At 69.6% G+C, this 114,587-nt stretch carries 98 protein-coding genes and 1 pseudogene (2 of these 99 running past the window's edge); 36 read left to right on the plus strand and 63 right to left on the minus strand.

The window, feature by feature from the left end:
* The 13 genes from tkt to MNQ95_RS03030 form a co-directional block, all read right to left on the minus strand.
* Window positions 1–205: the beginning of a transketolase gene (tkt, locus tag MNQ95_RS02970; RefSeq protein ID WP_241953751.1), read on the minus strand. 1,793 nt of this gene lie to the left of the window's left edge; the window shows 205 of its 1,998 coding nt (coding positions 1–205); its start codon is at window positions 203–205; its stop codon lies off the left edge, out of view.
* A gap of 314 nt (window positions 206–519) precedes the next feature.
* Window positions 520–1,833: a dicarboxylate/amino acid:cation symporter gene (locus MNQ95_RS02975; protein WP_162411198.1), complete on the minus strand. Its 1,314-nt coding sequence runs from the start codon at window positions 1,831–1,833 to the stop codon at window positions 520–522.
* Between the two features lie 54 nt (window positions 1,834–1,887).
* Window positions 1,888–3,531 (minus strand): BatD family protein, encoded by a 1,644-nt coding sequence (locus MNQ95_RS02980; protein WP_425605729.1) that lies wholly within the window; start codon window positions 3,529–3,531, stop codon window positions 1,888–1,890.
* Between the two features lie 74 nt (window positions 3,532–3,605).
* Window positions 3,606–5,393, minus strand: coding sequence for a tetratricopeptide repeat protein (locus tag MNQ95_RS02985; protein ID WP_241953753.1), 1,788 nt, complete (start codon window positions 5,391–5,393; stop codon window positions 3,606–3,608).
* Window positions 5,390–6,412: a vWA domain-containing protein gene (locus MNQ95_RS02990; RefSeq protein WP_241953754.1), complete on the minus strand. Its 1,023-nt coding sequence runs from the start codon at window positions 6,410–6,412 to the stop codon at window positions 5,390–5,392. The genes MNQ95_RS02985 and MNQ95_RS02990 overlap by 4 nt, the downstream gene beginning before the upstream one ends.
* Window positions 6,409–6,861, minus strand: a complete 453-nt coding sequence (locus MNQ95_RS02995) for a DUF4381 domain-containing protein (protein ID WP_241953755.1) — start codon at window positions 6,859–6,861, stop codon at window positions 6,409–6,411. The genes MNQ95_RS02990 and MNQ95_RS02995 overlap by 4 nt, the downstream gene beginning before the upstream one ends.
* Window positions 6,862–6,873: 12 nt before the next feature.
* Entirely contained in the window at window positions 6,874–7,833 is a 960-nt protein-coding gene (locus MNQ95_RS03000) for a DUF58 domain-containing protein (RefSeq protein WP_241953756.1), read from the minus strand.
* Window positions 7,830–8,828, minus strand: coding sequence for an AAA family ATPase (locus MNQ95_RS03005; RefSeq protein WP_241953757.1), 999 nt, complete (start codon window positions 8,826–8,828; stop codon window positions 7,830–7,832). Before MNQ95_RS03005 ends, MNQ95_RS03000 begins: the two co-directional genes overlap by 4 nt.
* 110 nt (window positions 8,829–8,938) lie before the next feature.
* Window positions 8,939–10,810, minus strand: coding sequence for a type IV pilus secretin PilQ (locus MNQ95_RS03010; RefSeq protein ID WP_241953758.1), 1,872 nt, complete (start codon window positions 10,808–10,810; stop codon window positions 8,939–8,941).
* Between the two features lie 15 nt (window positions 10,811–10,825).
* Window positions 10,826–11,323 (minus strand): pilus assembly protein PilP, encoded by a 498-nt coding sequence (locus MNQ95_RS03015; RefSeq protein WP_241954342.1) that lies wholly within the window; start codon window positions 11,321–11,323, stop codon window positions 10,826–10,828.
* A gap of 50 nt (window positions 11,324–11,373) precedes the next feature.
* A complete protein-coding gene (locus tag MNQ95_RS03020; protein ID WP_241953759.1) occupies window positions 11,374–12,075 on the minus strand; it encodes a type IV pilus inner membrane component PilO in 702 nt (233 codons plus the stop codon).
* Window positions 12,072–12,869 (minus strand): PilN domain-containing protein, encoded by a 798-nt coding sequence (locus MNQ95_RS03025; protein WP_241953760.1) that lies wholly within the window; start codon window positions 12,867–12,869, stop codon window positions 12,072–12,074. The genes MNQ95_RS03020 and MNQ95_RS03025 overlap by 4 nt, the downstream gene beginning before the upstream one ends.
* Complete coding sequence (locus MNQ95_RS03030) at window positions 12,869–13,927, minus strand: pilus assembly protein PilM (RefSeq protein ID WP_338423331.1); 1,059 nt, start codon at window positions 13,925–13,927, stop codon at window positions 12,869–12,871. Before MNQ95_RS03030 ends, MNQ95_RS03025 begins: the two co-directional genes overlap by 1 nt.
* Window positions 13,928–14,145: 218 nt before the next feature.
* Between MNQ95_RS03030 and MNQ95_RS03035 the strand changes: the two genes are divergently transcribed.
* A complete protein-coding gene (locus MNQ95_RS03035; RefSeq protein ID WP_241953762.1) occupies window positions 14,146–16,617 on the plus strand; it encodes a penicillin-binding protein 1A in 2,472 nt (823 codons plus the stop codon).
* Between the two features lie 96 nt (window positions 16,618–16,713).
* Entirely contained in the window at window positions 16,714–17,364 is a 651-nt protein-coding gene (locus MNQ95_RS03040) for a hypothetical protein (RefSeq protein WP_241953763.1), read from the plus strand.
* A 135-nt stretch (window positions 17,365–17,499) separates the two neighbouring features.
* Here the strand turns inward: MNQ95_RS03040 and MNQ95_RS03045 are convergent, their stop codons facing one another.
* The 7 genes from MNQ95_RS03045 to MNQ95_RS03075 form a co-directional block, all read right to left on the minus strand.
* The gene (locus MNQ95_RS03045) at window positions 17,500–18,789 is read right to left on the minus strand and encodes a citrate synthase (RefSeq protein ID WP_162411186.1); all 1,290 of its coding nucleotides are present in this window, start codon (window positions 18,787–18,789) and stop codon (window positions 17,500–17,502) included.
* A gap of 255 nt (window positions 18,790–19,044) precedes the next feature.
* Entirely contained in the window at window positions 19,045–19,293 is a 249-nt protein-coding gene (locus tag MNQ95_RS03050) for a type B 50S ribosomal protein L31 (protein WP_162411185.1), read from the minus strand.
* Window positions 19,294–19,379: 86 nt separating this feature from the next.
* Window positions 19,380–20,321 (minus strand): nucleoside hydrolase, encoded by a 942-nt coding sequence (locus tag MNQ95_RS03055; RefSeq protein WP_241953764.1) that lies wholly within the window; start codon window positions 20,319–20,321, stop codon window positions 19,380–19,382.
* Between the two features lie 75 nt (window positions 20,322–20,396).
* Window positions 20,397–22,547 (minus strand): ATP-dependent DNA helicase RecG, encoded by a 2,151-nt coding sequence (gene recG / locus MNQ95_RS03060; RefSeq protein ID WP_162411183.1) that lies wholly within the window; start codon window positions 22,545–22,547, stop codon window positions 20,397–20,399.
* Between the two features lie 49 nt (window positions 22,548–22,596).
* A complete protein-coding gene (locus MNQ95_RS03065; protein WP_162411182.1) occupies window positions 22,597–22,977 on the minus strand; it encodes a RidA family protein in 381 nt (126 codons plus the stop codon).
* A gap of 159 nt (window positions 22,978–23,136) precedes the next feature.
* Window positions 23,137–25,308, minus strand: coding sequence for a RelA/SpoT family protein (locus MNQ95_RS03070; protein ID WP_241953765.1), 2,172 nt, complete (start codon window positions 25,306–25,308; stop codon window positions 23,137–23,139).
* Between the two features lie 84 nt (window positions 25,309–25,392).
* A complete protein-coding gene (locus tag MNQ95_RS03075; RefSeq protein WP_241953766.1) occupies window positions 25,393–27,561 on the minus strand; it encodes a RelA/SpoT family protein in 2,169 nt (722 codons plus the stop codon).
* Window positions 27,562–27,622: 61 nt separating this feature from the next.
* Here MNQ95_RS03075 and MNQ95_RS03080 point away from each other — a divergent pair, with 61 nt between their 5' ends.
* Window positions 27,623–28,249, plus strand: a complete 627-nt coding sequence (locus MNQ95_RS03080; protein WP_162411179.1) for a hypothetical protein — start codon at window positions 27,623–27,625, stop codon at window positions 28,247–28,249.
* Window positions 28,250–28,289: 40 nt separating this feature from the next.
* Here the strand turns inward: MNQ95_RS03080 and hrpA are convergent, their stop codons facing one another.
* The gene (hrpA, locus tag MNQ95_RS03085) at window positions 28,290–32,507 is read right to left on the minus strand and encodes an ATP-dependent RNA helicase HrpA (RefSeq protein ID WP_241953767.1); all 4,218 of its coding nucleotides are present in this window, start codon (window positions 32,505–32,507) and stop codon (window positions 28,290–28,292) included.
* Window positions 32,508–32,618: 111 nt separating this feature from the next.
* Between hrpA and MNQ95_RS03090 the strand changes: the two genes are divergently transcribed.
* A complete protein-coding gene (locus tag MNQ95_RS03090) occupies window positions 32,619–33,179 on the plus strand; it encodes a Dps family protein (RefSeq protein WP_241953768.1) in 561 nt (186 codons plus the stop codon).
* A 181-nt stretch (window positions 33,180–33,360) separates the two neighbouring features.
* Here the strand turns inward: MNQ95_RS03090 and clpB are convergent, their stop codons facing one another.
* On the minus strand, window positions 33,361–35,946 hold the full coding sequence (gene clpB, locus MNQ95_RS03095) for an ATP-dependent chaperone ClpB (RefSeq protein WP_241953769.1): 2,586 nt from the start codon (window positions 35,944–35,946) through the stop codon (window positions 33,361–33,363).
* A 136-nt stretch (window positions 35,947–36,082) separates the two neighbouring features.
* On the opposite strand from clpB, the gene MNQ95_RS03100 reads away from it, so the two are divergent.
* Window positions 36,083–36,376: a GIY-YIG nuclease family protein gene (locus MNQ95_RS03100; RefSeq protein ID WP_241953770.1), complete on the plus strand. Its 294-nt coding sequence runs from the start codon at window positions 36,083–36,085 to the stop codon at window positions 36,374–36,376.
* 2 nt (window positions 36,377–36,378) lie between these two features.
* Here the strand turns inward: MNQ95_RS03100 and MNQ95_RS03105 are convergent, their stop codons facing one another.
* From MNQ95_RS03105 to MNQ95_RS03120, 4 genes are all read right to left on the minus strand, one after another.
* Complete coding sequence (locus tag MNQ95_RS03105; RefSeq protein ID WP_241953771.1) at window positions 36,379–36,957, minus strand: DUF4166 domain-containing protein; 579 nt, start codon at window positions 36,955–36,957, stop codon at window positions 36,379–36,381.
* 82 nt (window positions 36,958–37,039) lie between these two features.
* A complete protein-coding gene (locus MNQ95_RS03110; protein WP_241953772.1) occupies window positions 37,040–38,629 on the minus strand; it encodes a SulP family inorganic anion transporter in 1,590 nt (529 codons plus the stop codon).
* A 79-nt stretch (window positions 38,630–38,708) separates the two neighbouring features.
* Entirely contained in the window at window positions 38,709–40,970 is a 2,262-nt protein-coding gene (locus MNQ95_RS03115; protein WP_425605701.1) for a TonB-dependent receptor, read from the minus strand.
* 74 nt (window positions 40,971–41,044) lie between these two features.
* Window positions 41,045–41,512, minus strand: a complete 468-nt coding sequence (locus MNQ95_RS03120; protein ID WP_425605730.1) for a DUF3574 domain-containing protein — start codon at window positions 41,510–41,512, stop codon at window positions 41,045–41,047.
* Window positions 41,513–41,792: 280 nt separating this feature from the next.
* On the opposite strand from MNQ95_RS03120, the gene otsB reads away from it, so the two are divergent.
* From otsB to otsA, 3 genes are read left to right on the plus strand one after another with little or no spacing between them, the layout of a single operon-like run.
* On the plus strand, window positions 41,793–42,593 hold the full coding sequence (otsB, locus tag MNQ95_RS03125) for a trehalose-phosphatase (RefSeq protein ID WP_162411567.1): 801 nt from the start codon (window positions 41,793–41,795) through the stop codon (window positions 42,591–42,593).
* A gap of 29 nt (window positions 42,594–42,622) precedes the next feature.
* On the plus strand, window positions 42,623–44,416 hold the full coding sequence (locus tag MNQ95_RS03130) for a glycoside hydrolase family 15 protein (RefSeq protein ID WP_241953774.1): 1,794 nt from the start codon (window positions 42,623–42,625) through the stop codon (window positions 44,414–44,416).
* Entirely contained in the window at window positions 44,413–45,810 is a 1,398-nt protein-coding gene (otsA, locus tag MNQ95_RS03135) for an alpha,alpha-trehalose-phosphate synthase (UDP-forming) (protein ID WP_241953775.1), read from the plus strand. Before MNQ95_RS03130 ends, otsA begins: the two co-directional genes overlap by 4 nt.
* Here otsA and pgeF read toward each other — a convergent pair.
* Both pgeF and rluD read right to left on the minus strand, forming a co-directional pair.
* Window positions 45,794–46,591, minus strand: coding sequence for a peptidoglycan editing factor PgeF (pgeF, locus tag MNQ95_RS03140; RefSeq protein ID WP_241953776.1), 798 nt, complete (start codon window positions 46,589–46,591; stop codon window positions 45,794–45,796). The two genes, otsA and pgeF, sit on opposite strands and share 17 nt — an antisense overlap.
* 4 nt (window positions 46,592–46,595) lie before the next feature.
* Window positions 46,596–47,594, minus strand: a complete 999-nt coding sequence (gene rluD, locus MNQ95_RS03145; RefSeq protein ID WP_162411563.1) for a 23S rRNA pseudouridine(1911/1915/1917) synthase RluD — start codon at window positions 47,592–47,594, stop codon at window positions 46,596–46,598.
* Between the two features lie 101 nt (window positions 47,595–47,695).
* Between rluD and MNQ95_RS03150 the strand changes: the two genes are divergently transcribed.
* The gene (locus MNQ95_RS03150) at window positions 47,696–48,571 is read left to right on the plus strand and encodes an outer membrane protein assembly factor BamD (protein ID WP_162411562.1); all 876 of its coding nucleotides are present in this window, start codon (window positions 47,696–47,698) and stop codon (window positions 48,569–48,571) included.
* Between the two features lie 356 nt (window positions 48,572–48,927).
* Here MNQ95_RS03150 and MNQ95_RS03155 read toward each other — a convergent pair whose 3' ends face one another.
* From MNQ95_RS03155 to sucC, 5 genes are all read right to left on the minus strand, one after another.
* A complete protein-coding gene (locus MNQ95_RS03155) occupies window positions 48,928–50,565 on the minus strand; it encodes an NAD+ synthase (RefSeq protein WP_241953777.1) in 1,638 nt (545 codons plus the stop codon).
* A 78-nt stretch (window positions 50,566–50,643) separates the two neighbouring features.
* Window positions 50,644–51,309 (minus strand): serine/threonine protein kinase, encoded by a 666-nt coding sequence (locus tag MNQ95_RS03160; RefSeq protein WP_241953778.1) that lies wholly within the window; start codon window positions 51,307–51,309, stop codon window positions 50,644–50,646.
* Window positions 51,310–51,328: 19 nt separating this feature from the next.
* On the minus strand, window positions 51,329–51,838 hold the full coding sequence (locus tag MNQ95_RS03165) for a sigma-70 family RNA polymerase sigma factor (protein ID WP_238390431.1): 510 nt from the start codon (window positions 51,836–51,838) through the stop codon (window positions 51,329–51,331).
* Between the two features lie 639 nt (window positions 51,839–52,477).
* Complete coding sequence (gene sucD / locus MNQ95_RS03170) at window positions 52,478–53,353, minus strand: succinate--CoA ligase subunit alpha (RefSeq protein ID WP_162411558.1); 876 nt, start codon at window positions 53,351–53,353, stop codon at window positions 52,478–52,480.
* Between the two features lie 85 nt (window positions 53,354–53,438).
* Window positions 53,439–54,602 carry an ADP-forming succinate--CoA ligase subunit beta gene (gene sucC / locus MNQ95_RS03175; RefSeq protein WP_162411557.1) on the minus strand — a complete coding sequence of 388 codons (1,164 nt, stop codon included), beginning with the start codon at window positions 54,600–54,602 and terminating at the stop codon, window positions 53,439–53,441.
* A gap of 232 nt (window positions 54,603–54,834) precedes the next feature.
* Here sucC and MNQ95_RS03180 point away from each other — a divergent pair, with 232 nt between their 5' ends.
* The 5 genes from MNQ95_RS03180 (at window position 54,835) to MNQ95_RS03200 (ending at window position 60,409) form a co-directional block, all read left to right on the plus strand.
* Window positions 54,835–56,433 carry a sensor histidine kinase gene (locus MNQ95_RS03180; RefSeq protein ID WP_241953779.1) on the plus strand — a complete coding sequence of 533 codons (1,599 nt, stop codon included), beginning with the start codon at window positions 54,835–54,837 and terminating at the stop codon, window positions 56,431–56,433.
* A gap of 49 nt (window positions 56,434–56,482) precedes the next feature.
* Entirely contained in the window at window positions 56,483–57,883 is a 1,401-nt protein-coding gene (locus tag MNQ95_RS03185; RefSeq protein WP_241953780.1) for a sigma-54-dependent transcriptional regulator, read from the plus strand.
* 167 nt (window positions 57,884–58,050) lie between these two features.
* On the plus strand, window positions 58,051–58,833 hold the full coding sequence (gene rsmA, locus MNQ95_RS03190; protein WP_241953781.1) for a 16S rRNA (adenine(1518)-N(6)/adenine(1519)-N(6))-dimethyltransferase RsmA: 783 nt from the start codon (window positions 58,051–58,053) through the stop codon (window positions 58,831–58,833).
* 330 nt (window positions 58,834–59,163) lie between these two features.
* Window positions 59,164–59,547: a Co2+/Mg2+ efflux protein ApaG gene (gene apaG / locus MNQ95_RS03195; protein WP_162411553.1), complete on the plus strand. Its 384-nt coding sequence runs from the start codon at window positions 59,164–59,166 to the stop codon at window positions 59,545–59,547.
* A 10-nt stretch (window positions 59,548–59,557) separates the two neighbouring features.
* Complete coding sequence (locus MNQ95_RS03200) at window positions 59,558–60,409, plus strand: symmetrical bis(5'-nucleosyl)-tetraphosphatase (protein ID WP_241953782.1); 852 nt, start codon at window positions 59,558–59,560, stop codon at window positions 60,407–60,409.
* 59 nt (window positions 60,410–60,468) lie between these two features.
* Here the strand turns inward: MNQ95_RS03200 and MNQ95_RS03205 are convergent, their stop codons facing one another.
* From MNQ95_RS03205 to mrcB, 12 genes are all read right to left on the minus strand, one after another.
* Window positions 60,469–60,966, minus strand: coding sequence for a dihydrofolate reductase (locus MNQ95_RS03205; protein WP_241953783.1), 498 nt, complete (start codon window positions 60,964–60,966; stop codon window positions 60,469–60,471).
* Between the two features lie 5 nt (window positions 60,967–60,971).
* A complete protein-coding gene (locus MNQ95_RS03210) occupies window positions 60,972–61,766 on the minus strand; it encodes a thymidylate synthase (protein WP_241953784.1) in 795 nt (264 codons plus the stop codon).
* Window positions 61,763–62,653 (minus strand): prolipoprotein diacylglyceryl transferase, encoded by an 891-nt coding sequence (lgt, locus tag MNQ95_RS03215; RefSeq protein ID WP_241953785.1) that lies wholly within the window; start codon window positions 62,651–62,653, stop codon window positions 61,763–61,765. Before lgt ends, MNQ95_RS03210 begins: the two co-directional genes overlap by 4 nt.
* Window positions 62,654–62,812: 159 nt before the next feature.
* Complete coding sequence (locus MNQ95_RS03220) at window positions 62,813–63,298, minus strand: TPM domain-containing protein (protein ID WP_241953786.1); 486 nt, start codon at window positions 63,296–63,298, stop codon at window positions 62,813–62,815.
* Window positions 63,298–64,215: a TPM domain-containing protein gene (locus MNQ95_RS03225; protein ID WP_241953787.1), complete on the minus strand. Its 918-nt coding sequence runs from the start codon at window positions 64,213–64,215 to the stop codon at window positions 63,298–63,300. The genes MNQ95_RS03220 and MNQ95_RS03225 overlap by 1 nt, the downstream gene beginning before the upstream one ends.
* Before the next feature lie 13 nt (window positions 64,216–64,228).
* The gene (locus tag MNQ95_RS03230) at window positions 64,229–64,882 is read right to left on the minus strand and encodes a LemA family protein (protein ID WP_241953788.1); all 654 of its coding nucleotides are present in this window, start codon (window positions 64,880–64,882) and stop codon (window positions 64,229–64,231) included.
* A gap of 139 nt (window positions 64,883–65,021) precedes the next feature.
* Complete coding sequence (locus MNQ95_RS03235) at window positions 65,022–65,771, minus strand: TerC family protein (protein WP_162409515.1); 750 nt, start codon at window positions 65,769–65,771, stop codon at window positions 65,022–65,024.
* Between the two features lie 42 nt (window positions 65,772–65,813).
* The gene (locus MNQ95_RS03240) at window positions 65,814–66,194 is read right to left on the minus strand and encodes a diacylglycerol kinase (RefSeq protein WP_162409517.1); all 381 of its coding nucleotides are present in this window, start codon (window positions 66,192–66,194) and stop codon (window positions 65,814–65,816) included.
* 222 nt (window positions 66,195–66,416) lie between these two features.
* The gene (tsaB, locus tag MNQ95_RS03245; RefSeq protein ID WP_241953789.1) at window positions 66,417–67,127 is read right to left on the minus strand and encodes a tRNA (adenosine(37)-N6)-threonylcarbamoyltransferase complex dimerization subunit type 1 TsaB; all 711 of its coding nucleotides are present in this window, start codon (window positions 67,125–67,127) and stop codon (window positions 66,417–66,419) included.
* Window positions 67,128–67,310: 183 nt separating this feature from the next.
* Entirely contained in the window at window positions 67,311–69,353 is a 2,043-nt protein-coding gene (gene yoaA / locus MNQ95_RS03250; RefSeq protein WP_241953790.1) for a DNA repair helicase YoaA, read from the minus strand.
* A gap of 72 nt (window positions 69,354–69,425) precedes the next feature.
* Window positions 69,426–69,947, minus strand: a complete 522-nt coding sequence (locus MNQ95_RS03255) for a tetratricopeptide repeat protein (RefSeq protein WP_241953791.1) — start codon at window positions 69,945–69,947, stop codon at window positions 69,426–69,428.
* 7 nt (window positions 69,948–69,954) lie between these two features.
* Window positions 69,955–72,381 carry a penicillin-binding protein 1B gene (gene mrcB / locus MNQ95_RS03260; RefSeq protein ID WP_241953792.1) on the minus strand — a complete coding sequence of 809 codons (2,427 nt, stop codon included), beginning with the start codon at window positions 72,379–72,381 and terminating at the stop codon, window positions 69,955–69,957.
* A gap of 97 nt (window positions 72,382–72,478) precedes the next feature.
* On the opposite strand from mrcB, the gene MNQ95_RS03265 reads away from it, so the two are divergent.
* On the plus strand, window positions 72,479–74,593 hold the full coding sequence (locus tag MNQ95_RS03265) for a glycosyltransferase (protein WP_241953793.1): 2,115 nt from the start codon (window positions 72,479–72,481) through the stop codon (window positions 74,591–74,593).
* A gap of 16 nt (window positions 74,594–74,609) precedes the next feature.
* Here the strand turns inward: MNQ95_RS03265 and MNQ95_RS03270 are convergent, their stop codons facing one another.
* The 4 genes from MNQ95_RS03270 to MNQ95_RS03285 all read right to left on the minus strand — a co-directional run bounded on the left by MNQ95_RS03270 (window position 74,610) and on the right by MNQ95_RS03285 (window position 78,261).
* Window positions 74,610–76,139 (minus strand): hypothetical protein, encoded by a 1,530-nt coding sequence (locus tag MNQ95_RS03270; RefSeq protein WP_241953794.1) that lies wholly within the window; start codon window positions 76,137–76,139, stop codon window positions 74,610–74,612.
* Window positions 76,140–76,300: 161 nt separating this feature from the next.
* Entirely contained in the window at window positions 76,301–76,600 is a 300-nt protein-coding gene (gene rpoZ / locus MNQ95_RS03275; RefSeq protein ID WP_162409531.1) for a DNA-directed RNA polymerase subunit omega, read from the minus strand.
* Between the two features lie 165 nt (window positions 76,601–76,765).
* A complete protein-coding gene (gene gmk / locus MNQ95_RS03280; RefSeq protein WP_162409871.1) occupies window positions 76,766–77,395 on the minus strand; it encodes a guanylate kinase in 630 nt (209 codons plus the stop codon).
* 5 nt (window positions 77,396–77,400) lie between these two features.
* Window positions 77,401–78,261 carry a YicC/YloC family endoribonuclease gene (locus tag MNQ95_RS03285; protein WP_241953795.1) on the minus strand — a complete coding sequence of 287 codons (861 nt, stop codon included), beginning with the start codon at window positions 78,259–78,261 and terminating at the stop codon, window positions 77,401–77,403.
* 144 nt (window positions 78,262–78,405) lie between these two features.
* On the opposite strand from MNQ95_RS03285, the gene rph reads away from it, so the two are divergent.
* The 7 genes from rph to pepQ all read left to right on the plus strand — a co-directional run bounded on the left by rph (window position 78,406) and on the right by pepQ (window position 85,549).
* Window positions 78,406–79,134, plus strand: coding sequence for a ribonuclease PH (gene rph, locus MNQ95_RS03290; protein ID WP_162409535.1), 729 nt, complete (start codon window positions 78,406–78,408; stop codon window positions 79,132–79,134).
* 5 nt (window positions 79,135–79,139) lie between these two features.
* On the plus strand, window positions 79,140–79,538 hold the full coding sequence (locus tag MNQ95_RS03295; RefSeq protein WP_241953796.1) for a VOC family protein: 399 nt from the start codon (window positions 79,140–79,142) through the stop codon (window positions 79,536–79,538).
* Window positions 79,535–80,146 (plus strand): RdgB/HAM1 family non-canonical purine NTP pyrophosphatase, encoded by a 612-nt coding sequence (gene rdgB, locus MNQ95_RS03300; RefSeq protein ID WP_162409539.1) that lies wholly within the window; start codon window positions 79,535–79,537, stop codon window positions 80,144–80,146. Before MNQ95_RS03295 ends, rdgB begins: the two co-directional genes overlap by 4 nt.
* Before the next feature lie 46 nt (window positions 80,147–80,192).
* Window positions 80,193–81,350, plus strand: a complete 1,158-nt coding sequence (gene hemW / locus MNQ95_RS03305) for a radical SAM family heme chaperone HemW (protein ID WP_162409541.1) — start codon at window positions 80,193–80,195, stop codon at window positions 81,348–81,350.
* An 82-nt stretch (window positions 81,351–81,432) separates the two neighbouring features.
* Window positions 81,433–83,811: a DUF1631 domain-containing protein gene (locus MNQ95_RS03310; RefSeq protein WP_241953797.1), complete on the plus strand. Its 2,379-nt coding sequence runs from the start codon at window positions 81,433–81,435 to the stop codon at window positions 83,809–83,811.
* A complete protein-coding gene (locus MNQ95_RS03315) occupies window positions 83,808–84,158 on the plus strand; it encodes a PilZ domain-containing protein (RefSeq protein ID WP_241953798.1) in 351 nt (116 codons plus the stop codon). Before MNQ95_RS03310 ends, MNQ95_RS03315 begins: the two co-directional genes overlap by 4 nt.
* Window positions 84,159–84,226: 68 nt before the next feature.
* A complete protein-coding gene (gene pepQ / locus MNQ95_RS03320) occupies window positions 84,227–85,549 on the plus strand; it encodes a Xaa-Pro dipeptidase (protein WP_241953799.1) in 1,323 nt (440 codons plus the stop codon).
* Window positions 85,550–85,673: 124 nt separating this feature from the next.
* Here the strand turns inward: pepQ and MNQ95_RS03325 are convergent, their stop codons facing one another.
* The gene (locus MNQ95_RS03325; protein WP_162409549.1) at window positions 85,674–86,270 is read right to left on the minus strand and encodes a TetR/AcrR family transcriptional regulator; all 597 of its coding nucleotides are present in this window, start codon (window positions 86,268–86,270) and stop codon (window positions 85,674–85,676) included.
* A gap of 153 nt (window positions 86,271–86,423) precedes the next feature.
* On the opposite strand from MNQ95_RS03325, the gene MNQ95_RS03330 reads away from it, so the two are divergent.
* From MNQ95_RS03330 to MNQ95_RS03345, 4 genes are all read left to right on the plus strand, one after another.
* Entirely contained in the window at window positions 86,424–87,374 is a 951-nt protein-coding gene (locus MNQ95_RS03330; RefSeq protein ID WP_162409551.1) for an alpha/beta fold hydrolase, read from the plus strand.
* Window positions 87,371–89,842 carry an acyl-CoA dehydrogenase gene (locus tag MNQ95_RS03335; RefSeq protein ID WP_241953800.1) on the plus strand — a complete coding sequence of 824 codons (2,472 nt, stop codon included), beginning with the start codon at window positions 87,371–87,373 and terminating at the stop codon, window positions 89,840–89,842. Before MNQ95_RS03330 ends, MNQ95_RS03335 begins: the two co-directional genes overlap by 4 nt.
* A gap of 159 nt (window positions 89,843–90,001) precedes the next feature.
* The gene (locus MNQ95_RS03340; protein ID WP_241953801.1) at window positions 90,002–90,481 is read left to right on the plus strand and encodes a hotdog fold domain-containing protein; all 480 of its coding nucleotides are present in this window, start codon (window positions 90,002–90,004) and stop codon (window positions 90,479–90,481) included.
* Window positions 90,482–90,505: 24 nt separating this feature from the next.
* Window positions 90,506–90,886 (plus strand): hypothetical protein, encoded by a 381-nt coding sequence (locus MNQ95_RS03345; protein WP_241953802.1) that lies wholly within the window; start codon window positions 90,506–90,508, stop codon window positions 90,884–90,886.
* A gap of 6 nt (window positions 90,887–90,892) precedes the next feature.
* Here MNQ95_RS03345 and MNQ95_RS03350 read toward each other — a convergent pair whose 3' ends face one another.
* Window positions 90,893–92,257, minus strand: a complete 1,365-nt coding sequence (locus tag MNQ95_RS03350) for an NTP/NDP exchange transporter (RefSeq protein WP_241953803.1) — start codon at window positions 92,255–92,257, stop codon at window positions 90,893–90,895.
* A 187-nt stretch (window positions 92,258–92,444) separates the two neighbouring features.
* Between MNQ95_RS03350 and MNQ95_RS03355 the strand changes: the two genes are divergently transcribed.
* Entirely contained in the window at window positions 92,445–94,031 is a 1,587-nt protein-coding gene (locus MNQ95_RS03355; RefSeq protein ID WP_241954344.1) for a GMC family oxidoreductase, read from the plus strand.
* A gap of 39 nt (window positions 94,032–94,070) precedes the next feature.
* On the opposite strand, the gene MNQ95_RS03360 is transcribed toward MNQ95_RS03355, so the two are convergent.
* Genes MNQ95_RS03360 through MNQ95_RS03370 form a run of 3 tightly spaced genes read right to left on the minus strand, consistent with a single transcriptional unit; the run spans window position 94,071 to window position 97,694 of the window.
* Window positions 94,071–95,093 carry an amidohydrolase family protein gene (locus MNQ95_RS03360; RefSeq protein ID WP_241953804.1) on the minus strand — a complete coding sequence of 341 codons (1,023 nt, stop codon included), beginning with the start codon at window positions 95,091–95,093 and terminating at the stop codon, window positions 94,071–94,073.
* Between the two features lie 38 nt (window positions 95,094–95,131).
* Entirely contained in the window at window positions 95,132–97,036 is a 1,905-nt protein-coding gene (locus MNQ95_RS03365) for a M48 family metallopeptidase (protein WP_241953805.1), read from the minus strand.
* A gap of 55 nt (window positions 97,037–97,091) precedes the next feature.
* The gene (locus tag MNQ95_RS03370) at window positions 97,092–97,694 is read right to left on the minus strand and encodes a LemA family protein (RefSeq protein ID WP_162409564.1); all 603 of its coding nucleotides are present in this window, start codon (window positions 97,692–97,694) and stop codon (window positions 97,092–97,094) included.
* Between the two features lie 150 nt (window positions 97,695–97,844).
* Here MNQ95_RS03370 and MNQ95_RS03375 point away from each other — a divergent pair, with 150 nt between their 5' ends.
* Window positions 97,845–99,167 carry a serine hydrolase domain-containing protein gene (locus tag MNQ95_RS03375; RefSeq protein ID WP_241953806.1) on the plus strand — a complete coding sequence of 441 codons (1,323 nt, stop codon included), beginning with the start codon at window positions 97,845–97,847 and terminating at the stop codon, window positions 99,165–99,167.
* 518 nt (window positions 99,168–99,685) lie between these two features.
* On the opposite strand, the pseudogene MNQ95_RS03380 reads toward MNQ95_RS03375, so the two are convergent.
* The 5 genes and pseudogenes from MNQ95_RS03380 to MNQ95_RS03400 form a co-directional block, all read right to left on the minus strand.
* Window positions 99,686–99,760 (minus strand): annotated as a pseudogene (locus MNQ95_RS03380) (histone); the annotation flags it as partial.
* A 988-nt stretch (window positions 99,761–100,748) separates the two neighbouring features.
* A complete protein-coding gene (gene gcvH, locus MNQ95_RS03385; protein ID WP_162409570.1) occupies window positions 100,749–101,144 on the minus strand; it encodes a glycine cleavage system protein GcvH in 396 nt (131 codons plus the stop codon).
* A 102-nt stretch (window positions 101,145–101,246) separates the two neighbouring features.
* Window positions 101,247–102,353, minus strand: a complete 1,107-nt coding sequence (gene gcvT, locus MNQ95_RS03390) for a glycine cleavage system aminomethyltransferase GcvT (RefSeq protein ID WP_241953807.1) — start codon at window positions 102,351–102,353, stop codon at window positions 101,247–101,249.
* Window positions 102,354–102,503: 150 nt separating this feature from the next.
* On the minus strand, window positions 102,504–102,935 hold the full coding sequence (locus MNQ95_RS03395; RefSeq protein ID WP_162409574.1) for an NfeD family protein: 432 nt from the start codon (window positions 102,933–102,935) through the stop codon (window positions 102,504–102,506).
* Window positions 102,936–102,938: 3 nt separating this feature from the next.
* Window positions 102,939–103,904: an SPFH domain-containing protein gene (locus MNQ95_RS03400; RefSeq protein ID WP_162409576.1), complete on the minus strand. Its 966-nt coding sequence runs from the start codon at window positions 103,902–103,904 to the stop codon at window positions 102,939–102,941.
* Window positions 103,905–104,050: 146 nt separating this feature from the next.
* Here MNQ95_RS03400 and MNQ95_RS03405 point away from each other — a divergent pair, with 146 nt between their 5' ends.
* Genes MNQ95_RS03405 through MNQ95_RS03415 form a run of 3 tightly spaced genes read left to right on the plus strand, consistent with a single transcriptional unit; the run spans window position 104,051 to window position 106,535 of the window.
* Window positions 104,051–104,716 (plus strand): RNA polymerase sigma factor, encoded by a 666-nt coding sequence (locus MNQ95_RS03405; protein ID WP_241953808.1) that lies wholly within the window; start codon window positions 104,051–104,053, stop codon window positions 104,714–104,716.
* Window positions 104,709–105,413 carry a hypothetical protein gene (locus MNQ95_RS03410; protein WP_241953809.1) on the plus strand — a complete coding sequence of 235 codons (705 nt, stop codon included), beginning with the start codon at window positions 104,709–104,711 and terminating at the stop codon, window positions 105,411–105,413. The genes MNQ95_RS03405 and MNQ95_RS03410 overlap by 8 nt, the downstream gene beginning before the upstream one ends.
* Before the next feature lie 36 nt (window positions 105,414–105,449).
* Entirely contained in the window at window positions 105,450–106,535 is a 1,086-nt protein-coding gene (locus MNQ95_RS03415; RefSeq protein WP_241953810.1) for a PDZ domain-containing protein, read from the plus strand.
* A gap of 84 nt (window positions 106,536–106,619) precedes the next feature.
* Here the strand turns inward: MNQ95_RS03415 and MNQ95_RS03420 are convergent, their stop codons facing one another.
* From MNQ95_RS03420 to MNQ95_RS03430, 3 genes are all read right to left on the minus strand, one after another.
* Entirely contained in the window at window positions 106,620–106,808 is a 189-nt protein-coding gene (locus MNQ95_RS03420) for a hypothetical protein (protein ID WP_241953811.1), read from the minus strand.
* 253 nt (window positions 106,809–107,061) lie between these two features.
* A complete protein-coding gene (hemP, locus tag MNQ95_RS15835) occupies window positions 107,062–107,253 on the minus strand; it encodes a hemin uptake protein HemP (RefSeq protein ID WP_162409584.1) in 192 nt (63 codons plus the stop codon).
* Window positions 107,254–107,324: 71 nt separating this feature from the next.
* Window positions 107,325–108,299 (minus strand): aldo/keto reductase, encoded by a 975-nt coding sequence (locus MNQ95_RS03430; RefSeq protein ID WP_241953812.1) that lies wholly within the window; start codon window positions 108,297–108,299, stop codon window positions 107,325–107,327.
* 206 nt (window positions 108,300–108,505) lie between these two features.
* On the opposite strand from MNQ95_RS03430, the gene MNQ95_RS03435 reads away from it, so the two are divergent.
* The 4 genes from MNQ95_RS03435 (at window position 108,506) to MNQ95_RS03450 (ending at window position 112,378) form a co-directional block, all read left to right on the plus strand.
* Entirely contained in the window at window positions 108,506–109,804 is a 1,299-nt protein-coding gene (locus MNQ95_RS03435) for a NupC/NupG family nucleoside CNT transporter (protein ID WP_241953813.1), read from the plus strand.
* An 85-nt stretch (window positions 109,805–109,889) separates the two neighbouring features.
* Window positions 109,890–110,855 carry a ribokinase gene (locus MNQ95_RS03440; RefSeq protein WP_241953814.1) on the plus strand — a complete coding sequence of 322 codons (966 nt, stop codon included), beginning with the start codon at window positions 109,890–109,892 and terminating at the stop codon, window positions 110,853–110,855.
* Between the two features lie 10 nt (window positions 110,856–110,865).
* The gene (dusB, locus tag MNQ95_RS03445; RefSeq protein WP_241953815.1) at window positions 110,866–111,861 is read left to right on the plus strand and encodes a tRNA dihydrouridine synthase DusB; all 996 of its coding nucleotides are present in this window, start codon (window positions 110,866–110,868) and stop codon (window positions 111,859–111,861) included.
* Window positions 111,862–112,036: 175 nt separating this feature from the next.
* Window positions 112,037–112,378 carry a hypothetical protein gene (locus MNQ95_RS03450; RefSeq protein WP_241953816.1) on the plus strand — a complete coding sequence of 114 codons (342 nt, stop codon included), beginning with the start codon at window positions 112,037–112,039 and terminating at the stop codon, window positions 112,376–112,378.
* A 12-nt stretch (window positions 112,379–112,390) separates the two neighbouring features.
* Here the strand turns inward: MNQ95_RS03450 and MNQ95_RS03455 are convergent, their stop codons facing one another.
* Window positions 112,391–113,440, minus strand: coding sequence for a metal-dependent hydrolase (locus tag MNQ95_RS03455; RefSeq protein WP_241953817.1), 1,050 nt, complete (start codon window positions 113,438–113,440; stop codon window positions 112,391–112,393).
* 616 nt (window positions 113,441–114,056) lie between these two features.
* On the opposite strand from MNQ95_RS03455, the gene metK reads away from it, so the two are divergent.
* Window positions 114,057–114,587 carry the start of a methionine adenosyltransferase gene (metK, locus tag MNQ95_RS03460; protein WP_241953818.1) on the plus strand. It continues 690 nt past the right edge of the window, so 531 of the gene's 1,221 nt are visible here — the first part of the coding sequence; it begins with the start codon at window positions 114,057–114,059; its stop codon lies off the right edge, out of view.

Here is a 114,587-nt window from a genome sequence, read left to right on the forward strand (position 1 = left end):
CGTGCCCGTTGGACAGCACGAAGCGGTCGCGGTTGATCCAGTGCGGATCGGACGGGTTGTGGCGCAGGTAGTCGTTCCAGAGCACTTCGGCAATGTCGGCCATGCCCATCGGCATGCCGGGATGGCCGGACTTGGCGGCTTCGACCGCATCGGCGGCGAGGAAACGGATGGCGTTGGCCAGCTGGCGGCGGGTGGGCGTCGTCATGTCGTCGGGTGGGGTCACAAGGCACCCGCGGCGCTGCGGGCCGCCCATTGTCCCATTCCTTGTCCACTCCTGTCCCGCGGCTGGACGCAAAAAAAACGCGTGCGCACCGGTACGGGCAAGGTTTTCGCTGAAACCGGTGGGCCGCGCGACGCAGCCGGATTCCTGTTCGAGATCGAGCCGCTCGAGCCTGGAAGCAGGCAGGAACCAGCCCGGACGGGCCCGCCTCGCCGCCGGGCCGCCACTTCCTCCTGCGCGGCCCGGCGCTACCACCAGGCTCGCGCGCTGCCACGCCGTGGGCTTGGCCGGGACTGCTCCTACGCGGCTTCGCGCGCGGCGGGTGCCGGCGGCAGCGATGCCTCCGTTTCGCCGTGCGCCACCAGCGTGGCCAGGGTCAGGTCGCCGCTGACGTTGAGCGTGGTCCTGCACATGTCGAGGAAGTGGTTCACGCCCAGGATCAGGCCGATGCCGATCGGGTCGACGCCGACCATCGCGCAGATCAGCGCGACCACCGGCAACGAGCCCGATGGCACGCCCGCGGTACCGATGCCACCGAGGATGCACACCAGCATCACCATGAACTGCTGGCCCAGGCTCAGGTCCACGCCGAAGAACTGGGCCAGGAAGATCACGGTGACGCCTTCGAACAGCGCGGTCCCGTTCTGGTTGGCGGTGGCGCCCACCGTCAGCACGAAGCGCGACACCTTCGGCGGCAGGCCCATCTGGTCGGCCACGCGCAACGCGGTCGGCAGGGTCGCATTGCTCGACGCGGTGGAGAACGCCATGACCGCCGCTTCCTGGATGTCACGGAAGAACTTCAGCGGCGAGCGCCCGACCATCCGCACCGCCAGCGAATAGGTGCCGAACATGTGCAGCGCCAGCGCCAGCACGACCACGCCCACGTACGCGCCCAGCCGGACCAGCAGGTCGAAGCCGAAGATCGCCGCCAGGTTGAACATGAAGCAGAACACCGCGTACGGCGCCAGGCGGATCACCAGGCCGATCAGGGTCATCGATATCTCGAACACGCCCTCGATCCCGCGCTTGAGCGTGGCCACCTTCTCGTCGCGCGTCAGCACCATGCCTACGCCGAACATCACCGCGAAGAACATCAGGGCCAGGATCGAACCATTCTCCGACGCGGCCTTGATCACGTTGCTCGGCACGATCGACAGGACCATGTCCATGCCGCGCGGCTGGGTGTCGACGCTGGCCACGATCTCGCGGCTGCGTTCGGCGTTCTGCACCAGCAACTGCTGCGCGAGCGCCGGATCCACGCCCGCGCCCGGCTTGAAGGCATTGACCAGCACCAGCCCGATGAGCACCGCCACGCCGGACAGCACCACGGTGTAGGCGAGCGTCTTCCAGCCGATCCGGCCGAGGGCGCGGATGTCGCCCATCTCGGCGATGCCCATCACCAGCGCCGAGAACAGCAGCGGCACGATCAGCATGAAGATCAGGTTGAGGAACAGGCGCGACGCTGGCGTGGTCACGTAGTGGGTGAACGCCTGGACCCAGCCCGCGTCCGCGCCGGCGCTCAGGTGCACGACCAGGCCGAGCACCAGGCCCAGGCCGAAGCCCAGGCCCATCTTCCACGGCATCGGCCAGGGGCGGCGTGCGGTCGCGGTCATGCGGGTGTCTTCCGGAAAGATGCAGTTTGCAGCTTAGCAAACCGGCCAAGGCACTCAGCGCGGGGGATACAGCGGCGGCAGCGGTGCGATTGCGTCCGGCGCGGACATCTTCCAGCGCGGACCTTCCCGGAAAGCGGAGCGCAAAGCGGCTCGCGCCCGTGCCGGCTCGCCCTCGCCGGCCCACAATGCGCGCCGCATCGCGTCCAGCGACTCACGCTGCGCCGGATCGTCCAGGCGCCCGATCACTTCATCCAGGCCGGATGCCGGCGGCGATGCCATGTGCTGCAGCATGCGCACCGCTTCGTCGAAGCCGCCGGTGTCCAGCGCACGGCGCAGGTCCGGCAGGGTCGGTCGCGTGGTGATCGTCGAGGTCGAAGCGGACGCGTGGCGGCGTGCCGCACCCTGATGCGGGGCGCGCCGCCGCGACCACAACACCCAGGCCAGCGTGGCGAGCCATAGCGCTGCGAAGACCAGTGCCAGCCAGAGCCACGCGGGCCGTGCCATCGGCATGGCGTCCGCGCCTGCGGCATCGACCGGTGCGGCCACGCCGGCCGGTGCCGCCGCCTGGCCCGCCGCCGGTGCCGCAGCGCCGGCATCCGCGCCCACGGCCACATCCAGTTGCAGGTCCGGCAAGGTCGCCACCCTGGCCTGGCCAGCCGTGGTGTCCCACCAGTCCATCCGCGGCCCGGCCACGCGCAGCGGACCCGGGCGCAGCGGCACCACCGAGAAGCGGCGTACCGCGGTCAACTGCGGGCCGCCATCGACGAAGCGCTCGGTGGTCTCGGCGCGCTCGGCAAACACCTGCGCACCTTCCACCTGCGGGACCGGGATCTCGGGGAACTGCGCCGACGTGGCACCCTGCGCGACGGCTTCCACCGCGATCTCCACCGCTTCGCCAGTGCGCGCACCGTCAGGCGCGGCCAGGTAGCGCAGGCGCAGTTCGCGCAAAGGCAGCCAGGGCTGCGGTGCCGCATCGGGTTGCGCGCGCACCTGCAGGGTCTGCGCGGGGCTTTCCGCCGACAGGTTGCGGCCATTGCCGAACAGGTCGTCGAAGAAACCGCCGGCACCCTGTCCACGAAAGCGCGCCGGTGGCAACGCCAGCGGGCCGCTGCGTTCGGGCACGAGCAGATAGCGCCGCTCGACCACCTGGTAGCGACGCCCGCCGATCTGGCGACTGCTCTGCACGTCATCGCCGACGCGCTGCAGCGCGGTGCCCGCGGGTGGATCCTGGGTGAGTTCGCCCGAAAGCAGCGGGGTCGCGTAATACAGGCGCAGGGTCAGGCCCACGCTCTGCTGCACGTAGGGGGATGGATCGTCCACCCGCGATTCGAGGAACACGTCGCCGCGCGCCACCGGGGCCTGGGCCATCGAGGCATCCAGCGCGAGCGGCGCAGTGCGCTCGGCGCCGACCTGCAGCGCCGGTACCTGCAACCTGCCCGCACGGCGCGGCGTCAGCGCCACTCCGAAGAGCGTGCGGTCCTGCCCCCGGGCCGCGCTGCGGTACGGCGGGCCGAGCGAGAAGTCGTCCTGCAGCGGGGTGTAATCGGGCGCCACTCCACGCTGGTCGGTTTCGATGTTGAGGGTGACCGCCTCACCCTGCGTCACGCTGCCACGATCAAGCCAGGCGCGGGTTTCCGCATGCGCTCCGGGCACGGCGAAAGCGCAGGCCGCCACCAGGGCCTGCGCGACACGGACCATACGCGACCAGCGGTTCGACAACGCGGCGTTCGATCCCGTCGGGGCGGCGCATTGCGCTGATTGCGTGCAGCCGCTCATCTGCCCTCCTGCTGGCGTCGCTCGTACTCGAGCCGGAACTTGGCGCGCAGCAGCCCGCCCGGATCGTCCGGAACACGCCGCAGCCACGCCTCCCGCGCCTGCCGCTGTTCGCGTGCCTGTGCATCCTCCTGGGCCGGGCGTGATGGCGATGCCTGCGTCGGCTCCTTGCCCTGGCCTTGCTGCAACGCCTGCTGCATGCGCTCGCGCTGCTCGCGATCTGCCTGCTCCTGCCGCTGGTTCGCCTTCGCGTCCCCTGCCGTCGGTGGAGGCGGCTCATCGGCCGGCGACGATTGCCCATCGCCCTGGGGGGATTGCTGCGACGGGTCGGCTTTCTGCTGCGAAGGCGAAGCGTCCTGCCCCGGTTGCCCGTCGCCCTGCTGGTTCTGCTTCGAATCCTTCTGGCTGTTCTGGCCTTGCTGCCCCTGCTGCCCTTGATTGCCCTGTGGCGGTTGCTGTCGACGCGCGGACTCGACCACGCGCCGGTTGGCGACCGCGTCCTCCATGCCGGGCGACTGCTCGAGCGCGCGGTCGTAGGCGGCGATCGCGTCGTCGTAGCGCCCCTGTCGCGCCAGGGCATTGCCGAGGTTGTAGTGCGCATCGGCACCGCGCGCGTCCGCCTCGGAAAAGGCGTCGCCGGCGGCAGCGAAATCACCCTGCCGGTAGGCATCGACGCCCTGTTCGATGCGCTTCTGCGCCTGCTGGTCGTCGCGACGCCACCAGCCACCCGCGCCACCGTCCGCGGCGTGCGCAGGCGCGGGCAGCGACAGCAGCAGCGCCAGCGGCAATGCGGCCAGCACACCGGCACCGCGACGGAATGCCAGCGCACCCAACAGCAACAGCGGCAGCAGCAGCCAGTAGCCCTGGTCGAGCCACACGCGCTGGCCACCGCCCGCACGCTCCAGCGCCGCGGCCGCAGCAGGTTCCAGCACGCCCAGCGCGCGCAGGTCCGCGTCATCCACGCTCAACTTCGCGTAGCGCCCCCCGCCGGCGCCGGCCAGCGCACGCAAGCCGGCTTCGTCCAGGCGCGCAGGCTGCATCGCACCGCCGCGGTCCCGGTACATCGCACCAGCGGCGGAGCCCAGTCCGAGCGCCGAAATTCGGTATCCCTGCGCGGCCACCGCCGCGGCGATGTTCTGCGCGGCCGCGTCGACTTCGCCGGTCACCAGCAGGATGTCGCCGCGCTCGAAACCGGCCTGGTGCAGCAGGCTCGCCGCATGGGTGATCGCGCGCTCGGGCCGGCGACCGTCGACCGGCATCACGTCCGGCGCCAACGTGTCCAGGAACAGCGCGATGTTGCCGGCGTCAGTGGTGAGCGGCGCGACCGTATAGGCGTCTTCCGCCCAGGCGATCAGGCCCACTTCGCCACCTTCACGTTCGCCCAGCAGCGTAGCGATCTTGGCCCGCGCCTGCGCCAGTCGTGTCGGCGCAAGGTCGGGGGTAAGGCTCGAAGAGGACAGGTCCAGTGCGATCACCAGCGGCGCGCGGGTCTCCCATTGCGGCCTCTCCTCCTGGCGCCACCCCGGCCCGGCCAGGGCCACGACCGCCAGCGCGAACGCCAGCGACAGTCCAGCGAGGCGCCATCGGGCGCGCCCCTGTCCGGGTTCGAGCAGGTGCACGAGCAGGTGCGGGTCCACCGCATCCCGCCAGCCCTGTCGCCGCCGTGCGCGCCACAACCACCACAACAACGGCAGTGCCAACAGCGCCCACAGCCACAGCGGTCGCTGGAAGTGCACGGCAGGCAGCGCAAGCCACTCCGGCAACGAGGCGCTCAGCCAGGCACTCATGCGCGACTCCAGCGCGGCGCGATCCGCGACAGCGGCCAGGCGACGATCACCAGCACCAGCGCCATGCCCAACGGCCAGGGATAGCGTTCGATCCGTGGCCTTACCGGCGCGGCCGCCACTTCCACGGGTTCCAGCCGGTCGAGTTCGGAATAGATGCCAGCAAGCTGGCCGGTGTCGCGCGCGCGGAAAAAGCGGCCACCCGTTGCCTCCGCAACCTGGCGCAACGTGGCCTCGTCCACTTCCTCGCCACCCTGGATCGGCACCGGGACGCCGAACAGGGAAAAGCCTGCGCCGCTGCCACCGAAGGCGATGGTATGCACGCGCACGCCTTCGGCCTTGGCAAGTTCGGCCGCCTTGAGCGGATCAAGCACGCCGGCGGTGTTGACGCCGTCGGTAAGCAGGATGAGCACGCGCTGGCCTTCGGGCTGCTCGCGCAGGCGCTTGACCGCCAAACCGATCGCGTCGCCCAGCGCGGTTTCGCGCCCGGCCAGGCCGGCGACGCTGTCGCGCAATTGCAGGCGTACCGAATCGCGATCCAGGGTCAGAGGGGTGAGCATGTACGCACGTTGCCCGAACACCAGCAGGCCGACGCGGTCGCCGGCACGGCGCTGCAGGAAATCGGCGATCACCGACTTGGCCGCGGTCAGGCGATCGACGACCTGCCCGCCGAGCTCCATGTCGGTCTCGCTCATGCTGCCGGACAGGTCCACCGCCAGCAGCATCTGCCGCGCCTCGCGCGGTGGCGTCTCCGCCTGGCCGAGCTGCTGTGGACGCGCGGCGGACGCGCACAGCAGGATCCAGGCCAGCGCGGGCAACAGCCAGGCGCTGTGCAGCCGGGCGCCATCGGCGCTGGCGACACCGTCCAGGCGCGCACCCCAGGGCACACGCAACGCCTGCACGCTGCTGCGCCGCGGCGGCAGCAGCAGGTGTGCAAGCAGCGGCAACGGCAACGCAGCCCATGCCCATGGCCAGGCGAAACCGGCGAAGCCCTCCTGCCATGCCGTCCACCATGCGCTCATCGACGCCCTTCCATCAGTTCCAGGAAGCGCGTGCGCGCGAGCGCATTGGCAGCGGCGAAAGCGCCCGGCTCCAGTTGCGGCCGGAACGCTCCATCGAGCAGCAGGCGCCCCGCGCCATCGCTGAACGCATGGCCGCGCGCGCCGTCGAGGAAGTGCAGCCAGGCTTCGCCTTCCAGCAGCTCGGCCCCTGCCTGGCGCCGCCGCGCCGCGCGGCGCAGCAGTTCCGAAATCGCAGCCACGCGCTCGGGATGACTTTCCTTGGCTGTAGCGGCATCGAACCAGCGCTCCCAGCGCCGGCGTCGCAGCATCCTCCAGGTTCGCCAACCCAGCCAAGCGATGAAGGGAAGCGCGATCGCAGCCGCAAGCAGCCACCAGCCCGGGGCCAACGGCCACCAGGAGGGCGACGGCGGCAGGTGCACGTCACGCAGCGGCAGGCGGGTGGGATCCATGCGCGCCCTCCCTCACCCGTCCGCGGACAATGGAGTGGCTTCCTGGCCGGACCCGGCCATCCCTGCATCACGAGGCCGCAGCCAGTCCCCCGATGCGGCATCGCTCGACAGGCAGCGCACCTGCCAGCCCAGCCCCGGCAGGGTACGGGACAATTCCTGCGCGGGTTCGACGAAGGCCTGGTGCCAGCGCCCGCGAACGGCGGCCCGATCCAGTGCCACCTGCAAGCGGCGCAATCCAGCGCGGAATGCGAACTCGCCGCGCGGCGGCGAAGTCTCCAGTGGATCCTGCAGCAGCACCAGGGTGGCCTGGTGGTGCCGCGCCAGCGCGGTCCAGCGCAGCGCCGGCACGCGTGACGCGCTGGCCGCGTCGGCCAGCACCAGCAGTTGTGCACCGGGACGCAGCAGGCGCTGGGCGTGCTCCAGTGCCACCTCCAGGCCAGCGTCGTCCTGCGGCGGCCGCGCATACCAGCGCGCAAGCGCATCGAGCACGCGCATCGCGCCGCGCAGGCCCGTGGCTGGCGGAATCGCCGGCTCGCCCCCGCGCAGCGCGGCGATGCGGTCGCCCGCCTGCAGCGCGGTCCACACCGCCACCGCACCGGCACGCGCGGCCTGGACCGACTTGAAGCGAACGCGGGTGCCGAAGTAGAGCGCCGGCGCGGTATCGGCCACCAGCAGGGTCAGGCGCTCACGCTCGGCCTGGAACAGCTTGGTATGGGCGCGCCCGCTGCGGGCAGTCAGGCGCCAGTCCATGCGCCGCACGTCGTCACCGGCGACATACTCCCGCGATTCCGCGTATTCCATGCCACGGCCGCGCAGCGCCGACGGCGCCGATCCATGCACGCCATGACGCCCGCGTCGCGGCTGTGGCGTGCGCTGCGCCTCGGCGCGCAGCGCGACCAGCTCGGCAACGGTCGGCACGATGCCCTGACCCGCGGCATCGACCACGGCCGGGACCGGGCCCGCCGTGCTCACGGCGGCGGAACCCGTTCCATCAGCGCTGCGACCAGGCGATCGCCGTCCCAGCCCTCGGCCAAGGCCTCGTAACTGGGCAGGACCCGGTGGCGCAACACGTCGGGCGCCACCGCGCGCACATCCTCCGGGGTCACGTAGTCGCGGCCGGCAAGCCAGGCGCGGGCGCGGGCGCAGCGCTCGAGCGCGATCGAACCGCGCGGACTCGCACCCCAGGCGATGCGTCGGCCAAGCGCGGCGTCGTAGCGTCCGGCATCACGGGATGCCAGCACCAGTTCGATCAGGTAGCGCTCCAGTGCCGGCGCAAGGTGCAGGTCGAGGACCTGCTCGCGGGCAGCGAATACCTGGGCCTGCGGCATGCGCTCGATGGGCGCGGCGGGTACGTGCATCGACTCGCGTGCGCGCTCGCGTGCCAGGCGCAGGATTTCCGCTTCCATGCCGGCATCCGGATACCCGATCCGCACATGCATGAGGAAGCGGTCGAGCTGCGCCTCAGGCAACGGGAACGTGCCCTCCTGCTCGATCGGATTCTGCGTGGCCATGACCAGGAACAGCGGTGGCAACGCGTAGGTATGGCGGCCGACCGTCACCTGGCGCTCGCCCATCGCCTCCAGCAGTGCCGACTGGACCTTGGCGGGCGCGCGGTTGATCTCGTCCGCCAGCAGCAGGGGATGGAACACCGGGCCGGGCTGGAACTCGAAGCGTCCTTCCTGCGGGCGCCAGACTTCGGTGCCGGTCAGGTCGGCCGGCAACAGGTCCGGCGTGAACTGGACGCGCGCGAAGTCAGCCTCCAGATGGGCGGCCAGGGTGCGAATCGCCGTGGTCTTGGCCAGGCCCGGCGCGCCTTCCACCAGCAGGTGGCCGTCAGCGAGCAGCGCGATCAGCAGGCGCTCTACCAGCGCGGACTGCCCGACGATGGTCGCGGCGAGCTTCTCGCGCAGCGAAAGGAAGGCGGCATGCAGGTCGCCGGCGTCGGGCGCGGGGGGTTGGGTATCCATGGCCGCATTCTGACCGATGTGCCGGCGCCAAGTTCCCGCCGGGCATGAACGCCCCAAAAGCGGACGGGGCCCGCAGGCCCCGTCGCTTCATTCCATTCCTGCCGCCAGGCTCAGGCGCGCTTCTCGACCCGCATGACCTTGGGAGTCAGGAAGATCAACAGCTCGGCCTTGTCCTTGGTCCGGCTGGTCTTCTTGAAGAAGGCGCCGAGGAACGGCACGTTGCCCAGGAACGGCACCTTGGCGACGCTGTTGGCATCGGTGAACTCGTACACGCCACCGATCACCACGGTCTGGCCATCGTCCACCAGCACCGCGGTGTTGATCTCGCGCGTGGCGATCTCGGGCACCTGGCCGATGCTGGTATCGATGTAGCGCAGCACCTCGTCCTTGGTCACGTGCACGACCATGAACACGCGGTCATCGCTGGTGATGGTCGGCGTGACCTTCAGCTCAAGAACGACGTCCTTGAACTCGACGGTCGGCGTCGGGAACGCCTGGCTGCCGCCGCCGGTCAACGTCACATAACCCACTTCACGGCCCTGGCGGATGATCGCCTCGCGCTGGTTGGAAGTGACGACGCGCGGATTCGACAGCACTTCGCCGCGACCTTCCTGCTGCAGCGCCGACAACTCGATGTCGATGGCGAAGTTGGCGCCCAGCAGGGTGTAGGCCAGGGCACCGACGTTCATTCCACTGGCGGTGGTCGCCGGCAGGTTGAAGTTCAGGCCGCCCGGGATGTTGTAGGTGCCATCCTGGATGATATCGACGTTGTTCTCGAGCGAGCCACTGATCACCCGGGTGTTGTTGCCGATCTCGCGGCCCTGCACGCCGAACCGCGCACCCAGATCGCGGGCGAAGCTGTCGGTGGCAATGACGATGCGGCTTTCGATCAGCACCTGGTCGACGGGACGGTCGATGACACTGATCAGCTCGCGCATCTGCGCGACCTTCTTCGGGATGTCGCTGATCATCAGCGTGTTCGTGCGTTCGTCGGCGACGATGCGCCCACGCGGCGACAGGAAGCCGTTCTCCTGGTCGTTGCCGCCGCCGCCGCCGCCCTGGCCCTGGTTGCCGATGCCCTTGGCCTCGGTCAGCGCTTTGAAGATCGCCGCTGCGTTGTGGTAGTTGATCTGGATGTAATCGGTCACCAGGTCGACACGGTTCTCCAGGTCGATGCGCGCGTCTTCCTTGGCCTTCTCGAACGCGGCCAGTTCCGGCTGCGGCGCGACCCAGATCACGCTGCCATCACGGCGCTTGTCCAGGCCCTTGGCGCGCAGGACGATGTCCATGGCCTGGTCCCACGGCACGTTGACCAGGCGCAGGGTCACATTGCCCGTCACCGTGTCGGACGCCACGATGTTGAGGTTGGACTCCTCGGCGATCAGCTGCAGGACCGTGCGTACCGGCACGTCCTGGAAATTGAAGGTCACCGGGCGACCCGAGTAACCCTGCTTGGCGATCCGCGCGTTGACGCCTGCCACCGCAGGCCCGCTCACCGCGCCGACTGCCGCGGCGCTCGCCCGCGGGGAGATCTCCACGACGTACTCGTTGCCGGTCTGGTAGGCCAGCGACTCGTAATCGCCGCGCGTGCTGAGCACAAGCTGCGTACCGCCGGCATAGGACTTGGCGTCGATGCGCTGCACCGGGGTAGCGAAGTCGGTCACGTTGAGCGGCCGCTGCAGTTCGGCGGGCAGGCTCGCGTTGGCGACGTCCACGACCACGCTGCCGTCCTGGTTGCGCAGGTCCGGTGCCGCTCCGTCGCCGTCGAAGCGCAGGATCAGGCGACCAGCGCCACCATCCCCGCGCTTGAAGTCGATCTGCGACACCTTGGATTTGGCGGCCGCCGCCGCACCGGCCTGCGGCGTGGCCGCAGTTGCCGTGAGGCAGGGTGCGGACAGGGCAAGCGCGAGCCCCAGGCCGCAGGCCCGGATAATCGCCGGGCGCCGCGGGGTGCGCAGGCTCTGGGCATTGGAAAAGGTCATCGTGCTATCCCCTAATCATTGATCTTCGAGCGCGATGGAGGCCGGACGTTCCAGCCAGCCGCCCGCACCATCGGGCACCAGTTCAACCAGTTCGATCTTGTCTTCCCGCACCGAGGTCACCCGACCATCGCTCTGCCCCAGGTAAGCCCCCGGGCGAATGCGATGGGTCACCCGGTCCGGTGCCATCACCAGTGCAATCAGGCCACCACCTGCACCGATGGTGCCCACCATGTCCAGGCTGTCCAGCGGATACTGTTCGAGCGGTTCCTTGCGCCGGTTCGGATCGGGGCGCAGACCGGAGCCCCCGTCCGGGTTGCTCCAGGCATCGCTGAACGGATCGCGCAGATCCTGCGCCGCGTACTCGAAGGTTTCGAACTGCTGCATCACCGGCAGTGGATCCAGTGGCGGAGCGGGACGCGCCCGCACATCGGCAACCCACTTTTCCAGGTTGGGAGCCTCGCCCGGCGTACTGGTCACGCTGCGGCCGCATGCACCCAACGCCAGCACCAGCATCCCCGCAACCAGCCATCGGAATGCATGGCTACCACGGATATGGACCATGCTCATGCGTCGCCTCCGGTCTTCGCGCGCGCCTTCTTCTTACCACCGCTGGCGCCCGCCGCTTCCTGGGCCGCCGTCTCTTGTGCGGCGATCTCCAGTTCGTCCAGATAACGATAGGTCTTCACCGTGCCGGACAGTTCCAGCGCGCCGCCCCGGGTAATCGCCTTGCCATCCTTGGGCTGCAGCTGGATATCGTGCATGGTCAGGATCACCACGCGGGGCAGCGAAGCCACGCCGCTGACGAAGGCACCGAACTGGTGGTAGTTGCCCACCATCCGCAGGGCGATCGGCTTCTCGGCGTAGAACTCCTTCGGCGTTTCCGGTCCCGGCTGGAACAGCTCGTTGGCCAGGCCGCTGGACAGCGCGGTCTGCGAGATGTCGATGATCAGGTCAGGCATCTCGGTCTTGCTCGGCAGCTGCCGCAGCATCTGCTGCAGGACCTGCTCCATCTGTGCCAGCTGCTGGCGCAGCGGCTCCAGGTTGGCGGCCTTGCCCTGTTCGCGTTCGAATTCCGCGCGCAGGCTGGACTCCTTGCCCTCGAGCCCAGTGAGCTCCTCGACCTTGCCGCGGATCAGCACAAGGTAGGCCATGATCAGGATGAACAGCGCCAGCAGCACGCAGAAGACGACTTTAGCCTGCTGCGGCCATCCACCGATGTTGTTGAAATCCAGGTCGCTGACGTTGAACTTCTTCTTCGTGCTCATGACGCCGGCCTCCCCTCGGTCTGCGCGGCCGGTTGCGTTTGTTCAGTCTTGGACGGCACGGTGGCCTCGGGCTGCGGCGTAGCGGCCGGCGGTGCCGCGGCGGGCGGTGCGACGGCAGGCGACGGGGCGGTGTTCGCGGCCTCCGCTGCACCCGGGGCCGCCTCGGCAGCGGCTGGATCGATCACCGCCGGCTCCATGCCCTCGGCAATGGCCGCATTCGGGTTGGCCAGTTGCACCTTCAGGCTGAAGGTGTAAGGCAGCGTCCGGCTCGCACTGGTGGGGACCGGCGTCGGGGCCGACTTCTCGTCCTTCTTGACCTCGATGATCGACAGGTCCGGCTTGGTCATCCAGCCCGAGACCTCGAGGTTGCGCATATAGGCGCTCACGCGGGCGTTGGACTGGGCGCTGCCCTGCAGGGTGAGGATGTCCCCTTCCTGCTTGATCGAACCCAGGGCCACGCCGTCGGGGATCGTGCGCACCAGCGAGTCGAACAGGTGCACCATCTGCGAGCGGTTGGCCTGCAGCTCCTCGATGACCTTCTTGCGCGCCAGCAGCCGATCCTTCTTGGCATCGAGCTCCTTGATCTCTTCGTTCTGCTTCTGGACCTTGGCGATCTCGGCCTGGAGGAACTGGTTGCGATCCTGCTGGCCACTGATCTGGCGGTCGTAATAGAACCAGACCAGGAACGAGAGCAGCACGCCGGCCAATGCGGCCAGTCCGAGCATTCCCTGGAACTCGCGCTGGCGCTGCTTGCGGCGTTCGGCACGCCACGGCAGAAGATTGATCCGTGCCATCAGTCGAAGCTCCTCAGGGCCAGGCCGGTGGCGATCATCAGTGCCGGAGCGTCCTGGGCCAGTGCCTGCGCCTGCACGCGCGGACCGAGGGTCATCTGCGCCAGCGGATTGGCGACCTGGGTCGGCACGCCCAACTGCTCTTCGACCATCTCGGGCAGGCCGACGATGGAGGCACAACCGCCGGCCAGGACCACCTGGTCGACGCGATTGAACTCGCTGCCGGCATAGAAGAACTGCAGGAGGCGGCTGATCTGCTGGACGGTGGCTTCCTTGAACGGCTCCAGCACCTCGACCTCATAGGTCTCGGGCAGGCCGCCCTGGCGCTTGGCCTGGCCAGCTTCCTCGTAGGTCAGGCCATAGCGGCGCATGACTTCGTCGGTCAGCTGCTTGCCGCCGAACACCTGTTCGCGGCTGTACAGGCTGCGTCCACCGCGCAGGACGTTGAGCGTAGTCATGGTCGCACCGATGTCGACCAGGGCGACCACGCCGTCACGCCCCACCGGCAGCTCGTCGGCGATCAGGGCGAAGGCGTTCTCGACCGCGAAGGCCTCTACGTCCATCACCTTGGCCGTCAGTCCGCCCAGCTCCAGCGCCGATTCGCGCAACTCGACGTTCTCGGAACGCGAGGCTGCCAGCAGCACCTGCACCATCTCCGGATTGCTGGGCATGGCGCCGAGCACTTCGAAGTCGAGGTTTACTTCCTCGATCGGGTACGGGATGTAGTTGACCGCTTCGAGCTCGACCTGGGCTTCCATGTCGTTCTCGTCCAGCTCGGCCGGCATGGGGATGATCTTGGTGATCACCGCCGATCCGGCCACCGCCGCGGCTGCGTTCTTGACCTTGGTGCCGGAGCGGTTGACGGCGCGGCGAATCGCTTCGCCCACCGCCTCCACTTCGACGATGTTCTTCTCGACCACCGCATTGGGTGGCAAGGGTTCGACCGCGTAATGTTCCACGCGATAGCGGTTGCCGCTGCGCGAAAGCTGCAAGAGCTTTACCGCAGTCGAACTGATGTCGACGCCAATAAGCGGCGACTGACTTTTCGGGATGAGCCCCACGGTTTCTCCCCTGCCGACGGGCACTTGGCTGAACTACCTGTGCCTGCGCATTAGATAACGGTTATTTCAGGCTTGGCAACACCCCCATGTGCAGGCTGGGATGCCTGTCACGGGTGGCCTTGGCCTTCGCCCCCTTGCTGTCCCCCGGACATTCCCCTGTGGATGTCCTTGGAACATCTATACTCTGCGGCCGCAAAATCTGCAATCGGAACCCCTCGATGCCCCGTCTTCGCCGCCTGCTGCGCTGGGTGCTGATCGCCTCCGCGGGCCTGGCCCTGCTCGCCGCCATCGGCCTGGGAACGCTCTACTTCATCCTGTCCTCGCGCCTGCCGGAAGTCGAGTCCCTGCGCGAAGTGGAGATGCAGGAACCCCTCTATGTCTATGCCGCCGACGGGCAGTTGATGGCCGTTTTCGGTGAGAACCGGCGTTACCCGGTCGGCATCGAGGAAGTGCCCGAGCGCCTGCGCCAGGCCTTCATCGCGATCGAGGACGCCCGCTTCTACGAGCACGGCGGCGTGGACTACAAGGGCGTGGCGCGCGCGGTCTGGTTGCTGGCCACCACCGACGGCAAGCGCGTGCCCGGCGGTTCCACCATCACCCAGCAGGTGGCGCGACAGTTCTTCCTGAGCTCCGAATACAGCTACCAGCGCAAGCTGGCCGAAATGCTGCTGGCGATGAAGATGGAGCGCGCGCTGAGCAAGGACGAGATCCTTGCGCTGTACCTCAACAAGAGCTTTTTCGGCAATCGCGCGTACGGCGTGTCCGCGGCGGCCGAGTACTACTACGGCAAGAAATTGGTCGACCTGTCGCTGGACGAGATGGCCTCGCTGGCCGGCATCCCCAAGTTTCCGTCCAGCGGCAACCCCATAAGCAACCCGGAGCGGGCGCAGATCCGCCGGGACTACATCCTGGACCGGATGGCCGAACTCGGCTTCGTCAGCGCCGCCGAGGCCGCCGCGGCCAAGGCCGTGCCGATGCATGCCAGCCCCCACGAGCCACCGGTGGAAGTGGCCGCGCCCTACGTCGCCGAGATGGTCCGCCAGGAGATGATCGCCCGCTACGGACCCGAAGCGGTCACCCGCGGTTACCACGTCACCACGACCATCCTGCCGGACCTGCAGGCGGCGGCCGACAAGGCGGTACGCGACGGCTTGCACCTGTACGACCACCGCCACGGCTGGCACGGGGTCGAGCGCCAGGCCGAAGTCGCCACGGACGCCGACGATGCCGCGCTTGCCAAGGCCCTGGCCGGTACGACCTCGCAGGGCGCCCTGTTGCCCGTCGTGGTCGCCGGGACCGCCGCCGACGGCAGCGCGCGGGTCGTCCTCGCCGACGGCAGCAGCATCACCCTCCCCGCCTCCGCGGCCCGCTGGACCGGCAAGAGTCCCGCAGCCCTGCTCAAGCGCGGCGACGTGACCCGGGTCCGCCGCGGCGAGAAGGAAGGCGAATACCTGCTCGACCAGGTCCCCCGCGGCCAGTCCGCGCTGGTCTCGCTGGATGCCAACAACGGTGCGCTGCGCGCGCTGGTCGGTGGTTACAGCTTCGCCGGCAACAAGTTCAACCGCGCCACCCAGGCCCGCCGCCAGCCCGGCTCCAGCTTCAAGCCGTTCCTTTACGCGGCATCGTTCGAGAAGGGCTTCAATCCCGCATCGATCGTGCTCGACGCGCCCGTGGTGTTCCGCGACCGCCGCGGCAATACCTGGTCGCCCCAGAATGACGGCGGCGGCTTCAGGGGCCCGATGCGGCTGCGCGAAGCGCTGGTGCAGTCGCGCAACCTGGTCTCGGTGCGCCTGCTGGATGCGATCGGGGTGAACTTCGCCCGGACCTACATCGCCCAGTTCGGCTTCGACGAAGCGGAGCTCCCGCCGAATCTTTCGATGTCGCTCGGCACCGCCTCGCTGACCCCGCTGTCGGTCGCACGCGGTTACGCCGTGTTCGCCAACGGCGGCTCGCGGGTCGACCCCTGGTTCATCGACGAGGTGCGCGACCGCAACGGGCAGGTGCTGTTCAAGGAATCGCCCGCGCAGGCCTGCCGCGGTTGTGGTGGCGGGGCGGGCACGACCGGCGCCGCGACCGTGCCGCAGGTCGTCGACGGCTTCAATTTCGGTGCCGTCGCGCCGGCCACCGCACCCCAGCAGGCGCCGGCACCGGTCGCGGAAGCGAAGGAGGCTCCTGCGACGCCCGCGATACCGGCGCCGGACGGCAAGGTCGCGCCGCGCGCGATCGACGAACGCACCGCCTACCAGCTGGTGTCGATGATGCGCGACGTGGTCCAGCGGGGCACGGGCACGGCCGCCAAGGTGCTGGAGCGCGAGGACGTGGGCGGCAAGACCGGTTCGACCAACGACCATCGCGACGCCTGGTTCTCCGGTTTCGGCGGCCCGCTTGCGACCACGGTCTGGGTCGGCCGTGACGACTTCCGCTCGCTGGGCTATCGCGAATACGGCGGCAAGGCCGCGCTGCCGATCTGGATCGACTATATGCGCGTGGCGCTCAAGGACCAGCCGATCGCCGCCAACGAGCCACCGGCCGGCATGGTCAAGGTCTACGTGGATGGCGCCGGGCACATGTCCACCGAGGGCGGCGGCCTGGTCGAGTTCGTCAAGGTCGAGGACCTGGAGCGCATGCGCAACAGCCTCGACTTCCTCGGACCCGAACAGAGCGACGAGGAAGCGTTCGATATCTTCTGACCGATCCCGGGAGGAGTGGCGGGGTGACGCGAGCGATCCGTCACCCGCCGGTGCCGGCGTGCGCTACAGTCGCCTCAAACGGCCAGGGACACCGCCATGCACCGTGCGCCCCAGCATGCGCAGACCCGCACCCGCGAGCGCCGCCATCGCCTGGCCCACGAAGCAGCCCGGTTGATGGCCGAAGGCGGCATCCGCGATTTCCACCAGGCCAAGCTCAAAGCGGCGGCCCGACTGGGCATCCATGACGACGCGTCGCTGCCACGCAATCGCGAGATCGAGGATGCGCTGCGCGAGTACCAGCGGATTTTCCTCGGCGATACGCAGGCCACTGCCTTGCGCCAGCGACGGGAGGCCGCGGTGCGGGCGCTGGAATTCCTGGCGCCATTCGAGCCACGGCTGGTCGGCCCGGTACTCGACGGTACCGCTGACGCGACCTCGCCGGTGCTGCTGCACGCCTACACCGACGATGCCGAGGCCGTGGCCCGCTTCCTCGACGAGCACGGGATACCGGCGCAAGCACGCGAGCGCCAGCTGCGCCTGGACCGGGAACGCCGTGCCGACCTGCCGGTGTGGCTGTTCAGCGCCGAAGACCTCGCCTTCGATATCACCGTCCTGCCCTTGCACGCCCTGCGACAGGCACCGCTGTCGGCGGTGGACGAGCGCCCGATGCGGCGGGCCTCGCTGGCGCAGCTGCGGCAGTTGCTGGCCGACGACGAGATTGCCGGATACGAGGGCTCGCTTCCCTAGCCTCGCTGCCTTGCAGCGCGCCCCCGGTCGCGCCCCTTGACCTTGCCTGCGGCCACGCAACCGCAGATGCACCGGCTCCCTCAAAAGAAAACGCCCCGCGCGGGCGGGGCGCTCCTCGACAACCGACCGCTGCGATCAGCGCTGGTCCATGCCCTTGTAGTCGCGCACGTCGTAGCCGGTGTAGATCTGGCGCGGACGGCCGATCTTGGCTTCCGGATCGACCTGCTGCTCCAGCCAGTGCGCCACCCAGCCGGCAGTGCGGCCGATGGCGAACATGACCGTGAACATCTCGGTCGGGATCTTCAGCGCCTTGTAGATGATGCCGCTGTAGAAATCGACGTTCGGGTACAGCTTGCGCTGGATGAAGTACTCGTCCTTCAGCGCCGCCTCTTCCAGCTTCATCGCCACTTCCAGGAGCGGATCGTCCACGCCGAGCTCGCCCAGCACCTTGTGGGTCATCTCGCGGATGATCTTGGCGCGCGGATCGAAGTTCTTGTAGACGCGGTGGCCGAAGCCCATCAGGCGGAAGCCCGACTCCTTGTCCTTGGCCTTGGCGATCGCCGATTCGACCTTGTCCGGGGTGCCGATCTCTTCCAGCATCTTCAGCACCGCCTCGTTGGCGCCGCCATGCGCGGGACCCCACAACGCGGTGATGCCCGCGGCGATGCAGGCATACGGATTGGCTCCGGTCGAACCGACCAGGCGCACCGTGGAGGTCGAGGCGTTCTGCTCGTGGTCGGCGTGCAGGATGAACAGCAGGTCCAGCGCCTTGGCCACGACCGGGTTCATCTCCAGCGGTTCGCTGGGCACCTCGAACATCATGTGCAGGAAGCGGTTGACGTAGTCGAGGTTGTTGCGCGGATAGCGCGACGGCCAGCCGATCGAATAGCGATAGGCGGCGGCAGCCAGGGTCGGCACCTTGGCGATCAGGCGGATCGCGGCCAGGCGGCGCTGCTCCGGATCGTTGAGGTCCAGGGTGTCGTGGTAGAACGCCGACAGCGAAGCCACCGTGCCGGCCAGCATGGCCATCGGATGCGCGTCGTAGTTGAAGCCCTGCAGGAAGTTCTTCAGGGACTCGTGCATCATCGTGTGATGCGTGATCTCGTGCTCGAACTTCTGGAACTCGACCGGGGTCGGCAGTTCGCCGTTCATCAGCAGATAGGCCACTTCCAGGAAGCTGGAATGCTTGGCCAGTTGCTCGATAGGGTAACCGCGATACAGCAGGACGCCGTTGTCGCCGTCGATGTAGGTGATGGCCGACTTGCAGCTCGCCGTAGCGGTGAAACCGGAATCGTAGGTGAAAAGGCCGGTTTCCTTGGTCAACTTGGAAATGTCGATGCAGTCGTTGCCCAGCGTCGGCTTGAGCACCGGCAGGGCTACCGACTTGTCGCCGGCATTCAACGTGACCTGGTCGAGATTGGACACGGTGTGCGCTCCTCTGTGGGGTAGGCATCGCACCTTGCGTGGAGGCGCCCGGTACGGTTGCGAGGGAGTCCGCGGCCGCGGCCGCGAATCCCCGGAATTATCGCATACCCCACCGTCCAGAATCCCTCGGACGGAAGTCGTATATGCGCCGCAGGATGCCACGCACGACAAAACGGCCGCGCGGGCGCGGCCGTTCCTGCCTCACTGCAATCGCTTCATCGCGCTGCCCGCATGGGCAACGCGATCAGACGGAACTCAGCGCGCGTAACGGCGCTGGAACTTGTCGATGCGACCGCTGGTGTCCATGACCTTGTGCTTGCCCGTGTAGAACGGGTGCGAGGCCGAGGAGATTTCGATCTTCACCAGCGGGTATTCGTTGCCGTCTTCCCACTTCACGGTCTCCTTGGCGCCTGCGGCCAGGGTCGAGCGGGTGAGGATCTTGAAATCGGACGTGACGTCGAAGAACACAACGTCGCGGTAATCGGGATGGATGCCGGCCTTCATGGCGTACACCGTAGTCTGGTAACGGAACAGAGCCCGGCATTGTAGTCGCCTGGCCACCCTTGGCGCAAGACCGGGAATATGCCGGATCAGGCCGCGGCGAGCGCGGCCTGGACGCGAGCCTCGAAACGGGCCTGGTCGTAACGCAGCAGGATCCGCGCATTGTCGGCGGCGCCGGTCTGGCGGTTCCAGTCCACGGCGGTCATGCCCCGCGCCAGGCGGCCCTCGGTCTCCACGGCCACGGGCCGCTCGACCTGCTCCAGCGCCCCCTCCGGCTCCAGCGCCCAGGCCATGGCCAGGGCATCGGCCGAGAACCAGAACTCCCCGCGCCGGTCTTCCGACCACAGCCGGGTCTGGCGCGAGATCGCGTCGTAGAAGCGGGCCCGCGGCGAGTCCGCCGCCAGCCACTCCTCGGTCCGGCGATGGTGGAGGCCATGGGCGATGGTCGCCTCCCAGTCGGCCAGGTCGTACTTCGGGAAGCCGGACAGGACCACGTGCGCGGACTCGGGATCGAAGCCCACGTTGAACTCGGCCACCGGGGTGATGTTGCCGTGGGCGGTGACCGCCCCGCCCATCACCACCAACCGGGCTACGCGCTGCGGCAGGGTCGGATCCAGGCGCAGGGCCAGGGCCAGGTTGGTCAGCGGCCCGAGCGCGACCAGCAAAAGGCGCCCGGCGTGCTCGTGCGACAGGCGCAGGATCGCCAGCGCCGCGTGCTCGCTGGCGACCGTACCGACCGGATCCGGATAGCCGATGTCGCCGAAGCCGTCGCGCCCATGGACGTGAGCGGCATCCTCGCGCGGCGCATGGACCAGCGGCCCATCGCAGCCCGCGAACACCGGTATGTCCTGCCTGCCAGCCACCTCGCGCAGCTTCAGCGCGTTGCGGACGGTGTGGCCGAGGCCGACATTGCCCGCGGCGATGGTCAGGCCGACCACTTCGTGCACTTCGGAATGGAACGCCATCAGCAGCGCCAGCGCATCGTCGACGCCAGGATCGGTGTCGATCAGCAGCGGGATCTTCTCGCTCATGCGGGACTCATCGGTAAACGGCCGGCCAGTGTCGCCATTCCCGCCGGTCCGGGCAAACCCCGGCCACAGGGCCACTCAGGCCGCCGCGTAACGCGTCGCGCCACCGATCCAGCGCGCCACCACCCGGTCGGCCGCATCGGGCGCATGGGCCAGCAACCGGTCCGCCAGTGCGTGCACCTGCGGGAGCAGGCCCGCGTCGCGGGCCAGGTCGGCGATGCGGAAGGCCGCCAGGCCGGTCTGCCGGGTGCCCAGCAGTTCACCCGGGCCGCGCAGTTCAAGGTCCTTTTCGGCGATGACGAACCCGTCCCCGGTCTGGCGCAGCACGTCCAGTCGCTGCCGCGCCATCTGTGAAAGCGGTGGCTGGTAGAGCAGGACGCAGCTGGACGCGGCCGCGCCTCGACCGACCCGTCCGCGCAGCTGGTGCAGCTGGGCCAGGCCCAGGCGCTCGGCGTTCTCCACGATCATCAGCGAGGCGTTGGGGACATCCACGCCGACCTCGATCACGGTGGTGGCGACCAGCAGGTCGAGCGCGCCTTCCTTGAACGCACGCATCACCGCCTGTTTTTCCGATGCCTTCATCCGCCCATGGACCAGGCCCACGCGCACCCCGGGCAACTGTTGCGAGAGCTGCGCGAACGTGCGCTCGGCGGCCTGCGCCTGCTGGCGCAGGTCCTGTCCCGGTTTGCCGTCGTCATCGGGCTCTTCGATCAGCGTGCAGACCCAGTAGGCCTGGCGCCCCTCGGCACAGGCGCCGCGGATGCGCTCGACCAGTTCGGGCCGGCGCTCGGCACTCACCGCCACCGTCTGCACCGGGGTCCGGCCCGGGGGCAACTCGTCGATCGCGGAAACATCGAGGTCGGCATAGGCGGTCATCGCCAGCGTGCGCGGGATGGGGGTTGCGGTCATCACCAGCTGGTGCGGCACATGTCCGCTGGCCGGTCCCTTGTCGCGCAGCGCCAGGCGCTGCTGCACGCCGAAGCGGTGCTGCTCGTCGACGATGACCAGGGCCAGGTCGTGGAAAGCCACGCCTTCCTGCATCAGCGCGTGCGTGCCCACCACCACCTGGGCCTGCCCGGAAGCGACGTCCGCCAGCGCCGCGGCGCGGGCCTTGCCGGTGACCTTGCCCGCCAGCCAGGCCACGCGGATGCCGAGCGGCTCCAGCCACGCGCGCAGGTTGGCCAGGTGTTGCTCGGCCAGCAGTTCGGTCGGGGCGGCCAGCGCGACCTGGCAGCCGCGCTCCACCGCCAGCGTCGCGGCCAGCGCGGCGACCACGGTCTTGCCGGACCCCACGTCGCCCTGGACCAGGCGCTGCATCGGCGACGGCGTGGCGAGGTCCTGGCTGATCTGTTCGAACACGCGCTGCTGCGCGCCGGTGAGCGCGAACGGCAGGCCTTGTCGCAAGCGACTCGCAAGCGTGCCGGTGCCGGCAAGCGAACGGGCGCTGAGCTGCTGCTGCGCCAGCCGCTGGCGGCGCAGGCTCAAGTGGTGGGCCAGCAGTTCCTCGATTGCCAGCCGACGCTGCGCCGGGTGGGTGCCTGCGGCGAGCGCGGCGAGGTCGGCGTCCACCGGCGGGCGGTGCAGCGCCAGCAGCGATTCACGCATGTCCGGCAAGGTGGCCAGCACCGTCTCCGAAACCCCCGGCAGCGAAACCGGCAACAGGTCGAGCACGGCAGTGTCGGGCAGCAGGTCGAGCGCCTGGCCGATCAGCTTCTTCAGCGTGGACGGGCCGACGCCTTCGACCGCCGGGTACACCGGATCGAGCGAGTCGCCAAGCGCCACTTCATCGGCGTCACCCAGCACCCGGTAGCTCGGATGGACGATTTCCAGCCCGTGCTGGCCGGGGCGCGGCGTGCCGAAGCAGCGCAACCGCACGCCAGGGCGGAACTGCGCCACCTGGGCCGCGCGGAAGTGGAAGAAGCGCAGGACGAGGGTGGCGTGGGATCCGTCATCCAGCGCCACCCGCAACAGCGGCCGGTAGCGGAATCCACGCTCGACCGCTTCGACCGTGCCTTCGACCTGCGCCGGCACTCCCGCCTGCAGGTCGCGGATCGGCGTCAGCCGGGTACGGTCCTCGTAGCGCAGTGGCAGGTGCAGCCACAGGTCCTGCACCGTGACCAGGCCACGTGCGGCCAGTTTTTCCGCGGTACCGGCACCGACGCCACGCAGCGCCGCCAGCGGAGTGGCTCCGCCGGCGAGCGAGGGCGCGCCGTGGCGCTTCGTCCTCACGCGCGCGTCCTTCGCCGCGCAATGGCGGCGAACCCGGCCCGGCGCACGCTCAGTCGAGCACCATGACCGCGTCGGCTTCGAACGCCACGCCCTTGGGCAGCGCGGAGACGCCGATCGTCGAACGCGCGGGGAACGGCGCGGAGAAATACTCCTGCATGACCGCGTTGACCGCGGCGAACTGCGTCAGGTCGGTCAGGTACAGGCCCAGGCGCACGATCCGGTCCAGTGAACCGCCGCCAGCCTCGGCCACGGCCTTGAGGTTGTCGAACACCTGCCGCGCCTGCGCGGTGATGTCGCCGGCGACCACCTCGCCGGTGGCCGGGACCAGCGGGATCTGGCCGGAGAAGTACACGGTATTGCCGCTGCGCACGGCCTGCGAATAGGGGCCGATGGCGGCCGGCGCCTTGTCGGTCTGGATGATCTGCGACATGCGGATGCCCTGGAAAGGAAGATGCGGCGATTCTACCGGCTCGCGTGAAGAGCGGCGGAGCAAGGTCGGCCCCGTCGCGGCACACCGGAGTGGCGGGCTCGCCCGGCTTTGCATGGGAACGGGAGCCACACCGCCGCAAACGCGTCGGGCTACCCCGGCCTACTGCCGGCGGACGCCCTGCACCACGTTGAGCCGGCGCAGGCGCCGGATCACTTCCGCCAGGTGGTTGCGGTCGCGGACCTGGATGGCGAAACGCAGCTGCGCGGCGTTCATGTCCCGATCCAGGTAATCCACGCGCTCGATGTTGGACTGGCTCTGCGCCACCGCGGCGGCCAGCTGCGCCAGCACGCCCGTGTGGTTTTCCACATCGACGATGAGCGAGGTGTCGTAGTCGCCGGACACATTGGGATCCCAGTCGATCGGCACCCAGCGTTCGGGCGACTTGCGGAACTCGGCCAGGTTCGGGCAGTCGAGCCGGTGCACGACCACGCCCTTGCCGGCCGTGTGGTAACCCATGATCTCGTCGCCGGGGATCGGCTGGCAGCAGTTGGCGAAGCTGACCACGCCACCCTCGGTGCCGTTGATCAGGATCTTCTCCTGCGAGTGCTTGGAATGGCCGCCGCCCCGCAGTTCGGCATACGCCATCAGCGCCTGCGCGGCCTGGCTGGGCATCCAGTTGCCCAGTGCCACGTCCGCCAGGAACGCCTCCAGCCGGGGGAAGCGGTGCTCGAGCAGGAAAGACTCGAGCCGCCGCGGCGGCAATTTCTCCAGCGAGCTGCCCATCGCTTCCAGCGCGCGGTCCAGCATGCGATGGCCCAGCTGCACCGCGTCCTCGTGCTCGAGCTGCTTGAGCTGGTGGCGGATCGCGGTACGCGCCTTGCTGGTGACGACGAACTCCAGCCACTGCGGCTTGGGCAATGCGGATTTGGCGGTGATGACCTCCACCGTCTGCCCGCTGGCCAGCTTGGTCCGCAACGGCACCAGCTTGCGATCCACGCGCGCGGCCACCGCGCGGTTGCCGATGTCGGTATGCACCGCGTAGGCGAAGTCCAGCGCCGTGGAGTTGCGCGGCAGCGAAAGGATCCGCCCCTTGGGCGTGAACAGGTAGACCTCGTCCGGGAACAGGTCGACCTTGACGTTCTCCAGGAATTCCAGCGAAGAGCCCGCGGCCCGTTGCGAATCGATCAGCTCCACGATCCAGGCATGCGCGCGGCTCTGCGCGCTGTTGGGACCGTCGCCACCATGCTTGTAGGTCCAGTGCGCCGCGATGCCGCGTTCGGCGATCAGGTCCATCTCCTCGGTCCGGATCTGCACTTCGATCGGCGAGCCGTACGGGCCGAACAGCACGGTGTGCAGCGACTGGTAGCCGTTGGCCTTGGGAATCGCGATGAAGTCGCGGAAACGCCCGTCCAGCGGCTTGAACTGCGCATGCACCGCGCCCAGCGAGTGGTAGCAGTCCGGCACGCCGCGTACCACCACGCGGAAACCGAACACGTCCATCACCTGGTCGAAGCTTTTGCCCTCGCCCTGCATCTTGTTGTAGATGCTCCACGGGGTCTTGATCCGGCCGACCAGGCGATGCTCGATGCCCTCGCGGGCCAGGCCCTGCGACAGCTGCACCTCGACCTGGGTCAGCGATTCGCGGCGTACCACGGGCTGGCTGCGGATGTGCTTTTCGATGATCGCGTGGCGCCACGGGTGCAGCGCGCGGAAACCGAGGTTCTGCAGCTCCGACTTGACCAGGCTCATGCCCAGCCGCTGCGCGATCGGCGCGTAGATCTCCAGCGTCTCCCGCGCGATGCGCGTGCGTGCTTCGGCGCCCTGCGCACCGAGCGTCCGCATGTTGTGGAGGCGGTCGGCCAGCTTGATCATGATCACGCGCAGGTCGCGCGACATGGCCAGCAGCATCTTGCGGAAGCTCTCCGCCGCGGCCTCCTGGCGGTCGCGGAACTTGAGCTTGTCCAGCTTGGTGACGCCATCCACCAGGTCGGCCACGTCGGCGCCGAACTGCGCGGCGATCTCCTCGCGGCGCAGCGGCGTGTCTTCGATCGTGTCGTGCAGGATGGCCGCGATCAGGGTTTCCACGTCCAGGCCCAGCTCGGCCAGCACGCCGGCCACGGCCACCGGATGGGTGATGTAGGGCTCGCCCGACTTGCGGGTCTGGCCGGCATGGGCGGCGGCGCCGACGCGCCAGGCCTCCCTCAGCAGCGGCAGCTGTTCACGCGGCAGGTAGGCGGCGGCGCGCTCCAGCTCGAGGACATAGTCGGGCACCGGCTCGCTGGTGGACGGCGAAGCAGGGGCGACAACCTGCGCGGAATGGCCTGGGTTCATGCGGAAAGACTATTCCAGCGGCCTGCCGGCGGCAAACACCGCGCATCGCGATTCGTCGCGCCCGTTACCGCCATTCATGCAGGCTCAACCCAGGCGCTGGGCGCGTTCCACGCCCGGCAGCCCGTCCAGCTTGCCAAGCAGGGTCGAAAGCTGACCGTAATCGGACACCCGCAGGCGCATCCGCAGCTGCACGCGACCGTCTGGACGCACGTCGCTGCGGATGTCGGCCACGTGCGCGTCCTCCTGCGCGATCAGCGTGGTGACGTCCTTGAGCAGCCACTTGCGGTCCACGCCGCTGACCGCCACGTCGACCTCGTAACCGCCCCCGGCGGCGCCCCACTCCACCGGCAACACGCGCTGCGGCTGGGCCGCGGCCAGGCGCGTGAACGAGGCGCAGTCGGCGCGGTGCACGGTGACGCCGCGGATGCGGGTCAGGTAACCGGCGATCGGCTCGCCGGGCACCGGCTGGCAGCAGCGCGCCAGCTGCACCAGCAGGTTGCCCACGCCCTGCACGGTAAAGCCGGCATCGGCCTTCCGGTTGCGCGCCTGGCGCGGCGCCGGGCGCGTGTGCGGCACCGGAGCGGCCTGCGCCGCCGTACGCTCCAGCTCGTGCAGCGCGCGACCGACCTGGTGCGGACCGACATCGCCGAGCGCGACCTGGATGTACAGGTCGTCGACGGATTCGGCATGGAATTTCTTCGCGACCGGTGCCAGGTCTGCATGGTGGAGTCCCAGGCGCTTGAGCTCGCGTTCGAGCATCTCGCGCCCGGCCTGCACGTTGCGCGAGCGGTCCAGCTTGTGGAACCAGGCGCGTACCTTGTCGCGCGAGCGGCCGCTGGCGAGGTAGCCATTGGCCGGCAGCAGCCAGTCGCGGCGCGGATCCGGCTCCTTGCCGGTCATGATTTCCACCCGGTCGCCGCTGCGCAGGTGATGGCCCAGCGGCACGATCCGGCCATTGACCTTGGCGCCGCGATAACGGTGCCCGACCATCGTGTGCACGTGGTAGGCGAAATCCAGCGGCGTGGCGCCCTGCGGCAGGTCGATTACTTCGCCCTTCGGGGTCAGCGCATACACACGCTCCTCGACCAGCTCCGCATCCAGCGCACCGGCCAGGCCTTCGTCGCGGCCCTCGCCGGACTGCTCCAGCAGTTGCCGCATCCAGGCGATCTTGCGTTCGAACGCACGCCCCGCGCCCTTCCCCGCCGCGCTGCCGCCGGTTTCCTTGTAGCGCCAGTGCGCGGCCACGCCCAGCTCGGCCTGCTCGTGCATGTCGCGGGTGCGGATCTGCACTTCCAGGGTGCGGCCTTCCGGCCCGACCACCGCGGTGTGCAGCGAGCTGTAACCGTTGGGCTTGGGCCGGGCGATGTAGTCGTCGAACTCGCCCGGCACGGGTGCCCACAACGCATGGACCACGCCCAGCGCCGCGTAACAGGCGGCGACGTCGTCGACCATCACCCGCACCGCGCGCAGGTCGTAGAGCTTGTCCAGCGGCAGGTGCTTCTTCTGCATCTTCCGCCAGATGCTGTAGATGTGCTTGGAGCGTCCGCTGATGTCGGCAGCCAGGCCCTGCGCCTTCAACGCCTTGCCCAGCTGCCCCTTCACCGCCTCGATGTAGCGCTCGCGGTCGGCGCGGGTCTCGTCCAGTTCGCGCGCGAGGTGGCGATAGGTGTCGGGCTCGAGGAAGCGGAACGCCAGGTCCTCCAGCTCCCACTTGAGCTGCCAGATACCCAGCCGGTTGGCGAGCGGCGCGTGGATGTCGCGGGTGAGCTGGGCCAGCGCGCGCCGCTCGGGTTCGGGCAGGCGGTCGGCGGCGCGCATCCGCGCCAGCTGCCGCGACAGCAGGATCGGCACCACGCGCAGGTCCTGGATGATCGCCAGCAGCAGCCTGCGCAGGCCCTCTCCATTGCGGCCGGCCTCGCGCCCGGCATGCAGCGCCCAGACCTGGTCGGCGGCGTCCTGGCCTTCGAGCAGGCCCGCCACCGCCGGAAGCTCGGTGGCCACGGCCTTGGCGACGACACCGCGCAGCCCGGGCAGGTCGAACAGCAGCGCCGCGGACAGCGCCGATTCGTCGGCGCCCAGCTGTCCGAGCGTGTGCAGGGTATCGGCGATGACCGGCCACGGCAGCCGGTGTTCGTGGCTGGTGCCGCTGGCGTCCCAACCCTGCAGAAACTTCGTCCGCAACGCGGCCGGCAGCAGGTCCGCAGGCGGGCCCTGCAACAGGGCTTGCAGGTCGTCGATGGCGGTGCGGGACAAGGCCGTTCCGGCGTGTGGGGATGCCGTCTACACTAGCGGCCAACACCTCGGAGGAACAAGCATGGAACGTCGCTCTTCGCCGATATGGTCCGTCCTGCTCGTCGCGCTTTGCCTTGCCGCCTTCACCTCCGCCGCCATCGCGCAGTCATCGGGCCAGACGGTGATGGAGCAGCAGATGACGCCGGATGAATTCAAGGCCGCCGGCCTGCACAAGCTCAGCCCCGCCGAACTGGCCGCTTTGCACGACTGGATCCAGCGCCAGCAAGGCGGCACGACCGCCGCGGCCACCGCTTCGGCGCCTGTGTCCGCGCCCGCATCCGCACCGTTGCCTGCGGGTGCCGCCGTCGCCGCCGGTGCGGCCGCGCTGAGCGCAAGCGAGATCGAACGCATCCGCGAGGAAGCGCGCGAGGAAGGTCGCAAGGAGGTCAAGGAAACCAACCGCGGCTTCTTCGACTTCGGCTCCGAGGAACCGATCAAGAGCACCCTCGTCGGCGAGTTCCGCGGCTTCGCCAAGGGCAACAAGTACACGCTGGCCAACGGCCAGGTATGGGAACAGATGGAACCGGCACGCCTTGAAGGCGTGAAGCGGACCGATCCGGCGGTGACGATCAAGCCCGGCCTGCTCAATGTCTGGTTCCTGCGCATCGACGGCTACAACACGCCGGCCAAGGTGCGACGGATCAAGTAAGCCGACGCGGGCGCCGGCATCATGCCGGTGCCCGCCGCCGCTACTGCAGCGACGCCAGCCGCTGCGCGAGCTTCTTCGGCGAGATGCCGCCGCGTGAACCGAGCTCCTGCGCGAACAGCGACACGCGCAGCTCTTCCAGTTCCCAGCGCAGCGCCTGCCAGCCGGGCGCGTCGCCCTCGCCGCGCGACCGTGCGCCTGCCAGCGCATCGGCGAACGGCTTGAGTTCCAGCATCCGCGCCTGGTCGCGGGCCGGATCGCGCAGCGCGCGTTCGGCACGCAGCACCATCGCCTTGAGCCAGCGCGGGTATTGGGCCAGCGCCTCGGCCGGCGTCCGGCGAAGGAAGCCGGGGTGGACCAGGCCATCGAGCTGCGCACGCAAATCGTCCAGGTTGCCGCGCGCCCAGCCCATCAAGGGCGCCTCGAGCTTGGGCTTCAGCTCGGCCACCGTGGCCAGGACCTGCTCGGCCAGTTGCAGGCGCGAAATCGCCTCGCCGAACAGCTGCCGCGACGCGGCCTCTGCGCGACGCTGGAATGCCTTCGTATCGCGGATGCCGTCCAGCCCCTCGGCCAGCACCGCATTGAGCGCGGCCTCGACCAGGTCGGCGCGCAGCTGCTCCTTCTCCCGCGCCTTCGCTTCGGGACCGGTGCCGAACTGCTCGATCGCCGCGTAGAGCAGGCCCAGCTTGGGCGACACCGGCAGCTGCTTGCGCGCCTGCCGCGCCTTGTCGGCCAGGGCAATACGCAGCAGGCGCTCGACCCCGCGCGGATGCGCCGCGAGGGCCTGGGCGCGATCGGCGAACACGCGCAGCACCGCATGCTCGCCCTCGTCGACCAGCGCGGGGTAACCCGGCACGCCCGCCTCGCCCGCCACCTGGCCAGGGATCGGCTCGGCCGGGAAATCGCGCAGCTCGGCCGGGCCAGTGGCCAGCGCCCGACCGGCGCGCGCCGCGAACGCACGCCCGGCGCGCTCGCCGAACGTCGCCCGCAGCGCATCGAGGTCGCGTGATTCGGCCAGCACCTGACCGCCACGGTCCGGCGCCTCGCGCAGGCGCAGGTTCATGCGCAGGTGCGGCTCCAGCGCCGCTTCGTCGAAGTCCAGCGCCGACACCGCCACGCCCGTGGCACGCGAGAGGAACCGCGCCAGCTCGCCGGGCATCGCATCGGCGGAAGGCCGGACGAAGGCTTCGAAGAACGCGCGCCCGAAATCCGGTGCCGGGACGTAGTTGCGCCGCGCCGCCTTGGGCAGGCTGCGGATCAGGCCCGCGGCGCGATCGGCGACGAAGCCCGGCGCCAGCCATGACAACCGCGCCGGATCGAGCGCATTGAGCAAGGGCAGCGGCACCTCCAGGGTGACGCCGTCGTCGGCCGCGCCCGGTTCGAAGCGGTAGTGCAGCGGCAGCCGCGCATCGCCGAGCGCGAAATACTTCGGGTACAGGTCCTCCTGCCCGCCCTCGCCCGGCAGCAGGTCGTCCGTCGTCCAGCGCAGCGAGGACTTGCGTTCCTGCACCAGTGCCCGGTACCAGGCATCGAGTCCGGCGGCGGAATGGATCTCGCCCGGAATCCGGTCCAGGTACCAGCGTGCCTGCCAGCCTTCGTCGGCGACCAGGCCGGCGCGGCGCAGCTTGGCTTCCTCCTCGCGCGCCTGTTCCAGGGCCTTGAGGTTGGCCGCCAGGAACGAGGCCTTCGTGTCGATCTCGCCGGTGACCAGGCCCTGGCGCACGAACAGCTCATGCGCGCCGGGTGGATCGATGCGGCCGTAGTGGACCGGGCGCTTGGGCGCCAGCACCAGCCCGAACAGGCTGATCTGCTCGGAGGCCAGGACATTGCCCTGCGCGCGCGACCAGCGCGGATCGAAATGCTTGCGCGCCAGCAGGTGCGGGAGTTCTGCGATGGCCCAGTCCGGCTCGATCGCGGCTGCAGTCAAGCCCCACACCTTCTGCGTGTCCAGCAGCGTGGCCACCAGCACCCACGGCGGGGGTTTCTTCGCCAGCGGCGAGGCCGGGAACAGCTGGAACCGCCGCTGGCGCGGCGCCTCGTAGTCGCCTTTCTCAGTTCGATGGCCGACCTGGGTCGGCATGCCGGCGAGCAGCGCCCGATGCAGGGACTGGTAGGCGGCAGCGCGCTCGCGGGCGCTGAAGCGCGAAGCCGGCTCGGCAGCAGCGTGCTTGGGCACCGATGCAGGCGCCTGCGCCGCGACCGGCGTGACGGACTTGCCTTCGCGCGCCAGCCGCGCCGCGCGATGCAGCTCGCCACGGGTCGGACGGGCGGACGCACCGCCGCGCTCGTCCGTCGCCGGCGCGCCTGCCAGCAGCGGCAGCACCGCCGCCTCCGCCGCTTCCTCGCGCCAGCCCAGCTCGACGCACAGCAGCTTGAGCTGCCGATGCAGCTCGCGCCATTCGCGCATGCGCAGGAACCCGAGGAAGCGCTTGCCGCACCAGTCGCGCAATTTCGATTGCGTCAGCTCTTCGTGCGCGCTGTCGTAGCCCTGCCACAGGCGCAGGATGCCGACGAATTCCGAACGCGGGTCGGCGAACTGCGCATGCGCGTTGTCGGCCGCCTCGCGCGCCTCCGGCGGACGCTCACGCGGATCCTGCACGCCCAGGAAGGCGGCGATCGGCAGCATCGCGCGCAGGCAGCCGTGCGCCTGCGCGGCGACCAGCATCCGCGCCAGCTTCACGTCCACCGGCAACCGCGCCATCTGCCGGCCGCTCGCCGTCAGCCGACGCTGGCCGTCGGCCACCTCCTCGATCGCGCCCAGCTCGACCAGCTGCTGCCAGCCGTCGGCGATGGCGCGCTCGTCCGGTGGCTCAAGGAACGGGAAGTCCTCGATCCTGCCCAAGCCCAGGCTGAGCATGCGCAGGATCACCCCGCCCAGGCTGGAACGGCGGATCTCCGGATCGGTGAACTCCGGGCGCGCGAGGAAATCCGCTTCCGCGTACAGGCGATAGCACACGCCTTCGGAGACGCGGCCGCAGCGACCCTTGCGCTGGTTCGCGCTGGCCTGGCTGACCGGCTCCACGTGCAGGCGGTCGATCTTGGAACGCGGGCTGTAGCGCTTGATCCGCGCATCGCCCGGGTCGACCACGTAGCGGATCCGCGGCACGGTCAGCGAAGTCTCCGCGACATTGGTCGCCAGCACGATGCGCCTTGGCGGGCCGGGATTGAACACCCGGTCCTGGTCGCGCACCGACAGCCGCGCGTACAGCGGCAGCACTTCGGTGGACCGGTACTGGCGCTTCTCCAGCGTGCGGTGCAGGTCGCGGATCTCGCGCTCGCCGGGCAGGAACACCAGCACGTCGCCGCGCGGATCGGCAGCGGTGATCTCGTCGATCGCGGCGGTGATCGACGAAAGCGGATCGAGCTCGCGATCCTCGCGGCCACGGCGTGCGGCGTCGGCATCCTTCCTTCCCTTCGGCGACGGCGCCTCCTGGCGGGCGCTGGCGACGATGGGCTCGGACCCCCTGCCGTCCGGTGGCCGGTAGCGCACCTCCACCGGATAGGTGCGCCCGGCGACCTCGACCACCGGCGCATCGTCGAAGTGCCTGGAGAAGCGCGCGGTGTCGATCGTCGCCGAGGTGACGATGATCTTGAGGTCGCGACGCTTGCGCAGCAGCTGCTTGAGATAGCCGAGCAGGAAATCGATGTTGAGGCTGCGTTCGTGCGCCTCGTCGACGATGATCGTGTCGTAGTTCGACAGCCAGCGGTCCGAGGCGATCTCGGCCAGCAGGATGCCGTCGGTCATGAACTTGATGCGGGTGTCCTCGCCGACGTTGTCGGTGAAGCGCACCTGGTAGCCGACCTGCCCGCCCAGCGGCGTCTTCAGTTCCTCGGCTACGCGCGTGGCCACCGCGCGCGCGGCGATCCGGCGTGGCTGCGTGCAGCCGATCATGCCGGCCACGCCGCGACCAGCGGCCAGGCACAGCTTGGGCAGCTGGGTGGTCTTGCCCGAACCGGTCTCGCCGGCCACCACCACCACCGGGTGTTCGCGGATCAGCGCGACGATGCGTTCGGCCTCGGCGGCTATTGGCAAGGCCGCGTCCACCGTCACCGCGGGCAGGTTCGCCGCGCGCGCCGCGCGCAACGCCTGCGACGCGGCCAGCGCCTGCTCGAAGCGCTCGCGCAGCGCCGTGTCGGCCGGCTTGCCGCGCCAGCGCGACCACAGCCCGTGCAGGCGACCGCGGTCGCGGCCCAGCGCCTGGTCGATCCCGCGCCGGGCGGCTTCCAGGGGCTTGCTCAGGTGGTCGGGGATCGCTTCCATCACTGTTTCTGTGTTCGTGGCCGTGTGAAACTTTGCATAACGCAGCGGGGTTTACTGTCTATTGTGACAGCCCCATCCGTGACCTGTGGACCCACCGCCAAGGAGCGAACCATGGCCAAGAGCAAACCCGTCAAGAAGAAGGCCGCAGCCCCGGCCAAGAACAAGTCCGCTGGACTCAACCCGGTCGCGTCCAGCTCGCGGATCGACATCGGCATCGGCGCCGGCGACCGCAAGGAGATCGCCGAAGGCCTGTCGCGCTACCTGTCCGACGCCTTCACCCTGTACCTGAAGACGCACAACTTCCACTGGAACGTCACCGGTTCGATGTTCAATTCGCTGCACGCGATGTTCATGGTCCAGTACACCGAACAGTGGAACGCGCTGGACGAGGTCGCCGAGCGCATCCGCGCGCTGGGCTTCAACGCGCCCGGCTCCTACGCCGAGTTCATCCGCCTGACCTCGATCCGCGAGGAGGAAGGCGCCACCGGCGTGCCGGACTGGAAGGGCATGGTCCGGCAACTGGTGTCCGGAAACGAGGCGGTGTGCCGCACCGCGCGCGGCGTGCTCAAGACCGCCGACGACGCCGGCGACGACCCCACCGTGGACCTGCTGACCCAGCGCCTGCAGATCCACGAGAAGTACGCGTGGATGCTGCGCTCGCTGCTGGAGTGAGCTGGCAACGCGGCGTACATGCGCCGCCGCGTTCCCCGGACGGCCGCCCCCAGGGCGGCCGTCACCGTTGTGGACCGGCAACTCCATAGAGCGGGGCTTGCCCCGCTGCCCTTCTTCCCGCCATGAGGCTCCGACCGACGGGGGCAGCCGGGCAAGCCCGGCTCCATGCGCGCGTTTGTGCTCAGCCCTTGGCGAACACCAGGCGGCCGCCTTCGGCGTCGACCCTCACCATGTCGCCCGTACCGAACTCGCCGGCCAGGATCTTCTGCGCCAGCGGGTTCTCGATCTGGGCCTGGATCGCACGCTTGAGCGGGCGGGCGCCGTAGACCGGGTCGAAACCGACATTACCGAGCAGCTCGAACGCCTTTTCCGACAGGTCCAGCTTGAGGCCGCGCTCGGCCAGGCGCTTCTCCAGCCCGCGCAGCTGGATCCGCGCGATCGACGTGATCTGCTCCCTGTCCAGCGGATGGAACACGACGATGTCGTCGAGCCGGTTGATGAACTCCGGGCGGAAATGCGCCTGGACCACGCCCATCACCGCCGCCTTCATCTGCGTGTAGGCCTCCGCGCTGCCGTCGCCGGACAGCTCCTGGATCTGGTGCGAGCCCAGGTTGGAGGTCATCACGATCACGGTGTTGCGGAAGTCGACGGTGCGGCCCTGGCCATCGGTCAGGCGGCCGTCGTCGAGCACCTGCAGCAGGATGTTGAACACGTCCGGATGCGCCTTCTCGACCTCGTCGAGCAGGATCAGCGAATACGGCCGGCGGCGCACCGCCTCGGTCAGGTAACCACCCTCCTCGTAGCCGACATAACCCGGGGGCGCTCCGATCAGGCGCGCCACCGAATGCTTCTCCATGAACTCGCTCATGTCGATGCGGACCATCGCGTCGGACGAATCGAACAGGAACTCGGCCAGCGCCTTGCACAGTTCGGTCTTGCCCACGCCGGTCGGGCCCAGGAACAGGAAGGAGCCGATCGGCCGGTCCGGATCGGACAGTCCGGCGCGCGAACGCCGCACCGCGTCGGAGACCACCCGGATCGCTTCTTCCTGGCCGACCACGCGCCGGCCCAGGTCGGACTCCATGCGCAGCAGCTTCTCGCGCTCGCCTTCCAGCATCCGGTTGACCGGGATGCCGGTCCAGCGCGAGACCACCTCGGCGATCTCCTCCTCGGTCACCCGGTCCTGCACGAGCCTGAATTCCTTCTGCTCGGCTTCCTGGGCGGCGGCCAGCTGCTTTTCCAGCGTCGGCAGCGTGCCGTACTGGATCTCGCTCATCTTCGCGTAGTCCTGGCGACGCTGGGCGCTTTCCAACTCGAGGCGCGCGGCTTCGATCTGCTCCTTGATCCGGGTCGCACCCTGCAGCGCAGCCTTCTCGGACTTCCAGACCTCGTCCAGGTCTGAGAACTCGCGGCCGAGCTTGTCGATGTCGCTTTCCAGGTCGGCCAGGCGCTGCTTCGAGGCCTCGTCCTTCTCCTTCTTCAGCATCTCGCGCTGGATCTTGAGCTGGATCAGGCGGCGCTCCAGGCGGTCCAGTTCCTCGGGCTTGGAATCGATCTCCATGCGGATGCGCGAGGCGGCCTCGTCCATCAGGTCGATGGCCTTGTCCGGCAGCTGGCGGTCGGCGATGTAGCGGTTGGACAGGGTCGCGGCGGCGACGATCGCCGGGTCGGTGATCTCCACGCCGTGGTGCACCGCGTAACGCTCCTTCAGGCCGCGCAGGATCGCGATGGTGTCCTCGACGCTCGGCTCGCCGACGAACACCTTCTGGAAGCGGCGCTCGAGCGCGGCATCCTTCTCGATGTACTGGCGGTACTCGTCCAGGGTGGTGGCGCCGACGCAGTGCAGTTCGCCCCGGGCCAGCGCGGGCTTGAGCATGTTGCCCGCGTCCATCGCGCCATCGGCCTTGCCGGCCCCGACCATGGTGTGCAGTTCGTCGATGAACAGGATGATCTGGCCTTCGCTCTTGGCCAGGTCGTTGAGCACGCCCTTCAGGCGCTCCTCGAACTCGCCGCGGAACTTGGCGCCGGCGATCAGCGCGCCCATGTCCAGCGAAAGCACGCGCTTGCCGCGCAGCCCCTCGGGCACCTCGCCATTGACGATGCGCTGGGCCAGGCCTTCGACAATGGCGGTCTTGCCCACGCCCGGCTCGCCGATCAGCACCGGATTGTTCTTGGTCCGGCGCTGCAGCACCTGGATCGTGCGGCGGATCTCCTCGTCGCGACCGATCACCGGGTCGAGCTTGCCCGACTCCGCGCGCGCGGTCAGGTCGATGGTGTACTTCTCCAGCGCCTGGCGCTGGTCTTCGGCATTCTCGGACTGCACGGTCTCGCCTCCACGGATCTTCGCGATCGCAGCTTCCAGTTTTCCCTTGTTCGCGCCGGAGGCCTTCAACGCCTGCCCGACTGCGCCGCCGTCCTCCAGCGCGGCCAGCACGAACCACTCGCTGGCGATGAACTGGTCGCCGTTCTGCTGGGCCAGCTTGTCGGTCAGGTTGAGCAGGCGGGTCAGGTCGTTGCCGACCGACAGGTTGCCGGCCTGGCCGCTGACCTTGGGCAGCTTCTCCAGCGCCTCGCCCAGGCGCTCGCGCAGCAGGGGCACGTTGACCCCGGCCTGGGCCAGCAATGGCTTGGTGCTGCCGCCGGACTGGTCCAGCAGCGCGGTGAGCACGTGCACCGGTTCGAGCAGGTTGTGGTCGCGGCCCACGGCCAGCGACTGCGCGTCGGCCAGCGACTGCTGGAAACGCGAGGTGAGCTTGTCCATCCGCATCGGGGTTTCCTCGGCAAAGGAGTGGCCGGCGCTGCCGGCGATGCTACCCAGATGAGGTTGCGCGGGTGTGTTTCAAGGCCGAGTGAGACCAATGTTCAGCCACTGCACGGCGCGCGCCACCACACGATAATGCGCCATGGCCGAAGCCCGCCCCTGGTACCTGTACCTGCTGCTGTGCCGCAACGGCGCCTGCTATGCGGGGATCAGCCCGGACGTGGAAGCGCGCTACCGGGCCCACGCCGCCGGTACCGGCGCGCGCTACACCCGCGCCAATCCGCCGGTGCGCCTGCTGGGCAGCCGCGCCTATCCGGACCGTTCGGCCGCATCGCGCGCGGAGTGGGCGATCAAGCAACTGCCGAAGGAGCGGAAGCTGGCGTTCCTGCAGGAGGACGGCACGGACGCCGCGACCGGCGGCGACGCCCTGCCCTGAGCTCAGGCCGGCTCGAGCCAGCCCTCGTAGCGGATCAGCGGCCCCACCAGCGGCAGGCTCGCCTCGACCCTGAATTCGTAGCGCCCCGCGTGCTCGCGTTCGCGGCACTGCACCCGGCCGAAAACGCCCGTCGGCAGGGGCAGCACGCCGAGCAGGCGTACGCCTTCCACGTTCCAGTAGATCGCACCGTCGGCGGTGTGCAGCAGGAAGCGGAACTGGATCGGGCCAAGCCGCTCGCGGAGCAGACCGTTCCGGCACTTCAGGCGCGAGGTCATCGGATGGCCACCGAAGTCCCGGCGCCACGTCTCGCCCTTGGCCGTTGCGGTGAACTCCATCCGCAAGGGCGCATCCATCATCGCCGGCGGCAGTCCGGCGATGGCCGCGCACAGCCTCGCCAGCGGATGGCGCCCGCGTTCGACGTCGACCCGGCCGGCGTACGTGGCGTGCCCGCGGATCGAATGCAGCGCGCGCAGCGAATCGGGCAGGTTGAAGAACGGCGCGCGCAGGACCTGCTGGAACACGGTCGGCTCGACGGCGGACACGACCGTGGCGGACGAAGCGGCGGCGGAACTGGAAGTCATGCGGACGCTGCGTCGGACCGGAGCCACAGCATACCCGCCGCAGGCGTCGATCCAGGCCGCCGCTGCAACCGTCCGTCGCAGCTCAGGCCGCGCCTGGCCGTTCCTTCTGCAGCGAAAGCAGCGCCAGCAACGCGGCCAGCACCACATACGCCCCGGCGAACTGCCAGGCGATCAGCCTGGGCAGGCCCTCCAGCGTCCACGGCCAGTAGATGCCGCCGCGCGGATCCACCGAATGGACCAGGCCGAACAGGGTCAAACCCGCGCCCAGCAGCAGCACCGCCGCGGCGCGCCGGGTGCGACCGTCGATCAGCGCCACCAGCGCCGTGCTCCACAGCATCGCAGTGATGATGAACCCGTTGCCCAGGGTGACGATCGCCGCGAGTTCCGGCAGGCCATGGCCGTCGGCGGCGTTGTACAGCGCGGCGTGGTGTTCCGGCGCAATCCATGCCGGGTTGCCGAGCTTGATCACCAGCAGGTAGGCGATCGAGGGCAGGAATGCCAGCGCCACCGCCGGCGCGTGCCGGCGCTCGGTGGCCTGGAAGGCCTGCACGGTGATGTCCAGGCCCACGTACACGATGATCGGCGCCAGCACCGCGATCGGCAGCCACTGCACCAGCCCGGCCAGGTAGCCGAACACGCCGCCGAGGCCGACGAACACGCCCGCCAGCAGCGTGTAGCCGTGCCGCGCGCCCATGTGCTTGTAGGCCGGTTGCCCGATGTAGGGCGTGGTCTGGGCGACGCCGCCGCAGACGCCGGCGACCAGGGTCGACAGCGCCTCGACCAGCAGTACGTCGCGGGTACGGTAATCGTCGCCGGCCGCGCGCGCGCTCTCGGCCACGTTGATGCCGCCCACCACCATCAGCAGGCCGAACGGCAGCAGCAGCGGCAGGTAAGGTACGGTCGCCGCCAGCCCGTCGACGAACTGCAGCGTCGGCACCGGCAGGGCGAAGGTCAGGGTCACGCCCTGCGGCAGCGCAAACCCTGGCATGCCCAGCCCGGCAAGGCCGAGCGCGTAGTAGAGCGTCGTGCCGATCAGCAGCGCCACCAGCACGCCGGGCAGGCGCACCGGCAGGCGGCCGCGCGCCACCAGCACGTACAGCAGCAGGCCGAACGTCACCAGCCCCGCCACCGGCGAGCGCAAGGTCTCGACCAGCGGCAGGAAGCCGAGCAGGGTCAGCGCCGCGCCACCGATCGAGCCCAGCAGCGCCGCGCGCGGCACCCAGCGGGTGATCGCATCGCCGCAGAACGACAGCGCCAGCTTGAGCAGGCCCATCACCACCAGCGAGGCCATGCCCAGCTGCCAGGTGGCGATCGCCGCGGCCTGCGCGTCCATGCCCTGCTGGCGGAACGCGAGGAAGCCCGGACCGAGCACCAGCAAGGCCATGCCGATGCTGGTCGGCGCATCCAGGCCCAGCGGCATCGCGGTGACGTCGTCGCGGCCGGTGCGCATCGCCAGCCGGCGCGCCATCGCGGTATAGGCCAGGTTGCCGACCAGCACGCCCAGCGCGGTACCGGGAAACATCTTCGTGTACACGACCTCGGCCGGGAATCCGAAGATCCCGACCAGGGCCAGGGCGATGAAGCCCAGGATCGACAGGTTGTCGACCACCAGGCCGAAGAAACCGTTGAGGTCGCCGGCGACGAACCAGCGCGGCCGGAAGGTGGGGGTCATCGAATGCGGATCCTGCGGTAGAGGGCGACGTCAGCGTGGCGACCGGCCGGCAGGGTGACCTGCCGGCCGGTGGCGTGGCTCAGAAGGTGAGCCTGAACTCCGCGCCGAAGGTCCGCGGCTCGTTGATGAAGCCGGTCAGGTTGTTGAAGTCGATGCCGCCGACGATCCGGGTCTGGTCGGTGATGTTGCGTCCGAACAATGCGAAATCGTAGGCGCCGTCGCCCCAGCCGTAACCCACGCGCAGGCCGCCTTCCAGCGAGGACCGGCCGCGGAACTCGGGCGATTCGTACAGGAAGAAATTGACCTCGCTGCGATAGGCCCAGTCGGTGAAGAAGTACAGCTCGCCTTCGCTCAGCGGGATGCCCCAGCGCAGGGTCAGGTTGTGGATCCACTCCGGTGCCTGCGGCAAGGAGTTGCCGTCGATCAGCGCGTAGGTGCCGCCGCCGATCGTGGTGGTCGGATCGGTCACCGTGCAGCCGCCGCCGCAGACGGCCACGGCGAGGTCGTCGTCCTGGATCCGCGTGTCGTTGTAGCTGCTGCCCCAGGTCAGCAGGAGCCCCTCGGCCAGCCACGCCTCCAGGTCCAGCTCGATGCCCTGGCCGATGGTCTTGTCGGCATTGAGCAGCGTGGCGACGTTGGCGCCACCACCGACGGCGATCAGCTGCTGGTCGCTGACATCGTAGCGGAACAGGTTGAAGCCCACGCGCGCGCGGCGGTCGAACAGGTCGGCCTTGATCCCCGCCTCGTAGGAGATCACCGACTCCGAGTCGGCCGTGGACACGCCACCGTTGGGCGCGGCCGCCGACGCGAACAGCAGGCGGCCCTGGATCGAAGGCGCACGGAACCCCTTGGCCACGCGACCGTACAGGTTCACCGCCCCGTTGACCTCGTAGACCGCGCTGGCGTCCCAGCTGACGTCATCCACGTCGGTGTCGACCGTGTACGGACCGCCCACCGGCGCGCCGAATGGCGCGCCTTCCAGCACGCTGGCCGAGAAATCCTTCTCGTCCTTGGTGTAGCGCACGCCGGCGCGCAGCTTCAGCTTGTCGGTGGCCGCGTACTCGGCCGAGCCGAACACCGCCCAGGCCGTGTTCTCCTGCTCCTGCACCGCGTGGCCGGCCCGCGGGTTGCCCGGAGACAGCGAGTCGTAGTTGAAGCTGTCGATGGTCAGGTCTTCGCGGTACCAGAAGAAGCCGGCCTGCCAGTCGAAGCGTCCACCGTAGTCCGACTCCAGGCGGAATTCCTGGGTGACCTGCGAGTGGTCGGGAATGCCGTCGGCCGATTCGGAGGCGAACGGAATGAAGCCCGGGCCGGACATGCCCGGCGGCAGGAATGCCGCGCCGTAGCCGCCGTCGATGTCGCCGCGGTTGAGCGATTCCAGCGTCTCGTAACCGGTGATCGAATGCAGGCTCAACTGGCCGAAGTCCCAGCGCAGCCGCGCGCTGCCGCCCCAGGTCTCCAGGTCGGAGAAGTTGACGCCGTCCAGCGACACCTCATCCTTGTCGAAACCGGGCACGAAGCGGTTGCTGCCCGGCTCGATGATGTTGGCGCGGAACAGGCGCGCGGTGCCGTTGAGGTCGCGCCGGTGAAGGTTGAACAACGCCTCGAATGCATGGCCCTCGTACAGGAACTGCACGCGCGCGGCAGATTCGTCGTAACCCTCGAAACCGTCGCTGGGGCCGGGATAGGTGTTGGTCACCCAGTCGTCGCGGCGCTGGTACAGCGCCGAGGCGCGCGCCGACCAGTTGCCACCGAGCGCGCCGCCGACCGCACCTTCGAAGTTGACCATCGCATCGCTGCCGTAGGCCAGCTGCGCGTAGCCATCCAGTTCCTGCGACGGCCGCACCGAATCGAACTTGACCACGCCGGCCGGCGTGTTGCGGCCGAACAGGGTGCCCTGCGGTCCGCGCAGCACTTCCACCTGCTCGATGTCGAACAGCGGGAAGCCCTTCAGCAGCGGGTTCTCCTGGACCACGTCGTCGTAGACCAGCGAAACCGGCTGGGACGCGTTGAGATCGAAGTCGGTGTTGCCCAGGCCGCGGATGTAGAAGCGCGGGAACGCGCGGCCGTACGAGGATTCGATGTTGAGGCTGGGTACGCGCGCGGACAGGAAGCGGATGTCGGTGCCGCCCGAGCCGAGCACGTCGAGTTTCTCGGCACTGATGCTGGTGATGGACACCGGCACGTCCTGGATGTTCTCGACCTTGCGCTGCGCGGTGACCTGCACCGCGTCCAGGGTGGTGGCGGTCTCCTGCGCGAGAAGGGGCGGCGCCAGCAGGGCGGCGGAGACGGCGAAGGCAAGCGTGGTACGCGACGGCACGATCCGCGACAGTCGGCTCATGGCGGGGTCCTGGCGGTGGGGGGGGGGGGGGGGGGATTAACGATAACGCAACATTACGGCGATCACAGGAACGGTCAGAACGCCACCTCGACCGGGTGCCGCGACCACAGGACCGACTGGTGGCCGGTCGCCTGCTTCCAGGCCAGGCGGATGGCTTCGATGTCGGCGCGCCTTCGTGGCGTGTCCTCGTGGAGGACGACCAGGACCTTGGTGCGCAGGCGGTCGGGGCCGGGATCGCCGCGGAACAGCCATTGGCCGTAGGCGTCGAACACGGTCAGCCCGTCGGGGAAGCGCGGGGTGACCTCGCGATCGAGGAATTCGCGCCAGCGTTCCTCGCTGGTCGGCTCGGCGTGCACACGCGACGGGGCGCCGTCCTCGCTGCCCATCCCGAAGTACAGCTCGCTGCGCAGCCAGCCCTGCGCCTGCGCGGGGCGCGCGGCGTCTCCCTCGATGTGCGGCGCTGGGGCATCGGCGGGTAGAGGAGGCGCACCGGCGCATGCGGCAAGCAGCGAAGCCAACAGGATGGGAAAGAGTGTGCGGATCGACATGGACGTGCGTTCCCGTGCGGCAGGCAGCGTGTCGGCCGCATCGCCGGCGGGCAAACAACACCGTGGCATGAGCAGATGCCACGGCATGACTTGCCAGTTTGCGGTGCGGCGATCATAGCCCTGCGTCCGGCCGCACGAATCCCGGCCGGCTGGCCAGTGGAGCGCATTCGCGCGCGCCTTCCGGTGACATCGCCCACGTCGCTGTACCCGCAGGGCACCGGCCGTGCCAGGCCACGTAACCCGGGCATCACGGCACCGGGTCCACAATGCAGCCATGGCCGACGCGAACCTCCCACGCCCGTCGCCGCCGCCGCTCGACGACGACTGCGCGTTGTTCCTTGACGTGGACGGCACCCTGATCGGGTTCAGCACCGACCCGGCGTCCGTGCGCGTGCCCGCGCAGGTGCTGGAAACGATCGGCGCGATCAGCGACCGCCTGCAGGGCGCGGTCGCCCTGGTCAGCGGCCGCCCACTGGTGCAGCTGGACACGCTGTTCGCACCGCTGCGCCTGCCGGCGGCCGGGCTGCATGGCCATGAATTCCGTGGCGATGCCCAGGCAGCGGCCGACATTCCCGAGGACACCTCCGCGTTCCTGCACGAGCTGCATCGCGCGGCCACCCACCTGGCCGCGGCGCATCCGGGCGTACTGGTCGAAGACAAGGGCGTGAGCCTGGCGCTGCACTGGCGCGCGGCGCCGCAGGCGGCCGACTCGGTCGCGGGATTCGCCCGCGAGCGCATCGCTGGCCTGCCGGGATATCGCCTGCAGCCGGGCGACCACGTGATCGAGTTCGTGCCCGAAGGCAGCGACAAGGGCGCGGCGGTGGAACGGATGATGGCGCGGCCGCCCTTTGCCGGACGCCTGCCGGTGTTCATCGGCGACGACCTCACCGACGAATTCGGCTTCGCCGCCGCCCATCGCGGCGGCGGCTGGAGCGTGCTGGTCGGCGCCCGTGCCGGCAGCATCGCCCGCCATGCCCTGGCCGACCCGGACGCGGTCCATGAATGGCTGCGCGCGAATGCGCTGCAGGCGAGCGTCATGGCCCGGCGCAGCACGGGCGCGGGCGCGGACGGATGACGACACGCGGGGCAAACACGAGGAGCGCAATGCAAGTCCAAGTACACGAGTCGAACCTGCAACTGGGCGTGATCGGCAACGGCAGCTTCGGCGCGCTGGTCGACGCCCGCGGACGCGTGGTCTGGGGATGCCTGCCCGCGTTCGACGGCGATCCGGCCTTCTGCGCGCTGCTGTCGCCGCGCGAACACGAGGGTGGCGACTTCGGCATCGAGCTGGAGGACTTCGCCCGTTCCGAACAGGCCTACGTGCCCAACACCGCGGTGCTGCGCACGGTCCTGCACGACAGCCAGGGCGGCGCGCTGGAGATCCTCGACTTCGCCCCGCGCTGGCGGCAGAACGGGCGCTTCTACCGGCCCGTCTCGATCATCCGCCGGATCACCCCGCTGTCGGGCAGTCCCCGCATCCGCGTGCGCGCGCGGCCGCTGGCCGACTGGGGTGCGCGCGTGCCCGAGCACACCTGGGGCAGCAACCACATGCGCTGGCTGTTGCCGGGCTTCACCCTGCGCCTGAGCACCGACGTCCCGGTGCGTTTCGTCCGCGACGGGCTGCCGTTCGTGCTCAGCCATCGCCTGCACCTGGTGCTGGGACCGGACGAGCCGCTGGCGCGCTCGATCGAAGGCTACGTGGAGGAGGCGCTGACGCGCACCCGCGACTACTGGCGCGAATGGGTGCGCTACCTGTCGATCCCGCTGGAATGGCAGGAGGCGGTGATCCGCAGCGCGATCACCCTCAAGCTGTGCCAGTACGAGGACAGCGGCGCGATCATCGCGGCGATGACCACCTCGATCCCGGAAGCGCCGGGCTCGTCGCGCAACTGGGACTACCGCTACTGCTGGCTGCGCGACGCGGCCTTCGTGGTGCGCGCGCTCAACCGGCTGGGCGCGACCCGCAGCATGGAGGAGTTCCTGCGCTACATCTTCAACATCGCCACCCATGACGGCACGCTGCAGCCGCTGTACGGCATCGGCTTCGAGGAGAAGCTCGAGGAACACGAAGTCGGATCGCTGGCCGGCTACCGCGGCATGGGCCCGGTGCGGCGCGGCAACCTGGCCTGGATCCAGAAGCAGCACGATGTCTATGGCAGCGTCGTGCTGGCCTCCACCCAGCTGTTCTTCGACCAGCGCCTGGTGGATCCGGGCGATGCCCACGCCTTCGCCCGGCTCGAGCCGCTGGGCGAACGCGCTTTCGCCCTGCACGACGTGCCCGATGCCGGCCTGTGGGAGTTCCGGGGCCGCGCCGAGGTCCACACCTACACCGCGGCGATGTGCTGGGCCGCCTGTGACCGCCTGGCCAAGATCGCTTCGCGGCTGGGCCTGGACGGCCGCGCGGCCTACTGGCGCGATCGCGCCGACACCATACATGCCGCCACGCTGGAACAGGCATGGCGGCCGGACGCCAACCACTTCAGCGCCTCGTTCCAGAGCGATTACCTGGACGCGTCGCTGCTGCTGCTGGCCGACATCGGCTTCGTCGCCGCCGACGATCCACGTTACGTCGCCACGGTCGAGGCCATCGGTCGCGAACTGCGGCACGGCGACGGCGTGTTCCGCTACGTCGCCCCGGACGATTTCGGCACGCCGGAAACCAGCTTCACCATCTGCACGTTCTGGTACATCGACGCGCTGGCCGCGATCGGGCGCATGGACGAGGCGCGCGAACTGTTCGAGCGCGTGCTGGCCCGGCGCAACCACCTCGGCCTGCTTTCAGAAGACATGGCCTTCGAGGACGGCGAAGGCTGGGGGAACTTCCCGCAGACCTATTCGCACGTGGGCCTGATCATCGCCGCGATGCGCCTGTCGCGTTCCTGGCAGGAAGCCTCGTGAGCCGGCTGGTGGTCGTTTCCAACCGGGTCTCCCTGCCCGGCGAGAACCGCGCCGGCGGCCTGGCGGTGGCCTTGCAGGCGGCACTGGGCGAGCGCGGCGGCCTGTGGTTCGGCTGGAGCGGGAAAGTCGTGCGCGGCCCCGGTGGCGAGGTGCACGAACAGCGCGACGGCGAAATCCGCTACGTCACCGTCGACCTGGACCGCGCCGACCACGACGCGTACTACAACGGCTTCTCCAACCGTACGTTGTGGCCGTTGCTGCACTTCCGCCTGGACCTGGTCGACTACGACCGTGCCACGCGGGAAGGGTACCGGCGGGTCAACGCCCTGTTCGCCGACAAGCTCGCGCCTTTGCTGCGCGAGGACGACACGGTCTGGATCCACGACTACCACCTGATCCCGCTGGCGTCGCTGCTGCGCGAGCGCGGGATCGGCTGCAGGATCGGCTTCTTCCTGCACGTGCCGGTGCCGTCGGCGGACCTGCTGATGGCCATGCCCGACCACCAGCGGCTGATGTCGACCCTGTATTCATACGACCTGGTCGGCTTCCAGACCCGTCGCGACAGGGACCGCTTCCATTCCTACGTGCGGCTTTACGGGGGTGGCAGGATCGTCGGCGACGACGAGCTCGAGGCACCGGGCGGGCGTCGCTTCAGGACCGGCGCCTTCCCGATCAGCATCGACACCGCGCACATCGCGCGGCAGTCGGCCGCGGCGATATCCAAGCCGGCGGTGCGCCAGCTGCAGACCAGCCTGGAGCGGCGCATGCTGGCGATCGGCGTGGACCGGCTGGACTACTCCAAGGGCCTGCCCGAACGCTTCCACGGTTTCGAGCGCTACCTGCAGCGCCATCCGGACCAGAAAGGCAGCCTGACCTACCTGCAGATCGCGCCGGTTTCGCGCGGCGACGTCGGCGAGTACCAAGTGCTGCGCAGCCAGCTCGAGCAGATCGCCGGGCACATCAACGGTGGTCACGCCGAACCGGACTGGACACCGTTGCGCTACGTCAACCGCAACTTCCCGCACCCCACGCTCACCGGCTTCTACCGCAGCGCGCGCGTGGGCCTGGTCACTCCGTTGCGCGACGGCATGAACCTGGTCGCCAAGGAATACGTGGCCGCGCAGGATCCGGAGAACCCCGGGGTGCTGGTGCTCTCGCTGCTGGCCGGCGCGGCGCAGGAAATGGGCGAGGCGCTGCTGGTCAATCCCCACGACCTGGACGGCGTGGCCGACGCCATCGCCAGTGCCGCGACGATGCCGCTGTCCAGGCGCAAGGAGCGCTGGCACGCGATGTTCGACTACCTGCGCATCCACGACATCCACGCCTGGCGGCGCAGCTACCTGGCGGCACTGGAATCCTGCGGAGCCACCGGCGGGATTACGCCGGACGGATGAACGCCACCGTCGCCATCCGCCCGGTGCGTGCGTCGCGACGGTGCGAGTAGAAGCGCGGCACGTCGGTGATCGTGCACAGGCCACCGCCGTGGATGGACGCGGCCGGGATGCCTGCCGCCTGCAGGCGACGACGCGCCAGCGCGTACAGGTCCACGCGCCAGTGGCCGGGGCGGGTCGCGGCAAACGCGTCCGCCGCGCCGGGATCGGCGCCGACGAAAGCCTCGCGCACCTCGACACCGATCTCGTAGGCCTGCGGCCCGGCCGCCGGCCCCAGCCACGCGACCAGCCGCGACGGTGGCGTGTGCATCGCCGCCACGGTCGCTTCGAGCACGCCCGAGGCCAGGCCGCGCCAGCCGGCGTGCGCGGCGCCGGCTTCGCTGCCGTCCACGGCGGCGAACACGACCGGCAGGCAGTCGGCGGTGAGGATCGCCAGCACCGCGCCGGGCGCGGATGTGACCGCCGCATCGGCTTCGGGCTCGTCATCGATGCTGGCCTGGGTCGCCAGCGGCGCGTCGAAACGCATCACCCCGGTGCCATGCACCTGGCGCAGCCAGTACGGCGGCGCGGGTAGCCCGGCCCCCTGCAGCAGTGCGTCGCGGTTGCCCGCGACCACATGCGGATCGTCGCCGCTGCGCGCGCCGAGGTTGAAGCTTTCGAAAGGCGCGACCGAGACGCCCGCGCCATGGCGCAGCGTGGTGAACGCGACCACGCCCGGCGGAGCGGGCCAGTTCGCGGGCAGCAGCGCGCGGTCGATGGACGCGTGTTCCGGCCGGAGGTTCATCGGATCAGCGGCGCTGGCTTTCGTCCCAGGCGCGGGTGTCTTCGCGCAACGCGCGCAGCAGTTCCACCAGGTCGGCCGGCACCGGCGCCGATACGCGCACCTGCTCGCCACTGACCGGATGGGTGAACTCCAGCGTCTCGGCGTGCAGCGCCTGGCGCTTGAACCCGCGCAGGCGCGCGGCCAGGGTTTCGGTCGCGCCCTTGGGCAGCTTCAGCGGACCGCCGTACAGCGGATCGCCGACGATCGGATGGCGCAGGTGCTGCATGTGCACGCGGATCTGGTGCGTGCGGCCCGTTTCCAGCCGGCATTCCAGCGCGGTGTGGTTGCGGAAGCGCTCGCGCAGGCGGAAGTGGGTCACCGCCTCCTTGCCGTCCTCGCGCACCGCCATGCGCAAACGGTCGCGCGGGTGGCGGTCGATCCCGGCGCTGGCGGTGCCGCCGGAAACCAGCGCGCCCACGACCACGGCCAGGTACTGGCGATGCACCTCGCGCGCGGCCAGCTGCGCGACCAGCCCGGTGTGCGCCGGCAGGGTGCGGGCCACGACCATCACCCCGCTGGTGTCCTTGTCCAGGCGATGGACGATGCCGGCGCGCGGCAGCATCGACAGGCCCGGATCGCGGTGCAGCAGCGCGTTGACCAGGGTGCCGGACGGATTGCCCGCGCCGGGATGCACGACCAGGCCGGCCGGCTTGTCCAGCACGAACACGTCGGCGTCCTCGTAGAGGATGTCGAGCGGGATGTCCTCGGGCTCGGCCTCGGTCTGGACCTCGGCCACCGCGGCCAGGGTCACCGCCTCCCCGCCCCGCACCAGGTCGCGCGGGCGCGCGGGCTGGCCGTCCAGCAATGCGTCCCCGGACTTGATCCAGGTCGACAGGCGCGAGCGGGAGTATTCGGGGAACAGGTCGGCCAGCACCGCGTCGAAGCGGCGGCCGGCGGACTCGTCGGGAACGATGGCCTGCCGGGGCGACGGCAGATCGGAGGGGTCGGGTGCGGACAGGGACATGGAAAAAAGCCGGTGCGGGGACGGTCCGGCACTGGGAGTCAGTCGCCGGACAGGCCACTAGGCTATCATCGGCCCTTCCGTTTCCGCGCCTTACGCCCCCGATGGCCCATCGCTCCCGCTTCGCCCTCCCCGCCCCGCTGCGCCTGGCCGCCCTGCTGCTGGCGCTGGCCTTCCTGGCCACCGGCTGCGGCCGCAACAGCAAGGAAGACGCCGACGAGGGCCTGGCGGTCACCGAGCTCTACGACAAGGCCCACGGCCAGATGGTGCGTGGCAACTGGTCGGAAGCGGAGAAGACCTTCAAGCGGCTCGTCGCGCAGTACCCGTACGGTGCCTATACCGAGCAGGCGCTGATGGAGACCGCCTACGCCCAGTTCAAGGCCGGCAAGCACGAGGACGCGGTAGCCACCATCGACCGCTTCATCCGCACCTACCCGACCCACCGCAACATCGCCTACTTCTACTACCTGCGCGGCCTGTCCAACTCCAACCGCGACGCGGTGTTCCTGCAGCGGGTGTGGTCGCTGGACCCCAGCCGGCGCGACCTGGCGTCGCCGCAGCAGGCCTACGACGACTTCTCGCGCGTGGTCCAGCGCTATCCCAACAGCCGCTACGCCGCCGATGCGCGCGAGCGCATGGCCGAACTGCGCGACCTGTTCGCCCGCCACGAAATGGACATCGCGCTGTACTACATGCGCCGCGGCGCCTGGCTGTCGGCGATCAGCCGCGCCCAGTACATCCTCGAGACCTACCCGCAGAGCGCCTTCCAGAACGACGCGATCGCCGTCCTGGCCGCCGCCTACACGGAACAGGGCAACGAAACGCTGGCCGCCGACGCCCGGCGCGTGCTGCAGCTCAACGACCCCGAGCACCCTTTGCTGCACGGCAGCTGGCCGGACTATCCGTGGGCGATCCGCAAGCTGAACCCGTTCGCGGGCGAGGTCTCGCCGACCGGCCAGCGCAACGCGACCCGCGACTGACACGCGGGCCGACGCGGCATCGATACAAGGAAAGGCGCGCCCCTGGCGCGCCTTTCGCGTTTCCGGGCCCTGACGCGCCGCTGCAAGATCTTGCAGGAGCGGGGTCCAGCCCGTGACACCGAGGTTAGGGACGGGCAATGCCTCGGAACTCCGACGTCCTCGGTGTCGCGGTCGTGCCCGCTCCTACATAGCGACCGCTGCGGCGCGGGTGTTGTAGGAGCGGGGTTCAGCCCGCGACACCGAGATCGGGGGACGGGCGACGCCTCGCGGCTCCGATGCCCTCGGTGTCGCGGTCGCGCCCACTCCTACGGAGTGGCCGCTGCAGGGTGGGGTGTGATTCCGCGCGCGAGGGGGCATCAGCCCCCGAAGCCATTACTGACCGGATAGCGCCGCTCGCGGCCGAAGGCGCGTCGCGACACCTTCGGTCCCGGGGCGGCCTGGTGCCGCTTCCATTCGCTGGTGCGCACCAGCCGCAACACCCGGTCCACCACTTCGGCCGCGTAGCCGGCGGCGACGATCTCGTCGCGCGACTGTTCCTGGTCGACGTAGCGGTAGAGGATGCCGTCGAGCACGTCGTAGGCCGGCAGCGAGTCCTGGTCGGTCTGGTTGGCGCGCAGCTCGGCCGAAGGCGGCCGCGTGATCACCGCCGGCGGGATCACCGGCGCACCACCGACCGTGTTGCGCCACTTGGCCAGGCCGAACACCTCGGTCTTGTACAGGTCCTTCAGCGGGGCGTAGCCGCCGCACATGTCGCCGTAGATGGTCGCGTAACCGACCGCGTATTCGCTCTTGTTGCCGGTGGTCAGCAGCAGTCCGCCGAACTTGTTGGACAGCGCCATCAGGATCGCGCCGCGGCTGCGCGACTGCAGGTTCTCCTCGGCGATGCCGGATTCTTGGCCCTCGAACATCGCTTCCAGCGCCTGCAGGAAGCCGGTGAACGCCGGCTCGATCGCCACCGTTTCCAGCTTCACCCCGAGCGCGGCGCACTGCTCGGCGGCCAGGTCGTTGGACAGGTCGGCGGTGTAGCGCGACGGCAGCCGCACTGCGGTGACGTTGTCCGCGCCCAGCGCGTCGACCGCCAGCGCCAGCACCAGCGCCGAATCGATCCCGCCCGACAGGCCCAGCCAGACCCTGGAGAAGCCGTTCTTGCCGCAGTAGTCCTGGATGCCGCGCACCACCGCGCGCCAGGCCAGCGCATCCATGCTCTCGTCGCCATCGTCCATCCACTGCATCGGCATGAACCGGCGCGAGGCGACGTCGTAGTCGACCACCAGCCACTGGTCGGTGAACGCGGCCGCCGCCGGATGCACGGTGCCGTCGCCGTCGGCCACCACCGAGGCGCCGTCGAACACGACCGCGTCCTGTCCGCCGACCAGGTTGAGATACGCCAGGGCGGCGCCCGATTCGCGGGTGCGCCCGGCCAGCAGCGCGTCGCGCTGGGCGTGCTTGCCACGCTCGAACGGCGAAGCGTTGGGTACCAGCACCAGCTGCGCGCCGGCGGCCACCGTATCGGCCAGCGGCTCGGGAAACCACAGGTCCTCGCAGACCAGCACGCCCACCGGCACGCCTTCGACGTCGAACACGCAGGACCCGCCGTTGGGGTCGACCTCGAAGTAACGGCGCTCGTCGAACACCGCGTAGTTGGGCAGCTCGCGCTTGCGGTACGTCGCCTCGATGCGGCCGTCGCGCAACACGCTGGCGGCGTTGTAGAGCACGCTGCCGGCCGATTCGGGCCAGGGAACGACCGCCACGATCCCGGTCGCGGCCTTGGCCACCTCGCGGACCGCCGCCTCGCAGGCAGCCAGGAACGACGGCCGCAGCAGCAGGTCCTCGGGCGGATAGCCGCTGATCGCCAGCTCGGGGAACAGGACGATGTCGGCGCCGAACTCGTCGCGGGCCTCGGCGATCATCGCGCCGATCCGCTCCGCGTTGCTCGCGACCGCGCCGACCGGGAAATCGAACTGGGCCAGGGCAATACGCAGGGAATCCTTCATGACGTCGACCGTTCGTGGGATGGGCCCATGATACCGGCGCGACGTTGCGGACTGTGGTCGTGCCCGCCGCCGCGGCGATCAGTCGCGCTCGAACTCGGCAATCTCGTCCAGCAGCGCGCGGCCGCGGCGGATCGCATCGCTCTCGTCGAGGAAGCCGCCCTCGCGCCCCGCACGCCGTGCGCGACGGCTGGAAATCCAGGACAACGCGTACGTGCCCAGCCATCCGGCCACGCCCAGCGCCAGGCTGATCTGGATCCACAACGGCGTTCCGGCAGCCGGGTCCACCTCGCCCAGGCCGGCGAAGGCGACCACCACCAGCACCCACATCACCCACCACGGCGCACCGCACACGTTCGCGCTGATCGCGTAGATGCCGCGCAGCCGCGCCATCTGCTTCTGGATCCGCAGCACCGGCGCCGAGTAGTCGAACGTACCGATCATTCCCAGGGTGATCCCGGCCAGCGCCACGTGCGCCACGCCGAAGGCATGCACCAGCAGGCCGGTCCAGAACAGCCCCGGCACCGCCGTGTTGCGCGTCCAGCACGCCACGCCCAGCACGATCAGGCCGATCCCCAGCAAGGCCTGCAAGCCTTGTCCCCAGGCGAGCGGGCGCAGGCCGCGGCGCACGTGCTCGAGCTTGCGTTCGCGCAGCAGCTGCCACTGCAGCGCCTCCTGCCGTTCCAGCTGCCGGCCCAGCACCTGCCAGGCGTTCTTCAGTTCGTCGAGTTCCATGGTCGTGTCCATCGGATATCCGGTCGTGGGATCAGTCGTGGAAGGAGGCGGCGGCGTAGTCGCGCAGGCGCTGCTTGATCCGCCCGATGCGGGTGGTGACGTTGCTCTCGCCGATGCCCAGCACCTCGGCGATCTCGCGCCCGCTGCGTTCCTCCAGGTAGAGCAGCAGCAAGGCACGGTCGAGCGGACCGAGCGTAGCCATGAACCGCTGCAGCAGGCGCAGGCGCTCGTGCGTTTCCGGATCGAACGCCGCGCCGCCAGCCAGGGTGTCGGCATGGTCGTCCAGCGGCACCGAGCGCTCGGCACCGGCCTGCCCGCGCAGGAACGAGATCGCAGTGTTGAGCGCGATCCGGTACATCCAGGTCGAGAAGCTGCGCGCCGGGTCGTAGCCAGGCCACGCCCGCCACAGCTGCACCGCGATCTCCTGGGCCAGGTCGGCCCGATCCTCGGCGCTGCGCGCATAACTGCCGGCGATCTTGAGGACGATGCCACGATGCCGTTGCAGCAGCGCATCGAACGCCTGGGCCGGGGTTTCGGTCATGGGTGTGGCGAGTTCCATCCGGGATCGCTTCCGTGGGTCATTGTGTCCAATGCACGGGTGATTCGCCGGCCCGGCCGGTTTGTCACGCCCCCCTGCCTGCCTGCCGCGGTGGAAAGCCCCGGAGTCGGGCCTCGACAGCGCCGGCGGCGCAGCGGAAAGCCCGGCGGCGGGCTCGGGAGCGCCGGCGTTGGGTCGGAGGGCGGCAAGAGCGCAGCTTCGGGCTGAGCCGCGGCAGTACGGGTCGGGGCTCCGCTCCGGCGCCATGAAGCCACCGCCCGCTCCCATGCCCTATCAGCGGCAAGCCCGTCGCATGGCGAAGGCCGCGGCGAACGCCAGCGACAGGGTCCACAGCACGGCCACTCCCCCGCCGTTGCGGTGCCTGCCCGCTCCTCGCCACCTCCATCGAAGCCGCGACCTCAACGCCCCCGAGGACGCCGTCCTGTCGGGGTGTGGCGCAAGTGGCACATGGATGTGCCACGGCCCGAGTGCGGACAGGGATGTCCGCCCGAGGGGTAAGCCACACCCCGGCAGGACGGCGGCCCCGGCCGGAGCCGGCGCTTCTGCTGCATAACGCTGGCAAGACAGCAAAAAAGAAGGCCGCCCGGAGGCGGCCTTCTTCGTGTCGCGCAGTCGCGTGGATCAGCCGCCCAGGCGGGCCTTGATCGCAGCGCCCAGGTCGCCCGGCGAGCGGACCGTGGTCACGCCGGCCGCTTCCATCGCGGCGAACTTGCCCTCGGCCGTGCCCTGGCCGCCCGACGCGATCGCGCCGGCGTGGCCCATGCGCTTGCCCGGAGGGGCCGAAGCACCGGCGATGAAGCCGACGACCGGCTTCTTCACGTACTGCTTGATGTACTCGGCGCCTTCTTCCTCGGCGCTGCCGCCGATCTCGCCGACCATGATGATGCCTTCGGTCTGCGGGTCCTCGTTGAACAGCTTGAGGCAGTCGACGAAGTTCAGGCCGTTGATCGGGTCGCCGCCGATGCCAATGCAGGTCGACTGGCCCAGGCCCACGTCGGTGGTCTGCTTGACCGCTTCATAGGTCAGCGTGCCCGAGCGCGACACGATGCCGATCTTGCCCGGCATGTGGATGTGGCCCGGCATGATGCCGATCTTGCACTCGCCCGGGGTGATCACGCCGGGGCAGTTCGGGCCGATGAGGGTCACGCCCTCGTAGCCGTTGAGCACGTTCTTCACGCGCAGCATGTCCAGCACCGGGATGCCCTCGGTGATGCAGACGATGACCTTGATGCCGGCCGCGGCCGCCTCGAGGATCGCGTCGGCCGCGAACGGCGGCGGCACGTAGATGACCGAAGCATCGGCGCCGGTGGCCTTGACCGCATCGGCGACGGTGTTGAACACCGGCAGGCCGATGTGGGTCTGGCCGCCCTTGCCCGGGGTGACGCCGCCGACGACCTTGGTCCCGTACTCGACCATCTGCTCGGCGTGGAAGGTGCCCTGCTGGCCGGTGAAGCCCTGCACGATCACCTTCGTGTTCTTGTTAACGAGGACGCTCATTTTCTAATCCTTGCTCGTCGCGGGTCGCTTCCGGCGCGCCGCATGCTCGCGGCGCGACCGGTGGCGGATTGCCGCAGGAATGGGTTCAGGCGGCGACCGCGGCGACCGACTTCTTGGCGCCGTCGTTGATGTCGTCGGCGGGGATGATGGCCAAGCCGCTGTCCTTGAGCAGCTGCTTGCCTTCTTCCACGTTGGTGCCTTCCAGGCGCACGATCACCGGGATCTTGACCCCCACGTCCTTGACCGCGGCGATGATGCCCTCGGCGATCATGTCGCAGCGGACGATGCCGCCGAAGATGTTGACGAAGATCGCCTTGACCTTGTCCGAGGACAGGATCAGCTTGAACGCGGTGGTCACGCGCTCCTTGGTGGCGCCGCCGCCGACGTCGAGGAAGTTCGCCGGCTCGCCGCCATTGAGCTTGATCACGTCCATGGTCGCCATCGCCAGGCCGGCGCCGTTGACCATGCAGCCGATGTTGCCGTCCATGGTGACGTAGTTGAGGTCGTGCTGGCTGGCCAGCACCTCGGTCTCGTCTTCCTGGCTCTTGTCGCGCATGGCGACCAGGTCGGCATGGCGGAAGCTGGCGTTGTCGTCGGAATTGATCTTGCCGTCCAGCGCGTACAGGTCGCCGCTGTCCAGGATCGCCAGCGGGTTCAGCTCGACCAGGGCTAGGTCCTTCTCGTTGAACAGGCGGTACAGCCCGGTCATGATCTTGACCAGCTGGCCGACCTGCTTGGCGTTCAGGCCCAGGGCGAAGCCGACGTCGCGCGCCTGGTAGGGCTGCAGGCCTTCGACGAAGTTCACGTTGAGGGTCTGGATCAGGTGCGGGGTCTCGGCCGCGACCGTCTCGATGTCCACGCCGCCCTCGGACGAGGCGATGTAGGTGATCGACTTGCTGCCGCGGTCGACCAGCACCGACAGGTAGAGTTCCTTGGCGATCTCGCCGGCCTCGGTGACCAGCACCAGGTTCACCGGCAGCGCCACGCCGGCGGACTGGTAGGTCGCCATCTTGGTGCCGAGCATGCCGATGGCCGCGTTGAACACGTCGTCGGTGGTCTTGCAGAACTTGACGCCGCCGGCCTTGCCGCGGCCGCCTGCGTGGATCTGCGCCTTGACCATCCACGGACCGCTGCCGAGGGACTTGGCCGCGTCTACCGCTTCAGCCGGAGTGGACGCGACGCGTCCCGCCGGGACCGGGATGCCGTAGTCGGCAAACAGTTGTTTCGCCTGGTACTCGTGGAAATTCATGCTTCACCAGTGGGGTGGGGAACGACCGCCGGGCCGGGTGCCGGGTCCGGGCAAACAAGGCCGGGGCTGTCGGGGCGGGGGCGATATTGTCGCCGACAACGCGGCGGCGGTGCAAAACGCGGCCCCCGCAGGCCCGGAACGGCCGCCGGGGCGGCCTGCCCCGCCGCCGCCGCCGGGCCGGGGCGGCGTGAATCGACCCTATACTGGCCCGCGCGCGACATGGAGTCCCTGCTTGGCCGCCTCGCTTATCAACCGCATCGAGTCGATCCCCCGGCGCGAGCTGTACTTCTTCAGCCTGTACCGGGTGCTGGAAGCGGCGATCCTGGCGGCGCTGGTATTCAGCCCGATCGCCGCAATGATCGGCGACGCGCGCAACGTCACCCTCGGCGGCACCGTGGCCGTCTTCTACATGGTCGCCGCCGTGGCCCTGCTGCTGCTGGGCCGCAACGAGCGCTGGCTGGTGCCGCTGGTGTTCGGCGGGGCCTGCATCGACATCCTCGCCGCCACCCTGATCACCCACGCCCTGCCCTCGGTCGCGGCCGGCATCGCGATGATGCTGCTGTTCAACGTGGCCGCCGCCGCCATGCTGCTGCCGCTGCGCTTCGCCATGAGCATCGCCGCGCTGGCCAGCCTGGCCCTGGTGGTGGAATACCTGTGGTCGAGCCTGGCCGACGGCGAGCCGCCACGCTCGCTGGCCGAGCTGTCCATGTTCGTCACCAGCTACCTGGCCCTGGCCTGGCTGGGCAACCAGATCGGCCACCGCGCCCGCTCCAGCCAGCGGCTGGCCGAGCAGCGCACCGCCGAGGTCGCCAACCTGGTGGAGATCAACGAACTGATCATCCGCCGCATGCGCACTGGCGTGCTGGTGGTCGACGCGGACAACAGCATCACCCTGGCCAACGAAGCCGCCTCGCTGCTGCTGGGCGATGGCGGCGAGGCCAGCAGCGGCGGCCTGAACCAGATGGCGCCCGAGCTGTCCCGGCGCCTGCAGCGCTGGCGCAACGGCTGGCAGGTGGACGACACCCCCCTGCAGCTGTTCCCGGACCAGCCCGAGGTCCAGCCGCGCTTCGCCCGGCTGCTGGCCGACAGCGAGCTGACCCTGGTGTTCCTGGACGACACGACCGTGGTCTCGCGCCGGGCCGAGTCGCTGACCCTGGCCGCGCTGGGCCGGTTTTCGGCCAGCCTGGCCCACGAGATCCGCAACCCGCTGGCGGCGATCAACTACGCGGTGCAGCTGCTGGAGGAGTCGCGGAACGTGGATGACGCCGACCGCCGCCTGCTGCAGATCATCCACCAGCAGTGCCTGCGCACCAACGGCATCGTCGAGAGCGTGCTCGGCCTGGCCCGGCGCGAGCGCGCCAACCCGGAGAACATCGACCTGGGCGGGTTCGTGCGCCGCTTCGTCGACGACTACCGGCAGACCCTCTCGATCGAGACCGACAGCCTGGAAGCGATCGTGCCGGCGCAGCCGGTGCAGGCGCTGGTCGACCCCAAGCACCTGCAGCAGATCCTCACCGCGCTGGTGCACAACGCGCTCCGGTACGGCCGGATCATGGACGAGCCCTCCCGGGTCCGGCTGCGGGTGTTCCAGGACGGGCGCAATGCCTATGTCGACATCCTCGACCGTGGCCCCGGCATCCCCGAGGGCGTGATCGCGCAGCTGTTCCGGCCGTTCTTCACCACCTCCGAGCACGGCACCGGGCTGGGCCTGTACATCGCCCGGGAGCTGAGCCGGGCCAACCAGGCGACCCTGGACTACGTCCCGGTCCCGGGTGGCGGCGCCTGTTTCCGGGTCGCCCTGCAGGGGCCGAACACGATCCTGTCTTTGTGACGCCCATTCCAGACTTGGCCCGAATCGCCGACTCGGCTATCGTTCCGGCATGAGCCCTGGCCGCAGTGCATTGATCGTCGACGACGAGCGCGATATCCGCGAATTGCTGGTACTGACGCTGGGTCGCATGGGGTTGCGGGTCGATACCGCAGCCAACCTTTCCGAAGCCCGCGAACTGCTGGGCAACAACCGCTACGACCTGTGCTTCACCGACATGCGCCTGCCCGACGGCAGCGGCATCGAACTGGTGGGCGAGATCTCGCGCAACCATCCGCAGACCCCGGTGGCGATGATCACCGCCTTCGGCAGCATGGACCTGGCGGTGGAGGCGCTGAAAGCCGGCGCCTTCGACTTCGTCAGCAAGCCGGTGGACATCAACGTCCTGCGCGGCCTGGTCCGCCATGCGCTGGAACTGAACAACACCGAGCGGCCCAAGCCGCCGCCAACCCCGCCCGAGCAGGCCAGCCGCCTGCTCGGCGAGTCCACCGCGATGGCCACCCTGCGCGCCACCATCGCCAAGGTCGCGCGCAGCCAGGCCCCGGTCTACATCCTGGGCGAGTCGGGCGTGGGCAAGGAGCTGGTCGCCCGCACCATCCACGAGCAGGGCGCGCGTGGCGCGGGGCCGTTCATCCCGGTCAACTGCGGCGCGATCCCGGCCGAGCTGATGGAGAGCGAGTTCTTCGGCCACAAGAAGGGCAGCTTCACCGGCGCCCATGCCGACAAGCCGGGCCTGTTCCAGGCAGCCAGTGGCGGCACCCTTTTCCTCGACGAAGTCGCCGAGCTGCCCCTGCCGATGCAGGTCAAGCTGCTGCGCGCGATCCAGGAGAAGTCGGTGCGCGCGGTCGGTGCCGCCGGCGAAGTGCCGGTGGACGTGCGCATCCTCTCGGCCACGCACAAGGACCTCGGCCAGCTGGTCGCCGACGGCCGCTTCCGCCACGACCTCTACTACCGCATCAACGTGATCGAGCTGCGCGTTCCGCCTTTGCGCGAGCGCACCGGCGACCTGCCGCAGCTGGCCAGCGCGATCCTGCAGCGCCTGGCCGCCGGGCAGGGACGCGACGCGATCGCACTCACCCCCGCGGCGATGGACGCGCTGGCCGGCTATGCCTTCCCCGGCAACGTGCGCGAGCTGGAGAACGTGCTCGAGCGCGCCCTGGCCCTGGCCGAAGGCGACAGCATCGACACGTCCGACCTGCACCTGCCACAGGCCATCACCCGCAGCGGCTCGCCGTCGGACCCTGCAAACCCGGCCCAGGCCGTGCAGGCCGAAGCGGTCCTGGACCTGGACCCGGGCACCGGCGCCCTGCCCTCGTACATCGAACAGCTCGAGCGCGCCGCGATCCAGAAGGCGCTGGAAGAGAACCGCTGGAACAAGACCCGGACCGCCGCGCAGCTGGGCATCACCTTCCGCGCGCTGCGCTACAAGCTCAAGAAGCTGGGGATGGACTGAGGCCTGGCGGCCCGGTTACCCGCGGCATGGCGCCTGCGGCGCTTCGACACGGTCCTGGACAAGGCATGCGCCCGATGGCGACGCGTCCGCGGGCATGCGCCGCCATGGGAATCGAGAAGCGGAATGGCAAAGGCACCCGGCCCGGCTCCCGCCGGCGATAATGGCGCATGAGCAGCAGCCACCAGCCCAAGAAGTCCCTCGGCCAGAATTTCCTGCACGAACGCGTCTACATCGAGCGCATCGTCCAGGCGGTGGATCCGAAACCGGGTGACCGGGTGGTGGAGATCGGCCCGGGCCAGGGCGCGATCACCCTGCCCCTGCTGCGCCGCCATGGCGCGCTGACCGTGATCGAATTCGATCGCGACCTCGTGGGCCCGCTGGCCGCGATGGCCGAAGGCGTCGGCGACCTCACCATCGTCCATCGCGACGTACTGTCGGTGGACTTCACCGCGCTCGCCGCGGGCACGCCCTTCAAGCTGTGCGGCAACCTGCCCTACAACATCTCCTCGCCGATCCTGTTCCATGCACTGGACCACGCCGCGTCGATCCGCGACATGGTCTTCATGCTGCAGAAGGAGGTGGTCGACCGGATGGGCGCCGGGCCCGGCAGCAAGGTCTACGGACGGCTGAGCGTGATGCTGCAGGCGTATTGCCAGGTGCAGCCCCTGTTCGTGGTGCCGCCGGGTGCGTTCCGCCCGCCGCCGAAGGTGGATTCGGCCGTGGTGCGACTGGTGCCGCGCGACCCGGCCACGGTCGGCATCGAGGATCGCAAGCGCTTCGCCGACGTGGTGCGCGCCGCGTTCGGCCAGCGCCGCAAGACCCTGCGCAACGCGTTGAACGGCGTTTGCGACGCCGCCCAGTTCGAGGCCGCCGGCGTCAGTCCCGATGCGCGTGCCGAGCAGATCGAGGTCGCGGCGTTCGTTCGCCTGGCCAACGCAAAGGGCGCGTAACCCCTCGCAGGTCCGTCCGCTCCACCCTGCCCCTGTAGGAGCTGACATCAGACGCCCTCGGAATCAGGACGCCGTCGCCCGAGCCCAGGGCGTCGGTGTCGCAGCCTGAAGTCAGCTCCTACAAAAGCGCTGCCACCATGGAATCGGCATACAGGTGCCGCAGATGGCGGCGCCTGCACCGTACATGCACGACCCGGGAACCCAGCCAGGTCGTATCGCGGGCCACGACCCGTTGCGCGAACCCCTGGAAACACGCGTCCCGGAGGGCCCGTATCGCAGCCGCGGATCCTTCCCCTCGGCCATCACGCGCTTTTTGCTTAAACTGTCCGCATGCAGTATTCGAAGCCCTACGCGATCGACGTGGAAGTGGAGCCGCGCTTCCTCGCGGACCAGTCCGAGCCCGACTCCGGACGCTACGTGTTCGCCTACACCATCCGCATCCGCAACAGCGGCCGAGTCGCCGCGCGCCTGCTGGCGCGCCACTGGCACATCACCGACGGCAACGGCCGCATCGAGGAAGTGCATGGCGACGGCGTGGTCGGCGAGCAGCCCTGGCTGGAGCCGGGCGAGGATTTCGAATACACCTCCGGCGTGGTGCTGGAGACCGGCGACGGCGCGATGCAGGGAAGCTATGAATTGCTGGCTGCCGACGGCACCCGCTTCGATGCACCCATCGCCCCGTTCCTGCTGACCGTACCGCGGACGCTCCACTGAGGCCGCCGCGATGAGCACCTGGGCCATCGGCGACCTGCAGGGGTGCTACGACGCCACGCAGCGCCTGCTCGAACGGATCCGCTTCGATCCGTCCGCCGACACGCTCTGGTTCTGCGGCGACCTGGTCAATCGCGGCGGACAGTCGCTGGAAACCCTGCGCCTGGTCCATTCGCTGCGCGAGCGTAGCGTGGTGGTGCTGGGCAACCATGACCTTTCGCTGCTGGCCATCGGCGAACGTCCGCCGGCCGAGAAGCGCAAGGTCAATCCGGACCTGCAGCGCGTGGTGCTGGCCGAGGACAGCGGCGAACTGCTGGGCTGGCTGCGACGGCAGAAACTCGTGCATGCCGACCGCGCACTGGGCTGGATGATGGTCCATGCCGGCCTCGCCCCGCAGTGGACCACGCAGCACGCCGAGCAGTACGCCGGCGAGATCGAGCAGCAACTGCGCGGCGACGGCTACCGCGGCCTGCTCCGCAACATGTACGGCGATCGTCCGAACTGGTCGTCGGGCCTGCGCGGGCACGATCGCTGGCGCGCGACGATCAACTGGTTCACCCGTGCGCGCTACTGCACCCCGCGCGGACGCATCGCGATCGAGGAGAAGGGTCCGCCCGGCACCCAGGCCGCCGGCCTGTATCCCTGGTACGAGGCGCCGGGCCGCGTCGAGCGCGACCTGAAGATCGTCTGCGGCCACTGGTCCACGCTGGGTCTGACCCTCACCCAGGGCATCCACGCCATCGACACCGGCGCGGTCTGGGGCGGCAAGCTCACCGCGCTGCAGCTGGACAGCGAGGAACTGCGCGTCGTCCAGGTGCCGGGTCGCGACGTGCAGGCACTGCCGCCGCACCTGCGCCGGGAATAAGGCCGGCGGCGATGCCGCCCCCACAGGGAGCGCCCTGCCCGGGCTTTGCGGGTCGGACCTCAGCTCGCGCGTGCGTAGTCGACGAACTGGAAGGCGTGGGCATGCTTCGCATCGGCAGGATGCGGTTCGCGCGCCAGCGCCTGCCATTGGGCAGGGTCCCAGGCCGGGAAGAACGTGTCCGCATCGGCGACCACCGTGTCGACCTCGGTCAGGTGCAGCACGTCCGCGCGCGGCAGGGCCAGCGCATAGACCTCGCCGCCACCGATCACGCACAGCTCCTGCGCGCCTTCGTCCTGCGCCAGCGAGATCGCCTCCTCGATCGAGGCCACCGCAACCATGCCGTCGAACGGTACCGATCCGCCGCGGGTCAAGACCAGGTTCGTGCGCCCGGGCAGTGCCCGACCGAGCGATTCGGCGGTCCTGCGGCCCATCAGGACCGGCTTGCCCAGGGTCAACGCCTTGAACCGCTTCAGGTCGTCCGGCAATCGCCACGGCAGGTCGTTGCCACGACCGATGCCGCGGTTGCGGTCCAGCGCCGCGACCAGCGAAACCTTCATCGCGCCTAGACCGCCACCGGCGCCTTGATCGCCGGCAACGGCTCGTAGCCTTCGATCGCGATGTCCTCGAAGGTGAAGTCGAACAGGTCCTTCACCGCGGGATCGAGCCGCAGTGTCGGCAGCGCGCGCGGCGTGCGCGACAGCTGCTCGCGCGCCTGCTCGTAATGGTTCGAATACAGGTGGGCGTCGCCCAGCGTATGCACGAAGTCGCCGACCTCCAGGCCCGTCGCCTGCGCCACCATGTGGGTCAGCAGCGCGTAGCTGGCGATGTTGAACGGCACGCCGAGGAAGATGTCGCCGCTGCGCTGGTACAGCTGGCAGCTCAGGCGCCCGTCGGCGACATAGAACTGGAACATCGTGTGGCACGGCATCAGCGCCATCTTCGGCAGGTCGGCCACGTTCCAGGCGCTGACGATCAGCCGGCGCGAATCGGGGTTGCGCCGGATCTCGTCGACCACCCAGCGGATTTGGTCGATCTCGCGGCCGTCGCTGCCGGTCCAGCGCCGCCACTGCTTGCCGTAGACCGGACCCAGTTCGCCATCGTCGTCGGCCCACTCGTCCCAGATGCTGACCTTGTTGTCCCTCAGGTAGGCGACGTTGGTCTCGCCCTTCAGGAACCACAGCAGCTCGTGGATGATCGAGCGCAGGTGCAGCTTCTTGGTGGTGACCAGCGGGAAGCCTTCGGCCAGGTCGAAGCGCATCTGCCAGCCGAACACGCTGCGCGTGCCGGTGCCGGTGCGGTCGGCCTTCTCCGTGCCGTGTTCGAGCACATGACCGAGCAGGTCGAGGTACTGCTTCATTTGGCGGCCTCCCGTGCCGTGGCGGGCAAGGGCTGCAGCACCGGCGCGTTATGCGACCGCCACAACAGGTAAAGGCCCAGCGCGACCAGCGGCAGGCTCAGCACCTGGCCCATGGTCAGCCAGCCGAACGCCAGGTAGCCCAGCTGCGCGTCGGGCATGCGCACGAACTCCACGGCGAAACGGAACACGCCATAGAGCAGCGCGAACATGCCGGCCACCGCGTAGCGCGGCCGCGGCCTGGCGGAGAACCACCACAGCACGCAGAACATCACCAGTCCCTCGAGGACGGCCTGGTAGAGCTGGGAGGGATGGCGCGCGAACGCGTCGAGCGCGCCGGCATCGAACTGTGCCTGCAAGGCCGCCGGGTCCAGCCCGCGGTACTGCTCGGGCAGGCCGGTCGGGAACACCACGCCCCAGCCGGCCTCGGTGTACTTGCCCCACAACTCGCCGCCGATGTAGTTGCCGAGCCGGCCGAAGCCCAGGCCCGGGGGCACCAGGGGCGCGACGAAATCCATCGTGTCGAAGAAGTGCAGCTTCTGCCTGCGTGACCAGAACCAGGCCGCGGCCAGCACGCCGAGCAGGCCGCCGTGGAAGCTCATGCCTCCGTCCCACACGCGGAACAGCATCAGCGGGTCGCTCATGAACTCGCCCAGCGCGTAGAACAGGACGTAACCCAGCCGCCCACCCAGCACGACACCGAGCATCGCGTAGAACAGCAGGTCCGAATAGGCGTTGCCATCGACGCCGGGCAGGCGACCGGCGCGGATCCGCCGTTGGCCGAGCCACCACGCCATGCCGAAGCCGAGCAGGTACATGATCCCGTACCAGTGCACGCGCACCGGTCCCAGCGACAGGGCGATCGGATCGATCTGGTGCAGGACGATCATTGCGCGAGGGCTCCGGGGAACTGGGCCCCATTGTGCCCGAGCCCGGCGTCGCGGCGCGCGCTCAACCGCCCTCGCGCCCGGCCGCAGCACGTGCAACGCGGAACGGCCGCGCGGCGCAACACTGTCCCCGCCTCGTGGAATCTTGGCGCGGCCGGTGCCCTACAACAGCACCGGCCGGTCGGGCAGCTCGTCGCGGCTGGCACCGGTGGCGGGGTAATGCCGGGCCAGCAGGATGGATATCCGCTCGATGCCCGCCACCACGGCCGATTCCAGCGCCTCGCCACCGGCCATTGCCTGCTCGAGGGCATGGCACACCGCTTCCCACTCGGCATCGGCGACCCTGTCGTGCAGGCCGCGGTCGGCGACGATCTCGATCGCGTGGTCGGCCAGCAGCAGGTACAGCAGCACGCCGTTGTTGGAGCCGGTGTCCCACACCCGCAGGCGGGCGAAGACTTCGTGGGCGCGCTCGCGCGGCGCCATGCCGTCGACCAGCGCGCGCCAGGGCAACCCCGCCTCGACCGCGAACACCACCTCGCCGTCGTGCAGGCGCTCGCCGGCAGCGATGGCTGTCGCGATCCGCTCCAGCCGCGCGGCAGGGAACTGGCGCGCGGCCGAAGGCGCGAACAGATGGCGCAGCCAGCGCATCACCACCGCCCCGAGGCGCCACCGCCCCCGGACATGCCACCACCGCCTGACCAGCCACCACCGCCGCCTCCAAACCCGCCACCGCCCCGGCCGCCACCACCGAAGCCACCGAAGCCGCCTCCGCCCCAGCTACCGCCGCCACCATGGCCTGCCCAGCGCCCGCCACCACCGCCGAGGCTGGCAAGGCCGACCAGCAAGCCGATCACGCCGCCGGCCAGGCCGGTCAGCAGCAGCGAGGACACGAACCAGGCCACGCCACCGGAGGCGGCTGCCACCAGCGGCGCACGCACCGGGCGCGGCAACTTCCCGAAAATGCCGCGCGCCACCTGGGCGACGACGAAGGCGATGAACAGCGCCGGCAGCCACGCCCCGCGCCCGGAGGATCCGGACGGTGGGTTGCGGCTGACCGGTGCCGGCAACGGCTCGCCATCGATGACCTTCACCAGCACCGCGGTGGCGTCCTCGATCCCGCCCCCGAAATCGCCCTGGCGGAACTTCGGCACCAGGTATTCCTGGATCACCCGGTTGGCGATCGCGTCGGGAATCGCGCCTTCCAGGCCGTAGCCGGTCTCGATCCGGACCGCGCGATCGTCCTTGGCCACCAGCAGCAGCACGCCGTCGTCCACGCCCTTGCGGCCCAGCTTCCAGGCCTCGAACACGCGCACGGCGTACTGCTCGATGCTGTCGGGCTGGGTGGTCGGCACCACCAGGACCTGCAACTGGCTGCCCTTGCGCTGCTGCAGGGCGCGCGCCTGTGCATCCAGGCGCCGCACGGTGGCGGCGTCCAGGGTGCCGGTCGTGTCGACCACCGGCGCGTCCAGCGGCGGCACCGGCGCCGGCGCGGCCGGCTGCGCCCACAGCGGCGTGCAGGCCAGCAGCAAGCTCAGGCCACACAGGCGCAGGGCGCGGGAAATCATCCGTGCGGCCGGATCAACCACCCGGTGCGGGCGGCGGCGGGGGCTGCGGCGCCGACGGTGCGGCAGGCGAAGGCGGGCCGAAGTCGACACTGGGCGCACGCTGGATCTGCGCTTCGTTCTCGACGCTGAAGTTCGGCTTCTCGCGATGACCGAAGATCTTGGCGGTGATCAGCTGCGGGAACGAGCGGATGAAGGTGTTGTAGTCCTGCACCGTGGCGATGTAACGGCCGCGGGCGACGGTGATCCGGTTCTCGGTGCCTTCCAGCTGCGCCTGCAGGTCGCGGAAGGACTGGTCGGCTTTCAGGGTCGGGTAGTTCTCGCTCACCACCAGCAAGCGCGACAGCGCCGAGGAAAGCTCGCCCTGCGCTGCCTGGAACTGCTGCAGCGACGCCGGATCGTCGGCATTGACCTGGACCTGGCCGACCCGGGCGCGCGCCTCGGTGACATCGGTCAGCACCTGGCTTTCGTGCGCGGCATAGCCCTTGACCGTGTTGACCAGGTTGGGCACCAGGTCGGCGCGGCGCTGGTACTGGTTCAGGACCTCGGACCAGCCGGCCTTGACCGCCTCGTCCTTCTGCTGGATGGCGTTGTAGCCGCAACCGGACAGCAGCACGGTGAGCGCGACGATGGCCGCGACGATGATCGACCTGCGGAGAATTCCTTGCATGGCACGGCTCCTGTGTCCGGAATGGCGCGGGCCGGCCGGGAGCCGGCGCGCGGCCATTGCAGCACCGGCCCGGACACCGCGCAAGCGATGCCGGGCCGGCCATGTCCACATCGTCCCGGCAGCGGCTGCCGGGACCGGCTCAGAACTCGCCGGCGCCCGGCACGTGCTTGCGCACGGCGTTGCGGCGCATGAACAGGTTGAGCGTTTCCACCAGCACCGAGAACGCCATGGCGAAGTAGATGTACGGCTTGGGCACGTGGATCGCGAAGCCGTCCAGGATCAGGACCACGCCGATCAGCAGGATGAAGGCCAGCGCCAGCATCTTGATGGTCGGGTTGTCGTCGATGAAGCGGCCGAGCGGGTTGGCTGCCAGCAGCATGATCGCCACCGCCAGCAGGATCGCGAACACCATCACCGGGATGTGCTGGGCCATGCCCACGGCGGTGATCACCGAGTCCAGCGAGAACACGATGTCGATGATCGCGATCTGCGCGATCACCACCCAGAACACCTGCGAGCTCTTGGTCGTGCGCGGGTCCTCGTCGTGGCCGCCGGTGATCAGCTCGCGGATTTCCATCGCGCCCTTGATCAGCAGGAACGCGCCGCCGAGTATCAGGATCAGGTCGCGGATCGAGAAGCCCATGCCGTAGAGGGTGAACAGGTCGCTCTGCATCCGCGCCAGAAATGCCAGCGAGATCAGCAAGGCGATCCGGGTGATGCAGGCCACCGCGATGCCGAACTTGCGCGCAAAGGCACGCTGGTGTTCGGGCAGGCGGCCGACGGCGATCGAGATGAACACCAGGTTGTCGATGCCCAGGACGATTTCCAGGGCGCTGAGGGTCACCAGGGTCAGCCAGACGTTCGGGTCGGCCAGGAATTCGAGATTCATCGTGGATCGGTTCCTAAGTTCGTTTTCAGAGAGCCAGAGCGGTTACAGCAGCCGCGGGCCGAGGATCAGGCCCCAGCACAGCAGCACGTTCATCATCAGCACGAACACGGCCGCCGAACCCATGTCCTTGGCACGCCCGGCCAGTTCGTGGTGCTCCGGGCCGTAGCGCTCGATCACCGCTTCAACGGCCGAGTTCAGCAGCTCGGCCGACAGCACCACCACCATCGAGCCGACCAGCACCGCCCGCTCGAGCCCGTTCGCACCCAGCCACAGGGCCAGCGGCGCGAGGATCACGAACAGGTAGACCTCGAGGCGGAACGAGGACTCGTGCATCCACGCCGCACGCAGTCCCTGGATCGACCACTGGGTCGCCTTGAGGATGCGTCCGGGGCGTCGGGGCAGGTGCCCGGTTTCGTCGGCCACGGGTTCAGGCGTCCACGGCCGAAGGCGCGCGGCAGGGCCGGGCGCGGGGCATCGGGGACGGTGCAGGACAGGGCGACATTGCGGCGTTGGACAACCTCGGGCCGGCAATTTTGCCACAGGAGCCGGTCCGACCCCCGAAAACCTGCCCCACGAACGGACAAATGGACCGGAAAACGCGCCATGGCGCTGCCGAACCGGTACGCGGCGCGAGCTGCGCGCCGTCTAGCGACGGGACGCGCGCAGCGCCTGCTGCTCGACCAGGGTCAGGGCGACGTTGTCGCGCAGGTAGGCCGGCTCGGCCCGCTCGGCGGCGACCGCTTCGCCACGGGCGAAGGCAGCGGCGGCAAGCCGGGCCAGGTTCGCCGCCCGCGGCAACGCGGCTGCGTCCACCGCGGCCAGGCGCGACTCCAGGCGCTGCGCGAGCAGGCCGTCGGCCGCCGCAAAACCCGTGCCCACGCCCTGCCATTCGCCCCCGTCATCGGCCGGCAGCTCGACTGCACCGGGAGCCAGCACGCGTTCCACGTCGAGCGCGGCCAGGCCATCACCCTCACGCAGGAAAGCGCCCGCATACACCTCGCCCATGCGCGCATCGATCGTGGCGAGGATGCGCGCCGGTCCCGCCACGGCCGCTCCCGCGGCCAGGACGGCAAGCGTCGAGACCGGCATCACCGGCCGGTCCAGGGCCAGGGCGACGCCCTGGGCCAACGCGATCGCCAGGCGCACGCCGGTGAATGCACCGGGTCCGCGGCCGACCGCGATCGCATCCAGTTGCGTGCGCGCCACGCCGGCCTCGGCCAGCAAGGCATCCGCCCAGGGCAGGGCCAGTTCCGCATGGCGGCGCGGCGCGATCTCGAAACGCTCGCGCACCTGGCCGTCCAGGTAGAGCGCGACCGAACAGGCTTCGGTGGCGGTTTCGAAGGCGAGCAGCTTCATCGGCGGCAGGGAGCGGTCGGGACTGGCCGGAAAGGGTAAACGATCACCGGCATGCGGACCTGCGCCATCCCCGGCCGAGGGCTCGCCTTGCCCGTAGGAGCGGGCATGACCGCGACACCGACGCCATCGCAATCACGCGGCCTCGCTGTGCCGGCCGCCCCGGTGTCGCGGTCATGCCCGCTCCTACGCCCGGGCGAAGAACGCCTGCACGTCCTCGATCCTGCGGGTGACCGTGAACGACGGCAGCGACTCCATGAACACCCGGCCGTAGGGCTTGCCGGTCAGGCGCGGGTCGCACAGCACCAGCACGCCGCGGTCGGACTCGGTGCGGATCAGCCGGCCGACTCCCTGCTTGAGCGCGATCACCGCCTGCGGCAGCTGCTCGTCGCGGAACGGATTGCCGCCGCGGCGGCGCACCGCGTCCAGCCGCGCCTCGAACACCGGATCGTCCGGCGCGGCGAACGGCAGTTTGTCGATCACCACCACGCTCAGCGCGTCGCCGGCCACGTCCACGCCCTCGCGGAACGTGGCCGAACCGAGCAGCACACCGTTCCCCGATTCGCGGAAGCGACGCAGCAGCTCGGCCTTGGGCGATTCGCCCTGCACGAACAGCGGCCACGGCGCGCCGCGCAGCGCCTGCGCCGCTTCGCGCAAGGCCCGGTGCGAGGCGAACAGGAGGAAGGCGCGACCGTTGGAAGCGTCCAGCACCGGACGCACGGCTTCCAGCATGGCCGCACCAAAGGTGCGCGTATTGGGCTCGGGCAGGTTGCGCGGCAGGTAGCACAACGCCTGCCGGGGCCAGTCGAACGGGCTGGGCTCGAGCAGCGTGTCCGGGTCGAACAGGCCGAGCTTGCGGCCGACGTGGTTGAAGCCCCCGCCGACTGCCAGCGTGGCCGAAGTGAATATCCAGGCCGCGCGCGAACTCTCCCGGTGCGCGCGCAGGGGGGCAGAAACGTCCAGCGGCGTGCGCTGGCAGCGGAAGCCGCGCGGGCTCAACTCGTACCAGTACACCTCGCCGCCGCGCGCGGCCGCCGCGGCCAGCCGCGCCGGATCCACCCCACCATCGCCACCCGCGCCGTCGCCGGCGACGGTTTCGACCAGCGCCTCGCTCCCGGCATCGCCCTCTTCGAAGGCATCCGACGCCGCGCCGCCGTCGCGCCAGCGCTCCAGCCGCTCACCCAGGTCGCGCGCACGCGCCACGCAGGCATCGAAGCCGGGCGAAGTCGGCGCCAGCGGCGTCATCGCATCTTCCAGCGCACCCAGTGCATCGGCCAGCACGTCCAGGCCATCGGCCACCGCAGGCAGGGTCAGTGCGCGGTAACGGGTACCGCGCGGCGGCAGCGCCTCCATCGCCGCGCGCAGTTCGCGCAACGCCTGCTCCAGTGCACGCACCGGGGCCTGCACCACGGCCAGCGCGCCGGTGGTCTGCTTGCACTCGGCCAGGCAGTCGCGTCCCAGCTCCTGGATCTGGCGCATGCCGAAACCTTCGCCGAAGAAGCTCGCGGCCAGTTCCGGAAGCTGGTGCGCTTCATCGATCACGAAGGCCTGCGCACCAGGCAGGATCTCGCCGAAGCCCTCCTGTTTCAGCGCCAGGTCGGCCAGCAGCAGGTGGTGGTTGACCACGACCAGGTCCGCCGCCTGCGCGCGCTGGCGCGCCTGGACCACGAAGCAATCCTCGTAGAACGGACACTCGCTGCCCAGGCAGTTGTCGACCGTGGAGGTGACCAGCGGCAGCAGCGGCGAATCGTCCGCCAAGCCTTCCAGCTCGGCCATGTCGCCGGCGCGGGTGCGCCCGCCCCAGGCGACGATGCGCTGGAACTGCGAGGCCTGTTCCGGACTGCTGAAATGCGCCTCGCCCTTGGCCTGGTTCAGGCGGTACAGGCACAGGTAGTTGGCGCGGCCCTTGAGCAGCGCGCTGCGCAGGCCCACGCCCAGCGCTTCGCGCACGCGCGGCAGGTCGCGATGGTAGAGCTGGTCCTGCAGCGCGCGGGTGCCGGTGGAGACGATCGTCTTCAGTCCGGAGAGCAGCGCAGGCACGAGGTAGGCGTAGGTCTTGCCGGTACCGGTACCGGCCTCGGCCAGCAGCACTTCGCGCTGGTCGATGGCGTCGGCCACCGCGGCGGTCAGGCGCTGCTGCGCGGGGCGCGCGACGAAGCCGTCGACGCGCTCGGCGAGCGCGCCGCCGTCGCTGAGCGCTTCATGGCTGGCATGGGCTAGGCGGGACATGGAAAGCGTCGGGGCGCGCACGCGTCAGGCCACGACCCGGCGCCCGCAGGGGCGCCGCGCCGCGGCAGCGTGCTACATGCGCTTGAGGCCGGGCACCGTGCAGGTGCCGATCTGCGCGTGGGCCGAGGCGGCGTTCTCCGCCTGCCCGCGCGCCAGCCGCGCCTGCTCGATCGTGGCCCAGTGGAGGCGGCACATCGGGCCGACCCGGGAGCCGACGTCGAACGCCTTGCGCGCCAGGGTCTCGGCGCGGTCGTACTGGCCTTGCAGCAGCGCGATCTCGGCACGTTCCTGCAGCACCGCCGGATCGTCCGGGACGATCAGCAACGCCTGGTTCAAGGCTTCGGCGGCGGCTCCCACATCGCCGGACGCGAGTGCGCGCGACGCCTTCGCGCGCAGGTCCTCGACCTGCGGGTCGCGCAGCGGCTGGACGTTGAGTTCGGTGTCGTCGACGCCCGCGGCCGCATGCACGGCGGCCAGCCGCTGCTGCGGTCCCGGGCCGGGCGCGGGCGCCGGTGACTGGACCGCCGGCGCGCAGGCGCACAGGAACAGGCACATCACGACGAGGGTCGCGGTGGATCGCGTGGGGAATTTCATGCCGCCATTATGGCGCAGGCGGCGTGACGGGCTGCGCCGGTTCGGGCTGGGCGGCATCGGCATCGCGGTCGCGACCGAACAGCCGTTTCCAGAAGCCGCCGCCCTCCTGCGCCTCGCCACCCTCGGGGGCTGCGCTTTCGTAGGCCGGCGCGCACGGCGCATACGCCGGCGCCGCACCTGCGACGAACGGGAAGCGGCGCGCACCCGGGCAATCGGCGTCGGTACTGTAGGAGCCCTGCGGCTGGATCCACTGCCAGTCCAGCCCCTTGCCCGGGATCCGCAAGGGCGAGCTGGGCAGGCGCGAGAACAGCCCCGACCAGACCCGCATCGCGCCGGTAGCGCCGTACAACCCGGTCTGTTGGTTCTGGTCGTTGCCCATCCACACCACCGCAAGGTGGTCGCCGGTGTATCCGGCGAACCAGCTGTCGCGGCCATCGTTGCTGGTGCCGGTCTTGCCCGCGGGCGACAGGCGGCCCAGGCCGTCGGCCAGCAGCCGGCGCGCGGTGCCGTCGGTGACCGCCTGCTGCAGGGCCACGGAGACCAGGTTGGCGGCGATCGAATCGCCCTCCTGCGCCGGCGCCGGTTCGGTGTCGTAGCGCTTGAGCAGCTTGCCGTCCGGAGCGAGCACCCCGCGCACCGCGCGCAGCGGCTGGATCTCGCCACCGGAAGCCAGGAACTGGTACAGCTGCGCCATCGCGTACGGGCTCTGGTCGGTCGAGCCGAGGATCAGCGAGGGATTGGGCTCGGCCTGCACGCCCGCCAGCACCTTCATCAGTTGCGCCAGCCGCTCGGGGCCGACCTGCATGCCGATCCGCACCGTGGCCTGGTTGTAGGAATGGGCCAGCGCGTCGACCAGGCGCACGGTGCCGTGGCTGGTGTTGTCGGAATTGTCGGGCGACCAGGTCTTGCCGCGCGCCAGTTGCACGGTGACCGGCGTGTCCTCGACGAAGCTGGCCAGCGAGAACCGCTGCGGCTGCGCCAGCGCCAGCAGGTACACGTAGGGCTTGAGCAGCGAACCGACCGGCCGCTTCGCTTCGACCGCGCGGTTGAAACCATGGGTGGCGACGTCGCGCCCGCCGACCACCGCAAGCACGTCGCCGGCATGCACGTCGGTGACCACGACACCGGCCTGCAGCGGCGGCCGCTTGCCGGTCTGCAAGGCTTCGACCGCGCGCACCACCGCGCCTTCGGCGTAGGCCTGCGCCGATGGCGACATGCCGGTCAGCACGCTCAGGCCGGCGCCCTGCAAAGCGCTTTCCGGGTAGTCGTTGGCCAGCTGCCGGCGGACCAGGTCGATATAGGCGGGGAAACGGTTGGCCGCGGCCACGCCCGGCTGCCTGGTCACGCCCAGCGGCGCCTTGCGCGCGCGCTCGTACTCGGCGTCGTCGACCAGGCCGGTGGCATTCAGCATCGACAGGGCGACGTTGCGCCGCTCCAGCGCGCGTTCCGGGTGCTTGCGTGGATCGTAGTAGGACGGGCCCTTCACCAGGCCGATCAGCAACGCGGTCTGCTCGGTGGTCAGCGCATCCAGGTCGCGGCCGAACCAGAACTCCGCGCCCGAAGCCACGCCGTGGATCGCCTGCCCGCCACGCTGGCCCAGGTACACCTGGTTGAGGTAGGTCTCCAGGATCGTGCGCTTGTCGTAGCGCGACTCCAGGATGATCGCGTACAGGACCTCGTTGAACTTGCGCGTGTAGGTCTGTTCCTTGCCGATGCCCAGCAGGCCGCTGCGCGCCAGCTGCTGGGTCAGCGTGCTGGCGCCCTGGCGCTTCTCGCCGGCGAGCAGGTTGACCCAGGCAGCGCGCGCCATGCCCGACAGGTCGATGCCGTGGTGCTTGGCGAAATCGCGGTCTTCCACCGCCTGCAGGCCGGTGACGAGCAGCTCGGGCACCTCGTCGATCCGGACCAGGCGCCGCTCCTCCTGGCGCTGGCCATACAGGGTGGCGATGCGGGCCGGGTCCAGCCGCGCCGCCTTGACCGCGTTGCGCGAAGCGCTGTCGCGCAGGCTGGCCACGCGCCCCCCGGAAATGGCGACGTCCAGGCGTCGCGCCGGCACCTGGCCGTCGACGTCGGAATAGCCGCGGCTGGCAATCGTGAAACGGCCGCCCTCTTCGCGATAGCTGCCGGGTCGCTCGCCACTGCCATCGTCCTGGTAGCCGGCGGCGTCCAGCTCGGTCTTGAGGGTGCGCACGTCCATCGCCAGCTGCGGCTTGAGCTGCAGGGGGCGCGCGTAGACGCGGGTCGGGATCTGCCACTGCAGCGCGGCGAAGCGCTCGCTGACCTGGTGGTTCAGGTAGAGCATGTACGGGATCAGGAAGCCGGCCGCCAGGGCGGCACCTGCAAGCACCACGGTCAGCAGGTGGCGGCGCCAGGCCGGGGCGGCGCCTTCGTCCTCGAAGTCTTCGATGTCGTCAGGCTCGTGGCGTCGGGGCACGGGAATGCGAGAATGCGGAGTCGGCCGAGTCTAGCGCAGCCTTCCGTCCGCGCCGCGGACGCCTTTCACCCTCCTTCAGTCGGAGTTGCGAACCGGAATGCCCTCCACGCCGCTGGCCGAAGTCCGCTACTGGCTGGCGCACCTGCGCGGGCTGGCGCGCCGCGGCCTTTCCAGCCTGCGCAGCCGTGGCTGGCAGGCCACCTGGCAGCGCGTGCTGCTGCACGTGCGTCCGCCGCCACCGCCGCCGCGCCTGCCGCTGTACCGGGCGGATCCGGCACCGTTCGCAGCGTTCGCCGTGCCCGCCCCGCCGGCAGGCACGGTGCCGCGCGCCAGCGTGGTGATCCCGGTCTACAACCATTGCGAGGCGACCCTGGCGTGCCTGCGCGCCCTGGCCGCGCATCCCCCGGCCGGTGCTGGCGGTCTCGAAGTGATCGTGGTCGACGACGGGAGCAGCGATGCGACCGGCGAATGGATGGAGCAGATCGCGGGCCTTCGCTATCACCGCCGGGCGACCAACGGTGGCTTCATCGCCGCGTGCAACGACGGCGCGGCGCTGGCCCGCGGTGAATTCCTCGTCTTCCTCAACAACGACACGATTCCACAGCCCGGCTGGCTGGACGCCCTGCTGGGCACCTTCGATGCCTGTCCCGATACAGGACTGGCCGTCGCCCAGCTGCTGTATCCGGACGGCCGCCTGCAGGAAGCCGGTGGCATCGTGTTCAACGACGGCAGCGCGTGGAGCTACGGCCGCTTCGAATCGGCCGACGATCCCCGCTACAGCTACGTGCGCGACTGCGATTACGGCTCCGGCGCCGCGCTGGCGATTCCGCGGGCACTTTTCGTCGAGGCCGGCGGCTTCGACACGCGCTACGCACCGGCCTATTACGAGGACACCGACCTGGCTTTCGCGGTGCGTGCACTCGGCCGGCACGTGCGGGTCCAGCCGGCCAGCCGGGTGCTGCACGACGAAGGCACCACGGCCGGTACGGACACAAGCACGGGCGTGAAGGCCTACCAGGTGCGCAACCGGCAGGTGTTCGCGGCCAAGTGGGCCGATGCGCTGCGTGGCCATCCGGCACCCGGCACCGTCCCGGACCCGGCGCTGCTGCATGGCCGGCAACGGCGGATCCTGGTGGTCGACGAGGCCATCCCGCGACCGGACCGCGACTCCGCTTCCTTGCGGCAGTTCAACCTGTTGCGGATGCTGCGCGCAGAGGGCGCGCACGTGGCGTTCCTGCCGACCGGGCTTGCCCACGCCGGCGCCGCCACCGCAGCGCTGCAGCAACTCGGGGTGGAGACCTGGTACGCCCCGTTCGCGCGCTCGGCACCGGCCTGGCTGCGCGCCAACGCGAAGCGCTTCGACGTGATCGTGCTCACCCGCCACCACCTCGCCGGCACCTTCCTGCCGCTGCTGCGCCGGCACGCGCCGCATGCACGACTGGTGTTCGACACGGTCGACCTCCATTACCTGCGCGAACGCCGTGGCGCCGGAGTGTCCGGCGACGTCGCCGCGCTGCGTGCCGCCGATGCGACCCGCGAACGCGAACTGGCGGCGATGTCCGCCGCCGACATCACCCTGGTGGTCAGCGCCGAGGAGCAGGCGCAGCTGGCGCGCGACGTGCCGCAGGTGCGGGTCGAGCTGCTGTCCAACCTGCACGAGGTCGCAGGTCGCGGCCCCGATTTCGACACGCGCAAGGATCTGGTCTTCGTCGGCGGATTCCGCCATCCACCCAATGCCGATGCGGTGCTGTGGTTCGCGCGCGAAGTCTTCCCGAGCATCCGCCAGCGCCTGCCCGACGTGCGTTTCCACTGCATCGGCGCCGACCCGCCGGCGGAGGTCCGCGCCCTGGCCACGCAACCGGGAATCATCGTGCACGGTCACGTCCCCGACCTGGCACCTTACATGGACGGTGGACGCGTCGCGGTGGCGCCGCTGCGCTTCGGCGCCGGGGTCAAGGGCAAGGTCAACCTGAGCATGGCGCACGGCCAGCCGGTGGTGGCCACGACCTGCGCGGTCGAGGGCATGCACCTGCGCGACGGCGTCGACGTGGTGGTGGCCGACGACGCGGCCGGGTTTGCCGACGCGGTGGCGGACCTGTACGCCGACCGTGCGCGCTGGCAGTCACAGGCGCAGGCAGGGCTGGACAACATCGCCCGCCACTTCTCGCTCGACGCGGCCAGCGCAACGGTGCGCCGGGTGTTCATCAACTGAGTCGTCCCCGCGGCGTTCAGCGCAGGCCCGGGCGTGCACGCACCAGTTGCGCGGCGAACTCCTCCAATCCCGGCGTGGATGGATCCAGCCGGCGCGCCGAATCCAGCGCGTGCGCGGCCGCTTCCAGCTCGCCCGCGCGCAGGCGCTCCTCGCCCACCGCCAGCCAGCGTTGCGCCAGGCGACGGCGGGCGGGGGCGAGCGCCGGATCGGAGGGCGCCAGCGCCTGCCAGGCATCATGGCAGTCCTGCGCCGCGCGCAGCCGGTTGTCACGCAACCCTTCTTCAACGCAGGCGGCCACGGCCGACTGCATCCGTGTCGCTGCAGCGCGTACTGCCGGATCGCCGGGCGCGAGTCCCTGCGCAGCGCGCAAGCGGTCGTAGGCGCTGGCCCCGGGGGGCTCGATCCAGTCCCCGCGCCGCAGCGCCTCATCGAACCCGGCCAGCGCCCTGCGCACCGTCGAAGCCGGGGCGTCCTTCGTCCGCGCCGGCACGTTCAGCCGGGCCTCGGCCGCGCGTGCGCGCTCCAGGTCGCGCTGCGCCTCGACCAGCGCACCGGCCAGCGCACCCGACGCCGGCGCCAGCGCGCGCGCCTGCGCCAGTGCCTCGCCGGCCGCATCGAAATGGAAATCGCCCGCCTGCCGCCTTGCGTGCACGACCAGCGCAAGCGCCACGCGCTGCGACTCCTGGGCGACGGCCGCATCCGCCGGCTCGGCCTCATGCAAGACCGTGACCAGGCGGGCGGCTTCGGCGAGCCGTCCGCGCTGTCGCTGTACTTCGACACGGCGCAACTGCGCGGCAAGCGCCTGCGCGTACGCCGCTTTCAGGTCGGGCAGTGCCACATGGCCCGGGTCGTGCCGCCTGGCCAGCGCGAGCCAGCGCGACGCACCCGCCAGGTCGCCCTGCCCGAGCGCCGGCCGCACGCGTTCGAGCAACAGCGACAGCGCATCTTCGCGACCCTCCAGCGCCGCGGGATCATCCGGCGCGACGGCAAGCCACTGCGCGAACAGCGGCAATGCCGCTTCCACGTCGCCGGCCGCCAGCGCCGCTTCAGCGCGGCCGCGCACCACGCCCGGGTCGATATCGGCGAGTTCCGCCTGGCGCAGCTGCCCGGCGACCGCATCCACCTGCGCGCGTGGCAACTGCAGCTCCGCGGCCAGGGCCAGCCAGCGATGGGCCTCGTCGAATCGTCGTGCACCGATGGCTTGCCGTGCATTGGCCAGCGCCTGTCTTCCGACCCGAGCGAGCCCGGCGCGGGCCTCGCCGCGATCGCTGTCCAGGGCCTGCGCCGCCTCGTATTTCTGTCGCGCACCCTGGCCGTCGGCGGCGTCCAGCCGGCCCTCGGCCAATGCCCGCGCGCCTTCGTCGAGCAGGCGGTCGATCCGCGCCTGCGGCCACAGCCGGTCGGCCAATGGCTGGCGCAAAAGCAGCATCAGCGCCAGGAGCATTCCAACCGCCAGCAATGCCCGCGCCCACCAGGAGCCGGGCCTGCGCCAGGTGGGCAGCCGCGGCAGCCGCGGCCGGCCGTGGCCACCATCCGTGTTGTTCACCCTACGGGAACTCCCATCACGACTGCAGCTTAGCGTGGCGGCACGCGGGCACCCTCACCCGGCTGTCGCAGCCACCAACGCAAACGGCCCGCACGAGTGCGGGCCGTCTGGCGTGGCAAGCGGGACGGGACGCGACGTCCGCCCGGTGCTTCACCCGTGGATCAGTCGTCGCCCTTGGACAGGTCGTCGTCGGCGACCACTTCGGCGGCGGCCCATTCCAGCGCCTCGCGCTCGGCGCGCTCGCGCTCGGACTTCTCGACTTCGTCGATCAGGGTGTGGTTGACGGTGCGGGCGGCGATCTCGCGCAGGGCCAGCACGGTCGGCTTGTCCTCGCTCTCGCTGTTGTCCAGGGTGGCCGGAACGCCGTTGGCCAGCTGGCGCGCGCGCTTGGAGGCCATCATGACCAGTTCGAAGCGGTTGTTGACCACTTCCAGGCAATCTTCGACGGTGATACGGGCCATAGGGGTTCCAGGCGACTGCGGTCGCCACTCAGAAAGGGGGATCGGGCGCGGAGTCTAAGCCGACGACCCGGGCGGAGGCAAGCATCCAGGCTGAACGCGCCTTTCCAATCAATTACTTAGGCCAGCCCTCCGCGAGGCCCGGCCCCCTGTCCTGCCTGGCGGGCTTTACGGATCCCCGGGCGCCGGAGCGACCAGCGCCCCGATCAATGCCCCATGCCGGGCCTGCTGCTGGGCGCAGCGCAGGCGGCTGGCGGTGAACACCGCGCACATCTCGTCCACTGCGGTGTCGAACACTTCGTTGACGACCACGTAGTCGAACTCGGCGTAGTGCGACATCTCCTCGCGCGCGGCCGCCAGCCGCTGCGCGATCACCGCCTCGCTGTCCTGGCCGCGATGGCGCATGCGCTGCTCCAGCGCCTGCCGCGAAGGCGGCAGGATGAACACGCTGACCGCATCGGGCACCTTGGCCCGCACCTGCGCCGCGCCCTGCCAGTCGATCTCCAGCAGCACGTCGTGGCCGGCATCCAGCTGCGGGTCCACCGACTGCCGTGCCGTGCCTTTCCAGTCGCCGTGCACGCGGGCGTACTCGAAGAAGTCGCCGGCATCGATCATGCGCTGGAACTCGTCGGCGCCGACGAAATGGTAGTGCTCGGCGTGGCGCTCGCCCGGCCGCGGCGCGCGCGAGGTGAACGAGATCGACAGGCGGATCTGCGGATCGCGCGCGAGCACCGCATTGACGATGCTGCTCTTGCCGGCCCCGGAGGGCGCGGCCACGATGAAAAGCGTGCCTCGCATCTGGCTCATTCGATGTTCTGCACCTGTTCGCGGACCTGGTCGATCAGCACCTTGAGCTCCACCGCGGCCGAAGAAGTGCGCGCGTCCACCGACTTGGAGCCCAGGGTGTTGGCCTCGCGGTTGAATTCCTGCAGCAGGAAGTCGAGGCGGCGGCCGACCGGCTCGCGCTGGACGAGCACGCGGCGGATCTCGACGATGTGGCTCGACAGCCGATCCAGTTCCTCGTCCACGTCGAGCTTCTGCAACCACAGCACCAGTTCCTGCTCGGCCCGGCCCGGGTCGACCGGGTGCGGCAAGTCGGCCAGGCGCGCGGCCAGCTTGGCGCGCTGGCCCTCGCGGATCGCCGGGATCAGTTCGCGCACCTGGCCGGCGATGCGTTCGATCGCGTCCACGCGCTCGGAAATCGCCGTGGCCAGCTTGGCGCCTTCGCGTTCACGCGCAGCCACGAATCCGTCGAGCACCTCGTCCAGCAATGCCAGTGCCTGTGCCTGCAGGGCTTCGCCGTCCGCCGCCTGCACCCGCAGCACGCCGGGCACCTGCAGCAGCTGGGTGAACTCGACCTGCAGCCGCGGGAAACTGCCATCCAGCCGTTGCGCCAGTGCGCCCAGCTGTTCCAGCAAAGGTTCGTTCACGACCAGCCCGGCCGCCGACTCGGGCGCGCGCAGGCGCAACACCAGATCGAGCTTGCCGCGCTGCACCCGCGCGGCGATGCGCTCGCGCAGCACCGGCTCCAGCGCGCGCAGCTCGTCGGCCAGGCGCAGGCCGGTTTCCAGGAAGCGGTGGTTGACCGAGCGCAGCTCGCAACCCAGCAGCCCCCAAGGGGTGGCGCGTTCGCCGCTGGCGAAGGCGGTCATGCTACGGATCATGCGGGGTTCCTTCGGGCCAGGCGCTTGCGGCAAGGCGCGAATGTTAATCTAGCCGGCCTCCCGCGGCACGCCGCGCCCGGCGCGGGCCCGATCCGGTCCGCCGCGCGCACCAGGCGCCCGCCTCCCCCCCATGGAATCCATCGAATGACCGTCGCCCGCCCCAGTGGCCGCGCTCCCGACCAGTTGCGCGAAGTCCGCATCGAACGCGGCTTCACCCGCCATGCCGAAGGTTCGGTACTGGTCAGCTTCGGCGAAACCCGCGTGCTGTGTACCGCCAGCGTAGAGAACCGGGTGCCGGCCTTCCTGCGTGGCAAGGGCGAAGGCTGGGTCACGGCCGAGTACGGGATGCTGCCGCGCTCGACCCACACACGCTCCGACCGTGAAGCCTCGCGGGGCAAGCAGGGGGGCCGCACGCTGGAGATCCAGCGCCTCATCGGACGCACGCTGCGGGCCTGCGTCGACCGCGGCGCGCTGGGCGAGCGCACCATCACCCTGGACTGCGACGTGCTGCAGGCCGACGGCGGCACCCGCACCGCGGCGATCACCGGTGCCTACGTGGCGCTGGTCGACGCGATCCGCTGGCTGCAGGCCAAGCGCGAGATCACCCGCGACCCGGTGTTCGGCGCGGTGGCCGCGGTGTCGGTCGGCATCTACCAGGGCGTCCCGGTGCTGGACCTGGATTACGCCGAGGACAGCAACTGCGACACCGACATGAACGTGGTGATGAACGACGGCGGCGGCTTCATCGAGCTGCAGGGCACCGCCGAGGGCCACGCCTTCCGCCGGACCGAGCTCGACGCGTTGCTCGCACTGGCCGAAAGCGGCATCGGCGAACTGCTCGCCGCGCAGCAGGCGGCCCTGGCACGGACATGACGGGCGTGGCCGCGAACCGCCGGCTCGCCTTGGCCACGTTGCTGGTGGCCGACTACGACGAAGCCATCGCCTGGTTCACCGGCACGCTCGGTTTCAACCTGGTCGAAGACAGCGCGCAGGGCGGCGGGAAGCGCTGGGTAGTGGTGGCGCCCGGGCACGGCACGGGCGCTGCATTACTGCTGGCGCGTGCCAGCGATGACGCGCAGCGCGCGCGCATCGGCGACCAGGCCGGGGGCCGGGTCGGCTTCTTCCTCGAGACCGACAACTTCGCGCGCGACCATGCGGCCATGCGCGCGCGCGGCGTCGAGTTCCTCGAGGAACCGCGCCATGAGGCGTACGCCACCGTCGCGGTTTTCCGCGATCTGTATGGCAACCGGTGGGACCTGCTGGAGCCCGGGCGATGAGCACGCGCCTGGTCCTGGCCAGCGGCAACGCCGGCAAGCTCGCCGAACTGCAGGCCCTGCTCGCCAACACGGGCGCGGTACTGCTGCCGCAGTCGGCGCTGGGCGTCGATGACATCGAAGAGACCGGCCTGACCTTCGTCGAGAACGCGTTGCTCAAGGCACGCCACGCCGCGCGGGTCACCGGCCTGCCGGCACTGGCCGATGATTCGGGCCTGTGCGTGGACGCGCTCGGCGGCGCGCCGGGGCTCTACTCGGCCCGCTATGCGGGCGGCCACGGTGACAGCGCGGCGAACATCGCCCGCCTGATGCGCGAACTGGAAGGACTGAACCCGCAGTGGCGAACCGCGCACTTCTATTCGGTGATCGTGCTGCTGCGCCACGCCGAGGACCCGCAGCCGCTGGTCGCCGAGGGCATCTGGCCGGGCCTGGTCCTCGACGCACCCCGCGGCACCGGCGGGTTCGGCTACGACCCCGTCTTCTTCGATACCGAACATGGACTGTCGGCGGCTGAGCTCGATCCCGCGCTCAAGAACCGGATCAGCCATCGCGGCCGCGCGCTCGACCAGCTGCGCATCCGCCTGCCCGCGGCCCTGGCCGCGCTGCGCTGACGCGCCCCGCCCCGTCGGACGCCCCACCGCTCAACGCACTGCCCGCATGACACCCGCCCTGATTCCGCCGCCGCTTTCGCTCTACGTGCACCTGCCCTGGTGCGTGCGCAAATGCCCGTACTGCGATTTCAATTCGCATGCCGGCAAGGGCGCCTTGCCGTTCGACGATTACGTCGACGCGCTGGTCCGCGACCTGGAGCACGACCTGCCGCTGGCCTGGGGACGTACCGTGCACAGCGTTTTCTTCGGCGGCGGCACGCCGAGCCTGTTCCCTCCGGACGCCATCGACCGGATCCTCCAGGCCGCGTCCAGCCGGCTGCGTTTCGCGCCCGAGGCCGAAATCACCCTGGAGGCCAATCCGGGCACCGCCGAGCACGGCCGCTTCGACGGCTATCGTGCCGCCGGCGTCAACCGCATCAGCTTCGGCATCCAGAGCTTCGATGATGGTTGCTTGCAGAGGCTGGGCCGGATCCACGACAGCGCCGAGGCCGAAGCGGCGGTCAGGCTGGCCCAGGATGCGGGCTTCGACAACCTCAACCTGGACCTGATGTATGCCCTTCCCGGCCAGGACCTGGGCATGGCGCTGGCCGACCTGGAGCGCGCGTTCGCCCTGCAGCCGGCGCACATCAGCCATTACCAGCTGACCCTGGAACCGAACACGGTGTTCTTCGCGCAGCCGCCGCAGGGTATCCCCGACGACGACGACGCCTGGGATATCCAGGAACGCTGCCAGGAACGGCTCGCCGAGGCCGGCTACGCGCACTACGAGACCAGCGCCTACGCCCGCGAAGGCCGCCAGTGCGCGCACAACCTCAACTACTGGCGCTACGGCGACTATCTGGGCATCGGCGCCGGCGCGCACGGCAAGATCACCCTGGGCGCTGAGCAGACGATCCTGCGGCGCTGGAAGCACAAGCACCCGGCGACCTGGATGGAAGCGGCCGGCGGCGCGGGGGCGATCGGCGGCGACGACCGGATCGAGCCATCGCGACGCCCGTTCGAGTTCATGCTCAACGCCCTGCGCCTGCACCAGGGATTCGCCCTGGCCGACTTCGAGGTTCGTACCGGCATGTCCCGCGACAGCATCCAGGCGGCGTTGCAGCTGGCCGGGCAACGCGAATGGCTGGTTGTTTCGGACAGCCACGTCGTTCCGACCGCGCTGGGCCGCCGTTTCGCCAACGACGTGATCGCCTTGTTCCTCTAAACGCGGGCCGGAGCCGGAAACGCTGTGGCCGGTCCGCCCCAAACGTGTTAAATACCCTGCCACAGGGGAGCCGGGCCACCGGATGTCATCTACCGTTCGACCAACATCAACTATTGGCGCTGCATCGCGAACGCTCGCGAATGCGGCGTTGCCTCCGCGCGTGCGCCATATCCTCGAGGCGATCAACGCGCTGGCCGGGCAGACCCTGACCACCTCGTTGAACCTGGCGCTCAACGAGTTCGAGCGCCAGCTGTTCAAGCAGGCCGACCGCGCGCGCAGCAGCCAGCAGCAGTCCGAGCATTTCGCCGAACTGCAGCGCCTGCGCCAGCACCGCGCCGACGTCGTGCCGCGCTACCTGGCCGGCCTGGAGACCTCGCTCGCCCGCCTGCGCGAAACACCCGAACACGATCCCGCCGAAGAACCGCCGCCGCAGGATCCACTGCAGTTCCAGCGCCTGACCCTGGTCGAGGACACCGACCTGGACCGCGACATCGTCCTGCGCGAGATCGGACGTCGCGAGGCGCAGCGCGGCGGCACCCCGCTGCTGCTGCTGGGCCAACGCTTCGCCGTGCTCGCCGGACGCCCCGCGTTCGATCCCGAGCGCCTGCCCATCGGCCCGTTCGCGCTGTGCCGCGTGCTGCGCGATGCCGGCGACACCTTGCACATGACCCTGGATTCGCAGCTGCTGCTGTACCGGGTCTTCGAGCGCCAGGTGATGGAGCGCTACGGCGAGCTGGTCGAGCGGCTCAACGTGCTGCTGACCCACGAAGGCGTGCTGCCCGGCCTGGTCTACCTGCCCTACCGGCCCCGCACCCAGGGTCAAAGTCGCGGACGCGGTGCCGCGTCCGGCTCTGCCGGCGCGGTCAGCCAGCGTCCGCTGACCGGATGGCACGGCCAGGCACGACCCTCGGCATGGAGCGGGGCGCTGATGGCCGGTCTGGCCTCACGCCAGCCGCATCCCGGTGCCGAGACAGGCGAAGGCGAGGCCGCGCCCGCCGAAGCCGCCCAGGCCAGCGCGGGGGAGATCCCGGAGCAGGCGGTCTTCGCCGCGCTGCAGGGCATGCTCACCGAACATCGCGGCGGCCTGTCGGGCAATGCCGGGCTCGCCGGCGCGGCCGGACAGATGCCCGGCGTCATCCTTCCACTCGACGCGGTGGTCAACGTGCTCGGGGCGATGCAGGCCATCCCCTCGCCGGCGCGCGCATCCGGCCGCCCCCGGCGGACCGTGGACGACCTGCGCCAGGCGATGCTGGCGCGGATGCGCGAATCGCACGGGCCCGAAGCCGGCCTGTCGCAGGAACACAGCGACACGTTCGAACTGCTGGGCATGCTGTACCACGAGATCGGGCGCGAGGTGCACGAGGATGCGCCGGCGCAGGACCTGCTCGAGAAGCTGCAGGTGCCGGTGGTGCGCGCCGCGGTGCAGGACCGCAGCTTCTTCGTCCGCGACCAGCATCCGGCGCGTGAACTGCTCAATTCGGTGGCCGAGTCCGGGGCCACCTGGCTGGCCGACGACGACGCCGACCCGCAGCTGGTCCTGCGCCTGGAACAGGCCGTGGACAAGGTGGTGGAGGAATACGCCGGCGACGAGTCCGTGTTCGAGCGCGCCAACCGCGAAGTGCAGGAGCACTACCGCGCGCAGGCGCACAAGGCCGAGGTCAGCGAGCGCCGCCAGGTGGAGGCCGCGCGTGGCCGCGACCGGCTGGAGACCGCCAAGCACAGCGCGGCGACGACCATCGCCGCGCGCCTGGGCGGGCGCAAGCCGCCGCAGTTCGTGCAGGCACTGATCAACCAGGCCTGGGCCGACGTGCTGACCCTGACCGCGTTGCGCCACGGCGAGGAATCGGAGGAGTGGCGCGAGCGCGAGGAAGCGACCGGCCGCATCATCGACATCACCTGCGCCGCCGAGGCGCCGGCCGATCCGGAGCTGGCGGGACAGATCGATTCGGCGTTGCGCCAGGTCGGGTACCACGAGGACGAAGCCAGCGCGATCGCGCGCCGCCTCTCGCGCAGCGACGAGGACGAGAACACCTCGCGCACCGAGCTGACCGCCAAGCTCAAGGCCCGCGCGCGCCTGGGCGAAGGCGAGCACGCCGAGGCCAAGAAGGTGAAGCCGCCCGCGCGCACCACCGAGGAACAGGGCTGCTACGAACACCTGCGCACGCTGCCGTTCGGCACCTGGTTCGAGTTCGTGCACAACCAGCAGGGCGACGTGCGCCGGCAGCGGCTCTCCTGGTACAGCCCGGTCACCGACAACGCGCTGTTCGTCAACGCGCGGGGCCACAAGGTCGGCGAGCAGTCGCTCGACAGCCTGGCCCGGCTGATGGCGCAGGGCCAGGCGCGAATCGTCACCGAAGACAAGGGCCGGCTGATCGACCGGGCCTGGCATGCAACGCTGCGCGTGCTGCGCGGTCTGGCCGGGCGGTCCGATGACGGCGCACTGGGAGCTGCCAGCGCATGATCCACGACGCCCGCCGCGCCCCGCGCCGCCATGTCACCGAAAGCGTGCCGGTCATCGATGCGATGACCGACGAGGTCATCGGCCAGCTCGGCAACCTGTCCGAAAGCGGCATGCTGCTGATCGCCTCGGTGCCGCTGGTCGAGGACGCGCTCTACCAGCTGCGCTTCCACCTCACCGGCCGCGGCCCGATCGCGCCCATCGGCATCGGCGTGCACCTGCTGTGGGCGGTCCCGGCGAACACCCCGGGCCAGAGCTGGTGCGGGTTCCGGTTCCTGACCATTTCCGAGGAACACCGCGGCCACATCCGCGACTGGGTGCGCGCCGGCGAGGAAGCCGCCGCGACCTGATCGCGCGTCTTAAGGGCCGGTTTCCGGCGGATCGGGCACACTTGCGCCTTTCCGTTCCGGACCCGCCGATGAATGCCGCCGATCCCGCTACGCTCTACCCCCAGCACCTGGCGACACTGCGCGCGCGCGCCGACGAGGCGCTGCTGCGCAGTGGCCACGAGCACCTGCTCATTCCCAGTGGCCGCCGCCATTACCAGCTGTTCGACGATCGCGACTATCCGTTCGCGGTCAATCCGCATTTCAAGCACTGGCTGCCGCTGACCCGCGTCACCGACAGCTGGCTGGTCTACACCCCCGGGCAGCGCCCGAAGGTCATCTACCTGCAGCCGTTCGACTACTGGCACGTGGTTCCGGAGGCACCGAACGGGTGGTGGGTGGAGCACGTGGACGTGCACGTGATCCGCACGCCGGAAGAAGCGTTGCCGCTGCTGCCGGGCCCGGCGGCCCGCTGCGCGATCCTGGGCGAAGGCAACAGCGCGCTCGGTGACTACGTGCCGAACAATCCGGCCCCGGCGCTGGACTACCTGCACTACCAGCGCTCGTACAAGACGCCCTACGAGGTCGCGCTGATGCGCGTGGCCCAGCGCAAGGCCGCGCACGCGCACCGCGCCGCCGAGCGCGCGTTCCGCGCCGGCGCCGGCGAGTTCGACATCCACATGGCGTACTGCGAGGCCGCGCGCCAGGACGCCACCGAGGTGCCGTACCAGAACATCGTCGCGCTCAACACGCACGGCGCCGTCCTGCATTACACCGAACTGGACCGCGACCCGCCGACCGAGTCGCTCAGCTTCCTGATCGACGCCGGTGCCAGCCACTGCGGCTACGCCTCCGACATCACCCGCACCTACGCGGCCGACCGCGGCAGCGAGTTCCAGTCGATGATCGAGGCGGTCGACGCCGCGCAGCAGGCCATGTGTGCCGGCGTGCGGGCGGGCACGGACTACCGCCAGTTGCACGTGGATGCGCACCTGTCGCTGATGGGCATCCTCAAGGACTTCGGCGTGCTGAAGGTCTCCCCGGAAGCGGCACTGGCCACCGGCGTGAGCGCGGCGTTCTTCCCGCACGGCCTGGGCCATCCGATCGGCCTGCAGGTGCACGACGTGGCCGGCTTCGCCGCCAGCGATCGCGGCGGCACGATCGCCCGGCCGGAGGGCCACCCCTACCTGCGCATGACCCGCGTACTGGAGCCGGGCATGGTCGTCACCATCGAACCGGGCCTGTACTTCATCGACATGCTGCTGGACGAGGTCAAGAAGAACGGTCACGCCGCCAGCGTCGACTGGGCGCGCGTGGACGCGTTCCGGCCCTACGGCGGCATCCGCATCGAAGACGAGGTGCTGTGCACCGACGGCGCGGCCGAAAACCTGACCCGGCCGGCGTTCGCCGGATAGAACCTGCGCCCGGACGGCGATCGCCCCGGCGCCTTCGTGGAGCGGGGCGTGCCCCGCTGCCCCCGGGTTCGGCCGATGCAAGCGAGCGGGGCAGGCCCCGCCCTGCCGGGCGTTCCGGCGGCGGTCAGACCGGGATCAGCGTGTTGATCACGTGTTCGAGGTATTCCTCGAATTCCTCGTGGGTCATCTTCGGCTGGTGCGGCCGCAGTTGCAGGAAACCGACATAGGCCGCGTAGGTGAGCCGCGCGCGGTTCTGCGCCTCGGCGCGGCCCAGGCCGGCCTGGCGGAACGAGGCGGTGAGGTATTCCAGGCGCCGCTGCGAGACGCGCTGGATCACCGGCTGCACAGCCGGATGGTCCAGCGCCTTGAGCAGTTCGCTGTAGATCGCGTGCGGCTTGGTTTCGTGCCCGACCAGCTGGAACAGCATGCGCAGTCGCTCGCGCGGATCGGGAACGTCCTCCAGGCTGCCGAACACCTGCTCCTGTTCCACTTCCTCCCAGCGCTCGAGCGCGGCCTGCAGCAGCGCGTCGCGTGAAGGAAAATGCCAGTAGAAGCTGCCCTTGGTCACGCCCAGGCGCCGCGCCAGCGGCTCGACCGCGACCGCGGCCACGCCCTGCTCGGCAATGACGTCCAAGGCGACCTGGGCCCAGTCGGCAGCGCTGAGACGGGCGCTGCGCGCGGGCGCAGGTGAAGAGGGTGGAGCCATCGATGTCGGGTTCATGTCCGGATTTAACCATACGCAGCAGTGCGTTGCAGTACGTCGTTGCGAGGGAAACCGTGCCTTATCAAAGGCCCCCGCCCTCGCCATCCCGGACGGTCCTTTGCCATACGCATTCGTATTGACTTTCCACGCAACCCATCCATACCATCTCGTATGGACCCGGCCGCCACTGTCGCCCCGCTGGCAAGCGACCTGCACCTGCAAGGTGCGGGGCTGCGACTGGCCGCCAGTCGTCATTGCCTGCCGGGTACGGCCGTCGATGCAACCGCTTCGGTGCTGTACGCGCATGGCTTCGGCCAGACCCGTCGCGCATGGGCGGCGACGGCGCAGTCGTTGGCGCAGCACGGGCATGACGGCCTGGCGTATGACGCGCGTGGGCACGGCGGCTCGGATCGCAACGCCGAGGGCGATTGCTATACCGGCCACCAGTTCACCGACGACCTGATCGTCCTGGCCGGCGAACAGCCGCGCCCGCCACTGCTGGTCGCCGCCTCGATGGGCGGCCTGTTCGGCCTGCTGGCCGAAGCGCGCTGGCCAGGCCTGTTCCGGGCGATGGTCCTGGTCGACATCACGCCGCGCTGGGAGACGGCAGGGGTGGAGCGCATCCTCGGCTTCATGACCGCCTTCCCCGACGGCTTCGATTCACTGGAGCACGCCGCCGAGCGCATCGCCATCTACCTGCCGCACCGGCGTCGCGAGCCCGGGAAGTCGCCCGGCGCTTTGCGCGAGCTGCTGCGCGAGGGCGAAGACGGCCGCTGGCGCTGGCACTGGGATCCGCGCCTGGTCGACGAATTTGCGCGCGACAGCGAGCAACACCAGGACGACATCGCAGAAGCCACGCGCAACGTGCGCTGCCCGCTGCTGCTGGTCAGCGGTGGCCGCAGCGACCTGGTGTCCGAACGCACCGTCGCCGATTTCCTCGAACTGGCTCCGCACGCCCGACACGTGCAGCTCGCCGATGCCACGCATATGCTGGCCGGGGACGACAACGACCGCTTTACCGCCACCGTGCTGGAATACCTGGCGGAACTGGACCGGACCGAGGGGACCGGCAGTTCCGCCGTGCAAAGGGCGTCCTCGCCCGTCACTGGAGCAAACCCATGAGCATTGCCGCGCCCATCCTGGCCTTTCTGTTGATCGGCGGGTTCGCCGCCTACCACCGGCTGCGGCTGGCCACCTGGGCCGCGTTGCTGGCCGTCGCCCTGGTCGCCTGCTGGCTGCTGGGCGCACACCACGCGACCGTGGCGGTGATCGGCATCCTCTCGGCGCTGGTCGCCATTCCGCTGCTGATCCCCGCGATCCGCAAGCCGCTGATCGTCGCACCGCTGCTCAATGTCTTCCGCCGGATCCTGCCGCCGCTGTCGCAGACCGAACGCATCGCGCTGGAGACCGGCTCGGTCGGCTTCGAAGGCGAGCTGTTCACCGGTGATCCGGACTGGAACATGCTGCTGAACTATCCCAAGCCGCAGCTGACCACCGAGGAGCAGGCCTTCCTCGACGGGCCGGTCGAAGAGCTGTGCACGATGATCAACGACTGGGAGATCACCCACGTCCACGCCGACCTGCCGCCGGAGATGTGGGAGTTCGTCAAGAAGAACCGCTTCTTCGGCATGATCATCCCCAAGCAGTACGGCGGCCTGGGCTTCTCGGCGCTGGCCCACCACAAGGTGATCCAGAAGATCGCTTCGGTCTCCAGCGTGGTCAGCTCCACCGTCGGCGTGCCCAACTCGCTGGGCCCGGGCGAGCTGCTCAACCACTACGGAACCCAGGAGCAGAAGGACTATTACCTGCCGCGCCTGGCGACCGGCCAGGAAGTGCCGTGCTTCGGCCTGACCGGCCCGTTCGCCGGCTCCGACGCCACCTCGATCCCGGACTTCGGCATCGTCTGCAAGGGCGAGTGGGAGGGCGCGAACGTCCTCGGCGTGAAGCTCACGTTCGACAAGCGCTACATCACCCTGGCCCCGGTGGCGACCCTGGTCGGCCTGGCATTCCGCATGTATGACCCGGAAGGCCTGCTCGGCGACACCAAGGACATCGGCATCACCCTGGCCCTGCTGCCGCGCGACACCGCCGGCGTGGAAATCGGGCGCCGCCACTTCCCGCTGAACTCGCCGTTCCAGAACGGCCCGATCCGCGGCCGCGACGTGTTCATCCCGCTGAGCCAGCTGATCGGCGGTGCCGAGCTGGCCGGCAAGGGCTGGAACATGCTCAACGAATGCCTGGCCGTGGGCCGCTCGATCACCCTGCCCTCGACCGCTTCGGGTGGCGCCAAGTTCGGCGCGCGCGTGACCGGCGCCTACGCCCGGATCCGCAAGCAGTTCGGCCTGTCGATCGGCCGCTTCGAGGGCGTGGAGGAAGCGCTGGCCAGGATCGGCGGCAAGGCCTACACGATCAGCGCGCTGTCGCAGGCGACGGCCGCTGCGGTGGACCGCGGCGACGTGCCTTCGGTGCCGTCGGCGATCGCCAAGTACCACTGCAACAACATGGGCCGCGAAGTCATCTCCGACGTGATGGACGTGATCGGCGGCAAGGGCATCATCCTCGGGCCGCGCAACTTCGCCGGCCGCAGCTGGCAGGCCGCGCCGATCGGCATCACGGTCGAGGGCGCCAACATCATGACCCGCAGCCTGCTGATCTTCGGCCAGGGCGCGATCCTGTGCCATCCGTGGGTGATGAAGGAAATGAAGGCCGCGCAGGACCCGGACCGCGCCGCCGCGCTGGAAAGCTTCGACGAGAGCCTGTCGGGCCACGTGCGCTACGGAATCTCCAACGCGTTCCGTTCGTTCTGGTTCGGCCTGACCGGTTCGAAGATCGGTGGCGCGCCGGGCGACGACTACACCCGTCCGTTCTTCCGCAAGCTCGACCGCTACGCCGCCAACCTGGCGCTGATGGCCGACGTGTCGATGCTGCTGCTCGGCGGCAAGCTGAAGTTCAAGGAATCGCTGTCGGGCCGCCTGGGCGACGTGCTCAGCCACCTGTACATGGCCGGCGCGGTGCTCAAGCGCTACCACGACGAAGGTGCGCCGGAGGCCGACAAGCCGCTGCTGGCGTGGAGCATGTACAACAGCTTCCACGTGATCGAGACCGCGCTGTCGGACGCGCTGCGCAACTTCCCGATCCGTCCGGTCGGCTGGGCGCTGTGGGCGCTGGTGTTCCCGCTCGGCCGCCGCGCCGAGGCCCCGGGCGACCGCCTCAACCACCGCGTCGCTTCGCTGCTGATGACCCCGAACGAAGCGCGCGACCGCCTCGGCGTGGGCGTGTTCCTGACCCCGTGCCCGAACAACCCGGGCGGCCGCATCGACAGCTACCTGGCCAAGGCCGTGCAGGCCGAGCCGGTCGAGCGCAAGTTCCTCAAGGCGCTCAAGACCAAGGGCATCGAGGCGCTGGAATTCCCGGCGCAGCTGGACGAGGCCGTGGCCGAGGGCGTGATCAGCGCCGAGGAACGCAAGCTGCTGGAAGAACTGCGCCAGATCACCCTCGAGGCGATCACCGTGGACGACTTCGATGTCCACGAACTGCGCGCCGCCAGCTATTACGACCAGCCCCGCCCGGGTGCGCGCGAAGCGGCCTGAGCCGCTGGTAGAAGCACGCGACCTGCATTGCACTCACGCGACGGCGGGCCCAAGCCCGCCGTCTTCGTATCCAAGGCCTGCAGGCGGGATCGACACACCGTAGGGGGCCGGCCCCGCAGGATCGCCCCGCATCGTCCACCGCCCACCACAGGATCCGCCATGGCCAATCGCCTGCTCGACACCTGGCATCGACTGCAGCGCTGGCCAGCCGGCGATTGGCTGTTCTCGCGCGCGGTGTGCTTCAAGGCGCCCTACTTCGCCACCATCGCCCCGCGCATCACCCGGCTGGAGCCGGGCTGCTGCGAGGCCACCATCCGTCACCGCCGCAAGGTCACCAACCACCTCGGCACGGTCCACGCGATCGCCCTGTGCAACCTGGCCGAACTGGTCGCCGGGGTGATGACCGACGCCAGCCTGCCGGCATCGATGCGCTGGATTCCGCGCGGCATGACGGTCGAGTACCTGAAGAAGGGCCAAGGTCCGATGCAGGCGGTGGCTACGCCCGACGTGCCGCCGGTCGAGGCGACCGAAGGCTACGACCTTCCGGTCAGCGTCGTGGTACGCGACCGCGAGGGCGATGCCGTGTTCCGCGCGCGCATCGCGATGTGGGTGTCGCCCAAGCCGACACGTAGGGGCTGAGGCCGCCGCGCCGAGGAGAGGGAGATGCACGCGGACGTTCCCCTGCTGCTCTGCGCCCTGCACAGTTTCGGCCTGGCGGCCTTCCACCTCGCCTTCTGGCGGCTGTTCGGCTGGAAGCACGAGCTTGCCAGGGTCGGCCTGCCGACCCGCGCCATCATCCAGATCCTCAACCTGCGCCTGGTCTACTTCTTCCTGGGCGTGGGCATGCTGTGCCTGCTGTTCCCGGCCGAGCTTCGCGGAACCGCGCTCGGCCGGGCATTGCTGTGGTTCATGGTCCTGTTCTGGATCGGGCGGACGATCGAGCAGTTCGTGTTCCTGCGCGTGAACCGGCCCCTCGTCCATGCGCTCACCGCGCTGTTCGTCGTCGGCGCGGTGCTGTTCTCGCTGCCGCTGCTGCCGGCCTGAGTCGCCTCAGGCCGGACTGCCGTCGGCAACGGCGGCCGTATCCCGGCCGCCCGGCAACCGTTTCTCCTGGCGCAGCAGCTGCAGCGCCGAGAACGTCATCATGCCGGCCACCAGCACGCCGAAGCCGAACACCGCGCTGGAACCGAATGCGGACAGTCCCTTGTGCAGCCAGACGAAGGTCAGGTCGGCGCCGCGGTAGATCACCGTGTCGATCGCCGCGCCGGCCTTGTAGCGCCACTCGCGCCCGACCCGGGTATAGATCGTCTCGCGCGCCGGCTTGGCCAGCGAGAACTCGCTGGCGCGGGTGAACACCTGCACGACCGCGATCATCATCGGCAAGGGTGAAGCCGCCAGGATCGAGAAGCCCAGGATGATCGCCACGCCCGGGATCAGCAGCGCCGGGGCGATGCCGAAGCGCGACATCAGCGCGCGGGTGATCAGCAGCTGCACCACCAGGGTGAGCGAGTTCACCGCCAGGTCCAGGGTCGAGAAGAACGCGGCGCGCTCCTCGGCGGTGGCGAACGCGGTGCGCGCGATCCGGTTCTGTTCGTTGTACAGCAGGGTGCCGATACCCACGCCCAGCACCACCAGCAGCGCCAGCCAGCGCAGCAGCGGCTCCCTCGCCACCAGCTTCAGGCCCGCCAGGATCTGGCCCCCCATCGGTTTCTCGCCGCTGGCCAACCCGCGCTCGGCCTCGCGCGCCACCGCGTACTGGCGCAGCCGCGCGATGCACACCACGCACACCGTCAGCAAAGCCGCCGACACCAGCATCATGTTGGCGATGCCGACCCGCTCCACCAGCGTCCGGGTCAGCACCGGTCCCAGGAACGCACCCAGGGTGCCTGCCGCGCCGATGTAGCCGTAGTACCGCTTGGCCTCCGCATTGCTGTAGATGTCGGCCATGAAGCTCCAGAACACGGCGACCGCGAACAGGTTGAACACCGTGATCCACAGGATGAAGGCCAGTCCGCGCCCGGCCACGCCGCTGTCGAACATCGCGTAGAACAGCAGCAAGGTGATGATGAAGAACCCGTAGATCGCCGGCAGGAACACCCGCCGCGGGAAACGGCTGACCAGCCAGCCATACACCGGCTGCAGCAGCAGCATGATCACGAACACCGCGGTGAAGATGAACTGCAGGGTGAATTCGCCCAGCGCCACGCCGCGATCGGCGAAGAACGCGATCAGCGCGGGCGGGAAGACCGCCTCGACGTCGCTGGAGGCAGCCATCGCCTCGCGCACCGGGCGCAGCACGTAGTAGCCGCTGAGCAGGCAGAAGAAATACGCGAACGACCACAGCAGCGGCGGCGACTCGGCCATTGCCGAGCGGAGCCGGCCAAGCCGGGAGGAGGCCGTGTCTGCAGCAGTCATGGGCTAGGCGGTCCTGGGAGTCGTACCGGCCGGCCGCGCAGGCCCGTCCTTGGCGCGCACGGTATCCGATGCACTGCAACATCGCCAGCGGCGCAGCGGGGCGACGCAACACTTGCGCCGGACGCATGCCGGCCGACAGCATTGCCTTCGGGTCGGGGCAATGCCGCCCGCGGCCGACGGGGGGCGTGTGTACGACTACATCGTGATTGGCGCCGGCTCGGCCGGCTGCGTGCTGGCCGCCCGGCTCAGCGAGGAGCCGGCCTGCCGCGTGCTGTTGCTCGAGGCCGGGCCTCGCGACTGGAATCCACTGATCCACATGCCCGCCGGCCTGGGCCGGCTGGTCAACAACCGCACGATCAACTGGGACTACAGCACCGAGCCGGAGCCGGCCCTGCGCGGCCGTCGCCTCTGGTGGCCTCGCGGCAAGGTCCTGGGCGGCTCCAGCTCGATCAACGCGATGTGCTACACCCGTGGCACCCCGCGCGACTACGACGAGTGGCATTCCGCCGGTGCCGATGGATGGCGCTGGAAGGCGGTGCTGCCGTACTTCCTGCGCGCCGAGGGCAATGCCCGCGGTGCCGGACCGCTGCACGGCGCGGACGGTCCGCTGCGCGTGTCGGACCTGCGCCACGTCAATCCGCTCTCGCAGGCGTTCGTCGACGCCGGCGTGCAGGCCGGGTGGCCGCGCAACGACGATTTCAACGGCGCGGCGCAAGCCGGCGTCGGCCTCTACCAGGTGACCCAGCGCGATGGTGCGCGCTGCTCGGCTGCGGCCGCCTACCTGGCCCCGGCGCGCGCTCGGCCGAACCTGCACGTGGTCACCGGCGCGCAGGTGCAGCGCGTCGTGATCGAGCGCGGTCGCGCGACCGGCGTGGAGTACCGCCGACGCGGCCGCCTGCACTGCGCCACCGCCGAAGCCGAAGTGCTGCTCTGCGGCGGGGCGATCAATTCGCCGCAGTTGCTGATGCTGTCCGGCGTCGGCCCGGCCGGTGAACTGGGACGCCATGGCATCGCGGTGGCCGCCGACGTGCCCGGCGTGGGTGCCAACCTGCAGGATCACCTCGACGTGTGCACCCTGCGCCACTGCCCGCCCGGGGTCAGCTACGACCGCGCCAGCGAGCTGGGGATCGCGTTCGACTGGTTCCTGCGCGGCCGCCGTGGCGCGGGCACCAGCAACATCGCCGAAGCCGGCGGCTTCGTGCGCTCGTCGTTGGCCAGCGACGAACGGCCCGACGTCCAGTTCCATTTCGTCCCGGCGATGCTCGACGACCACGGCCGCAACCGCCTGAACGGCGACGGCTTCACCGTGCACGCCTGCTTCCTGCGCCCTCGCAGCCGCGGCCGGATCGGGCTGCGCGATGCCGCGCCGGGATCGCCGCCGCGCATCGAGGCGGGCTACCTGTCCGATGCGGAGGGCTTCGACCTGAAGGTGATGGTGGAATGCGCGCGGCTGTCGCGCGAGCTGCTGGCGCAACCGGCGTTCGACCGCTGGCGCGGTGCGCCGATCTACCCGTCGCGCGAGGACCTGACCGATGCCGAGCTGGCGGACTTCGTCCGTGCCAAGGCCGAGAGCATCTATCACCCGGTCGGCACCTGCCGGATGGGCACCGACAGTGGCGCGGTGGTCGATCCGCAGTTGCGCGTGCGCGGGATCGAGCGACTGCGCGTCGTGGATGCCTCGGTGATGCCGTCCCTGGTCGGCGGCAACACCAATGCGCCCACGATCATGATCGCCGAGCGCGCCGCCGACCTTGTGCGAGGGCTTGCTGCCTGAACCGGCGTGCAGAAGCGGGCTTTTGAAACCCGACCGCGTCTACTGGGCGAGCCGACGATGGTCGGCTGCGATCTCCGCCTCGCCCAGTCGAAGGAAGCGCGCGGCGTTGTGGTAGAGGATGTCGCGCTTCTGCGCCGCGTCCAGGAACGGCGCGTCCTCGATCGCGGCGATCGCCTCGCCGATGGCGCCGGGCCAGTACATCTGGTCCGAACCGAACAGGATCCGCTTGCCGAACCCCGCTTCGACCATGCGCCTCAACGCGTCGTGGAACTGGGCCCGCGGGAACTGCCAGTCGTTGCAGCCCACGTCCACGTACAGGCCCGGATGGGTGTACATCATGGCGATCATCTCGTCGACCAGCGGCGAGCCGTAGTGCATGACGTAGACGCGCAGCTTCGGATGTCGTCGGAGCACCTCTTCCAGCTGGAACGGCGAGGTCGCGCTGGCGCGGTAATCCTCGTAGCCGGGGAAGCGCGCCGCGCCCGGAGGTCCCTCGCCCAGGTGGATCCCGACGGGGACGTCGAGCTCCTCGGCCAGCGCGAAATAGGGTTCGTAGCGCGGGTCGTCCGCGCGCAGGCCGCGATACTGCATGGCCACTTCGGCGAAGGCCTGCAGGCGACCTTCGCGATGCAGGCGGCGCATCTCGTCCGTCGACAGTTCCTTCTTCTTGCCGAAAGCCACGGCCGGCAGGAACAGCCCGGGCGCGGCCTGTCGCCACTGCGCCACCCGCTCGGGCGTGCCGTCGAGCACGGCTCGGCGCACGTTGTGGCGGCGAAGCTCGGCGATGCTCTGGTCCTGCAGCGCCTGGTCGCCGGAAGGCGCCAGCAGCGGCTTCTCGCAACCGGGGAAAGCGGAAAAATCGAACGGGGCGCGCGGATCGGCGACGGGCATCGTCACCCCTTGCGACCCGGGGCAGACCGGTGCACCCGGGGGCGCCTCCAGCGGCCAGGCGTGCACGTGCATGTCGATCACCGGACCTGGCGTGCCATCGTTTCCGGCCGCATCGGCATGGAAGGCCGCAGCCACCAGCATGGCAGCGACGACCAGAACGGATCCCTTCATGCGTCGTTCCCCGGAATGCAGCGGTGCGGCGGAAATGCTCAGCTTCGCTCAAGCAACGCCGGCAGCGGGCAATGCAGGACAGCGCAGACGGTCCGCAACAGCTCCGCTTCGGGCACGCTGACCCGCTGGTCGCTAGAGACCGCATCGACCAGCGCTTCGACCAGCATTTCCTTGGCGGCCGGCACGAGCGCGTCCAGTGGCGCCCACACCGCGTCCAGCGCCTGCACGCCCTCGGCCGGCGGCGCGTACGGCAGGTGGTCGCGCGGCAGCACGCGCTGCAGGCCCGCCAGGTAGGCGCGCTGCGCCTGCATCGGTGCGTCGGGATGACCAGCCTGGGCGAGAACCGCGAGCAGCGTGGCGAACTCCTGGCGCACGCCGGTGGCCTTGTTGCGACCGAAGCGAGCGTGGCGCGACGGATCCAGCGCTTCGCGCACCTGCACCTGGACCAGGCACGACAGGCAGTATTCGAACACCGACACGCGACCGTCGGTGTGGACCATCGCATCGATCGTGTCGAGGAAGGTTTCCAGCTCCGGTCGCGGGCGCTGGCGCAGCACCGGGAACGCCAGCGACGCCAGCGGCAGGCGCAGCGCCGGATGCAGCCCCTCCAGATGCAGGCGACGCAGCTCGAATGCCTGCTGCGCCATCGGCTCGCCGCAGCGCGCGACCACCTCGCTGCGCTGGCGCGATGCCACCGCCACGTCGGGATCCAGCAACAGGCCCACCAGCAGCGGCATCACCGCATCGCGCTGGCGCGCCAGCGCGCGCAGTTCTTCGCCCAGGCCCTCGACCAGGTCGTGCGCGCGGCGGTAGTCGTCCTCCGCCGGTGCGGCCACCTGGCGGGCGACCATCGGCGGCGTGACCAGCACCTGCGCGTCGGCCGGCGGCAATGGTGGCGGGCCTCCGGCTGCGCCTGCATCGCGTGCGGCGAATCCCAGCGCGACATCCTCGGCCAGACCATCGGGCGGCGTCGTCCGCCAGCGCGCTTCCAGTTGCTGCAGCTGGCGCGCGTCGAAGGTCGGCTCCAGCCGGCGGATGCGCTCGACCAGCGGCGGATGCGTGGCGAACAGGCCCGACAGCGCCGCCCCCGGGCCGAACAGCATGTGGCTCACTTCCTCCGCGTCGGCCTTGTCCTGCAGCTTCGAGCCCGCGTCCAGTCCGCCGATCTTCTTCAGCGCGCCGGCCAGCCCGCGCGTCTGCCGGGTGAACTGCACCGCCGAAGCATCGGCCAGCAGTTCGCGCTGGCGGCTGACCCCGGCCTTGATCATCCGCCCGAAGAACACGCCGATCGCGCCCACCGCCATCGCCACCAGCGCGGCGACCAGGACCGGCGTGCCTTCGCGGCTGCGCCCCAGGCGACCGTAGATGAGGATGCGCTGGCCGATCAGGCTCAGCATCAGGATCCCGAACAACAGGCCGATCAGGCGGATGTTCAGGCGCATGTCGCCGTTGAGCACGTGGGCGAACTCGTGCGCGATCACCCCCTGCAACTCATCGCGGTTGAGCCGGTCCAGGGCGCCGCGGGTCACCGCGATGGCTGCGTCCGACGGACTGTAGCCGGCGGCGAACGCGTTGATCCCGGCCTCCTGCTCCATCACGAACAACCTGGGTACCGGCACGCCGGAGGCGATGGCGATCTCCTCGACCACGTTGCGCAACCGCCGCAGCGAGGGATCGCGGGTATCTTCCGGAACGAAGGTGCCGCCCATCTGCGCGGCCACCACCGCCCCGCCGCCGCGCAACGAGGCGATCCGGTACAGCGAGCCCAGCGCGATCACCAGCAGGGTGCCCACCGTCGCCGCCGCCGTCGCGCCCCAGCTGCCGGTGAACAGCAGCGTGGCCAGGTCCACCGCCAGGACGATGCCCGCCACCGCCAGCACGAACAGCAGCACCAGCCGCCCCGAGCCGCGGCGCGCCGCAGCCTGATGCTCGAAGAAGTTCATCGCCCGCCGCTCTCCGTCGTCGATCGCATGATCATCGCCGCCAGGCCGGGCCGGCTCAGAACTGGACCTTCGGCGCCTCGCGTACCTCCGCCTTGTCGGCCGGGATGTCGAGCATCGCGGCGTGCGCGAAGTTGAACATGCCGGCGACCACGCTGGACGGGAACGTCTCGCGCTTGTTGTTGTAGCCCATCACCGCGTCGTTGTAGGCCTGCCGCGCGAACGCCACGCGGTTCTCGGTGGACGACAGTTCTTCGCTGAGCTGCATCATGTTCTGGTTGGCCTTCAGGTCCGGATAGGCCTCGGCCACCGCCATCAGCCGCCCCAGCACGCCGTTGAGCTGGCCCTGGCTGGTCGCCAGCTGCGCCATCGCCGCCTCGTCGCCCGGATGGGCCTTGGCCGCGGCCAGGCCGGACTGGGCCACCGAGCGCGCCGCGATCACCGCCTCCAGTGTTTCCCGCTCGTGGCCCATGTAGGCCTTGGCGGTCTCCACCAGGTTGGGGATCAGGTCGAAACGCCGCTGCAGCTGCACGTCGATCTGGGCGAACGCGTTCTTCCAGCCATTGCGGCTGGTCACCAGCCCGTTGTAGATGCCCACCGCCCACAGCGCCGCGCCCACGATCAGGGCCAAAAACACCAACAGGATCAACAAACTGCCCATTCATCTTCTCCTGGTTTGTGCACACACGAAATCCGGCGCTAGAATCGGCCGCAGCGGTAGCTTACAGGCATCAAAACAATGAAAGACGCGCGTGTCCGGCCAAATATCGGGCCCCGGAGAATCCGACCGCTGACGCTCGGCACGGTCAGCATGGGCTCGCTGGCCCTGCTGCTGGCGATGGCGCTGCCCTCGACCGCGCAGACACCGACCCTGTCGCCGATGTCGCTGCCGCCGCCGACCCAGCCATTGCCCTACCGCACCTACGCCGACGTTGACGTGCAGCCCGTCGCCGACGGCTTCGATGTCGCCCGCTTCGAGGCGCTCGCCGAACAGCTGGTCCAAGGCCAACGCGTGCCCGGCATGGCGATGGCGATCGTGCAGAACGGCCGCATCCTCAGCGTACGCGGCTACGGCGTCACCGATGTCAGCCGTCCGCAGTCGGTGGACTCGCACACCGTGTTCCGCCTGGCTTCGCTGTCCAAGGCGTTCGCCGGGACGATGGCCGGCCTGCTGGTCAATGACGGCAGCCTGCGCTGGGACAGCAAGGTCGCCGACTACGTGCCGGGTTTCCACCTGTCCGATGCCGGCTACACGCAGCAGGTGACCGTGGCCGACCTGCTCAGCCACCGGGTGGGCCTGAAGGCGCACAACGCGTTCGACCGCGACATCGAAGGCAACGCCGAGTACTACCAGGTGGCGCAGAAGCTCGGCTCGGCATCGCTGACCTGCGCACCCGGCCAGTGCTATGCCTACCAGAACGTCGCCTTCAGCCTGGTCGGCGACGTGGTCTTCGCCGCCTCCGGCAATTTCTACGAGCAGGCCGTGCAACGCCGCCTGCTCGTGCCGCTGGGCATGAACGACGCCAGCCTGGGCCTGGCCGGCATCGAATCGAGCCCGAGCTGGGCGCGGCCGCACGTGCGCAGCCGCAATGGCTGGGTCTCGATCAGCCCCAAGCCGACCTACTACCGCCTGCCGCCTGCCGCCGGCGTCAACGCCAGCATCAGCGACATGGCGCAGTGGCTGCTCGCCCACACCGGCCATCGTCCGGACGTGCTGCCGGCGCCCCTGCTGGCCACGCTGCACGCACCCGTGGTGTCGACGCCGGGCGAAATGCGCTCGGGCTGGCGCCGCGACCGCGTGCATGCCGCGAGCTACGCCCTGGGCTGGCGCGTATTCGACTATGCCGGCGAGGAAGTGGTGTTCCATGCCGGCGCGGTACAGGGCTATCGCGGGCTGACCGCGCTGCTGCCCGGCCGCGACCTGGGCATCGCCATCCTCTGGAACAGCGAAAGCTCGCTGCCCACCGGACTGTTGCCGACGATCATCGACCGCGCCATCGGCCTGCCGGCCGAACGCTGGCTCGACGTGGATACCGACTTCGGCGCCGACAACCTGATGGCCGAGGGCGCCACGCCGCCGGCCGCACCCGCGCAGGGCACCTCGTCCTCGACCTCGGTGGCGGCGCCGCACTGACCGCTCGCGCGGGGGCTATGCCTCGCGCCCTCTTCAAGAACTCCTGACCGCCTGCCAGGCATCGGCCCTGCCGCTGCGGCGGGCGTGGGTGCGTGGGTGCGTCGCTGGACGCTGGCCGATGCGCGCCCATAAAAAAACTCCCCCCCCGCTGGGCATCGGGGAGGGAGTCATTCGGTACGGCAATCGGGTTTGGATCAGATCAGCGGAGCCGGCGTAGCCGGGAGCGCGACCGGGGCCGACTTCTTCTTGGCGACCTTCTTCTTGGCCGGCTTCTTGGCGGCGGCCTTCTTTGCGACCTTCTTGGCCGGCTTCTTGGCGACCTTCTTGGCAGCCTTCTTGGCGGTCTTCTTGGCAGCCTTCTTGGCGACCTTCTTCACAGCCTTCTTGGCGGTCTTCTTGGCGGTCTTCTTGGCAGCCTTCTTGGCGGTCTTCTTGACAGCCTTCTTGGCGACCTTCTTGGCGACCTTCTTCTTGGCGGCCTTCTTGGCAACCTTCTTCACGGCCTTCTTGGCGGAAGCCTTCTTGGCGACCTTCTTCACGGCCTTCTTGGCGACCTTCTTCTTGGCAACCTTCTTGGCGGCCTTCTTCGGGGCGGCCTTCTTGGCGACCTTCTTTACGGTCTTCTTGGCGGCGGCCTTCTTGGCTACCTTCTTGACCGCTTTCTTGGCGGCCGGTTTCTTCTTAGCAGCAGCTTTCTTCGTTGCCATGGGTGGCTCCTCGTCAGTGAACTACGGATGGGTAACGCAACGCCCAGTCGCGAAAACCCGCGGCGGCGACCGCCGGGGGGAGTCCGTCGGCGCGATACGCACGTCGATACGGATACGGGAAGACCCGCGCGTTACCTCGGCGCGGGCGGTAGATCGGGGGTTCGCTGCATTTCTTGGAGGGAAGCGGGCCTGCTCCACCGACTGAAGGTTCCTGGTGGTCGCCCGAGTTGTGCTTCGCGTTGTGGTGTTGATTCGACTCACTCGCTTCGGCAGGCAGCGTCTGCTGGGGCGAAACCTAATCACGGTTTTTTTAACTGTCAACACCCGCCCGCATTTTTTTTCCGGGCAGTCGTCCCTGCCGCGGCGGCGGATCCTGCCGTCGCTCGCCTGCGCGCCGGACCGCCAAAGCGCACCGTCGCCGGATGCAATTCAAACCAATGCGTAAAACAAGTCGTTTTCCAATCGTGCATTCGCGCGAAGGTGTTCCCGGCGTCGCACGACCATAACCACCGAGCAAGGTGGAGCGACCTCGACGAGGCGTTTCCGATGCCCAAAAAAAATTTGCTCGGGGCGTTCCCGTTTCGCGTCGCACAAGCCGATTTGCGCAGAACTGCGCAAGCCCGGCGACGACGTTGGCGACGCTTTCGCGATGCCTGCACACGTCGTCCACGGACTCCGACGGCAGCATCGGGGGATGTACTTCCTGGCGTCCATCGACGCGGCGCCGCGCGCATGGCGCGACGGAACCGGCCCATGCCGCGGCGTCCTCGGGCGCCATCGAGCCGAGTCGCCACCCGCGTCGATGAGACGGGCAAAAAGAAAACGCCCGCTGGCGGGCGGGCGTTCTTCCTGTATCCGGCGGGAGCGACGGGACTCAGTCGTCCTCGCCCTCGATCAGTTCGGCGTAGTCGTCCGGGGAGAGCAGCTCGGCCAACTGGTCGGCATCGCCACCCTCGACCACGAACAGCCAGCCCTCGCCGTAGGCGTCCTCGTTGATGGTTTCCGGCTTGTCGGCCAGTGCCGCGTTCACTTCCACGATCCGGCCGCTGACCGGGCTGTAGACGTCCGAGGCGGCCTTGACCGACTCCACCACCGCGACTGCACTGCCGCCTTCGACGCTGTCGCCGACGTTGGGCAGCTCGACGTAGACCAGGTCGCCGAGCAGGCCCTGGGCGTGGTCGGAAATACCCACGGTGATGCGGCCGTTGCCTTCGACGCGCGCCCATTCGTGGGACTTGAGGAACTTGAGGTCTCCGGGGATCTCGCTCATGGGAATGCTCCGGTCACGCGTCGGTCTGGAAGGAGGGGCTAGTTTAGCGGAGGACTCCGCCGTGCAGGAACCGGCCGGCGCAAAGCGCGCCGGCCGCCCCGGTCAGCCGAGCACGCCGGGCTGCGCCTGGCCATCGCGCACGAACGGGAACTTCACCACGCGCACCGGTACCTCGCGCCCGCGGATGTCGACGCGAACCGGGCCCGGCTCGCCGGCCGGGACGCGCGCGAACGCGATCGCCTTGCCCAGCGTCGGCGAGAAGGTGCCGGACAGGATCTCGCCCTCGCCCTGCGCGGTGAGCACCTTCTGCCCGTGACGGAGCACGCCCTTCTCGTCCATGACCAGGCCGAGCAACTGGCGCGGGGTCCCCGCGGCCTTCTGCGCCTCGAGCACGCCGCGCCCGATGAAGTCGCGGCCGTCGTCCAGCGACACCGTCCACGCCAGGCCCGACTCCCAGGGCGTGGTGGTCTCGTCCATGTCCTGGCCATAGAGGTTCATGCCCGCTTCCAGGCGAAGCGTGTCGCGCGCGCCCAGGCCCGCCGGCTTCACCCCGGCTTCCAGCAGCGCGTTCCAGAACGCGACCGCCTCAGCTTCCGGCAGCACGATCTCGAAGCCGTCCTCGCCGGTGTACCCGGTGCGCGCCAGGTACAGCGGCACGCCGGCGGCGGCCTGCACCTCCAGCGCGGCGAAGCGGCCGAGCTTGCCGGCGGCCACGCGGTCGGATTCGCGCAGCAGCCCGATCACCTTCGCGCGCGCCTGCGGACCCTGCACCGCGATCAGGGCGAAGTCGGGGCGCTCGGTCACCTCGACGCCGAACGCGGCCGCCTGCTTCCCGATCCACGCCAGGTCCTTGTCGCGGGTGGCGGCGTTGACCACCAGGCGGAAGAAGGATTCGTCCATGTAATAGGTGATCAGGTCGTCGATCACCCCGCCGCGCTCGTCGAGCATGCAGGAGTACAGCGCCTTGCCCGGCACCTTGAGCTTGTCGACCGAGTTGGCCAACAGGTGGCGCAGGAATTCGCGCACCCGGGCGCCGCGCAGGTCGACCACGGTCATGTGGCTGACGTCGAACATGCCGGCGTCGCCGCGGACCAGGTGGTGTTCGTCGAGCTGCGAGCCATAGTGGATCGGCATGTCCCAGCCGCCGAAGTCGACCATCTTGGCGCCGAGCGCACGGTGGGTGTCGTTGAGGACGGTCTTGCGGGTCATGGCGGTCTCGCGGAAAGGAAGGCCGGCATTATCCCAGACTCCTTCTTCTGGAACTGTCACCGCGCCCGGGACCATGGCAGCCTCTCTATAAAGGAAGAGGGCGATGCGTCGCCGCACCGCCCTCCCTGCCAGACCCGCCACTCGCGGGCTTCAGGCTTCCTGCACCTTCAGCATCATTCCGTCGACCGCGACCACCCGTACCGGGGTTCCTGCGGGCAGGTCCGGACCTTCGACCGTCCAGAAGGCATCGCCGAGCTTGATCCGGCCGCGCCCCGCGACGATCGCCTGGTCCAATGGCGCGACCAGGCCGATGTTCTGCTGGGCGCGGCGGTTCAGCAGCGGCTGGTCGCTCTCGCGGGCGGCCTTGCGGAACCACTTCCGGTAGATCTGGATCGAGACGAAGCTGAGCACGACGAATGCGGCCACCTGTGCCAGGACCGGGATGCCCGGCACCACCAGCACGGCCAGGAACACGGCAATGGCCGCGAAGCCCATCCACAACATGAAGGCACCCGGCGCCAGCGTCTCAGCGGCAATCAGCAGCAACCCCAGCGCCGCCCAGCCGATCACGTCCACGCGCATGGCTCAGCCCCCCGGCCGCGGCGGCGGCATGCGTTGCCCGGTGCCTTTCTGCTGCTGGTCGGACAGCGCCTCGCGTGCGAGTTCGGCGATGCCGGCGATCGAGCCGATCACGCCGGTGGCCTCCATCGGCATCAGCACGAACTTCTGGTTCGGCGCGGTGGCCAACTCCTTGAACGCCTCCACGTACTTCTGGGCGATGAAGTAGTTGATCGCCTGCACGTTGCCGTTGGCGATCGCCTCCGACACCATCTGGGTCGCCTTGGCCTCGGCCTCGGCCAGGCGCTCGCGGGCCTCGGCTTCGCGGAACGCGGCTTCCTTCTGGCCTTCGGCCTGCAGGATCGCCGCCTGCTTGTCGCCTTCCGCTCGCAGGATCTCCGACGAGCGATGGCCTTCGGCCTCCAGGATCACCGCGCGGCGGTCGCGCTCGGCCTTCATCTGCCGGGCCATCGAGTCGACAAGGTCGCGCGGCGGCTGGATGTCGCGGATCTCGATGCGGGTGACCTTGATGCCCCAGGGATTGGTGGCGTGGTCGACCACGTTGAGCAGCTGGGCGTTGATGCGCTCGCGATTGGACAGCGATTCGTCCAGGTCCATCGAACCGATCACGGTGCGGATGTTGGTCTGGACCAGCGCGATCATCGCTACTTCCAGGGTGGCCACCTCATAGGCCGCCTTGGCGGCATCCAGCACCTGGAAGAACACCACGCCGTCCACGCGGACCACCGCGTTGTCCTTGGTGATGACTTCCTGGCTGGGCACGTCCAGCACCTGCTCCATCATGTTCACCTTGCGGCCGACGCCGTAGATGATCGGGATCAGGAAGTGCAGGCCCGGATCGAGGGTATGGGTGTACTTGCCGAAACGCTCCACCGTCCATTCGTAGCCCTGCGGCACCATCCGCACGGTCTTGAACAGCACGATCACGCCGGCCACCAGCAGTACTACCGCCAGGAAACCCGAAGAAAACATCCCCTTCCTCCTTGGCCGTTCGTGGCCATCCCATGTGGACCCAGTATAGGCAATGCACGCGGGCGGGAACCGGCCGGCCGGGGCGCGGTCGCAATCGGTTGAAAAGGAGTGCGACGCTTTCGCCGCCATGGGCATCCACACCGGATATGACCGCCCCACCCGCCCCCGATAGCGTCCACCTGCTCTCGCCAGCCAGCTGCCTTGCGCTCGCTCCAGCGCTGGCCGCGGCCGACCTGCGCGCGGACGAGACGGCGCCGCGCTCGGGCTTCGCGATCGAAGTGCCCGACACGCTGCTGGAGCGTGCGCGGCGCGGCGACTCCGCCGCGTTCGAGCAGATCTACCGCTGGTTCGAGCGCCCGGTGTTCACCCTCGCCCTGCGCCTGTGCGGCGACCGCGAGGAGGCCGGCGAAGCGCTGCAGGAAACCATGCTCAAGCTGCTGCGCCGGATCGGCGAGTACCGGGGCAGCGGGCCGTTCTGGGGCTGGCTGCGCCAGATCGCGATCAACGAAGCGCTGCTGCGGTTGCGCCGCGGTCGGCGGATGGAGGACATCCTGCCGATCGACGGGCACGACCTGGAGGACGGCGCGCCGCCACCACCCGCGGCCGCCGACGCCGCCCTGCTCCAACGCGCGCTGCTGGGCCTGCCAGCCGCCACCCGCAGCGTGCTCTGGCTGTACCACGCCGAAGGCTATACCCACGAAGAGATCGCCGAACTGATGCAGCGCACGCCCAGTTTTTCGAAGTCGCAGCTGGCGCGCGGCACGCGCCGCCTGCGTGCGCTGCTGCAGGTCGAGGAGGCCCCCCATGTCTGATCGCACCCCGATTCCCGCCCGCTCCCTCGCGCCGGCCGACTGGCACGATGCGTTCGCAGCGCTGCCGCTGGAAGCGCCGCCGGCCGATGGCTGGCAGCGGTTCGCCACGCAGCACGTCATTGCGTCGACGCGCCGGCGCCGTGCGCTGCCCTGGGCGATCGCCGCGGCGACCGCGTGCCTGGCCGCATTGCCGGTGCTGGTGTTCATGCGCCAGCCCGCACCTTCCACTGCGGCGGATGCGCCCGTCGTGGCCAGCGTCGATGCGCCATCCCTGCCCACCGGCGCGGCCGGCAACGCCACCACGACCGCAATCGTCGATGGCATCGGACCGCGCGTATCCGGCGCCGCTTCGCCAGCGTCCCCGCCTCCGGGCCTTTCCACCGCGCGGGCACCCGGCGTCGCGCTGGAGGAACTGCACGCCGAGTCCGCACGCCTGGAAGCATTGCTGACCGAACTGTCCGACGACGCCGGATCGGGCGACGGCGCACGGCTGGCGTTGACGATCTCCCTGCGCACGCAGGTCAGCTACATCGATGCCGCGCTATCCGGTGCCCCGCTCGACGAGCCCGCCCATGTCGACCTGTGGAAACAACGCGTGGAGATCCTGCGCGAACTGGCCGGCGTCGCCGCCGAGCAGCGCTGGAACGCCCTCTATGGCGGTCCGGCCGCCGACTACGCCCTGGTCCAGGTCTATTGAGATGCGCCCTTTCCATTGAACATCCGAGACGATGCCATGAGCCACGCGAATCCCCTCCCCCTGCCACGCACTGCGATGCTGGCCCTGTCGCTGGCCTGTGGCCTTGCCTTGCCGGCGCACGCGCAGGACAAGGCCGACCAGCAGAAGCAACTGGAGCAGGCACGTGCCGACCTCCAGTCGGCGGCGCGCCGCGTTGCCGAGCTGTCCGCCCAAACGGGCGTGGATGCCAACCGCATCGAGTCCATCCATATCGACTCCCGGCTCGGCGAGAACGGCAAGCCGCGCCTGGGCGTGCTGCTGGGCATCGATGAGCAGGCCGGCGTGCGCATTGCCGGGGTCACGCCCGGGGGTGGCGCCGACAAGGCGGGACTGAAGACCGGTGACCGGCTGCTGCGGATCCGCGGCAAGGCCATCCATGGTGCCTCCGGCGAGGCGCGGGTTGCCGACGCGCGTGCGGCCTTGGCCGTGCTGGAGCAGGGCAAGCCGGTACGGGTGTCGTACCAGCGCGATGGCAAGCAGCACGACGCGGACGTGACTCCGGCCGCGACGCAGCCCCTGGTCTTTGCGCGCACGATCTCGCGCGATGGCGGTGACGATCCGGTCACCACCGTGATCGACAGCGCCGACCTGGCCAGGCTCAAGGACCTGGGGCCGCAGCTGCGGGGCGAAGTGATTCGGCTGTCGCGACCCGGCTCCTGCCTGGGCGACGGCTGCACGGCCCCGCTCCTGGCCGAGGCATTGCGCTGGGACGGACTGAACCTGCTCGCCCTGGAGCCGGAGCTTGGCCGCTACTTCGGCACCGAACGCGGCGTGCTGGTGCTCTCGCAGGGCGCCCTGCCCGGTCTGCAGGCCGGCGATGTGATCCACAAGATCGAAGGCAAGACCGTCGCCAGCCCGCGCGAAGCGATGCAGGCAATGTCCGCAAGGAAGCCCGGCGAACAGGCCAAGGTGACGGTCATGCGCGACCGCAGCGTGCGCGAAGTGCAGATCACGGTGCCCGAGCGCACGCGCTCGCTGGATTTCATTCCCGTGCCGCCCGAGCGCCCGGCACCGCCAGTGCCGGCGGTGAGGGCACCACCGCTACCGAAACCCCAGGCAGCGGCGAGGGCTGTCCCGCTCTGAACGTGGCATCCCGCGAGTCCGAATACGCGCCGGAACCCACCGGCCTTTCCCCTCCCCCGCAGGACGCGGGGGAATTTTTTCGACTCAGTGCCTCGGTGCCACCGACTTGGCGAAGGCCTCGCCGCCCTTCGCGTCGGCCCACTCTCCTTCTTCCTCGCCGGTCTGCATGAACAGCAACGCGATCATCGCCATGCCGTCGACCCTGGTCTTCAGGTGCACGCGCGGCGGCAGCTCCGGCGGGCGCGCAACGCGACCAGTGGCTGACCTGTTCACGCGCGACCTCCCCCGCCTGAGCCAGACACGGAGAGAGAGGCGGTGGCGAGCGCAGCGCAGATGGCAGCAGCCGGCGGTGCGGTGCAAATCGTCGGTCAGCGACCAGGGCAACAGAAAAGAACCCGGTGAGCTGGCCTCCGGAAACGCATGCGGTCGTCCAGGAAAAAGCGAGGCGTGCCGGCGCCTTGCATGGTGCTTCAGCGCCGAGGGCCAAGCCGCCGCACGATGGCGACGGCCGAAAGCGGCGCGACGGCTACTTGGTCAGGATCAGCTTGTCGTTGCTGGTATGGCGCAGCCGGTACAGCTTGTCGCCGTGACGGATCAGGATCTCGCGGCGGCCATTGAGAAGCTGCTCGCTGCCCAGAGCCACTTCATCGGCGAGCGGCGCCGGAGCGGGTGTGCGTGCAGGTTGGACGTGCGTCAGGGTCAGGCGGTGCACATTCATGGTCGGGCTCCAACGGTAAGGGCACGGGAACCCTGTTAATGATAATTGTTCTCATTAACATGTCAAGCGACTCAGAGGGCGGCCGCGACCTCGAGCTGCTGCCAGACCGGCTCGTCGTACCGCTTGGCGATTTCCAGCGCTGAAAGGTTCTGGAGCAGCTGCGCGGTGCTGCTGGCGCCCAGGATCACGCTGCTCACGTGCGGGTTGCGCAGGCACCAGGCGATCGCCAGCGGCGCGGGCTTTTCGCCAAGTCCGGCGGCGACCTCGACGAAGCGCTGTGCGCGCTCGATCCTCCGCTCCTCGCTGTGGCCGACCACCAGTCGTTGCAGCCAGCCCGCGTCGGCCTGAGCCAGCCTGCCGTCGCGCTCCACGCCGCTGGCGTACTTGCCCGTGAGCAGACCCGAGGCCAGCGGTGACCAGATCGTCGTCCCCAGGCCCAGCTCCGAGTAAAGGGGCGCGTATTCCAGTTCCACCCGTTCGCGATGGAGCAGGTTGTACTGCGGCTGCTCCACGGTCGGAGCCGCCAGGTGGTTGCTGCGGGCGAAGCGCGCCGCCTCGCGGATCAGCGCCTCCGGCCACTCCGACGTGCCCCAGTACAGGACCTTGCCCTGCCGGACGAGCAGATCCATCGCGGCGACGGTCTCTTCGACCGGCGTATCCGGATCGGGTCGGTGGCAGTAATAAAGGTCAAGGTGTTCGACCCTCAGGCGCTTCAGTGCGCCATGGCAGGCCTCGATCACATGCTTGCGCGACAGCCCACGCTGGGTGGGCCGGGGCTCGTCCACCGAACCGAAGAACACCTTGCTCGAGACGCAGTAGCCGTCGCGCGGCAGGCGAAGGTCGGCGATGACATCGCCCATGACCCGCTCGGCCTCGCCGTTGGCGTAGGCCTCCGCATTGTCGAAGAAGGTGATCCCGTGGTCCCAGGCCGCCGCGATCAGTTCGCGCGCCTGGCCACGCCCGACCTGGCGGCCGAAGGTCATCCAGGCGCCGAACGACAGCGCGGACAGCTGCAGGCCGGAAGCGCCGAGGCGGCGATATTGCATTGGGGGATCTCCCGCGAACGATGGCTCCAGTCTAGTGGGTGGCATGGACCGGGGGCCTGCAGAGCGTACAAGCGCGCCGCTCGCGCCGACGTGGAGCGGGGGTTTGCCCTGCTCGCTGAAGACGTTCAGTCAGCCTGGATCGAGGGGACGGGGTGGGGCCTGACCTGCTAGGATTTCGCAATTATTTAACATCCGCAGGGGATTCCATGATCGAGGCACTGGGGCGGATCGGTTTCGGCCTGTTCGGGTTGGCCGTGCTGATCGGCATCGTCTGGCTGTGCTCGAACAACCGCCGCGCCGTCGACTGGAAGCTGGTGCTGACCGGCGTGTCGCTGCAGATCGCCTTCGCCGCGGTGGTGCTGCTGGTGCCCGGTGGACGCCAGGTCTTCGACCTGCTCAGCCATGGCTTCGTCCGGATCCTGGGTTTCGTCGCCGAAGGCTCGAATTTCATCTTCGGCAGCCTGATGGATATCGAGAAGAACGGCTTCATCTTCGCCTTCCAGGTGCTGCCGACGATCATTTTCTTCTCGGCACTGATGGGCGTGCTCTACCACCTCGGGGTGATGCAGGCGGTGGTGCGGGTCATGGCCCTGGCGATCACGAAGGTCATGCGCGTTTCAGGCGCCGAGACCACCAGCGTCTGCGCAAGCGTGTTCATCGGCCAGACCGAGGCGCCGCTGACCGTGCGCCCGTACATCGCCAAGATGACCCAGTCCGAGCTGCTGACGATGATGATCGGCGGCATGGCCCACATCGCCGGCGGCGTGCTCGCCGCCTACGTGGGCATGCTCGGCGGCGGGGACCCGGAACAGCAGGCGTTCTTCGCCAAGCACCTCCTGGCGGCCAGCATCATGGCGGCGCCGGCAACCCTGGTGATCGCCAAGATCCTGGTGCCCGAGACCGGCGAGCCGCTGACCCGCGGCACGGTGAAGATGGAGGTCGAGAAGACCACCGCCAACGTGATCGATGCGGCCGCCGCCGGCGCCGGCGATGGCCTGCGCCTGGCGCTGAACATCGGCGCGATGCTGCTGGCCTTCATCGCGCTGATCGCGCTGGTCGACGCCCCGCTGAAGTGGTTCGGCGACGTCACCGGCATTGCCGCGTGGCTCGGCCAGCCCACCAGCCTGTCCACCCTGCTCGGCTACCTGCTGGCGCCGATCGCCTGGGTGATCGGCACGCCGTGGGCGGACGCGACCACGGTCGGTTCGCTGATCGGGCAGAAGATCGTGCTCAACGAATTCATCGCCTACAGCCAGCTGTCGAGCATCATCAACGGCCAGGTGGACGGCGTGACCCTCAGCCCGGAAGCTACCCTGGTGGCGACCTATGCGCTGTGTGGATTCGCCAACTTCAGCTCGATCGCGATCCAGATCGGCGGCATCGGCGGACTGGCGCCTGAACGACGCCAGGACCTGGCCCGATTCGGCCTGCGCGCGGTGCTGGGCGGTTCGATCGCCACCTTCATGACCGCGACCATCGCCGGCGTGCTCACCCACTTCGGCTGAGACGCTCGCCGGGTTTTTCCGACGGACGGGCCCCTGCGGCCCGCCGTTTCCGTTTTCCGTTCTGATTTCCACGTACAGAGGTCGCATGAATTCGGTCATCGTCGTCGGCTCCTTCAACGTCGACCACGTCTGGCGCTGTGCCGAGCTGCCTGCGGTCGGCGCGACCATCGCCGGCCAGTACAGCACCGGACCCGGCGGCAAGGGCTTCAACCAGGCCGTCGCTGCGGCACGGGCGGGCGCGCGTACCGCCTTCGTCTGCGCGCTGGGCGATGACGCCGGCGGCGCGCTGGCGCGCCAACTCGCACAGGGCGATGGCATCGACCTGCGGGCCGAGCCCAGCGAACAGCCCACGGGCACGGCCGGCATCTACGTGGATGCGCGTGGCCGCAACAGCATCGTCATCGGTGCCGGCGCGAACGGCACCCTGGGAACGACTGCGGTAACTGCCGATTCGTCGCTGTTGGCAGGCGCGCGCATCCTGCTCGCCCAGCTGGAGTCACCGGTCGAGACGATCGAGGCCGCACTGGCTTTGGCGCGCGACGCGGGCCTCGTCACCCTGCTCAACCCGGCGCCGGCCAATGCCGCCAGCAGCATCAGCCTGCTGCGCCTGGCCGACCTGCTGACCCCCAACGAGACCGAGTTCGCCGCCCTGCTCGCCCGCCATGTCGGCGAGCGGATCGAGGCCGAGGCCGTGGCCACGCTGGACGGTGCCAGCCTGCATGCCCTGTGCCGCCTGCTGCTGCCGCACGGCAGCGTGGTCGTCACGCTGGGTTCGGTCGGCGTGTTCGTATCGCATGCGGACGACCAGACGCGCGGCGATCCCCAGCCCTACTACCGCATCGGCGCTGAAACCGTCGCCACCGCCGACACCACCGGTGCGGGCGATGCGTTCAATGGCGCATTGGCCGCCTCGCTCGCGCGCCTCCCCGACTCGCCGTTCGCCACCCACGTGCGCTACGCCAACCGGTTCGCCGCGCTGTCCACCGAACAGGCCGGCGCCGCGGAGGCGATGCCGTGGCACGCCGGCGTGCTGGACCGCTTCGGTCCCTGATCGCGGCGCCATGCGCATCGGCCGCCATGCCATCGAACCGCGCGTGGTCCTGGCGCCGATGGCCGGCGTCACCGACAAGCCGTTCCGGCTGCTGTGCAAGCGGATGGGCGCAGGCCTGGCGGTCTCGGAGATGACGATCAGCGACCCGCGCTTCTGGAACACGCGCAAGTCGCTGCAGCGCATGGACCACGCTGGCGAGCCGGACCCGGTCAGCGTGCAGATCGCGGGCACCGAACCACGGCAACTGGCCGAGGCCGCGCGCTACAACGTCGACCACGGCGCACAGATCGTCGACATCAACATGGGCTGCCCCGCCAAGAAGGTCTGCAACGCATGGGCGGGGTCGGCGCTGATGCGCGACGAGGCGCTGGTCGGCCGCATCCTCGATGAGGTGGTCGCCGCCGTGGATGTCCCGGTGACGCTGAAGATCCGCACCGGCTGGGACGCGGCCAACCGCAACGCGCCCACCATCGCCCGGATCGCCGCGGCCGCCGGCATCCAGGCGCTGACCGTGCATGGCCGGACGCGCGACCAGCATTACACCGGCGATGCCGAGTACGCGACGATCGCCAGGATCAAGTCGGACATCTCCATTCCGGTCATCGCCAATGGCGACATTGATTCGCCACAACGCGCCGCGCAGGTACTGCGCGACACCGGCGCCGATGCGGTGATGGTCGGACGCGCGGCCCAGGGCCGACCCTGGATCTTCCGAGAAATCGCCCACTACCTGGCGACCGGCGAGTTGCTGGCGCCCCCTTCGATCACCGAAGTCCGCGACATCCTGCTCGCCCACCTCGAAGCGCTGCATGCGTTCTACGGCGAAGAGCAGGGCGTGCGCATCGCACGCAAGCACCTGGGCTGGTACGCGAAGGACCGGCCGGAGAACGCCGCCTTTCGCGCCGTCGTCAACCGCGCGCAGTGCGCCGCAGACCAGGTGGCGCTGACGCGCGAGTATTTCGACGCGCTCGAATCAGGCGTACTTTTAGCGCACGCCGCTGCCTGACGCGGCTCGAAGGTTGCTTCATGTAACCATCCATCGCTTAAACGTTACTTGCGTCACCCTGCATACCGGCACTGTGCATGCGGCGCACGCAGGAGGACGCTGGCGATGCCGGAAGCACCCGGCACGTGGCCCTTCTGCCACGGAACCTGCAAGGGCTCTCGCCCCGGAGGCTGTCATGTTTGCACGCATCGCCGTTGTCGCGGCCGCGCTGGCCGCCGCTCCTTCCGCATTCGCCGCCGATGTCACCGTTGCCGATCTTTCCCGCGACACGGGCGTGAGCGAACGCCATATCCGCATGGTCGCCGGGGCGCGTACGCCCTACCCCGAATACCGGATCGTGTTCGACCGCGTCGAGCGCCAGCTGAAATCCGCGCTGGGCCAGGAAGGCTACGAACGCCTGCTCGAAGGCGACGTGGCGGCCGCTTCGCAGATCCGTCGCGCACGCATCGCCGATGAAACGGCGGTTGCCGCGAAGGCCAAGCAACCGGCAGCGGGCGAGCGTCGCACCGAAAGCTGACGCACCGTCCGCTCAATCGCCCGTCGTGGTCGCCTGTCCCTGGACGACGGCCATCGGCGGGGCCTGCCAGATGCGATGCCACATGGTACCCAGCCGCCGCCGCGCCTCCAGGGGCATGCGCAGCTGTTCCGGTGACGTCGCGCGCCAGGCTTCGCCCTCGCGCTGTGCGACCGCGAACACGAAGGTGTAGTCGGGCTCGGCGCCCATGCGCAGGTCGGCCAGTTCCAGCCGGCCATCGCGTTCGCGCGCCTTCATGAAACCGTGATTGAACCACGCAAGCCGGCGCACGGCAGGAAGGTCGCCGGCTTCGTGCAGCGCCTGCACGTTGGACGGATAGCTGCGGAACTCCATCGGTCCGCGGTCGGCGACGATGGAACGCTCGCCCTCGACGAATCCCGAAGGCGTCATCGCAACCACGCGCCATAGCAGCGTATTGAATGGCATCGGCACGGAGAACCGCGGCGCATCGCCCAGGCCCATGGCCGCGAGACTGCGTTGTGCCTCGCGCTCGACCATTCCCTTGGCCAGCAGCGACCAGCCCAGGTAGGCGCTGCTGAGCACCAGGCCGGCGACCAGTGCGTGTTGCGCCAGCCGTCGTCCGCGTGCGAACCAGGCGATCGCGCACGCGAGCAGCAGCCAGACCGTGTAGGCCGGATCGATGATGAACACGCTCGACCACATCACCGGGGGCGTAGAAAGCGGCCACCAGAGCTGGGTTCCATAGACTGTGAACGCATCCAGCAGCGGATGCGTTATCAGCGCCAGCTGGATCGCCCAGAACCAGCGCCGTGGCGATTCGGCCACGCGCCCGTTCCCGAAGCGGCGGAACAGCCACCAGACCAGCCAGCCCAGCAGCGGCAGCACGAACAGCGAATGGCTGAAGCTGCGATGCACCGTCATCCGGACCACCGGATCGTCGCTGAGCAGCGCGAGCGGAATCGCGTCCAGGTCCGGCAGGGTGCCCAGCGCGGCACCGGCCAGGAGAGCCGCGCGGCGATGGCCAGCAGGCGCGATAGCGGCGGCGACCGCCGCACCGAGGACGATCTGTGTGAGGGAATCCATGCGCGAATGCTAGCAGGGCACGTGTCCGCGGCCGCTGCGCGAGGGGTTGCCCGTGCGATCCCGCGTTCTGCAAGACCGATCCCCTTGAACGGTCCGCGCAGCTTCATGCCATGCCTGCAATCGCTCACCCCGCCGTGGCATGGCCCGCAAGCGCGAGGGCAACGGCGCGGCACCTCGCCACGCAGCTATAGCTGGCCGAGGCGAGAGCCCTGAGTGCCGCTGCGCGGGAGTGGCGGAGGACTGCCTGATGAGCCGTCCTCGCTGCGCGGCATCGGCGGCGACCGCCCCCTGCCCATCGCGCACGGCGGTTCGGCCGAGGTTCCGCGCCCGCAGCGGTGGCGTCCCGTAGGCAGCCGCTCCCTGCGGCTTGGCCCGGCGCCGGGACCGTGACTGCGCTGGGCCCGGGCCTGGACTCGACGTTACTCATCGGACACATCCGCGACGGCGTTCCCGCCATGCGGCCTGCGGCAATGCGTCACAAGACGGCCAAGCGCAGATGAAGCGTGTCGCGCCGGCTTAACAGCCGGCCAACCGGCGGGCCGGCACAATGCACCCCGGGCCGGACCCGTGTATCATTCGCGCCCATCTCTTCATCCGAATACAAGGATATAGCCCGATGTCCAGCTATCTCTTCACCTCCGAATCGGTCTCCGAAGGCCATCCGGACAAGATCGCCGACCAGATCTCCGACGCCGTCCTCGACGCGATCCTCGCCCAGGACAAGCGCGCGCGCGTGGCCTGCGAGACGATGGTGAAGACCGGCGCGGCGATCGTCGCCGGCGAAGTCACGACCAATGCCTGGGTCGACATCGAGGCCTTGGCCCGCAACGTCATCAACGAGATCGGCTACAACAATTCCGACGTCGGCTTCGACGGCCACACCTGCGCCATCATCAACATGCTCGGCAAGCAGTCGCCGGACATCGCCGCCGGCGTGGACCGCAAGAAGCCCGAAGAACAGGGCGCGGGCGACCAGGGCCTGATGTTCGGCTATGCCTGCAACGAGGCCCCGGAATTCATGCCGGCGCCGATCTACTACTCGCACCGCCTGGTCGAGCAGCAGGCCAAGGTCCGCAAGAAGAAGAACTCGCCGCTGCCCTGGCTGCGCCCGGACGCCAAGTCGCAGGTCACCCTGCGCTACGACAAC

Source organism: Pseudoxanthomonas daejeonensis (assembly GCF_022637495.1).
Taxonomy (GTDB): Bacteria; Pseudomonadota; Gammaproteobacteria; order Xanthomonadales; family Xanthomonadaceae; genus Pseudoxanthomonas; species Pseudoxanthomonas daejeonensis.

Bases quoted from the DNA above. Each gene is read 5' to 3' on its own strand.
- MNQ95_RS02975 (WP_162411198.1), bottom strand. From the start codon at position 1,833: ATGACCGCGACCGCACGCCGCCCCTGGCCGATGCCGTGGAAGATGGGC.
- MNQ95_RS02980 (WP_425605729.1), bottom strand. From the start codon at position 3,531: ATGGTCCGTGTCGCGCAGGCCCTGGTGGCGGCCTGCGCTTTCGCCGTG.
- MNQ95_RS02985 (WP_241953753.1), bottom strand. From the start codon at position 5,393: ATGAGTGCCTGGCTGAGCGCCTCGTTGCCGGAGTGGCTTGCGCTGCCT.
- MNQ95_RS02990 (WP_241953754.1), bottom strand. From the start codon at position 6,412: ATGAGCGCATGGTGGACGGCATGGCAGGAGGGCTTCGCCGGTTTCGCC.
- MNQ95_RS02995 (WP_241953755.1), bottom strand. From the start codon at position 6,861: ATGGATCCCACCCGCCTGCCGCTGCGTGACGTGCACCTGCCGCCGTCG.
- MNQ95_RS03005 (WP_241953757.1), bottom strand. From the start codon at position 8,828: ATGGATACCCAACCCCCCGCGCCCGACGCCGGCGACCTGCATGCCGCC.
- MNQ95_RS03010 (WP_241953758.1), bottom strand. From the start codon at position 10,810: ATGACCTTTTCCAATGCCCAGAGCCTGCGCACCCCGCGGCGCCCGGCG.
- MNQ95_RS03015 (WP_241954342.1), bottom strand. From the start codon at position 11,323: ATGCTGGTGCTGGCGTTGGGTGCATGCGGCCGCAGCGTGACCAGTACG.
- MNQ95_RS03020 (WP_241953759.1), bottom strand. From the start codon at position 12,075: ATGAGCACGAAGAAGAAGTTCAACGTCAGCGACCTGGATTTCAACAAC.
- MNQ95_RS03025 (WP_241953760.1), bottom strand. From the start codon at position 12,869: ATGGCACGGATCAATCTTCTGCCGTGGCGTGCCGAACGCCGCAAGCAG.
- MNQ95_RS03035 (WP_241953762.1), top strand. From the start codon at position 14,146: ATGCCCCGTCTTCGCCGCCTGCTGCGCTGGGTGCTGATCGCCTCCGCG.
- MNQ95_RS03040 (WP_241953763.1), top strand. From the start codon at position 16,714: ATGCACCGTGCGCCCCAGCATGCGCAGACCCGCACCCGCGAGCGCCGC.
- MNQ95_RS03050 (WP_162411185.1), bottom strand. From the start codon at position 19,293: ATGAAGGCCGGCATCCATCCCGATTACCGCGACGTTGTGTTCTTCGAC.
- MNQ95_RS03055 (WP_241953764.1), bottom strand. From the start codon at position 20,321: ATGAGCGAGAAGATCCCGCTGCTGATCGACACCGATCCTGGCGTCGAC.
- MNQ95_RS03065 (WP_162411182.1), bottom strand. From the start codon at position 22,977: ATGTCGCAGATCATCCAGACCGACAAGGCGCCGGCCGCCATCGGCCCC.
- MNQ95_RS03070 (WP_241953765.1), bottom strand. From the start codon at position 25,308: ATGAACCCAGGCCATTCCGCGCAGGTTGTCGCCCCTGCTTCGCCGTCC.
- MNQ95_RS03080 (WP_162411179.1), top strand. From the start codon at position 27,623: ATGGAACGTCGCTCTTCGCCGATATGGTCCGTCCTGCTCGTCGCGCTT.
- hrpA (WP_241953767.1), bottom strand. From the start codon at position 32,507: ATGGAAGCGATCCCCGACCACCTGAGCAAGCCCCTGGAAGCCGCCCGG.
- MNQ95_RS03090 (WP_241953768.1), top strand. From the start codon at position 32,619: ATGGCCAAGAGCAAACCCGTCAAGAAGAAGGCCGCAGCCCCGGCCAAG.
- clpB (WP_241953769.1), bottom strand. From the start codon at position 35,946: ATGCGGATGGACAAGCTCACCTCGCGTTTCCAGCAGTCGCTGGCCGAC.
- MNQ95_RS03100 (WP_241953770.1), top strand. From the start codon at position 36,083: ATGGCCGAAGCCCGCCCCTGGTACCTGTACCTGCTGCTGTGCCGCAAC.
- MNQ95_RS03105 (WP_241953771.1), bottom strand. From the start codon at position 36,957: ATGACTTCCAGTTCCGCCGCCGCTTCGTCCGCCACGGTCGTGTCCGCC.
- MNQ95_RS03110 (WP_241953772.1), bottom strand. From the start codon at position 38,629: ATGACCCCCACCTTCCGGCCGCGCTGGTTCGTCGCCGGCGACCTCAAC.
- MNQ95_RS03115 (WP_425605701.1), bottom strand. From the start codon at position 40,970: ATGAGCCGACTGTCGCGGATCGTGCCGTCGCGTACCACGCTTGCCTTC.
- otsB (WP_162411567.1), top strand. From the start codon at position 41,793: ATGGCCGACGCGAACCTCCCACGCCCGTCGCCGCCGCCGCTCGACGAC.
- MNQ95_RS03130 (WP_241953774.1), top strand. From the start codon at position 42,623: ATGCAAGTCCAAGTACACGAGTCGAACCTGCAACTGGGCGTGATCGGC.
- pgeF (WP_241953776.1), bottom strand. From the start codon at position 46,591: ATGAACCTCCGGCCGGAACACGCGTCCATCGACCGCGCGCTGCTGCCC.
- rluD (WP_162411563.1), bottom strand. From the start codon at position 47,594: ATGTCCCTGTCCGCACCCGACCCCTCCGATCTGCCGTCGCCCCGGCAG.
- MNQ95_RS03150 (WP_162411562.1), top strand. From the start codon at position 47,696: ATGGCCCATCGCTCCCGCTTCGCCCTCCCCGCCCCGCTGCGCCTGGCC.
- MNQ95_RS03155 (WP_241953777.1), bottom strand. From the start codon at position 50,565: ATGAAGGATTCCCTGCGTATTGCCCTGGCCCAGTTCGATTTCCCGGTC.
- MNQ95_RS03160 (WP_241953778.1), bottom strand. From the start codon at position 51,309: ATGGACACGACCATGGAACTCGACGAACTGAAGAACGCCTGGCAGGTG.
- MNQ95_RS03165 (WP_238390431.1), bottom strand. From the start codon at position 51,838: ATGACCGAAACCCCGGCCCAGGCGTTCGATGCGCTGCTGCAACGGCAT.
- sucD (WP_162411558.1), bottom strand. From the start codon at position 53,353: ATGAGCGTCCTCGTTAACAAGAACACGAAGGTGATCGTGCAGGGCTTC.
- sucC (WP_162411557.1), bottom strand. From the start codon at position 54,602: ATGAATTTCCACGAGTACCAGGCGAAACAACTGTTTGCCGACTACGGC.
- MNQ95_RS03185 (WP_241953780.1), top strand. From the start codon at position 56,483: ATGAGCCCTGGCCGCAGTGCATTGATCGTCGACGACGAGCGCGATATC.
- rsmA (WP_241953781.1), top strand. From the start codon at position 58,051: ATGAGCAGCAGCCACCAGCCCAAGAAGTCCCTCGGCCAGAATTTCCTG.
- apaG (WP_162411553.1), top strand. From the start codon at position 59,164: ATGCAGTATTCGAAGCCCTACGCGATCGACGTGGAAGTGGAGCCGCGC.
- MNQ95_RS03200 (WP_241953782.1), top strand. From the start codon at position 59,558: ATGAGCACCTGGGCCATCGGCGACCTGCAGGGGTGCTACGACGCCACG.
- MNQ95_RS03205 (WP_241953783.1), bottom strand. From the start codon at position 60,966: ATGAAGGTTTCGCTGGTCGCGGCGCTGGACCGCAACCGCGGCATCGGT.
- MNQ95_RS03210 (WP_241953784.1), bottom strand. From the start codon at position 61,766: ATGAAGCAGTACCTCGACCTGCTCGGTCATGTGCTCGAACACGGCACG.
- lgt (WP_241953785.1), bottom strand. From the start codon at position 62,653: ATGATCGTCCTGCACCAGATCGATCCGATCGCCCTGTCGCTGGGACCG.
- MNQ95_RS03220 (WP_241953786.1), bottom strand. From the start codon at position 63,298: ATGCGCTGGCTGCGCCATCTGTTCGCGCCTTCGGCCGCGCGCCAGTTC.
- MNQ95_RS03225 (WP_241953787.1), bottom strand. From the start codon at position 64,215: ATGATTTCCCGCGCCCTGCGCCTGTGTGGCCTGAGCTTGCTGCTGGCC.
- MNQ95_RS03230 (WP_241953788.1), bottom strand. From the start codon at position 64,882: ATGCAAGGAATTCTCCGCAGGTCGATCATCGTCGCGGCCATCGTCGCG.
- MNQ95_RS03235 (WP_162409515.1), bottom strand. From the start codon at position 65,771: ATGAATCTCGAATTCCTGGCCGACCCGAACGTCTGGCTGACCCTGGTG.
- tsaB (WP_241953789.1), bottom strand. From the start codon at position 67,127: ATGAAGCTGCTCGCCTTCGAAACCGCCACCGAAGCCTGTTCGGTCGCG.
- yoaA (WP_241953790.1), bottom strand. From the start codon at position 69,353: ATGTCCCGCCTAGCCCATGCCAGCCATGAAGCGCTCAGCGACGGCGGC.
- MNQ95_RS03255 (WP_241953791.1), bottom strand. From the start codon at position 69,947: ATGAAATTCCCCACGCGATCCACCGCGACCCTCGTCGTGATGTGCCTG.
- MNQ95_RS03265 (WP_241953793.1), top strand. From the start codon at position 72,479: ATGCCCTCCACGCCGCTGGCCGAAGTCCGCTACTGGCTGGCGCACCTG.
- rpoZ (WP_162409531.1), bottom strand. From the start codon at position 76,600: ATGGCCCGTATCACCGTCGAAGATTGCCTGGAAGTGGTCAACAACCGC.
- gmk (WP_162409871.1), bottom strand. From the start codon at position 77,395: ATGCGAGGCACGCTTTTCATCGTGGCCGCGCCCTCCGGGGCCGGCAAG.
- MNQ95_RS03285 (WP_241953795.1), bottom strand. From the start codon at position 78,261: ATGATCCGTAGCATGACCGCCTTCGCCAGCGGCGAACGCGCCACCCCT.
- rph (WP_162409535.1), top strand. From the start codon at position 78,406: ATGACCGTCGCCCGCCCCAGTGGCCGCGCTCCCGACCAGTTGCGCGAA.
- rdgB (WP_162409539.1), top strand. From the start codon at position 79,535: ATGAGCACGCGCCTGGTCCTGGCCAGCGGCAACGCCGGCAAGCTCGCC.
- hemW (WP_162409541.1), top strand. From the start codon at position 80,193: ATGACACCCGCCCTGATTCCGCCGCCGCTTTCGCTCTACGTGCACCTG.
- MNQ95_RS03310 (WP_241953797.1), top strand. From the start codon at position 81,433: ATGTCATCTACCGTTCGACCAACATCAACTATTGGCGCTGCATCGCGA.
- MNQ95_RS03315 (WP_241953798.1), top strand. From the start codon at position 83,808: ATGATCCACGACGCCCGCCGCGCCCCGCGCCGCCATGTCACCGAAAGC.
- pepQ (WP_241953799.1), top strand. From the start codon at position 84,227: ATGAATGCCGCCGATCCCGCTACGCTCTACCCCCAGCACCTGGCGACA.
- MNQ95_RS03325 (WP_162409549.1), bottom strand. From the start codon at position 86,270: ATGAACCCGACATCGATGGCTCCACCCTCTTCACCTGCGCCCGCGCGC.
- MNQ95_RS03330 (WP_162409551.1), top strand. From the start codon at position 86,424: ATGGACCCGGCCGCCACTGTCGCCCCGCTGGCAAGCGACCTGCACCTG.
- MNQ95_RS03335 (WP_241953800.1), top strand. From the start codon at position 87,371: ATGAGCATTGCCGCGCCCATCCTGGCCTTTCTGTTGATCGGCGGGTTC.
- MNQ95_RS03340 (WP_241953801.1), top strand. From the start codon at position 90,002: ATGGCCAATCGCCTGCTCGACACCTGGCATCGACTGCAGCGCTGGCCA.
- MNQ95_RS03345 (WP_241953802.1), top strand. From the start codon at position 90,506: ATGCACGCGGACGTTCCCCTGCTGCTCTGCGCCCTGCACAGTTTCGGC.
- MNQ95_RS03350 (WP_241953803.1), bottom strand. From the start codon at position 92,257: ATGACTGCTGCAGACACGGCCTCCTCCCGGCTTGGCCGGCTCCGCTCG.
- MNQ95_RS03360 (WP_241953804.1), bottom strand. From the start codon at position 95,093: ATGAAGGGATCCGTTCTGGTCGTCGCTGCCATGCTGGTGGCTGCGGCC.
- MNQ95_RS03365 (WP_241953805.1), bottom strand. From the start codon at position 97,036: ATGAACTTCTTCGAGCATCAGGCTGCGGCGCGCCGCGGCTCGGGGCGG.
- MNQ95_RS03370 (WP_162409564.1), bottom strand. From the start codon at position 97,694: ATGGGCAGTTTGTTGATCCTGTTGGTGTTTTTGGCCCTGATCGTGGGC.
- MNQ95_RS03375 (WP_241953806.1), top strand. From the start codon at position 97,845: ATGGGCTCGCTGGCCCTGCTGCTGGCGATGGCGCTGCCCTCGACCGCG.
- gcvH (WP_162409570.1), bottom strand. From the start codon at position 101,144: ATGAGCGAGATCCCCGGAGACCTCAAGTTCCTCAAGTCCCACGAATGG.
- gcvT (WP_241953807.1), bottom strand. From the start codon at position 102,353: ATGACCCGCAAGACCGTCCTCAACGACACCCACCGTGCGCTCGGCGCC.
- MNQ95_RS03395 (WP_162409574.1), bottom strand. From the start codon at position 102,935: ATGCGCGTGGACGTGATCGGCTGGGCGGCGCTGGGGTTGCTGCTGATT.
- MNQ95_RS03400 (WP_162409576.1), bottom strand. From the start codon at position 103,904: ATGTTTTCTTCGGGTTTCCTGGCGGTAGTACTGCTGGTGGCCGGCGTG.
- MNQ95_RS03405 (WP_241953808.1), top strand. From the start codon at position 104,051: ATGACCGCCCCACCCGCCCCCGATAGCGTCCACCTGCTCTCGCCAGCC.
- MNQ95_RS03410 (WP_241953809.1), top strand. From the start codon at position 104,709: ATGTCTGATCGCACCCCGATTCCCGCCCGCTCCCTCGCGCCGGCCGAC.
- MNQ95_RS03415 (WP_241953810.1), top strand. From the start codon at position 105,450: ATGAGCCACGCGAATCCCCTCCCCCTGCCACGCACTGCGATGCTGGCC.
- hemP (WP_162409584.1), bottom strand. From the start codon at position 107,253: ATGAATGTGCACCGCCTGACCCTGACGCACGTCCAACCTGCACGCACA.
- MNQ95_RS03430 (WP_241953812.1), bottom strand. From the start codon at position 108,299: ATGCAATATCGCCGCCTCGGCGCTTCCGGCCTGCAGCTGTCCGCGCTG.
- MNQ95_RS03435 (WP_241953813.1), top strand. From the start codon at position 108,506: ATGATCGAGGCACTGGGGCGGATCGGTTTCGGCCTGTTCGGGTTGGCC.
- MNQ95_RS03440 (WP_241953814.1), top strand. From the start codon at position 109,890: ATGAATTCGGTCATCGTCGTCGGCTCCTTCAACGTCGACCACGTCTGG.
- dusB (WP_241953815.1), top strand. From the start codon at position 110,866: ATGCGCATCGGCCGCCATGCCATCGAACCGCGCGTGGTCCTGGCGCCG.
- MNQ95_RS03450 (WP_241953816.1), top strand. From the start codon at position 112,037: ATGTTTGCACGCATCGCCGTTGTCGCGGCCGCGCTGGCCGCCGCTCCT.
- MNQ95_RS03455 (WP_241953817.1), bottom strand. From the start codon at position 113,440: ATGGATTCCCTCACACAGATCGTCCTCGGTGCGGCGGTCGCCGCCGCT.